At 58.5% G+C, this 115343-nt stretch carries 110 protein-coding genes and 1 tRNA gene; 58 read left to right on the top strand and 53 right to left on the bottom strand.

Annotated features, from left to right (window positions below):
* Positions 1-112: 112 nt before the first annotated feature.
* Positions 113-2107 (bottom strand): protein meaA, encoded by a 1995-nt coding sequence (locus I9185_RS13675; RefSeq protein WP_256420053.1) that lies wholly within the window; start codon positions 2105-2107, stop codon positions 113-115.
* A gap of 117 nt (positions 2108-2224) precedes the next feature.
* On the opposite strand from I9185_RS13675, the gene I9185_RS13670 reads away from it, so the two are divergent.
* The 6 genes from I9185_RS13670 (at position 2225) to I9185_RS13645 (ending at position 9137) form a co-directional block, all read left to right on the top strand.
* Complete coding sequence (locus tag I9185_RS13670; RefSeq protein WP_171634912.1) at positions 2225-3589, top strand: 1-acyl-sn-glycerol-3-phosphate acyltransferase; 1365 nt, start codon at positions 2225-2227, stop codon at positions 3587-3589.
* 136 nt (positions 3590-3725) lie between these two features.
* The gene (gene ccrA, locus I9185_RS13665) at positions 3726-5009 is read left to right on the top strand and encodes a crotonyl-CoA carboxylase/reductase (protein WP_171634911.1); all 1284 of its coding nucleotides are present in this window, start codon (positions 3726-3728) and stop codon (positions 5007-5009) included.
* Positions 5010-5377: 368 nt separating this feature from the next.
* Complete coding sequence (locus I9185_RS13660) at positions 5378-6097, top strand: LuxR family transcriptional regulator (RefSeq protein ID WP_210093327.1); 720 nt, start codon at positions 5378-5380, stop codon at positions 6095-6097.
* 83 nt (positions 6098-6180) lie between these two features.
* Positions 6181-6819 (top strand): acyl-homoserine-lactone synthase, encoded by a 639-nt coding sequence (locus I9185_RS13655; RefSeq protein ID WP_210093326.1) that lies wholly within the window; start codon positions 6181-6183, stop codon positions 6817-6819.
* Between the two features lie 60 nt (positions 6820-6879).
* The gene (locus tag I9185_RS13650) at positions 6880-8412 is read left to right on the top strand and encodes an AAA family ATPase (RefSeq protein ID WP_210093325.1); all 1533 of its coding nucleotides are present in this window, start codon (positions 6880-6882) and stop codon (positions 8410-8412) included.
* Complete coding sequence (locus tag I9185_RS13645) at positions 8409-9137, top strand: SDR family oxidoreductase (RefSeq protein ID WP_210093324.1); 729 nt, start codon at positions 8409-8411, stop codon at positions 9135-9137. Before I9185_RS13650 ends, I9185_RS13645 begins: the two co-directional genes overlap by 4 nt.
* 3 nt (positions 9138-9140) lie before the next feature.
* Here I9185_RS13645 and I9185_RS13640 read toward each other — a convergent pair whose 3' ends face one another.
* From I9185_RS13640 to trpS, 14 genes are all read right to left on the bottom strand, one after another.
* Positions 9141-9908, bottom strand: coding sequence for a TIGR02186 family protein (locus tag I9185_RS13640; protein WP_171634903.1), 768 nt, complete (start codon positions 9906-9908; stop codon positions 9141-9143).
* Between the two features lie 2 nt (positions 9909-9910).
* Positions 9911-10831 (bottom strand): sulfite exporter TauE/SafE family protein, encoded by a 921-nt coding sequence (locus I9185_RS13635; RefSeq protein WP_171634900.1) that lies wholly within the window; start codon positions 10829-10831, stop codon positions 9911-9913.
* A gap of 91 nt (positions 10832-10922) precedes the next feature.
* A complete protein-coding gene (locus tag I9185_RS13630) occupies positions 10923-11846 on the bottom strand; it encodes a sulfite exporter TauE/SafE family protein (RefSeq protein ID WP_210093323.1) in 924 nt (307 codons plus the stop codon).
* A gap of 90 nt (positions 11847-11936) precedes the next feature.
* Positions 11937-12905, bottom strand: coding sequence for an ABC transporter permease (locus I9185_RS13625; protein WP_171634895.1), 969 nt, complete (start codon positions 12903-12905; stop codon positions 11937-11939).
* The gene (locus I9185_RS13620; protein WP_171634892.1) at positions 12905-13999 is read right to left on the bottom strand and encodes an ABC transporter permease; all 1095 of its coding nucleotides are present in this window, start codon (positions 13997-13999) and stop codon (positions 12905-12907) included. The genes I9185_RS13625 and I9185_RS13620 overlap by 1 nt, the downstream gene beginning before the upstream one ends.
* A 1-nt stretch (position 14000) precedes the next feature.
* The gene (locus tag I9185_RS13615; RefSeq protein ID WP_210093322.1) at positions 14001-15530 is read right to left on the bottom strand and encodes an ABC transporter ATP-binding protein; all 1530 of its coding nucleotides are present in this window, start codon (positions 15528-15530) and stop codon (positions 14001-14003) included.
* Positions 15531-15625: 95 nt separating this feature from the next.
* Positions 15626-16624 carry a BMP family ABC transporter substrate-binding protein gene (locus I9185_RS13610; RefSeq protein WP_171634886.1) on the bottom strand — a complete coding sequence of 333 codons (999 nt, stop codon included), beginning with the start codon at positions 16622-16624 and terminating at the stop codon, positions 15626-15628.
* A 139-nt stretch (positions 16625-16763) separates the two neighbouring features.
* A complete protein-coding gene (locus I9185_RS13605) occupies positions 16764-17198 on the bottom strand; it encodes an N-acetyltransferase (RefSeq protein ID WP_209834646.1) in 435 nt (144 codons plus the stop codon).
* Entirely contained in the window at positions 17195-17785 is a 591-nt protein-coding gene (tsaB, locus tag I9185_RS13600) for a tRNA (adenosine(37)-N6)-threonylcarbamoyltransferase complex dimerization subunit type 1 TsaB (protein WP_210093321.1), read from the bottom strand. Before tsaB ends, I9185_RS13605 begins: the two co-directional genes overlap by 4 nt.
* On the bottom strand, positions 17775-18338 hold the full coding sequence (locus I9185_RS13595) for a NifU family protein (RefSeq protein WP_210093320.1): 564 nt from the start codon (positions 18336-18338) through the stop codon (positions 17775-17777). Before I9185_RS13595 ends, tsaB begins: the two co-directional genes overlap by 11 nt.
* 69 nt (positions 18339-18407) lie before the next feature.
* Positions 18408-19001 (bottom strand): 2-hydroxychromene-2-carboxylate isomerase, encoded by a 594-nt coding sequence (locus tag I9185_RS13590; RefSeq protein ID WP_210093319.1) that lies wholly within the window; start codon positions 18999-19001, stop codon positions 18408-18410.
* A 9-nt stretch (positions 19002-19010) separates the two neighbouring features.
* Positions 19011-19466, bottom strand: coding sequence for a universal stress protein (locus I9185_RS13585; RefSeq protein WP_171634880.1), 456 nt, complete (start codon positions 19464-19466; stop codon positions 19011-19013).
* A gap of 77 nt (positions 19467-19543) precedes the next feature.
* Positions 19544-20407, bottom strand: a complete 864-nt coding sequence (locus tag I9185_RS13580) for a branched-chain amino acid aminotransferase (protein WP_171634878.1) — start codon at positions 20405-20407, stop codon at positions 19544-19546.
* Positions 20408-20466: 59 nt separating this feature from the next.
* Entirely contained in the window at positions 20467-21495 is a 1029-nt protein-coding gene (gene trpS, locus I9185_RS13575; protein WP_171641678.1) for a tryptophan--tRNA ligase, read from the bottom strand.
* An 86-nt stretch (positions 21496-21581) separates the two neighbouring features.
* Between trpS and I9185_RS13570 the strand changes: the two genes are divergently transcribed.
* The gene (locus tag I9185_RS13570) at positions 21582-22268 is read left to right on the top strand and encodes a rhomboid family intramembrane serine protease (protein WP_171171106.1); all 687 of its coding nucleotides are present in this window, start codon (positions 21582-21584) and stop codon (positions 22266-22268) included.
* Here the strand turns inward: I9185_RS13570 and murJ are convergent, their stop codons facing one another.
* Genes murJ through I9185_RS13555 form a run of 3 tightly spaced genes read right to left on the bottom strand, consistent with a single transcriptional unit; the run spans position 22269 to position 27746 of the window.
* Positions 22269-23810, bottom strand: coding sequence for a murein biosynthesis integral membrane protein MurJ (murJ, locus tag I9185_RS13565; protein ID WP_210093318.1), 1542 nt, complete (start codon positions 23808-23810; stop codon positions 22269-22271).
* The gene (locus tag I9185_RS13560; RefSeq protein WP_171635164.1) at positions 23807-26569 is read right to left on the bottom strand and encodes a [protein-PII] uridylyltransferase; all 2763 of its coding nucleotides are present in this window, start codon (positions 26567-26569) and stop codon (positions 23807-23809) included. Before I9185_RS13560 ends, murJ begins: the two co-directional genes overlap by 4 nt.
* Positions 26570-26585: 16 nt before the next feature.
* The gene (locus tag I9185_RS13555; protein WP_171634868.1) at positions 26586-27746 is read right to left on the bottom strand and encodes a penicillin-binding protein activator; all 1161 of its coding nucleotides are present in this window, start codon (positions 27744-27746) and stop codon (positions 26586-26588) included.
* 88 nt (positions 27747-27834) lie between these two features.
* On the opposite strand from I9185_RS13555, the gene rsmI reads away from it, so the two are divergent.
* From rsmI to gshB, 3 genes are all read left to right on the top strand, one after another.
* Entirely contained in the window at positions 27835-28692 is an 858-nt protein-coding gene (gene rsmI / locus I9185_RS13550) for a 16S rRNA (cytidine(1402)-2'-O)-methyltransferase (RefSeq protein ID WP_171724252.1), read from the top strand.
* 1 nt (position 28693) lies between these two features.
* Positions 28694-29065: a YraN family protein gene (locus tag I9185_RS13545; protein ID WP_152456873.1), complete on the top strand. Its 372-nt coding sequence runs from the start codon at positions 28694-28696 to the stop codon at positions 29063-29065.
* A 61-nt stretch (positions 29066-29126) separates the two neighbouring features.
* Positions 29127-30059, top strand: a complete 933-nt coding sequence (gshB, locus tag I9185_RS13540; RefSeq protein WP_210093317.1) for a glutathione synthase — start codon at positions 29127-29129, stop codon at positions 30057-30059.
* Here the strand turns inward: gshB and I9185_RS13535 are convergent.
* From I9185_RS13535 to cobU, 4 genes are read right to left on the bottom strand one after another with little or no spacing between them, the layout of a single operon-like run.
* Entirely contained in the window at positions 30056-31570 is a 1515-nt protein-coding gene (locus I9185_RS13535; protein ID WP_210093316.1) for a YifB family Mg chelatase-like AAA ATPase, read from the bottom strand. The two genes, gshB and I9185_RS13535, sit on opposite strands and share 4 nt — an antisense overlap.
* 47 nt (positions 31571-31617) lie before the next feature.
* Complete coding sequence (locus I9185_RS13530) at positions 31618-32499, bottom strand: glutathione S-transferase (protein ID WP_210093315.1); 882 nt, start codon at positions 32497-32499, stop codon at positions 31618-31620.
* 58 nt (positions 32500-32557) lie between these two features.
* Positions 32558-33136 carry a histidine phosphatase family protein gene (locus tag I9185_RS13525; RefSeq protein ID WP_210093314.1) on the bottom strand — a complete coding sequence of 193 codons (579 nt, stop codon included), beginning with the start codon at positions 33134-33136 and terminating at the stop codon, positions 32558-32560.
* Positions 33133-33654, bottom strand: a complete 522-nt coding sequence (gene cobU / locus I9185_RS13520; RefSeq protein ID WP_210093313.1) for a bifunctional adenosylcobinamide kinase/adenosylcobinamide-phosphate guanylyltransferase — start codon at positions 33652-33654, stop codon at positions 33133-33135. The genes I9185_RS13525 and cobU overlap by 4 nt, the downstream gene beginning before the upstream one ends.
* Positions 33655-33753: 99 nt before the next feature.
* Here cobU and I9185_RS13515 point away from each other — a divergent pair, with 99 nt between their 5' ends.
* The 6 genes from I9185_RS13515 (at position 33754) to I9185_RS13490 (ending at position 40324) form a co-directional block, all read left to right on the top strand.
* On the top strand, positions 33754-34632 hold the full coding sequence (locus I9185_RS13515) for an RNA polymerase factor sigma-32 (protein ID WP_152456879.1): 879 nt from the start codon (positions 33754-33756) through the stop codon (positions 34630-34632).
* Complete coding sequence (locus tag I9185_RS13510; protein ID WP_171634850.1) at positions 34629-35453, top strand: ChaN family lipoprotein; 825 nt, start codon at positions 34629-34631, stop codon at positions 35451-35453. The genes I9185_RS13515 and I9185_RS13510 overlap by 4 nt, the downstream gene beginning before the upstream one ends.
* 63 nt (positions 35454-35516) lie before the next feature.
* Positions 35517-36713, top strand: a complete 1197-nt coding sequence (gene coaBC / locus I9185_RS13505) for a bifunctional phosphopantothenoylcysteine decarboxylase/phosphopantothenate--cysteine ligase CoaBC (protein ID WP_210093312.1) — start codon at positions 35517-35519, stop codon at positions 36711-36713.
* 15 nt (positions 36714-36728) lie between these two features.
* Positions 36729-37184, top strand: coding sequence for a dUTP diphosphatase (gene dut / locus I9185_RS13500; RefSeq protein ID WP_152456882.1), 456 nt, complete (start codon positions 36729-36731; stop codon positions 37182-37184).
* Entirely contained in the window at positions 37184-38233 is a 1050-nt protein-coding gene (locus I9185_RS13495) for a HesA/MoeB/ThiF family protein (RefSeq protein WP_210093311.1), read from the top strand. Before dut ends, I9185_RS13495 begins: the two co-directional genes overlap by 1 nt.
* Before the next feature lie 75 nt (positions 38234-38308).
* The gene (locus tag I9185_RS13490; RefSeq protein WP_210093310.1) at positions 38309-40324 is read left to right on the top strand and encodes a M3 family metallopeptidase; all 2016 of its coding nucleotides are present in this window, start codon (positions 38309-38311) and stop codon (positions 40322-40324) included.
* A gap of 2 nt (positions 40325-40326) precedes the next feature.
* On the opposite strand, the gene I9185_RS13485 is transcribed toward I9185_RS13490, so the two are convergent.
* The 6 genes from I9185_RS13485 to I9185_RS13460 are packed head-to-tail and all read right to left on the bottom strand — an operon-like array spanning position 40327 to position 46893.
* Positions 40327-41259: a glyoxylate/hydroxypyruvate reductase A gene (locus I9185_RS13485; RefSeq protein WP_210093309.1), complete on the bottom strand. Its 933-nt coding sequence runs from the start codon at positions 41257-41259 to the stop codon at positions 40327-40329.
* Positions 41260-41274: 15 nt separating this feature from the next.
* Entirely contained in the window at positions 41275-42414 is a 1140-nt protein-coding gene (gene rodA, locus I9185_RS13480; RefSeq protein WP_210093308.1) for a rod shape-determining protein RodA, read from the bottom strand.
* Positions 42411-44360: a penicillin-binding protein 2 gene (gene mrdA / locus I9185_RS13475; protein ID WP_171331337.1), complete on the bottom strand. Its 1950-nt coding sequence runs from the start codon at positions 44358-44360 to the stop codon at positions 42411-42413. Before mrdA ends, rodA begins: the two co-directional genes overlap by 4 nt.
* A complete protein-coding gene (locus I9185_RS13470) occupies positions 44357-44893 on the bottom strand; it encodes a rod shape-determining protein MreD (RefSeq protein WP_210093307.1) in 537 nt (178 codons plus the stop codon). The genes mrdA and I9185_RS13470 overlap by 4 nt, the downstream gene beginning before the upstream one ends.
* The gene (gene mreC / locus I9185_RS13465) at positions 44886-45788 is read right to left on the bottom strand and encodes a rod shape-determining protein MreC (protein ID WP_170346418.1); all 903 of its coding nucleotides are present in this window, start codon (positions 45786-45788) and stop codon (positions 44886-44888) included. The genes I9185_RS13470 and mreC overlap by 8 nt, the downstream gene beginning before the upstream one ends.
* 58 nt (positions 45789-45846) lie before the next feature.
* A complete protein-coding gene (locus I9185_RS13460; protein WP_039523195.1) occupies positions 45847-46893 on the bottom strand; it encodes a rod shape-determining protein in 1047 nt (348 codons plus the stop codon).
* A 155-nt stretch (positions 46894-47048) separates the two neighbouring features.
* Between I9185_RS13460 and rlmJ the strand changes: the two genes are divergently transcribed.
* Positions 47049-47834 (top strand): 23S rRNA (adenine(2030)-N(6))-methyltransferase RlmJ, encoded by a 786-nt coding sequence (gene rlmJ / locus I9185_RS13455; RefSeq protein WP_210093306.1) that lies wholly within the window; start codon positions 47049-47051, stop codon positions 47832-47834.
* A 177-nt stretch (positions 47835-48011) separates the two neighbouring features.
* Here the strand turns inward: rlmJ and I9185_RS13450 are convergent, their stop codons facing one another.
* Positions 48012-49580 carry a 2-isopropylmalate synthase gene (locus tag I9185_RS13450; RefSeq protein WP_171634829.1) on the bottom strand — a complete coding sequence of 523 codons (1569 nt, stop codon included), beginning with the start codon at positions 49578-49580 and terminating at the stop codon, positions 48012-48014.
* A 288-nt stretch (positions 49581-49868) separates the two neighbouring features.
* Here I9185_RS13450 and I9185_RS13445 point away from each other — a divergent pair, with 288 nt between their 5' ends.
* On the top strand, positions 49869-50534 hold the full coding sequence (locus I9185_RS13445; RefSeq protein WP_171634821.1) for an SDR family NAD(P)-dependent oxidoreductase: 666 nt from the start codon (positions 49869-49871) through the stop codon (positions 50532-50534).
* A gap of 4 nt (positions 50535-50538) precedes the next feature.
* Here I9185_RS13445 and I9185_RS13440 read toward each other — a convergent pair whose 3' ends face one another.
* Complete coding sequence (locus I9185_RS13440; RefSeq protein ID WP_245223565.1) at positions 50539-51984, bottom strand: 2-isopropylmalate synthase; 1446 nt, start codon at positions 51982-51984, stop codon at positions 50539-50541.
* Positions 51985-52173: 189 nt separating this feature from the next.
* Here I9185_RS13440 and I9185_RS13435 point away from each other — a divergent pair, with 189 nt between their 5' ends.
* From I9185_RS13435 to I9185_RS13425, 3 genes are all read left to right on the top strand, one after another.
* Positions 52174-53832, top strand: coding sequence for an NAD+ synthase (locus I9185_RS13435; protein ID WP_210093304.1), 1659 nt, complete (start codon positions 52174-52176; stop codon positions 53830-53832).
* Between the two features lie 311 nt (positions 53833-54143).
* On the top strand, positions 54144-54368 hold the full coding sequence (locus I9185_RS13430; RefSeq protein WP_245218113.1) for a hypothetical protein: 225 nt from the start codon (positions 54144-54146) through the stop codon (positions 54366-54368).
* A gap of 137 nt (positions 54369-54505) precedes the next feature.
* The gene (locus I9185_RS13425) at positions 54506-55837 is read left to right on the top strand and encodes an FAD-binding oxidoreductase (protein ID WP_171724237.1); all 1332 of its coding nucleotides are present in this window, start codon (positions 54506-54508) and stop codon (positions 55835-55837) included.
* Positions 55838-55841: 4 nt separating this feature from the next.
* Here I9185_RS13425 and I9185_RS13420 read toward each other — a convergent pair whose 3' ends face one another.
* On the bottom strand, positions 55842-56774 hold the full coding sequence (locus tag I9185_RS13420) for an MBL fold metallo-hydrolase (protein ID WP_171724236.1): 933 nt from the start codon (positions 56772-56774) through the stop codon (positions 55842-55844).
* Positions 56775-56890: 116 nt separating this feature from the next.
* Here I9185_RS13420 and I9185_RS13415 point away from each other — a divergent pair, with 116 nt between their 5' ends.
* Together I9185_RS13415 and gltX are read left to right on the top strand one after the other, a co-directional pair.
* Positions 56891-57325 (top strand): DUF1801 domain-containing protein, encoded by a 435-nt coding sequence (locus I9185_RS13415; protein WP_210093303.1) that lies wholly within the window; start codon positions 56891-56893, stop codon positions 57323-57325.
* A gap of 75 nt (positions 57326-57400) precedes the next feature.
* Entirely contained in the window at positions 57401-58726 is a 1326-nt protein-coding gene (gene gltX / locus I9185_RS13410; protein WP_210093302.1) for a glutamate--tRNA ligase, read from the top strand.
* 51 nt (positions 58727-58777) lie between these two features.
* On the opposite strand, the gene I9185_RS13405 is transcribed toward gltX, so the two are convergent.
* A complete protein-coding gene (locus tag I9185_RS13405) occupies positions 58778-59347 on the bottom strand; it encodes a gamma-glutamylcyclotransferase family protein (RefSeq protein ID WP_210093301.1) in 570 nt (189 codons plus the stop codon).
* A 93-nt stretch (positions 59348-59440) separates the two neighbouring features.
* Between I9185_RS13405 and I9185_RS13400 the strand changes: the two genes are divergently transcribed.
* On the top strand, positions 59441-59887 hold the full coding sequence (locus tag I9185_RS13400) for an Rrf2 family transcriptional regulator (protein WP_170346430.1): 447 nt from the start codon (positions 59441-59443) through the stop codon (positions 59885-59887).
* Between the two features lie 2 nt (positions 59888-59889).
* On the opposite strand, the gene I9185_RS13395 is transcribed toward I9185_RS13400, so the two are convergent.
* Both I9185_RS13395 and I9185_RS13390 read right to left on the bottom strand, forming a co-directional pair.
* Complete coding sequence (locus I9185_RS13395) at positions 59890-62418, bottom strand: FtsX-like permease family protein (RefSeq protein ID WP_210093300.1); 2529 nt, start codon at positions 62416-62418, stop codon at positions 59890-59892.
* Entirely contained in the window at positions 62415-63110 is a 696-nt protein-coding gene (locus I9185_RS13390) for an ABC transporter ATP-binding protein (RefSeq protein WP_209834599.1), read from the bottom strand. Before I9185_RS13390 ends, I9185_RS13395 begins: the two co-directional genes overlap by 4 nt.
* Positions 63111-63137: 27 nt before the next feature.
* Here I9185_RS13390 and I9185_RS13385 point away from each other — a divergent pair, with 27 nt between their 5' ends.
* Positions 63138-63803, top strand: a complete 666-nt coding sequence (locus I9185_RS13385) for an arylesterase (RefSeq protein WP_245223564.1) — start codon at positions 63138-63140, stop codon at positions 63801-63803.
* Between the two features lie 18 nt (positions 63804-63821).
* Here the strand turns inward: I9185_RS13385 and I9185_RS13380 are convergent, their stop codons facing one another.
* The 3 genes from I9185_RS13380 to I9185_RS13370 form a co-directional block, all read right to left on the bottom strand.
* Positions 63822-64376 (bottom strand): L,D-transpeptidase, encoded by a 555-nt coding sequence (locus I9185_RS13380; RefSeq protein ID WP_152456903.1) that lies wholly within the window; start codon positions 64374-64376, stop codon positions 63822-63824.
* Between the two features lie 163 nt (positions 64377-64539).
* A complete protein-coding gene (locus I9185_RS13375; RefSeq protein ID WP_152456904.1) occupies positions 64540-64746 on the bottom strand; it encodes a cold-shock protein in 207 nt (68 codons plus the stop codon).
* 615 nt (positions 64747-65361) lie between these two features.
* Entirely contained in the window at positions 65362-66396 is a 1035-nt protein-coding gene (locus I9185_RS13370) for a fatty acid desaturase (RefSeq protein ID WP_210093298.1), read from the bottom strand.
* A 309-nt stretch (positions 66397-66705) separates the two neighbouring features.
* Here I9185_RS13370 and rplO point away from each other — a divergent pair, with 309 nt between their 5' ends.
* The 17 genes from rplO to I9185_RS13285 all read left to right on the top strand — a co-directional run bounded on the left by rplO (position 66706) and on the right by I9185_RS13285 (position 82288).
* Entirely contained in the window at positions 66706-67179 is a 474-nt protein-coding gene (gene rplO, locus I9185_RS13365; protein ID WP_171634791.1) for a 50S ribosomal protein L15, read from the top strand.
* A 109-nt stretch (positions 67180-67288) separates the two neighbouring features.
* Positions 67289-68653 (top strand): preprotein translocase subunit SecY, encoded by a 1365-nt coding sequence (gene secY / locus I9185_RS13360; protein ID WP_210093297.1) that lies wholly within the window; start codon positions 67289-67291, stop codon positions 68651-68653.
* Positions 68650-69294, top strand: a complete 645-nt coding sequence (locus tag I9185_RS13355) for an adenylate kinase (RefSeq protein WP_170346439.1) — start codon at positions 68650-68652, stop codon at positions 69292-69294. The genes secY and I9185_RS13355 overlap by 4 nt, the downstream gene beginning before the upstream one ends.
* Positions 69295-69494: 200 nt before the next feature.
* A complete protein-coding gene (gene rpsM / locus I9185_RS13350; protein WP_008757392.1) occupies positions 69495-69863 on the top strand; it encodes a 30S ribosomal protein S13 in 369 nt (122 codons plus the stop codon).
* 15 nt (positions 69864-69878) lie between these two features.
* The gene (gene rpsK, locus I9185_RS13345; protein WP_008757289.1) at positions 69879-70268 is read left to right on the top strand and encodes a 30S ribosomal protein S11; all 390 of its coding nucleotides are present in this window, start codon (positions 69879-69881) and stop codon (positions 70266-70268) included.
* A gap of 114 nt (positions 70269-70382) precedes the next feature.
* A complete protein-coding gene (locus I9185_RS13340; RefSeq protein ID WP_117870179.1) occupies positions 70383-71399 on the top strand; it encodes a DNA-directed RNA polymerase subunit alpha in 1017 nt (338 codons plus the stop codon).
* A 130-nt stretch (positions 71400-71529) separates the two neighbouring features.
* The gene (gene rplQ, locus I9185_RS13335) at positions 71530-71952 is read left to right on the top strand and encodes a 50S ribosomal protein L17 (protein ID WP_170687292.1); all 423 of its coding nucleotides are present in this window, start codon (positions 71530-71532) and stop codon (positions 71950-71952) included.
* Positions 71953-72111: 159 nt separating this feature from the next.
* Complete coding sequence (locus I9185_RS13330; RefSeq protein WP_171634785.1) at positions 72112-73497, top strand: trypsin-like peptidase domain-containing protein; 1386 nt, start codon at positions 72112-72114, stop codon at positions 73495-73497.
* Positions 73498-73500: 3 nt separating this feature from the next.
* Positions 73501-74811: a replication-associated recombination protein A gene (locus tag I9185_RS13325; RefSeq protein WP_210093296.1), complete on the top strand. Its 1311-nt coding sequence runs from the start codon at positions 73501-73503 to the stop codon at positions 74809-74811.
* Between the two features lie 46 nt (positions 74812-74857).
* Positions 74858-75058 (top strand): hypothetical protein, encoded by a 201-nt coding sequence (locus I9185_RS13320; protein ID WP_210093295.1) that lies wholly within the window; start codon positions 74858-74860, stop codon positions 75056-75058.
* A gap of 120 nt (positions 75059-75178) precedes the next feature.
* Positions 75179-76222 (top strand): RluA family pseudouridine synthase, encoded by a 1044-nt coding sequence (locus I9185_RS13315; RefSeq protein ID WP_171634779.1) that lies wholly within the window; start codon positions 75179-75181, stop codon positions 76220-76222.
* Positions 76219-76890, top strand: coding sequence for an HAD-IA family hydrolase (locus tag I9185_RS13310; protein WP_171724227.1), 672 nt, complete (start codon positions 76219-76221; stop codon positions 76888-76890). The genes I9185_RS13315 and I9185_RS13310 overlap by 4 nt, the downstream gene beginning before the upstream one ends.
* A 3-nt stretch (positions 76891-76893) precedes the next feature.
* Complete coding sequence (locus tag I9185_RS13305) at positions 76894-77601, top strand: ATP12 family protein (RefSeq protein ID WP_210093294.1); 708 nt, start codon at positions 76894-76896, stop codon at positions 77599-77601.
* 205 nt (positions 77602-77806) lie between these two features.
* The gene (locus I9185_RS13300; RefSeq protein ID WP_171724225.1) at positions 77807-78823 is read left to right on the top strand and encodes an amino acid ABC transporter substrate-binding protein; all 1017 of its coding nucleotides are present in this window, start codon (positions 77807-77809) and stop codon (positions 78821-78823) included.
* A 126-nt stretch (positions 78824-78949) separates the two neighbouring features.
* Positions 78950-80182, top strand: coding sequence for an ABC transporter permease subunit (locus I9185_RS13295; protein WP_171205994.1), 1233 nt, complete (start codon positions 78950-78952; stop codon positions 80180-80182).
* A 3-nt stretch (positions 80183-80185) separates the two neighbouring features.
* Positions 80186-81484, top strand: a complete 1299-nt coding sequence (locus tag I9185_RS13290; RefSeq protein ID WP_171119635.1) for an amino acid ABC transporter permease — start codon at positions 80186-80188, stop codon at positions 81482-81484.
* Positions 81485-81496: 12 nt separating this feature from the next.
* Positions 81497-82288 carry an amino acid ABC transporter ATP-binding protein gene (locus tag I9185_RS13285; protein WP_171724223.1) on the top strand — a complete coding sequence of 264 codons (792 nt, stop codon included), beginning with the start codon at positions 81497-81499 and terminating at the stop codon, positions 82286-82288.
* A 49-nt stretch (positions 82289-82337) separates the two neighbouring features.
* Here I9185_RS13285 and I9185_RS13280 read toward each other — a convergent pair whose 3' ends face one another.
* The 12 genes from I9185_RS13280 to rpmH all read right to left on the bottom strand — a co-directional run bounded on the left by I9185_RS13280 (position 82338) and on the right by rpmH (position 92843).
* The gene (locus I9185_RS13280) at positions 82338-82835 is read right to left on the bottom strand and encodes a histidine phosphatase family protein (protein ID WP_171724222.1); all 498 of its coding nucleotides are present in this window, start codon (positions 82833-82835) and stop codon (positions 82338-82340) included.
* Positions 82832-83518, bottom strand: coding sequence for a ferredoxin (locus I9185_RS13275; RefSeq protein WP_209834584.1), 687 nt, complete (start codon positions 83516-83518; stop codon positions 82832-82834). The genes I9185_RS13280 and I9185_RS13275 overlap by 4 nt, the downstream gene beginning before the upstream one ends.
* 24 nt (positions 83519-83542) lie before the next feature.
* Positions 83543-84406, bottom strand: a complete 864-nt coding sequence (gene argB, locus I9185_RS13270) for an acetylglutamate kinase (protein WP_171119631.1) — start codon at positions 84404-84406, stop codon at positions 83543-83545.
* A 60-nt stretch (positions 84407-84466) separates the two neighbouring features.
* A complete protein-coding gene (yihA, locus tag I9185_RS13265; protein WP_152456923.1) occupies positions 84467-85120 on the bottom strand; it encodes a ribosome biogenesis GTP-binding protein YihA/YsxC in 654 nt (217 codons plus the stop codon).
* Positions 85117-85854, bottom strand: a complete 738-nt coding sequence (locus I9185_RS13260; protein WP_171724219.1) for an MOSC N-terminal beta barrel domain-containing protein — start codon at positions 85852-85854, stop codon at positions 85117-85119. The genes yihA and I9185_RS13260 overlap by 4 nt, the downstream gene beginning before the upstream one ends.
* Positions 85851-87674 (bottom strand): membrane protein insertase YidC, encoded by a 1824-nt coding sequence (gene yidC / locus I9185_RS13255; RefSeq protein WP_210093293.1) that lies wholly within the window; start codon positions 87672-87674, stop codon positions 85851-85853. Before yidC ends, I9185_RS13260 begins: the two co-directional genes overlap by 4 nt.
* 126 nt (positions 87675-87800) lie before the next feature.
* The gene (locus I9185_RS13250; RefSeq protein ID WP_210093292.1) at positions 87801-89333 is read right to left on the bottom strand and encodes a GGDEF domain-containing phosphodiesterase; all 1533 of its coding nucleotides are present in this window, start codon (positions 89331-89333) and stop codon (positions 87801-87803) included.
* Between the two features lie 61 nt (positions 89334-89394).
* A complete protein-coding gene (gene ttcA / locus I9185_RS13245) occupies positions 89395-90288 on the bottom strand; it encodes a tRNA 2-thiocytidine(32) synthetase TtcA (RefSeq protein ID WP_210093291.1) in 894 nt (297 codons plus the stop codon).
* Between the two features lie 43 nt (positions 90289-90331).
* Positions 90332-91948, bottom strand: coding sequence for an acyl-CoA dehydrogenase family protein (locus tag I9185_RS13240; RefSeq protein WP_210093290.1), 1617 nt, complete (start codon positions 91946-91948; stop codon positions 90332-90334).
* A 67-nt stretch (positions 91949-92015) separates the two neighbouring features.
* Positions 92016-92261 (bottom strand): membrane protein insertion efficiency factor YidD, encoded by a 246-nt coding sequence (yidD, locus tag I9185_RS13235; protein ID WP_152456928.1) that lies wholly within the window; start codon positions 92259-92261, stop codon positions 92016-92018.
* Positions 92258-92683, bottom strand: a complete 426-nt coding sequence (gene rnpA, locus I9185_RS13230) for a ribonuclease P protein component (protein ID WP_171634743.1) — start codon at positions 92681-92683, stop codon at positions 92258-92260. Before rnpA ends, yidD begins: the two co-directional genes overlap by 4 nt.
* A gap of 25 nt (positions 92684-92708) precedes the next feature.
* Positions 92709-92843, bottom strand: coding sequence for a 50S ribosomal protein L34 (rpmH, locus tag I9185_RS13225; RefSeq protein WP_005980833.1), 135 nt, complete (start codon positions 92841-92843; stop codon positions 92709-92711).
* Between the two features lie 295 nt (positions 92844-93138).
* On the opposite strand from rpmH, the gene I9185_RS13220 reads away from it, so the two are divergent.
* The 4 genes from I9185_RS13220 to I9185_RS13205 all read left to right on the top strand — a co-directional run bounded on the left by I9185_RS13220 (position 93139) and on the right by I9185_RS13205 (position 96834).
* Positions 93139-93870: a TVP38/TMEM64 family protein gene (locus tag I9185_RS13220; RefSeq protein WP_152456930.1), complete on the top strand. Its 732-nt coding sequence runs from the start codon at positions 93139-93141 to the stop codon at positions 93868-93870.
* 3 nt (positions 93871-93873) lie between these two features.
* Positions 93874-95292 (top strand): FAD-dependent oxidoreductase, encoded by a 1419-nt coding sequence (locus I9185_RS13215; protein ID WP_210093289.1) that lies wholly within the window; start codon positions 93874-93876, stop codon positions 95290-95292.
* An 18-nt stretch (positions 95293-95310) separates the two neighbouring features.
* Entirely contained in the window at positions 95311-96693 is a 1383-nt protein-coding gene (locus I9185_RS13210; RefSeq protein ID WP_245223563.1) for a HAMP domain-containing sensor histidine kinase, read from the top strand.
* A gap of 64 nt (positions 96694-96757) precedes the next feature.
* A tRNA-Arg gene (locus tag I9185_RS13205) sits at positions 96758-96834 on the top strand.
* 465 nt (positions 96835-97299) lie between these two features.
* Here I9185_RS13205 and I9185_RS13200 read toward each other — a convergent pair.
* Both I9185_RS13200 and I9185_RS13195 read right to left on the bottom strand, forming a co-directional pair.
* Positions 97300-97848, bottom strand: coding sequence for a hypothetical protein (locus I9185_RS13200; protein WP_209834568.1), 549 nt, complete (start codon positions 97846-97848; stop codon positions 97300-97302).
* A gap of 22 nt (positions 97849-97870) precedes the next feature.
* A complete protein-coding gene (locus I9185_RS13195) occupies positions 97871-98128 on the bottom strand; it encodes a GlsB/YeaQ/YmgE family stress response membrane protein (protein ID WP_209834566.1) in 258 nt (85 codons plus the stop codon).
* 95 nt (positions 98129-98223) lie between these two features.
* On the opposite strand from I9185_RS13195, the gene I9185_RS20605 reads away from it, so the two are divergent.
* From I9185_RS20605 to I9185_RS13140, 9 genes are all read left to right on the top strand, one after another.
* The gene (locus tag I9185_RS20605) at positions 98224-98994 is read left to right on the top strand and encodes a LytTR family DNA-binding domain-containing protein (protein WP_209834564.1); all 771 of its coding nucleotides are present in this window, start codon (positions 98224-98226) and stop codon (positions 98992-98994) included.
* An 872-nt stretch (positions 98995-99866) separates the two neighbouring features.
* Positions 99867-100154, top strand: coding sequence for a hypothetical protein (locus I9185_RS13175; protein ID WP_210093287.1), 288 nt, complete (start codon positions 99867-99869; stop codon positions 100152-100154).
* Between the two features lie 18 nt (positions 100155-100172).
* Positions 100173-101774, top strand: coding sequence for an aldehyde dehydrogenase family protein (locus I9185_RS13170; RefSeq protein WP_210093286.1), 1602 nt, complete (start codon positions 100173-100175; stop codon positions 101772-101774).
* Positions 101775-101824: 50 nt separating this feature from the next.
* Complete coding sequence (locus I9185_RS13165; RefSeq protein WP_209834556.1) at positions 101825-102646, top strand: SDR family oxidoreductase; 822 nt, start codon at positions 101825-101827, stop codon at positions 102644-102646.
* Positions 102647-102755: 109 nt separating this feature from the next.
* Entirely contained in the window at positions 102756-103730 is a 975-nt protein-coding gene (locus I9185_RS13160; protein WP_210093285.1) for an AraC family transcriptional regulator, read from the top strand.
* 179 nt (positions 103731-103909) lie between these two features.
* Entirely contained in the window at positions 103910-104122 is a 213-nt protein-coding gene (locus tag I9185_RS13155; protein ID WP_171636972.1) for a hypothetical protein, read from the top strand.
* A gap of 55 nt (positions 104123-104177) precedes the next feature.
* Positions 104178-105074 (top strand): cyanophycinase, encoded by an 897-nt coding sequence (locus I9185_RS13150; protein WP_171636974.1) that lies wholly within the window; start codon positions 104178-104180, stop codon positions 105072-105074.
* Between the two features lie 15 nt (positions 105075-105089).
* On the top strand, positions 105090-107891 hold the full coding sequence (cphA, locus tag I9185_RS13145; RefSeq protein ID WP_171636976.1) for a cyanophycin synthetase: 2802 nt from the start codon (positions 105090-105092) through the stop codon (positions 107889-107891).
* 14 nt (positions 107892-107905) lie between these two features.
* A complete protein-coding gene (locus tag I9185_RS13140) occupies positions 107906-109642 on the top strand; it encodes a Mur ligase family protein (RefSeq protein ID WP_210093284.1) in 1737 nt (578 codons plus the stop codon).
* Between the two features lie 528 nt (positions 109643-110170).
* Here I9185_RS13140 and I9185_RS13135 read toward each other — a convergent pair.
* A complete protein-coding gene (locus tag I9185_RS13135) occupies positions 110171-110551 on the bottom strand; it encodes a hypothetical protein (RefSeq protein WP_171329884.1) in 381 nt (126 codons plus the stop codon).
* A gap of 43 nt (positions 110552-110594) precedes the next feature.
* Positions 110595-110915, bottom strand: a complete 321-nt coding sequence (locus tag I9185_RS13130) for a monooxygenase (protein ID WP_171364712.1) — start codon at positions 110913-110915, stop codon at positions 110595-110597.
* Between the two features lie 137 nt (positions 110916-111052).
* Between I9185_RS13130 and I9185_RS13125 the strand changes: the two genes are divergently transcribed.
* From I9185_RS13125 to I9185_RS13115, 3 genes are all read left to right on the top strand, one after another.
* Positions 111053-111949, top strand: coding sequence for a LysR family transcriptional regulator (locus I9185_RS13125; protein WP_171329880.1), 897 nt, complete (start codon positions 111053-111055; stop codon positions 111947-111949).
* A gap of 273 nt (positions 111950-112222) precedes the next feature.
* Complete coding sequence (locus I9185_RS13120; RefSeq protein ID WP_210093283.1) at positions 112223-112855, top strand: tyrosine-type recombinase/integrase; 633 nt, start codon at positions 112223-112225, stop codon at positions 112853-112855.
* 439 nt (positions 112856-113294) lie between these two features.
* Positions 113295-115274, top strand: coding sequence for a bifunctional 2',3'-cyclic-nucleotide 2'-phosphodiesterase/3'-nucleotidase (locus I9185_RS13115; protein WP_209834540.1), 1980 nt, complete (start codon positions 113295-113297; stop codon positions 115272-115274).
* Positions 115275-115343 lie beyond the last annotated feature (69 nt).

Here is a 115343-nt window from a genome sequence, read left to right as displayed (position 1 = left end):
TCAGATAATAACTACGGTGCACATGAGCGCGCACCGTAATTCCAATTATCAGCGTATTCCATCCCGAATTTTTCAGAGACGGAAACAGGAGAAAAAGTGCCTTGCAGCTAATTTACTCTGCGGCGAGGTTCCGAGGATCCGCCAGAGTAACAATATCGCCCATTATCGAATTGAGTTCGAAGTTTTTCGGGGTGTAGACCTTGGCCACACCCATGGTTTTCAGTTTTTCGGCATCTTCGTCCGGAATAATGCCGCCCACCACTACTGGGATATGAGATAACCCTGCCTGCCGCAGACGTTCCATGACGTCTTTGACCAGTGGAAGGTGGCTGCCGGACAGGATCGACAGTCCAATGACATGCGCGTCATCTTCGCGGGCGGCCGCAACGATTTCTTCGGGTGTCAGGCGAATGCCCTCATAGCTGATGTCCATACCGCAATCGCGGGCACGGAAGGCGATCTGTTCGGCACCGTTGGAATGGCCGTCCAGCCCGGGTTTGCCTACAAGGAACTTCAGACGCCGGCCCAGCTTGTCGCTGACGGCATCAACGGCGGCACGCAGGTCGTCCAGCCCTTCGGTCTTGTTCGAAACAGACCCCGAAACACCAGTTGGGCCGCGATAGGTTCCATAGACTTTGCGCATTTCTTCGGCCCATTCGCCCGTTGTCGCGCCGGCCTTTGCGGCGGCAACGGACGGTTCCATGATGTTTGCCCCGGTCTGTGCCGCTTCACGCAGCGCGGCCAGGGCAGCGGTTACGGCCGCTTCGTCCCGTTCTGCGCGCCACGTGTTCAGGCGGTCGATCTGTTCTTGTTCCACGGCAGGATCAACAACCATGATGCCACCGTCTTCGGTTTGCAGGGGTGATGCCTCGCCTTCGATCCATTTGTTCACACCAACAACAACGGTTTCATTGCGTTCGATCCGGTTCAGGCGTTCAGCGTTGGAATCCACCAGTCGGGACTTCATGTATTCGATCGAAGCGACCGCGCCGCCCATCGAATCCAGGTTGGCCAGTTCGGCCCGCGCGCCTTCTTTCAACTCTTTCACCTTGGCATCGACAGCGGGGTTGCCATCGAACAGGTCATCGTATTCCAGGAGATCGGTTTCGTAGGCCAGGATCTGCTGCATCCGCATCGACCACTGCTGGTCCCACGGGCGCGGCAGACCCAGCGCCTCGTTCCAGGCGGGCAACTGCACCGCTCGGGCGCGGGCATTCTTCGACAGGGTAACGGCCAGCATCTCGATCAGGATGCGATAGACGTTGTTTTCGGGCTGCTGCTCGGTCAGGCCCAGAGAGTTCACCTGCACGCCATAGCGGAATCGACGGAATTTCGGATTTTCAACGCCATAGCGTTGTTGCAGGATCTCATCCCAAAGATCCACGAAGGCACGCATTTTGCACATTTCGGTGACAAAGCGGATGCCAGCATTCACAAAAAAGGAAATCCGGCCGCAGAGCGCCGGGAAATCCTCGGCAGGTACACGTGGGCGCAATTCGTCCAGCACGGCGATGGCAGTGGCTAGGGCATAGGCCAGTTCCTGCTCTGGGGTCGCACCTGCCTCTTGCAGGTGATACGAGCACACGTTCATCGGGTTCCATTTCGGAACATTGGTATAGCAATACTCGGCCACGTCCGCGATCATCTTGAGCGACGGCTTGGGCGGGCAAACATAAGTGCCGCGGCTCAGGTATTCCTTGATCAGGTCGTTTTGAACCGTGCCCTGTAGTTTGGATACATCCGCGCCTTGCTCTTCCGCGACGGCGATATAAAGCGCCAAAAGCCATGGCGCAGTGGCGTTGATCGTCATCGAGGTGTTCATCTGCTCCAGCGGGATCTGGTCGAACAGAACCCGCATGTCGCCCAGATGACAGACCGGCACACCGACCTTGCCGACTTCACCGCGGGCCAAGGTGTGGTCGCTGTCATAGCCTGTTTGTGTGGGCAGATCGAAGGCCACGGACAGGCCGGTTTGGCCTTTCGCAAGATTCCCCCGATAAAGCGCGTTCGAGGCTTTGGCCGTGGAATGACCGGCATAGGTTCGGATGAGCCAGGGGCGATCTTTCTGCGTCTGCGTCATAGCGGGGCCTCGCGTTTCAGTGGGCAATAAAATTACGTCTTAAGGTTCTAAAGCGCAATTTTCGGGACATGTCAATTCGCTGCGTTGCGGCATGTCGCAATTGTTCAGATTGTGGGCGGCTGTGATTGGTGGCAATCTGCCGCCATGACGCAAACCGTGGAACTTCCGCTTTGGCTTTTCGTGCTGATCGTGGTCTTTGCCATGGTCACTTTCGCATCGCATTTCCTGTTTCCATCCGTCCGCTGGTTTTTCCGTCGCAGACTGGAACGCGCGGTGGCGCGCCTGAACCAGCGCCTTCAACGCCCGATCCAGCCCTTCAAGCTGGCGCGTCGGCACGACATGATCCAGCGCTTGATTTATGATCCGCAGGTCGGCCAGGCGGTTCAGCAACATGCCCGTGAAACCGGCATGCCCGAGGCCGTCGCCTCGGAGCAGGCACGTCGTTATGCCCGAGAGATCGTTCCGTCCTTTTCCGCCTTCGCCTATTTCAGCTTTGCGATCCGGTTGGCCCGCTTGCTGAGCAACACATTCTACGAGGTGCGGCTTAGCTATCAGGACGAAGAATCCGTCAGGAGCATTGACCCCGAAGCTACCGTTGTCTTTGTCATGAACCACCGGAGCAACATGGATTACGTTTTGGTCACGTATCTTGCAGCCCGACATTCTGCACTGTCTTATGCTGTCGGAGAGTGGGCCCGGGTCTGGCCGCTCAGCCGATTGATCCGGGCGATGGGGGCGTATTTTATCCGGCGCAAGTCCGGCAGCGAACTCTATCGTCAGGTTCTATCCACCTATGTGCGCCACGCAACCGAAGCCGGCGTAACTCAAGCCATGTTTCCAGAAGGCGGGCTGAGCCTGACCGGGGCTATTGCGCGCCCCAAGCTTGGACTGCTCAAATATATTATGGATGGAACGTCGCCACAGGGGCGCGATGTGGTGTTTGTCCCGGTTGCCCTGAATTACGACCGTGTGTTGGAAGACACCATCCTGACCCGCGCAGCACTTGGGACAGAGCGACGGTTTCGCGCACGGATCGGCGTCATCACGCGCTGGATAGTGAAACAGATCTGGCGTCGTTTGATCGGCCGATACAAGCGGTTCGGTCTGGCGTCCGTCCGGTACGGCAGGCCGATCTCTCTCAGGGAATTCCGGGCTGAAGGCAGTGACGACATGATGACGGATTTGGCCCGGGCGCTGATGCAGCGTATCCAGCATGCTATTCCGCTGGTGCCGGCACCAGCGGCCTGTTTGCTGGTGCGCGACAACGGCCCGATGTCCGAAGAAGACGTGCTGTCACAAATCCGACAGATGATGGAGCGCGATGATCCGCAGACCAAGGACAATTCGCAGGCCATATCAAATGCTCTGGATCAACTGGTTGAACGCCGGATTCTGAACCGACAGGGGAATATGCTGTCCGTATCAGGTCAGCGCGGCGATCTTCTGGACTATTACGCCGCATCCGTCCCAACGGATTCAAGTTACCAGGTTTCTGCAGCCGCAAAATAGCTTTCTGCAACCGCTGGGTCATAAAATTACAATATAGCACCAAAAACGGTTGCAATATTACTCATCGACCAATATTCCAGTCTGTGAAGCGCGCGATTCTGCGTCGCGGCAAAGGCACTGAACAGAGGAGGCCGGCATGGCTTTGGACACCGAAAGTGGTATCGCGTCGTACGAGGCACCTGAAAAAGATCTGTATGAAATGGGTGAAATCCCACCCATGGGATATGTCCCAAAGCAAATGTACGCTTGGGCCATTCGCAAAGAACGTCATGGTGAGCCGAACACCGCCATGCGGCAGGAAGTTGTAGATGTTCCAACCTTGGACAGCAACGAAGTGTTGGTTCTGGTTATGGCCGCAGGGGTCAACTATAACGGCGTCTGGGCCGCTCTGGGGCAGCCGATCAGCCCGTTTGACGGTCACAAAGCACCCTACCATATCGCGGGTTCGGATGCGTCGGGCATCGTTTGGGCCGTTGGCGACAAGGTGAAGCGCTGGAAAGTTGGCGATGAGGTTGTGATCCACTGCAACCAGGACGACGGCGATGACGAGGAATGCAACGGCGGTGATCCGATGTATTCGCCCAGCCAGCGGATCTGGGGCTATGAAACGCCGGATGGCTCGTTCAGCCAGTTCACCCGCGTGCAGGCACAACAGCTTATGCCGCGCCCCAAGCATCTGACATGGGAAGAAGCGGCGTGCTACACCCTGACGCTGGCAACCGCATACCGGATGCTGTTTGGCCACGAGCCACACGATCTCAAACCGGGTCAGAATGTCCTGGTCTGGGGCGCATCCGGGGGTCTGGGGTCCTACGCAATCCAATTGATCAATACCGCAGGCGCAAATGCAATCGGTGTGATTTCAGACGAAAGCAAGCGTGATTTCGTTATGGGGCTGGGCGCCAAAGGTGTTCTGAACCGTCGCGACTTCAACTGCTGGGGTCAATTGCCCACGGTCAACACACCGGAATATGCCGAATGGTTCAAAGAGGCCCGCAAATTCGGCAAGGCGATCTGGGACATAACCGGCAAAGGCAACAATGTTGACATGGTGTTCGAACACCCGGGTGAAAGCACTTTCCCGGTATCGACCTTCGTTGTGAAAAAAGGCGGTATGGTCGTGATTTGCGCCGGAACATCGGGTTTCAACTGTACATTCGATGTGCGCTACATGTGGATGCACCAAAAGCGTTTGCAGGGCTCGCACTTTGCTCATCTGAAGCAGGCGGCAGCCGCGAACAAGCTGATGGTCGAGCGCCGCCTTGACCCCTGCATGTCCGAGGTGTTCACCTGGAATGACTTGCCCGAGGCCCACATGAAAATGCTGCGGAACGAGCACAAGCCGGGCAATATGTCCGTTCTTGTTCAGGCGCCGCGTACTGGTCTGCGTACCCTCGAGGAAGTCCTGGACGCAGGTTGATAACGCGCCAGGGTTGTAGACAAAAAACGCCCGCGAATCACTTTGCTGGTTCGCGGGTCTTTTGTGTTTTTCAGGCCTCTGACAATCTTTCAAATGCTTGCAATTTTGCCCATCGCTATTTTTGGGGAGTAGAAACCGGTGAATAGGCCAAAAAAGATCATACATGTTATGGTTGTGTTAACCCTTCGTTAACTGTTTCAGAGAGACCCTGATGGCGCAAAATGAGTGGATATTGGACGTATTGTCGGACCTCAATGCTTTCGCCGTTGCGAATGGTTTGACCGCGCTTGCAGAGCAGCTTGATGACACAAGACTGATCGCGGCTGCCGAGATTGCGTCCTTGAAGAACGAGGCACGAGCGCCCGCGAATGGCAACGAAGGTCGATTTGGGTCAAATCCTTCAGGATTTGGAAAACACCAACACGCTTGAAGAACTCAGCGCCGTAGCTGAGCGTTTGCGGGACGCGTTGAAGGTCGAGCACCTGACGTATCACTGGGTTGACGGTGCCGGAGATCAATACGGCTACACCACCTATTCAGACGCCTGGGATGAGCGCTACAGGGAAAAAAACTATCACCGTATCGACCCTGTGATCTTGGGGTGTTTCCAGCGGTTTCATCCGGTTGACTGGAAGTCGTTGGATTGGTCCGGCAAGGTGGCAAAGGCTTTCCTTCTGGATGCGCAAAACCATGGCGTTGGAAATCAGGGGTATTCCATCCCAATTCGGGGTCCAAATGGTCAGTTCGCCCTGTTCACGGTCAACCACAGTTGTGATGATCAAACCTGGAAAAACTGTATCTCGACTTACGGGCGAGATTTGATTCTTGTTGCGCATTACATAAATCGCAAGGCGCTGGAGTTTGAAAAAGACAGGCAGCCGGACTGCCCGCGCAGCTTGTCGCCAAGGGAAATCGACGCGATCACACTATTGGCGTTGGGATACAGCCGCGCCCAAGTGGCCCATTCCCTGACGATTTCCGAGCATACGTTGCGCGTTTACATTGAAAGCGCGCGCTCAAAGCTGGGCGCACATAACACAACCCACGCAATCGCCACGGCACTCAGCCGGGGATTAATAGTGGTTTAAGAGGCGAACGGCCTCCACACGCAAAATTAACCACGACTCTGTACTCCCTTCGTTCCTGCACAGGACGACAAGGGGAACAAGTCATGCTGCGTTATCTATATGCCGATGAGTTACACAGATTTCCGACTCTGGCAGAGGGGATGTTCAAAGATCGTGCGGATCAGTTCAAGACCCGGTTGGGGTGGGATGTCCACGTCAACGAGAAGGGCGAAGAACGGGACGAATACGATGATCTCAATCCGCTTTATGTCATCTGGGAAGAGCCGGATGGCAGCCACGGAGGGTCGATGCGTGTATTGCCTACGACCGGTCGGGTGATGATCAATGAGGTTTTTGGTCATCTGAATGGCGGCAAGCCGATTTGCAGCCCCCTGATCTGGGAGGTCACCCGGTTCTGCCTGTCCCGAACAGCCAGACCGCATACTGCCGGCGCCATCATGTTGAGCGGCGGTGAAATGATGGAAGGTTTCGGCCTGACGCATATTGCCGGTGTATTCGATGCCCGGATGATCAGAATCTATCGCCTGATCGGGTCATCGCCCGAGGTTCTGGGAACCCAGGGCAGCGGGCGCGATCAGATTTCAGTCGGATTGTGGCCCTATTCCGCGGATGACTGCAACCGTGTGGCAGAGCGTGCGGGCATCCCGCGCGACCTGTCTCGGATGTGGTTCAAGGCCGCATTCGGGCCGAAGAGACAGCACCGGTTCGCCCTGTCCGCTTAAGTGTCGGAAAACGCCAATCCACATCTGGTGATGGCTGGCGCGGCCCTGTAGGGTCGCGCCATGTCCTTGCCGAATGTAACGTTCTCAGATGATCAGGCCGCCGCGTATGACAGCATCGCCGAGATGCTGCGGGCAGCAGGTGTTGATCTGGAAGATGATGCCCTTCTGAAACTGCCGGGCGCAGGAAAATCCGGTGTGATGGCCGTGATCGGCAAAGCCGGCTCGGGCAAAACACTGCTGTTGGCCGAGCTGTACAAGGCACTGGCAGAGACGGGTGTTCAGATCGTGTCCGGCGATTATGAAAGCCGCAAATCGAAAGACAAGCGCAGCCTTGCCATCCTGGCCCCGACGAACAAGGCTGCAAGCGTTCTGCGATTGCGCGGCGTGCCTGCGACCACGATTCACCGAATATTGTACACGCCGGTTTATGATCCGGAATACGAGCGTATTGCGGAATGGCTGGCCGGCAATGACGAACGCCCCGATATCGAAGGTTTGACGGATGAAGCCTTGGATCGCGCGGCTGCTTTCTATCAAAATAACAAATCGATCCCCGGGGCCCTGGCCGCCGCCGGTTTGCGAGGGTCGGATTTCATCACAGGGTGGAAGCGCCGTGACGAACCACTGGATATCGGGTTTGTCGATGAAGCGTCGATGCTGGATGACCGTCAGTTCGATGATCTCAAAGAGATTTTCCCGACCCTTCTGTTGTTCGGGGATCCGGCTCAGCTGGCACCGGTAAACCAGTCCGGCAGCATAGTTTTCGAGGCATTGCCCGAACCCAGGAAGCTGACACTCCAGCGGGTGCACCGCCAGGATGCGGACAATCCAATTCTGGATCTTGCGCATGCGTTGGCTGACCCGGCAATGGGCTTTGAGGATTTCGAGCGACTGATCGAAGAAACAGCCCGTAGGGATGACCGAGTTGTCTGGGGCCAGCGGGTTGAGGTCGATCTGATGGCCCGAAGCCCGGTTCTCGTCTGGCGCAACGCCACGCGCATTCGTTTGATACAGGCCTTCCGGCAAGTTCACGGCGCACCGGATACAGAATTGCTGGCAGGTGAACCGCTCATTTGTGATGGGATCGAATTGCCCCTGAAACATCGCAAGAAACGGCTGGACCTTGAGGCGCGTGGGCTGATCAAAGGAGCTCAGGTGGTATATCTGGGGCCGGGACGAAAGCCGGGGTTCTCGCGTCTTCACGTGGTGGGGGCCGAAGACCCTCAGGTCAGTGCCGCCTCGATCGTTCAGATTGAAAAACCGGACGAGGAAGAGCCTTTTATTCCCTACGCTGCCCGCATGGGGGCGACCTTTTTGCACGGAGCGGCCGTGACGATCCACAAGGCGCAGGGGTCACAATGGGATACGGTTCAGGTGTTCGCTCCAGACCTCTATGCCGCCGCTCGTATGGGCCGGACCGAGGCCGGACAGCCATTGTGGAAGCGTCTGGCATATGTCGCGATCACGCGCGCGCAAGAGCGGTTGATCTGGGTGGTGCGAAATCGCCTGTCAAAGCCCACGCACCCCCTGCGTGTGGATGACTTGAGGGCGATTCCGGCGGCGTCGCTGACATTGGAGGCGGAAGAGACATGAAATCCATCATCGTAACGGGTGCCAGTTCAGGTATTGGCCGGGCAACGGCCCTGCTGTTCTTGTCTCAAGGGTGGACGGTCGGGCTGTTGGCGCGCAGCAAAGACAAACTGGATGCTCTGGCAAAAGAGCATCAGGCAGCCATCGTCCTGCCTGCGGATGTGACCGACCCGAATGCGGTTGGACGGGCTTTTCGGTCTTTCACAGACCGCACCGGGCGGCTGGATGTTCTGTTCAACAACGCCGGGATCTTTGCGCCGGGCGGCACGATCGACGAGATCGCTCTGGACGATTGGTACCAAAGCGTCAACGTGAACCTGAACGGCATGTTCCTCTCCGCGCGTGAAGCTTTCAAAATCATGCGTCACCAAAATCCACAGGGCGGCCGGATCATAAACAACGGCTCGATAGCGGCACATGTTCCGCGCCCGAATTCGGTACACTATTCGGCCACAAAGCACGCCATTACAGGGCTGACGCGCAGCCTTTCGTTGGATGGGCGTCGCTTTGGAATCGCCTGCGGGCAGATTGATATCGGAAACGCGCGTACACAGATGGTTCAGGGCCTTGTTAACGCGGCGCAAGCCGCTGGCGAGACACCGGACCCGACGATGGCCGTGGAAGACGCCGCGCGTTCGGTTCTGCATATGGCAAGCCTGCCGCCTGAGGCCAACGTGCAGTTCATGACCGTCATGGCCACAACCATGCCCTATATCGGCCGAGGATGACGGTTACTTTTCTCGCAACAGCCGGAAGGCTGTCGAGGCGCCCCAGCCTGCCGCGATCGCTATAACCAGCGACATCAGACCGTACCAGACGGGTTGCTGGCGGGACATATTGTACAAAAAACGCTCTAGGCCAACTTTCCGAACATCAATGATCGTTTCATATTGCGAGACGACCTCTCCGCCACGGGTCAGGAAAATCCGGGCGGTATAATCGCCTTCGGTCAGGTCGGCGGGCATATCGATCGAGGTGCGGAACAGGGTCTGTTCATCCACTGCCACGGTATTTTCGCGGATCGAATACAGGTGTTCGTGTTCTCGAATTCTTATTACGGCGTCTGCAAAATCCTGTGCGCCCCGGATATGCATCGCGGCACCGACCGAGCGGATCGCGCGTTCGATCGAAATCCGGTAGCGCAGGTCTTCGGTGTCGGACAGGATGTCGTCAAAGGGTCCGCTGGTTGCGACGGCGTAAAAGCTGGGTGCAAGATCGACAAGAACACTGTCGGTGTTCACCCAGATCCCAAGCTTGCGTTCCTTGCGTCGCACGGTGACAGGCTCGGACGGACCAGCAACCGCGACGATGACTTCGACCGGAGGGCCTGAAGGGATTGGGGTTTCCCGCTTGATTGCCCCAAATATCAGAAGTTCCGATCCGTCGAATGTCGCGGTGATGGCAACCCGGTCCTGGCTGAGACCAAGGACAACCTGCTCTTCCGCCGCCAAAGCGGGCATGCAGAACAAGCACAGGGCGGCAATAAACGAACGCAACATCCTCAGTGCCCTCCACCGCTGCCAAGCGAGTAGAGCTCGGCAGGTTCAATAAGCAGATCAAGTGCCAGCTTGCCACATACGGCCAGTACCAGAGCGGCAAGCAGCACGCGCAATTGTTCCGCCGGCATCCGGGCTCCGATCACGGTTCCGATCTGGGCGCCAATGACGCCGCCCACCAGCAACAAGACCGCCAGAACAACATCAACCGTATAGTTGGTGGTGGCGTGCAGCATCGTGGTGAAGGCTGTCACAAAGATGATCTGGAACAGCGACGTGCCGACAACGACCTTGGTCGGCATACCCAGCAAATAGATCATGGCAGGAACCATGATGAAGCCGCCGCCAACGCCCATGATCGCGGACAAAACCCCAACGCACAGACCGACCAAAGCTGGCGGGATGACCGAGATATACAGGCCCGAGGTGCGGAAACGCATTTTGAAGGGCATGGCATGGACCCAGCCCCGCTGCCGACGCTTGGCAGGGGCCGCGCCGCCTTTCTTGGCTTTACGCAGGGCCCTCAGGCTTTCGACAAACATCAGGCTGCCGATGACGCCAAGAAAAACAACGTAACAGAGTGTCACCAGCAGATCGACCTGACCCAGGCTTTTGAGATAGTTGAAGACAACCACGCCCAGAGCGGCCCCAACAAGCCCGCCAACCAGCAATACCGTTCCCATCTTGAGGTCCACGGTCTTTCGTCGGAAATGTGCCAGAACTCCGGAAAAGGATGATGCGACGATCTGATTGGCTTCGGTAGCAACAGCCACCGCCGGCGGAATACCGATGAAGAACAGCAGCGGGGTCATCAAAAAGCCGCCACCGACACCGAACATGCCGGACAGGATGCCGACCATACCGCCCAACCCCAACAAGAGGAAAGCGTTTACTGAGACTTCGGCGATGGGCAGGTAAATGTGCATGGTACCGTTACTTTGCGTATGGCCGTGGCTTGCCTGTTATGGGTTGAGATTTCAAGGGTGGTAATTGTCGTGTGCCGTGGGTCAAACAACATCAAACTCCCCCGGGTTCCGCCAAAGAAAAGATCTCTTTTGGCGGTAGAAAAAGGTCAAACCCGATTTTACCGGCGACGCCCATGACAAGAAGCGCCAAAAGGATACGCAATTGTTCGGCTTTCAGACGTGCACCAATCTGCGTTCCCAATTGCGCACCCAAAACACCGCCCAGCAACAGGAACAGGGCGAGGACAACATCGACACTGTAGTTGGTCGACGCATGTATCATCGTTGTGAACCCGGCAACGAAAATGATCTGGAACAGGGATGTCCCGATAACCACCTTTGTCGGGATGCCAAGGACATAGATCATTGCGGGAACCATGATGAACCCACCGCCGACTCCCATGATCGCCGACAGAACACCAACGCCGAAACCGACCAGCGCCGGAGGTATGACAGAGATGTAAAGTCCAGACGCCGGGAACCGCTTCTTGAACGGCAGGGCGTGAACCCAGGTTCGCTGACGTCGCTTGGGGGCAGGACCATTGCCTGACTGGCTGGCCTTTCGGATGGCCGCAAGGCTTTCGATAAACATCAGGGTTCCGATGGCGCCCAAAAACACGACATAGCAAAGCTGTACCGCCAGATCGACCTGCCCGAGATGCTTCAGGAAATTGAAAACCACCATTCCAAGGGCCGCACCAAGCAGCCCTCCGGCCAGCAGAACGCTTCCCATTTTCAGGTCCACGGTCTTGCGTCTGAGATGGGCCAGCAAGCCCGAAATAGACGAGGCAACAACCTGATTTGCTGATGTGGCCACAGCAATCGCCGGGGGTATGCCGATAATGAACAGCAACGGGGTGATCAAAAACCCGCCTCCAACCCCGAACATGCCGGACAGAATGCCGACAGCCCCACCGATCCCCAAAAGCAGGAATGGGCTGACAGAAACTTCTGCTATGGGAAGGTATACGTGCATACCCTCTTAGAACGGTTGCGGCATGCAAAATCAACTCTGCATGCCGCTCCGCAGCGAACAGGACTGAAACTCAATTTGGAACTGGCCTTATCAGCGCTCTTTGACGTAGGGTTCTCCGCCCGCCCGAGGTGGGATGGCTTTGCCGACAAACCCGGCAAGAATCACCACCGTCAGGATATAGGGCAGGGCGTCCATCACCTGCACGGGAATCACGACGCCACCCAGGTCGATATTTTGGAACCGCAGCGCGATCGCTTGCAGCAGACCGAACAGCAAGCAGGCCCACATGGCATGCCACGGGCGCCACTTGGCAAAGATCAGCGCGGCCAAGGCGATAAAGCCACGACCGGCGGTCATTTCCTTGACAAATCCTGCCTGCAAGGCCGTAGCCAGATAGGCGCCTGCAATACCGCACAGCACACCACAGATGGCGACAGCGGCGAACCGCAGGCCAACAACCGAGACACCGGCGGTGTCCACTGCGGCAGGGTTCTCACCCACCGCCCGCAGGCGCAGACCGAACCGGGTGCGATACAGAATCCACCACGTGGCCGGAACCATCAGGAACGCGACATAAACCAGGATCGAGTGGCCCGAGAGCAATTCGGAATAGATGGGACCAATAATCGGCACACCGCTGAGGGACTCGGCGAATGGGAAGTTGATCGGTTCGAACCGGCCCCCGCCAAACAGGGAGGGTGTCCGCCCACCTTGCTGAAACCAGCTTTGCGCGACCAGGACAGTCAGGCCCGAGGCCAGAAAGTTGATGGCCACGCCCGATATCAATTGGTTGCCCCGAAATGTTATCGACGCCAGCCCGTGCAGGCCCGACAGCAACAATGAGGATGCGATACCGGCCAGCAGGCCCAGCCACACGGACCCTGTGACAGCTGCGATTGCAGCCGAAAAGAACGCTGACATCAACATTTTGCCTTCGAGACCGATGTCGAAAATCCCGGCCCGTTCCGAAAACAGACCGGCCAGACAGGCAAGCAGCAGTGGCGTGGACAGGCGAATGGTCGAATCCAGAACCTGAATGAGGGTTACGAAAAATTCCATCACTCAGCCCTCTTCCGCATACCCAGGAACAGCTTTTCAAGCGGCATGCGCACCATGTTGTCCAATGCGCCGGTGAACAGGATGACCAATGCCTGAATGACCACGATCAGTTCCCGCGGAATCGAAGCCCACAGCGCCAGCTCGGCGCCGCCCTGATACAGAAATCCGAACAAGAGCGCGGCCAGAAACACGCCGAACGGATGTGAACGCCCCATCAGAGCCACGGCGATGCCAATGAAGCCCGCGCCCTCGGTCGAGTTCATAACAAGTCGCTCGGCTTCGCCCATGACGTTATTGATGGCCATCAGCCCCGCCAGTCCGCCGGAAATCAGCATCGCGACAATCGTGATGCGCACAGGTGAAATACCGGCATAGACAGCGCCAGTCTCGGAATGGCCGTAAGCCCGGATTTCATAACCCAGACGCGTGCGCCAGATCAGTGCCCAGACAACGACGCAGGCAAGCAATGCGATGAAAAAGGTGATGTTCGCCGGGGCGCCGCGGAAAACAACGTTCTCTGCGGTCGAGAACATTTCCTGGAAAGAGGGCAGATGCACGCTTTCAGAGAACCGCGCGGTGGCCGGGTCCTGCGACCCTTGGGGGCGCATGACATTGACCAGCATGTAATTCAGGAAAGCAGCGGCGATGAAGTTGAACATGATCGTGGTGATCACGATATGGCTGCCGCGCTTTGCCTGAAGATAGGCCGGAATGGCTGCCCAGAGCGCGCCGAACAGCATCGATGCCGCACAGGCGGCAAGCAAGGCAATGCTCCAATGCGGCCAGTCGACATAAAGACAGACCATGGCCACGCCCAGCCCGCCCAGCATCGCCTGACCTTCGCCCCCGATGTTGAACATACGGGCATGGAAGGCGACGGCCACCGCAAGACCGGTAAACATGAAGTTTGTCGCGTAATATAGCGTATAGCCCCAACCATAGGTCGATCCCAGCGCACCAGTGACCATCAGTTTGACGGCTTCGACAGGGTTTTCGCCAATGGCGAGGATGACCAGCGCCGAAAGGATTGCGGCCAGTATCAGACTGATCAGCGGGATCAGAACGACATCGGCCCATTTAGGCATTTTTTCCATGTTACGCGGCCTCTCCCGCAACACCGGCCATCAGAAGGCCCAGTTCTTTTTCATCTGTCTCATGGGGCAGGCGTTCTCCCATGATATGTCCGTCAAACATCACCGCGATCCGGTCCGAGAGCGAGAAGATTTCTTCCAGTTCGACCGATACCAGCAGGATTGCCTTGCCCTGATCACGCAGCGCGACAATCTGTTTGTGAATGAACTCGATGGCGCCGATGTCCACGCCCCGCGTGGGTTGCCCGACCAGCAACAGGTCGGGGTTGCGTTCAATCTCGCGGGCGACAACGATTTTCTGCTGGTTGCCGCCCGAGAAACTCTTGGCTGCCAACCAGGGATTGGGCGGGCGGACGTCGAATTTCTCGATCTTGGCTTCGGTATCGGCGCGCAATGCAGCGTTGTCCATGAATATACCGCGTTTATAGGCCGGGTCGCGGTGATACCCGAAGGCCACGTTTTCCCAGGCGTGGAAGTCCATGATCAGGCCTTCGCGCTGCCGGTCTTCGGGCACGTGGGCAATGTGTTGCGCGCGGCGGGCCTGACCATCTGATCCGGCCCCACTCAGTGCCAGCGGTTCGCCGTTCAGCTTGATCGTGCCCTGTCCGGGGCGCATTCCACCAAGAACTTCCAGCAGTTCGGATTGACCATTGCCCGCCACGCCGGCGATGCCGACGATCTCACCTGCGCGCACGGTCAGGTCGATGTTTTTGACCCGTTCAACGCCCGCCGAATCAAAAACGCTGAGATTTTCGATCTCGAGAATGGGTTTGCCGGGCGTCGCGGGCACTTTGTCGACTTGCAGCAGAACCTTGCGGCCGACCATCAGTTCGGCCAACTCCTCGGGGCTGGTCTCGGATGTTTTGACCGTGGCCGTCATTTGCCCGCGCCGCATAACCGACACCGTGTCGGTGTTTTCCATAATCTCGCGCAGTTTGTGCGTGATCACGATGACTGTTTTGCCCTCGGACCGCAGTCGGTCGAGAATGCGGAACAGCTGATCGGCTTCGGCTGGGGTCAACACGCCGGTCGGTTCGTCCAGAATCAGAATTTCGGCCTTGCGGTACAGTGCCTTCAGGATCTCGACCCGCTGCTGCATCCCCACGCCAATCTCGTCGATGCGCTTGTCGGGATCGACGAACAGTTCGTATTCTGCCTCGAGCTCTTTCAGCTCTTTGCGGGCTTTTGCCAGTGATGGCGCCAGCAACCCGCCATCCTCGGCGCCCAGAACGATGTTTTCCAGAACTGTGAAATTTTCCACCAGCTTGAAATGCTGGAACACCATCCCGATGCCCGAGGCGATGGCCGCCTGGCTGTCCGGGATGTCGGTCTTTGTCCCATTGATCCAGATCTCACCTTTGTCGGCTTTGTAAAAGCCGAAGAGAATGCTCATCAACGTGGATTTGCCCGCGCCGTTTTCACCGATGATCCCATGGATCGTACCGGGTGCAACGCTGATCGAGATGTCTTTGTTGGCCTGAACTGGCCCAAAGGCCTTGGATATCCCTTTGAGCTCAATGGCTGGGACGGTCATGTCTTGCCCTCAACTGCCGAGAAACCCATCCAGCTGTCCGCTCGGATGGCGAAGTGGGTGGCGAGGCGGAAGGCACTCTCCCGCCCCGCGCGTAATCAGAACTGCAGTGCCGGGCAGCTGTCGTTCTCGTAATAGCTTACAACATTGATGTCGCCGTTGATGATCGCCTTGCGGGCTTCGTCGACGGCGTCGCTCATGCGAACCGAAACAAGCTCTTTGTTGTTTTCATCCATGGCAACGCCAACCCCATCTTCGGCCAGACCCATGGTGAAAACGCCGGTTTCGACGTTTTCGCCTGCTTTCATCGCTTCATAAACAGCGACGTCCACACGCTTCAGCATCGAAGTCAGCACTTTGCCTGGGTGCAGGTGATTCTGGTTGCTGTCCACACCAATCGACAGGATGTCTTCGTCAGCTGCAGTTTGCAGAACGCCTACGCCGGTTCCGCCGGCAGCAGCGTAAATCACATCAGCGCCCTGGCTGATCTGTGCTTTTGTAAGCTCCGAACCTTTTACCGGATCGTTCCAGGCAGCAGGCGTTGTTCCTGTCATGTTGGCAACAACATTGATGTCTGGGTTCACGGCCTTCGCGCCCTGGGCATAGCCGCATCCGAAATGGCGAATCAACGGGATGTCCATGCCTCCGATGAAACCAACGGTGCCGGATTTCGACGCCATGGCGGCCATCATGCCGACGAGGTAGGACCCTTCGTGCTCGGCAAAGCCAATCTGGCGGATGTTTGGAGCGTCCAGCCAAGTCACGTCAACAGCGACGAATTTGGTGTCGGGGTAGTCACTTGCAACAGCGGCCAGGGCGTCAGCGATTCCGAACCCCATGGTGATGATCGGATTTGCACCGGATTCCGCAAAACGGCGCAGGGCCTGTTCGCGCTGCGGTTCTGCCTGAATTTCGATTTCCAGATACTTGCCGCCGGTTTCATTCGCCCAGCGCTGCGCGCCGTTATAGGCGGCTTCGTTGAAGGACTTGTCGAACTTGCCGCCCAAGTCAAAGATCACGGCCGGCTCGGCCAGAACCGCTCCGGCTGACATTGCGACCGCAGCGGCAGCACCCATCAAGGATTTCATCAGGGTCATTTCAGTCTCCCAATATTATTTTGTTGGCACAGGGTCAGATTAGCCCCGTTCACCCACTTTTAGCGAGCATAACTGTTGTGATGGCGGGTATTAAGGGGGTTTGCAACCACCATGGTCAAATGAATTCTGACCAAATGGTCTAAAAAACGGGCGATTGCCGTTGGGGCAGGCGGCATTCCATTACAAGTGCATCAATTTTTTGGCCCGTTTCGCGTGCATAGTACGCCTTGCGCAGCCCGCACTGCCGATATCCGCATCGATTGTACAGGGAGATGGCCGCAATGTTGTCGGCCGCGACATCCAGAAAGGCACGGGTTGCCAGCAAATCGATCGCCTGATCATGCCATTCCTGCATGAGTCGAAGTGCCAGGCCCTGCCTTTGAAACGAAGGGTGGGTCGCAATTGTCAGCAACTCGGCTTCGCCCGCAATCACCTGAAACAGTGCAAAGCACCGGGAATCTCCGACGGCATAAGTAAAGCGGTTTTTAAGAAGGGCGGCGAATTCGTCTTCTGTCCAGCCGCGCGATTGCGAAAACGCTGCGGCATGGGTCGATGCCATCTCGTGCGGTGTCATTCGTTCAGCAGGACAGGGGGTGTATCGCGGGACGGAGCCGCATCGGCGGGCCTTACGTACAAAGGTGCAGGCGGCAAGCAGGTGCGATCCCAGCGCCGCGCGGCCAGCCGGGCGATGGCTTGTGCCAGCAAGGCAGGGTCAGAGCAGGAATACAACTGCCCGCCAAGTTCCGCTTCGGCCCGAGGCAAGAGACACGGATCGGCACCGGGCATTTTCACATAAACATGGTCGCGCGGGGCAGGGATCGCCGGTATCTGCCCGTCTTCCGCCAGCTCACCCAAGGCATCGAAGCCGGAAACTCCGACCGCAGGGATTTCAAGCCCAAGTGCAAGACCGCGCGCGGCCGAGACCGAAATACGGATGCCGGTGAAGTTACCTGGCCCTATCCCAACGCCGATCGCGTCCAAACCGGCCCAATCACATCCGGTTTCCGCCAGCACGCCTTCCAACAGCGGAAACAATCGTTCGGCTTGTCCGCGTGACATTGCTTCGGCACGAGACGTCACGATTTCGCCATCACGCAACAAAGCGGCCGCGCAATGCGCGGCCGATGTGTCAAACGCCAGAATCGTCGGGTTAGACGGCAACAGGGCGAACCTCGGTCACTTCCGGAATGTAATGGCGCAGAAGGTTTTCGATACCCATCTTCAGGGTCAATGTCGAAGACGGGCAACCCGCGCAGGCCCCCTGCATGTGCAGATAGACCACGCCGCGATCAAACCCGTGGAACGTGATATCACCCCCATCCTGAGCCACGGCAGGACGCACACGGCTGTCCAGCAAGTCCTTGATCTGGTTGACGATATCAGCGTCCTCACCAGAGTGCTCGGCATGGCCCGAGGCCCCGGCGGAATCTGCGCCCATAACAGGCTGGCCGGATTGATAATGCTCCATCACCGCGGCAAGAATGGCCGGTTTGATGTGGTCCCACTGTACGTCGTCCGATTTGGTAACGGTGACAAAATCGTTGCCAAAAAACACGCCAGTCACACCGTTGACCGCAAATATGCGTTTGGCCAGAGGCGATTTTTCGCCCGCTTCCGCAGTTGGGAAATCCGCTGTTCCAGCTTCCAGCACCGTTTGGCCGGGCAGGAATTTCAACGTGGCCGGATTGGGGGTGGATTCGGTCTGGATGAACATGAGGGCGCTCCGTCTGATGTGCTTCTGATATGCGCGCAGGCGCACGGGAAGTCAAGATTTGGAACGATTCTAAATTGCGGAAGAGTATTCTAATGCGTCATCCAGACGGTCATCGCCCCAGAACAACTCTTCCCCGGCCAGAAAACTTGGTGCACCAAACAGACCAAGCGCCTTGGCGCGGGCAGATTGTTCAAACAGGGCCTGTTTTATGTCCGTGTCCCCTGCGCGGTTCATCACGCTGCTGTGCACCCCTGCTTCGTCGAGGCAGGAGGCCAGAACGCTGTCCTCGGAGATATTCTGCCCGGCGCCGAATTCGGCGCTGAAGACGGCCCGAACAAACGCCGCCCGTTCCCGATGATCCTCGATGGCCAGAACCAGACGCGCTGCCCTGAGCGAATTCTGCGGAAAAGGATCGGGCTTTGCAAAAGGAAGCCCGCGCGCCTTGCACAGACGTTCCATATCGCGCCACATGTACCGGCCTTTGGCCGGATACAGGTTGAAAGGTGAGGTGCGCCATCCCTGTTCCGCGAAAATCGGACCCAACAGGAACGAGTGCCATTCAATGGCGACGCCTTTGTCTTGCGCGGCCGCTTCGATCCGCATCGCGCTGAGGTAGGAATAGGTCGAGGCGAATTCGAACCAGAACTGTATCGTCTTCGCCATCGCCGCTCCTCAGGTTATTTCTTCCAGTTTCTCTTTGCTCAGATTACCTGGAACGATCGTGATCGGAATCGGCAGGCTACCCGAGTTCTTTGTCAGTTGAGTCACCAACGGACCGGGACCTTTCTTGTCGGTCCCCGCCCCAAGAACAAGAACACCAATCTCGGGATCGGACTGAACATGTTCGATGATCTCTGGCACGGGATCGCCTTCGCGAATGGCCAGTTCAGGTTCCACGTTCTGTTTGTCCCGCATCCATTTGGCAAACACTTCGAAATGCGCGTGGATACGTTCGCGGGCTTCTTCACGCATGGTTTCGGCCACACCGATCCAGTGATTGAACTCGTCAGGCGGGATAACGGAAAGGACCGTCACACCACCTCCGGTATGGGCAGCCCGCATTGCGGCAAACCGCATCGCGTTCAGGCATTCGCGGCTGTCATCCAGAACGACTAGGAACTTACGCATGGGTATCCTCTTTAGGTTTCCGGGATCATGCCCGACCGATCGCGCGCTGGCAACTCGGGCAAGCCTGGGGCATTGCGCTAGCGTTCGCTTGCAGCCCAATCCCAATAGAGCGCGCGGGCACGGCGAGCAATAGGACCCACCTGAAATTGCGTATCCTCCAGCGCAGTTACCGGTGTGACCTTGCTCATGTTTCCGGACATGAAGACCTCGTCGGCCTCGTGGAAATCCTCGAAGCTCAGAACCGTTTCGTGGACCTTCACACCATCCGCGCGCAGGTTTTTGATATGCCGGGCCCGGGTAATGCCGGCCAGGAAAGTTCCGTTCGGGATCGGTGTAAAGACTTCGCCATCCTTCACCATAAAGATGTTGGCCGTCGCCGTTTCCGCTACATGCCCCATCGCATCGGCCACCAAAGCGTTGGAAAAGCCTTTCGAGCGTGCCTCTTGCAGCATGCGGGCGTTGTTGGGGTAAAGGCACCCCGCTTTGGCGTTTACGACCGCGCTTTCCAGAACCGGGCGGCGGAAGCGCGTGGTCGACAGAGTGGCCGACGAGGTTTCCGGGGCCATTGGGATTTCTTCCAGGCAGATGGCAAAACCGGTGCTGTTTTCCTGCGGGACTATTGCCGTGCTGTCACCGTCGATTCCCCAGTACATCGGACGAATGTAAACGGCTGTGTCCGGGCTGTAGGCCTGCAACCCTTCGCGTACCAACTCGACCATCTGTTCGGTCGTCATGGTCGGCGTCAGCATCAAGGCTTCGGCTGACCGGTTCACCCGTGCGCAATGGGCCTCCAGATCCGGGGCCACCCCGTCAAAATACCGCGCGCCATCAAAGACCGAAGATCCCAGCCAGGCGCCATGATCCGCCGCGCGCATGATGGGTGCGTCCCCCTCATGCCATTGGCCTTGAAAATAGGTCCGGATGTTCGTGCCGGTTGCCATGACGCCCTCCTTTGATTCAGGCAAACCCTAGGAGGGCGTCAGGCGAAGGTCCAGTGCAATCAGCGTGATGCGGCGCCGACCATGCCAACGATTTCGTAGGTCTTTTGCAGGATCGGAGCAGCGATTTCACGTGCGCGCTCGGCACCGCGGGCGAGAATCCGGTCAATCTCGGCCTGATCCCCCATCAGACGTGACATTTCGGTCGAGATCGGAGCCAGTTTCGCCACTGCCAGATCGGCCAGCATCGGTTTGAACTCACCGAACTGCTTGCCGCCTACTTCGGACAGAACCTGTTCGATGGTTTGATCGTTCAGGGCCGCGTAAATATTGACCAGGTTACGCGCCTCGGGGCGGTCCTCGAGCCCTTCGGCTTCTGACGGCAGAGCATCGGGGTCGGTCTTGGCTTTGCGGATTTTCTTGGCAATCGCTTCGGCGTCATCCGTCAGGTTGATCCGGCTCATGTCAGAAGGGTCGGATTTCGACATCTTCTTGGATCCGTCCCTCAGGCTCATGACACGTGTGGCCGCACCTTCGATCACTGGCTCGGTGACGGGGAAGAAATCGACGCCGAAATCGTTGTTGAACTTGATGGCGATGTCGCGGGTCAGCTCAAGATGCTGTTTCTGGTCTTCGCCGACCGGTACGTGGGTTGCGTGGTAGATTAGAATGTCCGCAGCCATCAGAGCAGGATAGGCAAACAAGCCAAGCGAAGCGTTCTGCTGGTTCTTGCCGGCCTTGTCCTTCCACTGGGTCATGCGCTGCATCCAACCCATACGAGCAACACAGTTAAATATCCAAGCCAGTTGCGCGTGTTCCGGCACTTGGCTTTGATTAAACAAAATCGATTTTTCGGGGTTTAGTCCAGAAGCGATGTAACCGGCACAAAGCTCCCGCGTTGCATGCTGTAACTCGATTGGATCTTGCCAGACCGTGATTGCATGAAGATCGACCATGCAATAGATGGTTTCAAATTCCTCGCTTTGCATTCTCACCCAGTTCCGAAGCGCACCGAGATAATTGCCGAGGTGCAGGTTACCCGAAGGCTGTGCGCCGGAAAACACGCGGGGCGTGAACTGGGTCTCGGTCATCAAAGGGAACTCCTGTCTGGAAAAATCAGCCTCCGTCGCTTACCCATGAGGCAAAGGGACGTCAACAGCCGCGAAAGGCCATCCCAATGAGCAGTGAGCATTACACACCCGCCGTTAACCCGTTGCCGCCCGTTGTGGTGGCGCTGGTTCTGTTCATCATCGGCGTCGAACTGGCCTTCACGCTGGGATCGCGCGGTTTGATCGGAGGACCGGCGGCCGTGGGTTGGCGTCTGGACGCGATACAGCACTATGCCTTCTCGGCGGATATTTTCGATTGGATGGTGCTGAACGGGCGTTGGCCGTTCGAACATCTGGTCCGGTTCGTGACCTATCCCTTTGTATCCGCCAACTTTACGCAGGCGATTTTTGTCTGTGTCTTCGTTCTGGCGATGGGAAAAATGGTTGGTGAGGTTTTCGGTGGTGTCCCCATGCTGCTGATCTTCGTCGTCTCGGGGATTGGCGGCGCGTTGAGTTATGCCGTTTTGCTGGACCCGCGCTATCCCCTGATCGGAGGGTTTCCACCTGTTTATGGCCTGATCGGAGCATTCACGTGGTTGTTGTGGCGCAAACTGTCGCTTGTGGGGGCAAATCAGGCGAGGGCGTTTCAGCTGATCGCCGTTCTGATGGGTATTCAGTTCCTGTTTGGTCTGATCTTCGGCGGAAACGCGGAATGGGTCGCCGATCTGGGCGGGTTTGCCACCGGCTTTGGCATGTCATTTCTGGTGGCGCCGGGGGCCTGGGCCCGGATCGTCGGGCGCATCCGCCGCGATTGATCAGGCCCGGCGCAAGGCGCGTTTGAACTCTGACAATTTGAACGCTCCCAGGACATGACCAAGACAGAAATACGAGACGGCGGCGACCACGATCAGGACCAAAAGCGCAAGATAGCGCCAGCCGGGAATGTCCAGCGTCCAACCCAAGAAGTGGATCAACGCAAACAAGACCGCGCCCATGCCGACCGAGGCCAGAACGATCCGTCCCGAACGTGCCCTGAAACGGTCATCGAAACGCGCTTCTTCGCCCATGCGACGTGCCCCGATCGCCAGAAGAACAACCATGGCCCAGCCGGCAGTTGACGCGGCAATCGCAGGGGCGATCCAACCCACCAGCGGAAATAGGCCAAACGCCAAGGCCGCGTTCACGACCATTGCGACCACCGCATAACGGAACGGGGAACGCGTATCCTCGCGCGCGAAGAAAAGGGGTTGCAGCAGTTTTTGCAGCATGAATGCAGGCAGACCGATGCCATAAATCGCGACCGCCAGCGCTGTCGCAGCGGTATCCTCGGGACTGAACTGTCCCCGTTCGAACAGCACCGAAACCAGCGGGTTCGGGATGATCAGGAACGCCACGGTCGACGGCAGCGTCAACAGCAGCATAAATTCCCCGGCGCGGGAAAACGCGTTGCGGGCTCCTTCCTTGTCGTCGACGCGCAGGCGGCGGGACAGGTCTGGCAGCAGGACAATGCCAATGGCGATTCCGACGACGCCCAAAGGCAGCTGGTACAGGCGATCCGCGGCAAACAGCCAACTCACGGCCTTTTCAGTCTTTGATGCCACCAGTTGTCCGACCACCAGATTGACCTGCGTAACCCCCATGGCCAAGGCGGCGGGAACCGCGATGCGGACCATCCGGCGCATCTCGGGCGTCAGGTGGGGCAGGCCGGGTCGGATACGGATACCCGCACGCTCGGTCGCCACCCAGACCAGCACCAGTTGTGCGACGCCGGCGACCGGAATGACCGAGATCAGCCATCGTATCACCTCACCGCCAGTGATGGCCCCGGCGATCAGCGCGGTGCAGGCAAAGATGTTCAGCAAAACAGGTGCCGCTGCGGCCGCTGCGAACCTGCCGGTGGCGTTCAATACCCCCGAAAATAACGCCGCCAAGGACATGAAAAGGATATACGGGAACACGACATAGCCATAGTCCACGGCCAGGCCGAAACGTTCATCCCCATGGAACCCTTCGGCCGTCAGCCACACCAGACCCGGCATGAAAACCATGGCCAGCCCGACCAGCGCCAGAACGGCCACGGCCAACAGATTGAACGCATCCTGCGCGAACCCCTGGGGGTTCTCGTCTGCCTCCAGCCGTTTCGAGAACATGGGCACAAAAGCCGCGTTAAACGCGCCTTCGGCGAAAAAGCGGCGGAACATGTTCGGCAGGCGAAAGGCCGCGACGAAAGCATCCATCACCGGCCCGGGGCCGATGAAGGCGGTCAGCAGAATTTCCCGCAGAAACCCCAGTATTCGACTGGCCAGCGTCCAGAAGCCGACCGTAAACAGGCCTGAAAACAAACGGATTTGCTTCATGAGGCCGCACGCTCGGCGCCTTCGGTGATCGCCTTGCGCAGCTTGGCCTCAAGCCCACGTTGCTTGTTTTCCGAATGATATTTCAAGCCGAACATATCCTTGACGTAAAACGTATCGACCACCTGTTCGCCATAGGTCGCGATCACGGCATTGGCGATGTAAACATTCGCTGCGGCGAGGGTCCGGGTCAGATCAAACAGCAGACCCGGACGGTCGCGGGTGTCCACTTCGATGATCGTGTATATTTCAGAGCCGTCATTGTCGAAGGTGATATGCGTTGGAACGTTGAAGGCACGCTCGCGTTTCTTGATCTTGTCGCGTGATTTCAACGCCTCCTTCGCAACCACTTCGCCGCGCAGCGTCTTGTGGATCATCTGCGTAAGACGTGGCAGGCGTGAGGCTTCAAACGGGTGCCCTTCGGCGTCCTGAATCCAGAATGCATCGGTGACATAGCCGTCTTTGGTCGTATAGCTGCGCGCATCCACGACATTCGCGCCGACCAGGGCAAGCGCTCCGGCAATGCGGGCAAAGATACCGGGGTGGTCGCCCATTGCAAAACAGGCTCGGGTTGCGTCGCGATCCTCGTCCGGTTGCAGGCGGATCTCCATCGCGCCGGGGTCGCCGCTTTGTTCCAGCGCACGCAGCATGTTCGCAAACTCGACATGTGTGGCCAGATTGAGACCCTGCCAATACGGGTCATAGTGGCGCCCCGTCTCGGATTTGAGATCGGCCTTGGACCAGGCCGCCAGTTCGGTGCGCAGGGCCTTTTTTGCCTCGGCGCCGCGATTGGCGCGGTTGAGGTCCTCCATCCCGGTCTCCAGCGCGCGCTTGGTTTCGGCGTGAAGGGCACGCAAAAGCGTGGCTTTCCAGTTGTTCCAGGTGTTCGGTCCCACGCCGCGAATGTCGCAGACGGTCAGAACGGTCAACAGATCCAGCCGTTTGACGGTTTGAACTGCCTTGGCGAAATCGCGCACTGTGCGGGGGTCTGAAATGTCACGTTTCTGTGCCATGTCGGACATGAGCAGGTGATAACGCACCAGCCATTCGACCGTTTCCGAATCTGCTTTGTTCAGGCCCAGTCTTGGTGCCACCTTGCGCGCGATCTGTGCTCCAAGAATCGAGTGATCCTCGGGTCGCCCCTTCGCGATATCATGCAGCAACAGGGCGACATACAGCACCTTGCGGTTGACCCCACCTTTCAGAATCGAAGAGGCAAGAGGCAGCGATTCAATCAACTCTCCGCGTTCGATCTGGGCCAAGTTCACGATGCACTGGATGGTATGCTCGTCCACCGTATAGCTGTGGTACATGTTAAACTGCATCATTGCCACGATGGGCTCGAATTCGGGCAGGAAGGCTGACAGCACACCCAGTTCGTTCATCCGCCGCAAGGCACGCTCTGGGTTGCCGTGTTTCAGCATCAGGTCCAGAAAGATGCGCCGCGCCTCTTTGTCATTGCGCATTTCGTCGTCGATCAGATGCAGATTTGCCGCCACCAGACGCATGGCATCCGGATGGATCAGCATTCCTGTTCGCAAGCCTTCTTCGAACAGGCGCAGAAGGTTTACCTTGTCGGACAGAAATTTGTCAGGGTCCGCTACGTCCAGACGACCGTGAACAACCCGGTATCCCGCTTTGATCCGCCGGCGTCTGCGGAAAATGCGCTCCAGCAATGGTGCGCCTTTCACGTGCAGCGCCTCAAGCTTCGTCAGAAAAATCCGCGTCAACTCGCCCACACGCGTGGCTTCGCGGAAATAGCGTTGCATGAACACCTCGACCGCCCGGCGACCGGCGTGATCCTCATAGCCCATGCGCGCGGCGACCTCGACCTGCATGTCAAAGGTCAGTTGCTCGGTGGCGCGACCCGTCACCAGATGCAAATGCGAACGAACGGCCCAAAGAAATTCTTCGGCCTGAACGAAGGTCTTGAACTCTTCCGGGGTGAACAGACCCAAAGGCACAAGTTCGGCCACGTCCTGAACGCCATAGATGTACTTTGCGATCCAGTAGAGGGATTGGAGGTCGCGCAACCCCCCTTTGCCCTCTTTCACGTTGGGCTCGACCTTGTAGCGTTCTCCCTGTTTCAGGTGCCGCTCATCTCGTTCGTTCAGTTTGGCTTCGATGAACTCCCGCTCGGTTCCTTTGAACAGCTCGGTTTTCAGGCGCCGTTCAAGCTCGTCGGCCAGCGCCTTGTCACCCGCCAGATAACGTTGTTCAAGCATTGCTGTGCGGATCGTGAAATCCTCGGTGCCCAGCCGAAGGCAGTCTTTGATCGTGCGCGAGGAATGCCCGACCTTAAGCCTGAGATCCCAAAGGATATAAAGCATCGATTCGATGACGCTTTCGGCCCAGGCCGTGATTTTATAGGGGGTCAGAAACAGCAGATCGACATCCGAAGAGGGCGCCATTTCACCGCGCCCGTATCCGCCAACGGCCAGTACGGCGATCTTTTCACCTTGTGTTGGCGTCGCAAGCGGATGCAGGCGCGTGCTGGAGACCAGCATCGCGGTTCCGACCAGCTGGTCCGTCAGGTAGGTATAGGAGCGGGTCAGCGCGCGCGCGTCGAACGGACGCTCGCTGAAGGCATCGGCAATGGCTTTGCGACCCGCTTTCTGAGCGTCGCGCAGAATGCGCACTGTTTCAGAGCGCATTTTGCTGTTGTCAGAGCTGGTCTCGAACACCTCGGCCAGCGCATCATTGACGCTGACGCTGTCAAAGATGTTTTCGGCAGGGCAAATTAGCGCGCCATCCGGCGCCATGGTCTCGCCCGATCGCTCAGAAACCGGCACCAGAGAAGCTTTGCGGGGCAGGGTCAATCACAACCACCTGTTTATTCTGAATCGTCGCTACGGCAAGGCCGCGTTCATTGGTGCCGTTCGGGCGGAGACGGAAGATACCGCCAACACCTTGGAAACCGGCATTTTGCGTCAGGGCAGCACCGGTCAGCGCATCGGATTTGCCCTGGCTGACCAAAGCACCAATCGCCGCTATTCCGTCATAGGCCAGACCGCTGATCGGATGAGGCGCTTCTCCATATGTCGCGTTATAGCGTTGACGATAGGCTTGGGCCTTTGACGGGTCGGGCAGGGCGAACCATCCCCCTTGCACGCCCGGCAGCTCCAGCGTTTGCGGGGGGATATCCCAACGGGTCAGACCGATGAATTGTGTCGTCGCCGGAGAAACGCCGGCCTCTGGCAGCAATTGCGAGAAAAGTGGCAAGGCACCCGCAGTCGTTGCCGTCATGAAAATCGAGTCCGCCCCTGTCGAATCGACGGTGGCCTTGATGGTGGGAACCGAGTTGATAACACCTTGTTGCGACCGGTCGTATCCGACCGTTCCCGCATTGTTGACCCGGCTGTTTGCCAGTGCATTGGCGATGGCAGCTTGCCCCACTTGCCCCGCGGCATCATTGCTGTGCACGATAACCGTGTTCGTTTTGCCTTGCCTGCCCGCATAATTTACCAGCCGGTTGGCGGTGTTTTCAAAGGTCGGTCCAAGTACAAATACATTGCCACCCGCAATGCTGGTGTTGTTCGAGAACGACAGGACATTCACGTTATTGTTCAGTACGGCCAGCCCGGCAGCGTTTGCCGCCTGAGCGTAAACAGGGCCGACAATGATCTTGGCGCCTTCGGCAACGGCCTGCTGGGCCACCGCTGTCGCCGTGGTCGGATTTCCTGCCGTATCGTAAACACGCAGGTCGATTTTGACGTTAGGCAGATCGGACATTGCCATACGGGCCGCATTCTCAAGGCTCTGCGCCAGCGCGGCGTCGCCCGAGCGGGGAACCAGCAAAGCAACCGGAACAGGATTCGACGTGTCAATCGAAGGGCCACCCCCAACGCCGCCGGGCTCACAAGCGGCCAGAAACGCTGCGGTCGTCAGGGCAATGGCGGCTTTCGCCAGCTTGCTTACGGGCTTGCAAACGGTAAACATCTAAATGAAAACTCCCTGATCCGGCGGCTGTGAATGCTTCTGTTCTGTTGAGCCGCGATAATAAACGTCACGCTGTGAGGGTCCAGCTTTGAATTTCCAAAAGATCAGATTGGCTGCGGGCCTGTATTTTGTTGCCACTCCGATCGGAACCGCGCGCGATATTACGCTCAGGGCGCTGGATGTTCTGGCCTCGGCGGATGTGATAGCGGCGGAGGACACCCGGAGCCTGCGGCGGTTGATGGAAATCCATGGCATCCCGCTGGAGGGTCGGCATATCCAGGCCTACCATGATCACAGCGGCGCCGGGGCGCGTGGCAGACTCATGGATGCCCTGGCGCAGGGGCAATCTGTCGCCTATGCATCCGAGGCGGGTATGCCACTGATCGCTGATCCGGGATATGATCTGGGCAAGCAGGCGGCCGAAGCCGGGCATATGGTGACCTGTGCGCCCGGGGCATCCGCTGCCATAACAGCGCTGACCCTGGCGGGCCTGCCAACGGATTCATTCTTCTTCGCAGGTTTCTTGCCCAATGCATCGGGCGCACGCCGGACTCGGATTGAGGCTTTGAAAAACATACCAGGCACCTTGGTGTTCTACGAATCCCCCAAACGCGTCTCGGCCAGCCTTGCAGATCTTGCGGATTGCCTGGGGGCAGACCGTCAGGCGGCCTTGTGCCGTGAACTGACGAAAAAGTTCGAAGAAATCCGCCGTGGAAGACTGGCCGATCTGGCGGCAGAAATTCAGGAAAAACCGGTCAAGGGTGAGATCGTTCTGCTGGTGGACCGTAGTCATTCGCAAAGTGTTAACGAATCCGACGTAGAAGAGGCTTTGAAGCGAGCTTTGGAAACCCACTCGGTTCGGGACGCAGCGGATCTTGTGTCAGAAATGTATGATCTGCCGCGCCGTCCGATTTACCAGAAAGCTCTGAAACTGGGAAAGGGATGACATGGGGCGGCGTGCAATTCAGGGCTCGGTTTCCTATCAGGCGGGGCAGTCGGCCGAGCTTCGGGTCGCCTCGGACTATGAGCGCCGGGGTTTTGCAATTGCGCATCGCCGGTGGCGGGGTGCCGGTGGTGAAATCGATCTGATTGTGCGGGATGGCGACGGGCTCGTGTTCATCGAGGTCAAGAAAAGCTCCAGTTTCGAAAAAGCTGCAGCCCGGATCAGTCAAAGACAAATTGACCGAATCTGTGCCTCGGCCGCGCAATACTTGGAAAACGAACCGGGTGGGCAATTGACCAATGTCCGATTTGACGCGGCACTGGTAGATGGCACTGGCGCGGTTCAAATCATCGAAAACGCCTTCGGTCACGCCTAAGCCCCATTGAACCCTCAGGCCTGCTGGGCCATGTATCTTGCGTGAAACTGAGGGACACGACATGAAAATCGCCTTTCAAATGGACCCGATCGGGGCCGTGGACATCAACGCCGACAGCTCATTCCGTCTGGCGGAGGAGGCGCAGGCGCGCGGTCATTCGTTGTTTTTCTATGGGCCGGATCAGCTGGCCTATCAGGAAGGTCGTATCACGGCGCGCGGCCATGACATGACCGTGCAGCGGGTCGCCGGCGATCCGGCGATTCTGAGCTCCGAACGTGAAGTTGACCTGGCCGATTTCGACATGGTCTGGCTGCGTCAGGATCCACCCTTTGACATGCATTACATCACGTCCACCCATCTGCTGGACCGCCTGAAAGGGCAAACGCTGGTGGTCAACGACCCGTTCTGGGTGCGGAACTATCCTGAAAAACTGCTGGTTTTGGATTTCCCTGACCTGACGCCGCCGACAACGATTGCCCGTGACATAAAAACGATCAAGGCGTTCAAGGAAAAGCACGGCGACATCATCCTAAAGCCGCTTTATGGCAATGGCGGTGCGGGTGTGTTCCGACTGGATGCCAATGACCGCAACCTGACCTCTCTGCACGAGCTGTTCACGGGGTTCTCGCGCGAGCCTCTGATCGTGCAAAAGTTCCTGCCGGATGTCAGCAATGGCGACAAGCGGGTGATCCTCGTGGACGGTGAACCGGTTGGCGCAATCAACCGGGTGCCAGCCGCGGGCGAAACGCGGTCAAACATGCATGTGGGCGGACGCCCGGAAAAGGTCGGGTTGTCAGAGCGTGATCTGGAGATCTGCGCAGCCATCGGACCGCTACTGAAAGAAAAAGGCCAGATTTTTGTCGGGATCGACATCATTGGCGACTATCTCACCGAAATCAACGTGACCTCGCCCACCGGCATTCAAGAGCTGGAACGGTTCGACGGCGTGAACATCGCCGAGAAGATCTGGCAGGCGATTGAAGCCAAGATCTAGGCCATGACCCGGGCGCTGATGCGAAAGCTCAGCGCCTCTGCAACATGTGGCCTGCGGATGTCGGCTGAACCGTCCAGATCGGCGATCGTCCGCGCCACCCTCAGGATCCGATGAAAGGCACGCGCCGATAGGCCGAACCGATCTGCGGCCTTCAGCAAAACGGCTTTTCCTTCTGCATCGGGTGTTGCGATCTGTTCCAGAACTTTGCCTTCGGCGTCGGAATTCTGACGCAGGTCCGGCATTCCCCGAAACCGCTCTGCCTGTATGGCGCGGGCGTTTTCAACCCGCGCGGCAACTGTCGCCGAGCTGTCGCCGGATGGGGGCAGATCAAGATCGGTGAAGCCCACAGGCGGAACTTCGATCCGCAGGTCGAACCTGTCCATCAGGGGCCCCGAGATACGGTTCAGATAATCCTCGCCGCAGCCGGGTGCGCGAGAGCAGGCGCGCGATGGATCCGTCAGGTAGCCGCATTTGCACGGGTTCGCGGCGGCCACCAGCATGAAACGGCAGGGGTATTTCACGTGGGCATTGGCACGCGCCACCATGACTTCTCCGGATTCTATTGGCTGGCGCAGGGTCTCCAGAACCGTACGGGGAAATTCGGGGAACTCATCCATGAACAGCACGCCGTTATGCGCCAATGAGATCTCACCGGGCTTGGCACCTTTGCCCCCGCCGACAATGGCTGCCATCGAGGCCGTATGATGCGGTTCCCGAAATGGACGCGTGCGGTTGATGCCGCCTTCATCCAGCAACCCGCACAGGGACTGGATCATCGAAGTTTCCAACGCTTCGACTGCGGTCAGCGGTGGCAAGATGCCCGGAAGCCGTGCGGCCAGCATGGATTTGCCCGACCCCGGCGTGCCGATCATGATCAGATGGTGACGCCCGGCTGCCGCGATTTCCAAGGCGCGCTTGGCGCGTTCCTGCCCCTTTACATCGCGCAGATCCCGCACGCTGGGCGCCAGATTCACCTCGCCGGGTTGTGCCGCCGGCAAAAGGCACTGTCCCGAGAAATGGCGGACAACATCGCCCAGGGAACCCGCGCCGATAACCTGAGTGGCGTCGACCCATGCAGCCTCGGCGCTGGAGGCTTTGGGGCACAGCAACATGCGATCTTCTGACGCGGCCGTCATGGCCGCGGGCAGGGCGCCGACGACAGGTACCAGAGATCCATCAAGCGACAACTCCCCCAGTGCAACTGTTCCTTCGGCGGCATCGGCTGGGATGACCTCGAGTGCCGATAACAGCGCGACTGCGATGGGCAGGTCGAAATGGCTGCCTTCCTTGGGCAGATCCGCAGGAGACAGGTTGATCGTAATTCGTTTCGACGGCAGAGCGATGGCCATCGCACTCAGCGCGCTGCGGACACGGTCGCGGGCTTCGGACACGGCTTTGTCGGGAAGGCCAACGATGGAAAAGGCTGGCAAGCCGGGCGATACGGCACATTGCACCTCGACCGGGCGGGCTTCGACGCCGTGAAAGGCAACAGTGTGGGCGCGGGCGACCATGGCAGTCCTGTTCTTGGTTAACAGGGTGTTGCTGCCATGATTGTGGTTTAAGAGTCGTTAACGGTTGCGCGCAATGCAGCGAATTTTGGCCACGCGTCGGGATCGGCAATTGTTTTGTCGCGGCAGAATGGATTGCAGAAGCCCCAGCATTTTCCATCCAACTCCAGAAATTCCGCAACGGGTTTGCCGGAATACGGGCAAACTTGGTTGATTGACGGGCCGGAGACCGGCTTGGCGGTTGAAACCCCTCCGATCGGCCAGGGCTTGGACGGCAAATCCTGACGATAGGGAAAAGGGTCGTATCTGACAGTCAGGCCCATTGCGCGCCATTGTCTGACGGCGGGGTCTGACAACAGGTCCAGGCAATAGGTCCGGTTCGCCTTGGAAACTGGCAGCCCATATCCGATGATCCGCGCTGCGACAGGTGTGTAAAACACGTCCGCCAGCGAATACGCGCCGAACAACGGGCCTTGTCCCGCACCGGACACTTTGCGTGCATGGTCCCAGAGTATTGCGATGCGTGCCAGATCTGCCAGTGTTTCATCTGAGGGGTCGAAACCCTGCCAGACGTGCAGCAATTGCATCGGGCATTCATCCCGCAAGGCACCAAACCCTGCCACCATCTCGGCGCATAGCCAGCGGGCGGTTGCCCGGGCGGCGGGATCTGATGGCCACAAGCCGGCATCAGGGTGGCGCTCGGCCAGGGTTTCAGCCATGGCCAGGCTTTCGCCCACCACAGTTCCTTCCGGCAGGCGCAGGGCAGGCACAAGTCGCGCTGGGGCCAAGGGCTCCATATCCTGTGCCATGGTGCCCGAATACAGGCCAATCATGTGGCTTCTGTAGGGAAGGTTGAATTTCTCAAGCATCAACCAGCCACGCATTGACCAGCTGGAGAAGAGGCGGTCGCCGATATACAAATCATATGTCATACGCAGACGATGCCGCAGGTTCGCAACCCGGTAAAACAGTGATTTGTGTGGGGTCTGTTCACGGAAGGTGATTGATCGTACCGACGGACCACCTGCCTGCGTCGATCAGGATATCCGTTACCGACAGGTTGTCGATTCGGTGTGAAAAGGTCTGTTGTCCGTCCAGATCAAGGGCGCGCTGCACCTGAGTAAGGATAACGCCGAAATGCGCGACGATGACCAGATCGCGGCCTGAATGTACTGAAACAAGCGTGTCGATCGCCGCATCAACCCGATTGCGGACGTCGTTCCAGCTTTCACCTTGCGGCGGGCGGACATCGCCGGGGTTGTCCCAATATGAAAAGGCCAGTTCCGGGTCTTCGGCTTCGATTTCGGAAAATCCGCGCAACTCCCAGTCGCCAAAATGGATTTCCCGCAAGCCCGGATGATGGGGAAGGCGTTGACGTTGACCTTGTATGGCCGTGGCGGTGTCAACCGCCCGTGACAGATCGGACGAGATCACAAGCGCCTCGGGCGGCAAATGGTCGTGCAGACGTTTCAGTGCGGCTGTATCGCTAAGGTCAGCGGGCAGGTCGGACCAGCCGACCATGGTTTTCGCATGTGTCGGCCCGTGTCGAACAAGGTGAAGGCGCATCACGGCATTTGCCCTTTCAGAACCAAGGGCAACCCGGCAGTGATCTGCACCACCAGATCGGCCTGCGCTGCAAGCGCGATGTTCAGCCGCCCCTGTGCTTCGCGAAACCGGCGGGCCAGGGCGTTGTCCGGGACAATGCCGTGGCCAACTTCGTTCGAGACGATCACGATTTGCGCAGGGCATGCACGAAGGGCGTCAAGCAGGGCGGTTTGTGCCGCTTCCAGATCGGTTTCGGCCAGCAGGTGGTTGCTCAGCCACATGGTGGCGCAGTCAATCAGGCAAATCTGATCGGGCGACAACGTGGCCAGAACCGGCCCCGGATCGAAAGGTTCTTCAACCGTAGTCCACCCGTCGCCGCGTTGTTCAAGATGGCGCTCAATCTTCTGGCGCATCTCGTCATCAAACACTTGTGATGTCGCAAGGTAAACTCGGCTTTTCCCCTGAGAAACAACCAGTTCTTCGGCGAAAACCGACTTGCCCGACGCGGCCCCGCCCAGAACCAAGGTTAAATCCGGCGACACAGTACTTACCTATAGTTGATCCGTTTGGTGCTGTTTTGCGTAATGGTCATAGGTCGGCAAAGCAAGTCTGACCAGTACCTGCAAACAGGGGAGAGGTTTATGGCACTGGATAATGCGACGGACTTTTCGATGTCCCGGCAAGCAATGAAGGCCGAGCTGCTGGATGCGGAAACCGAACTGAAACTGGCTTATGCATGGCGTGATGAGCGTGATGAACAGGCGTTGCACCGTCTGATCACCGCCTATATGCGTCTGGCGATTTCGATGGCGGCCAAGTTCAAGCGCTATGGCGCGCCGATGAATGATCTCATTCAGGAAGCAGGCCTTGGCCTGATGAAGGCCGCAGACAAGTTCGACCCAGATCGCGGCGTGCGGTTTTCGACCTATGCCGTATGGTGGATCAAGGCAAGCATTCAGGACTATGTGATGCGGAACTGGTCCATGGTTCGGACCGGGTCAACCTCATCTCAAAAATCGCTGTTTTTCAACATGCGTCGCGTTCAGGCCCGGCTGGAACGGGAAGCCGCCACCGAAGGGCAGGAACTGGACCGTCATCAGTTACACCAGATGATCGCCACGGAAATCGGTGTGCCGCTGCGCGACGTCGAGATGATGGAAGGTCGTCTGTCCGGCTCTGATTTTTCGCTGAATGCGGTGCAATCCGCTGATGAGGATGGGCGCGAGTGGATCGATGCCCTGGAAGATGACCGCGAGCAGGCAGCCGAAGCAGTTGAACACAGCCATGATACCGAACAGTTGCGCAAGTGGCTGTTGACGGCGATGAATGCCTTGAATGATCGCGAGCGTTTCATTGTGCGCGAGCGCAAGCTGCGAGACCCTGCGCGAACCCTGGAAAGCCTGGGAACCGAGCTGGGTCTGTCAAAAGAACGTGTACGACAGCTTGAGGCCGCAGCCTTTGCGAAAATGCGCAAGAACCTTGAAGCCCAGTCGCGCGAGGTGCAACACTTCATCGCATGAAACAGTTTGCGATTCTTGCGTTTGTTCTGGGTCTTACGGTTGCGGCAGCGCGACCGGGGCTGGCAGATAGACTTGTTCCCGCTGATGCCATGTCCGCGATGCGGGACGCCGATGTCTTGATATTGGGGGAAGTTCACGACAACCCGACGCATCATTTGGTGCAGGCCGAGGCGCTTGAAGCTGTTTCACCTTCGGCCGTCGTCTGGGAAATGGTCACGGAAGAGGGCGCGCAGAGACTCGCTCAGAAAGCTGTGTCAAACCCGGAAGAACTGAGCCGCATTCTGAAATGGGCTGAAAGTGGCTGGCCGCCGCTCAGCATGTATTATCCGGTGTTCGAGGCGTCAGGCGCGCCGGTTTACGGGGCTATGGTTCCGCGAGCTGCCGCGCGTGCCGCTATGGAACGCGGTGCCGCCACGGCGTTGGGGGCAGACGCGGCGCGTTATGGCCTGACGGTGCCTCTATCGCCCGAAGAACAGGCCGCGCGCGAAGCCGACCAGTTGGCGGCGCATTGCGATGCGCTTCCGGCTGAAATGTTGCCCCAGATGGTTGCGATCCAACGATTGCGCGATGCTGTGCTGGCCCGTGCTGTGGTCCGTGCGATGGACGAAACCGGGGGTCCGGTTGCCGTGATTACTGGAAATGGTCACGCGCGAAAGGACCGGGGCATACCGACCTATCTAGCGCGCCTCAGACCAGGTTGGAAAGTCGTGGCCGTCGGACAATCCGAGGATGGAGCGATCGACGGAGAATTCGATATCGTGATTGATAGCCCCACGGCCGAGCGCGAAGACCCCTGTGCGGCATTTCAGGTTCAGAATTAATCGCTGGAACTACCTGCGGGCCTTGCCTAATGTCGGGGCCGACCGGGACAGGAAGGGCTGAACATGCTGTCATCCAAACGCATTCTGCTGATTATCGGTGGCGGAATCGCGGCCTACAAATCGCTGGACCTGATCCGCAGGTTGCGCGAGCGTGGCGCGGACGTAACCCCTGTATTGACGCGCGCTGCGGAAGAGTTTGTGACGCCGTTGTCCGTATCGGTTCTGGCAGGTGAAAAAGGCTATCGCGATCTGTTTGATCTCACCGATGAGGCCGAGATGGGGCATATTCAACTGTCCCGCTCTGCGGATCTGATCGTCGTGGCCCCCGCAACGGCGGATCTGATGGGCAAGATGGCCGCAGGGTTGGCCAACGATCTGGCCTCGACCCTTCTGATGGCCACGGACACACCCGTTCTGTGTGCGCCCGCGATGAATGTGCGGATGTGGACCCACCCGGCAACACAGCGAAACCTGAAGCAGCTGCAAGCGGATGGCGTGCGCTTTGTGGGCCCGAACGAAGGCGACATGGCCTGTGGCGAATACGGCCCGGGGCGCATGTCCGAGCCGCTGGAAATTGTCACGGCGATTGAGGCTCGGTTGTCTGCGGGGCCTTTGACGGGCAAGCGGGTGCTGGTGACGTCCGGCCCGACGCATGAGCCGATAGATCCGGTCCGGTATATAGCCAACCGCTCGTCCGGGGCCCAAGGTGCCGCCGTAGCCCGGGCGCTGGCGGAATTGGGGGCCGAGGTGACCTTTGTGACTGGCCCGGCAGACGTGCCGCCCCCGGCGGGTGTGCGGGTCGTACCTGTCGAAACCGCGCAACAGATGTCTGATGCGGTTGATGCAGCTCTGCCCGTCGATGCCGGAATATTCGCGGCTGCGGTCGCGGACTGGCGTATCGCCAGCGCGTCGGACAAGAAGCTGAAGAAAAGCCGCGATGGCCTGCCGGTACTGGAATTCACCGAAAACCCGGACATTCTGAAACGTGTTTCCAGGATGGAAGCGAACCGTCCGCCGTTGGTTGTCGGTTTTGCGGCCGAGACCGACAATGTGATTGAACACGCCACGGCCAAGCGTCTGCGCAAAGGCTGTGACTGGATCGTCGCCAACGATGTCAGCCCTGCAACAGGCATTATGGGCGGGTCAGAGAATGCGGTCATCCTGATTTCGGACAACGGGGCCGAGGAATGGCCCCGTATGGGGAAAGACGAAGTTGCCCGGCGTCTGGCGGCGAAAATCGCGGACGCGTTGGCAGGCTGAAGGAAAGGCAAGGGCATGGTTGCAATCCGGGTGATCCGCGAAGACGGGGCAGACCCCGCCGTGGCGCTTCCCTCTTACGAAACCTCGGGGGCGGCCGGCGCGGACGTGCGTGCCAATCTGCCCGACGGCGCGCCGATTACGCTGGACCCCGGTCAGCGGGCGCTGGTGCCGACCGGCCTGCGCATTGAAATCCCGCAAGGGTATGAGGTGCAGGTTCGGCCCCGCTCGGGCCTTGCGTTGAAACATGGGATTACACTGCCCAACACGCCGGGCACCATCGACAGCGACTATCGTGGGCCCTTGGGCGTGATCGTGATGAATGCGGGCCAGGAACGGTTCGAGATCGCCCACGGAGATCGTATCGCGCAGCTTGTGGTCGCGCCGGTGGTGCAGGCCAGGTTTGAACTGGCTCAGGCGCTGGGCGAAACCGATCGCGGGGCTGGCGGTTTCGGCTCGACCGGGCGCGGCTGATGCTGTTGGTTTTCATCCTGGCTGCGGGGCTTTGGGGCGTCGGTTATTTCGCCGGCACGTCCCAAAAAGCGCGGGTGGTTTCCGTGAGTGTGTTGTTGGCCGGCGTCATACTGTCCCATCTGATCTTGCCGGATGGGCACCCTCTTCGCGAAGCAACGGGTGGGTCTGCGGCGCTTTGGCTGATCCTCGTGGGTTTCGCGGCGCTGGCTTTGCTGTATGGCAGAATACTCAAAGCCTTACGCAACCGCGCAGTTTCAACTTCGGAACCGGAGCCCGACATGCCCTCGGACCGATTTACCGAGGCCGAGCTGGACCGCTATGCCCGCCATATCGTGTTGCGCGAACTGGGTGGGCCCGGTCAGAAAAAACTTAAGAAAGCCCGCGTGCTGGTGATCGGCGCAGGTGGTCTGGGCGCACCTGCGCTGCAATATCTGGCGGCTGCGGGTGTCGGCACGATCGGGATCATCGACGATGACGTCGTCGAGAATGCCAACCTGCAACGGCAGGTCATTCACCGCGACGCGGATATTGGAATGCCCAAGGTCTTTTCGGCCCAGCAGGCGATGCAGGCGCAGAACCCGAACGTCGTTGTTCTGCCCTACCACCGCCGTTTGAGCGAGGAAATCGCCACCGATCTGTTTGCAGATTTCGATCTGATCCTTGACGGGACCGACAATTTCGAGACCCGGTATCTGGCCAACCGAACCGCCGTCGCGCTGGGCAAACCGCTGATATCGGGGGCTTTGTCACAGTGGGAAGGTCAACTGAGTGTGTTTGACCCGGCCAATGGCAGCCCCTGCTATCAGTGTATCTTCCCAGAGGCCCCGGCCCCCGGTCTGGCCCCTTCCTGTTCCGAGGCCGGAGTGATCGGCCCGCTGCCGGGCGTGGTTGGGTCGATGATGGCGGTCGAGGCGATCAAGGTAATAACGGGCGCCGGCATGGCGCTGCGCGGCGAGATGCTGATCTATGACGCGCTGTATGGCGAAAGCCGCAAGATTGTTCTGACCCGCCGGGACGATTGCCCCGTGTGTGGCATGAGAAACGATTAACCTTTCTTCACATGGGTTGGGTGTTCTGGAACACCCGGCCATGGCGACATAGCTATGGGATCAAAGGAGATCCGCATGACCAACCCGATCCTGTCCAATTGGACCACACCGTTTGAAATCGCCCCTTTTTCCGATATCTCGGATGATGATTTCTCGCCCGCACTGGAGCAGGCGATGAAAGAGCATAACGCCGAGATTGATGCGATAGCTGCAAATCCGGATACCCCCACATTCGCCAACACGATCGAGGCGCTCGAGGCCGCGGGTGGGCAACTGGACAAGGTCCTGTCGGTCTTCTTCACGATTGCGGGCGCGGACAGCAACCCCAAGCGGGAAGAACTGCAACGCGCGTTTTCCCCCAGGCTTTCAGCGCATTTTTCGGGCATTTCTTCAAACAAATCGCTGTTCAAGCGTGTTGCCGACCTATGGGCACGGCGCGATGATCTTGACCTGACCGAGGAGCAGGCGCGTGTGCTGATGTTGACCCACCGGGGTTTTGTGCGTGCCGGCGCGGCCTTGGAGGGGGACGAAGACGCCCGTATGCAAGAGATCAAGTCGCGCCTCGCGTCGCTGGGCACGTCGTTTACCCAGAACTTGCTGGCGGATGAGCGGGACTGGTTCATGGACCTGACCGAAGAGGATCTGAACGGCCTGCCGGATTTCGTCGTGGACGCGGCACGTGCCGCGGGGCAGGAGAAGAAAGCCGAGGGACCAGTGGTCACCTTGTCACGGTCGCTGATCGTGCCATTCCTACAGTTTTCGCCCCGCCGGGACCTGCGCGAAAAAGCCTATCGTGCCTGGGCCGCGCGCGGTGCCAATGGGGGCGAGACCGACAACCGAGACATCGCGGCCGAGATCCTGGCCTTGCGCGAAGAACGCGCCAAGCTTCTGGGCTATGACACGTTCGCCGACTACAAGCTGGAAACCGAGATGGCGCGCACGCCGGATCGGGTGCGTGAGCTGTTGATGCAGGTATGGGAACCGGCCAAGTCCCGCGCCGACGCCGACGCGGAAGTTCTGACGCAGATGATGCAGGAAGACGGCATCAACGGCCCGCTGGAAGCCTGGGATTGGCGGTACTACGCTGAAAAGCGGCGCAAGGCGGAACACGATCTGGATGAGGCCGCGTTGAAACCCTATCTGCAACTGGATCGCATGATCGAGGCTTCGTTTGCCTGCGCCAACCGGCTTTTCGGGCTGGAATTCAAACCGTTGGACGTACCCCTCTATCACCCGGATTGCCGGGCTTGGGACGTTACCCGCGACGGGCAGCATATTGCCGTGTTTATCGGAGACTACTTTGCACGAGGGTCCAAGCGGTCAGGTGCCTGGTGCAGCGCGATGAGGGCACAGGCCAAATTCCCAAAGAAGCAGACACCGGTTGTCATCAATGTCTGCAACTTCGCCAAGGGGGATCCCGCCTTGCTGTCCTATGATGACGCGCGGACCCTGTTTCATGAATTCGGCCATGCCCTGCACCAGATGCTGTCCAACGTGACATATGAAAGCATCTCGGGCACGTCCGTGGCGCGCGATTTCGTGGAATTGCCCAGCCAGCTTTACGAACATTGGCTGGAAGTGCCAGAGGTCCTTGCCGAATTTGCGACCCATGCGGAAACGGGCGAGCCGATGCCGCAGGAAATGCTGCAAAAGGTGCTGAAAGCGGCCAATTTCGATCAGGGATTCCAGACGGTGGAATATGTCGCCTCGGCCCTTGTCGATCTGGCCTTCCACGATGGCGAGGCACCGGCAGATCCGATGGCGAAACAGTCGGAAGTTCTGGCCGGGTTGGGGATGCCGAAGGCCATTGGAATGCGCCACTCCACTCCGCATTTCGCGCATGTCTTCGCAGGCGACGGCTACAGCTCGGGGTATTACAGCTATATGTGGTCCGAAGTGATGGATGCCGACGCCTTTGCCGCCTTTGAAGAGGCGGGTGGTGCCTTTGACCCCGAACGCGCCAAGGCGCTTGAGGACAACATCCTGTCCACTGGCGGTTCGCGCGAGGCAGAAGACCTGTACCTGGCGTTCCGGGGAAGATTGCCGGGGGTTGACGCCCTGTTGAAAGGCCGCGGTCTGATCGCGGCCTGAAATCAGTAGCCCAATGTGCGATCCACCAGGTGCACGAAGGGCTCTCCGGCTTCGCCACGCCGGATGTTTTCGCAAATGACCTGCGCGGCTGTGACCGGGCGGGTCTCGGACGCGATGTGAGGGGTCACGGTCACGTTCGGATGTGACCAATACGGGTGGTCGGGGGGCAGGGGCTCGACCCGGAACACATCCAGCGTCGCGTGACCGACCTGACCCGAGTTCAAGGCATCCAGCAGCGCTTCGTCATCAATCAGGGGCCCGCGACCCGGGTTGATGATCCGCGCGCCTTTGGGCAGCAGGGCCAGCGTTTCAGCATTCAACGCGTTTTCCGTGGCAGCGGTGTCAGGCAGCAGCAGAACCAGTATCTCGGCTCGGGAAAGCGCATCACGCAGCCCGTCAGGACCGTGCAGACTGGTTACGCCGGGGATATCCTTGGCGGTGCGGCTCCAGCCAGTGACCGTGAAATTCAGCGAGGCCAGGGCGCGGGCCGCGGCTTCACCCAACGCGCCGAGGCCCAGAATGCACAGGTTGCGCTGCTGCGCCAAAGGTGGGGCATCCGGGGCCCAGACGCCATCCTGGATGGTGATGTGGCGATCCATTCCCAGATGATAGCGCAGCACGTGGCCCACCACCCACTCGGTCATTCCCTGCGTCAGCCCGTGATCCACCATCCGTGCCAATGGGACGCTCAGCGTGTCATTGTCCGCGATCTTTTCGACACCGGCCCAAAGGCTCAGAACCGCCTTCAGGCGCGAAAAGGGCGAAAAATCCAGTAACCCGCCATTCGGAGCGTAGACAACGTAATCAACCTGATCCGGGTCAAATTCCGTACTGATCTCCGCCTCTACGCCAGCTTCTGCAAGGTATCGAGTGAGCAGCGGTTCATACACGGGCCACAGGGCAGGGCGCGCGGAAAACAGAACGTTTACGGGCATCGGGGGCCTTTCAGATCAGCGGGGGCGATGGATATGAGCGCTTTGGACGATGCCGAACGCGGCCATCAGCACCAGCATGGCTGATCCGCCATAGCTGACCATGGGCAGTGGGACGCCCACGACCGGTGCCATGCCCATCACCATCGACATGTTGACGGCAAAGAACAAGAAGAAGTTCAGCGCGATGCCCAGAGTAACCAGAGAGGAGAACCGATCCTTGGTGGCCAGCGCGGTCGCCATGCAGAACACAAGGATCAGGGCATAGAGAACCAAGAGCGTGATGCCCCCGACAAAGCCGAACTCCTCTGCGAGGGTGGTGAAGATGAAATCGGTGTGTTTCTCGGGCAGGAAGTTCAGCCGGGATTGCGTACCCTGCATGAAACCGCGCCCGTTCCAGCCGCCGGAACCAAGGGCGATCTTGGATTGCGTGATGTGATACCCGGCCCCCAAAGGATCGGTAGAAGGGTCAAGAAACGTGTCGATCCGGCGGAACTGATAATCCTTGAGCAACTGCCATTCGGTCCCGCGACTGTTGAACACGGCGGCGATCAGGCCCACGACGGCGGCAATGACGGCTGCAAAGTAGGCCCAGTGGACACCCGCAAGAAACATCAGCCCGCCACCGGCAGCCAACAGCAGGATCGACGTGCCGAGATCCGGCTGTTTCAGAACCAGCAGGGTTGGCAGGACAATCAGGGCCACGGGAACAAAGACCCAAAGAGGGCGCGACGTCTTGTGCGATGGCAGCCAGTCGTAATACGCCGCCAGAACCATGACCAGGGCCACCTTCATGACTTCTGAGGGTTGCAGGCGCATGAACCCAAGGTCGATCCAACGCTGCGCGCCCATGCCGATGGTGCCGAACAACTCCACGAATACCAGCAACGCGACCGACCCGAGATAGGCCAGCACGGACATGTTGCGCCAGAACCAGATCGGAACCAAAGCAATGATGAACATCGCGATCAGGCCAAGCCCAAACCGCTCCATCTGCGGTTCTGCCCAGGGTGTCCACGACCCGCCTGCAACCGAATACAGCATCAGGAACCCTGCGCTGGCCGTGCTGATCAGCAACAGGGTTAGCGGCCAGTTCATGTACAGGAATTTCCGAAACCCCGACGGCGTGGATTTCACGGCATATTCAAGATAGCTCATGCGCGGTCCTTTCCGTCGGGACGCGCTTTGGGGCGACGGTCGCCCTCGAGCCGTTTTTGCTGTTCCTTGATCCGCTCGCGGTCGGCAACAGGATATGCCTCAAGCGGCGGGGTACCGTTGTAGAGCGCCTGAAGCATGATATCGCGGGCGACCGGTGCCGCCGCCTTGGACCCGCCGCCGCCATGTTCAACGACCACGGCAACCGCGTATTTCGGATTGTCATAGGGCGCGAAGCAGACGAACAAGGCGTGGTCGCGACGCTCCCATGGCAGGTCTTCGTTGCGGATCACGCCGGCGGCACGTTCGGCCTTGGTGATGTTGCGGACCTGGCTGGTGCCGGTTTTGCCGGCCATGCGGAACTCGTCTGCGATGATGCGGCTGCGATAGGCCGTCCCACGCCGATCGTTCGAGACCGAGTACATGGCCTTGCGCACCTGTTCCAGATTGTAGGCGTTGATGTCCAGCGGTTCCCCTGCGCCCGAGGGCTGTTCGACACCGTCGATCGAACGTACAAGGCGCGGTGTCACCGATCGGCCGGTGGCGATACGAGCCGTCATGACGGCCAGTTGAAGCGGTGATGCCAGCATGAACCCTTGCCCGATGGACGCGTTGGCCGTGTCGCCCACCAGCCAATCCTGACCGTGTGTCCGCTGCTTCCATTCCTGATTGGGGGCAAGTCCAGCGGCGACCGCCGACATCGGAATATCGTGTTTGACGCCCAGGCCCAAAGTACGAGCCATTTCGGATATCTTGTCGATCCCGACCCGCAAAGCCACGTCGTAGTAATAGACGTCGCAGCTGCGTTTCAGCGACAGGTTCAGATCGACCGTGCCATGCCCGCCGCGCTTCCAGCAGTGGAACCTGCGGCTGCCGACCTTAAGGTGCCCGGGGCAATACACTGTGTTTCCAGGGCCTATCACGCCGGCCTCCAGCGCGGCCAATGCAGTGACCATCTTGAACGTCGACCCCGGAGGATAAGTGCCTTGCACGGACTTGTTGGCCAGAGGGCGATACTTGTCCCCCGTCAATGCCCGATAATCCGCGACCGAGATACCGCGCACAAACAGATTTGGATCAAAACTGGGTGTAGAGCTGACAGCGCGCAGGTCCCCGGTTTCGCAATCCAGAACAATTGCCGCCGCGCTTTCTCCTGCCAGCCGCGCTTGCGCATATTGTTGCAGGTCGGCATCGATCGCCAATTGCAAGTCCGCACCCGGCTGACCTTCCTGCCGGTCCAGCTCGCGCATGACCCGCCCTGTGGCATTGACTTCGACACGCTTTGCACCGGCTTTGCCACGCAGGGCTGTTTCCTGCTTGGCTTCCAACCCGACCTTGCCAATCTGAAACCTGGGAATTCGCAAAACCGGCTCGGGGTCTTCGAGCTTGCTGAGATCGTAGTCGCTGACCGGGCCGACATAGCCGACGATATGGGCGAAATCCTCATAGCGTGGGTATTGTCGTGTCAGGCCCACTTCGGGCGTCACACCCGGAAGGGCCGGGGCATTGACTGCGACTTTCGAGATGTCTTCCCAAGTGACCTGATCCGCCAGAGTGACCGGCAGGAACGGGGCTGATCGGCGCATTTCGGTCCGGGCGCGTTCGATCTCATCATCGTTCAGCGGGATGAGTTCCGACAATTTGGCAATCACCTTGTCGACGTCACCTGCGTCTTCACGCACGATGACGATGCGATAGGATGGTGAGTTCTGACCGATGATTTGACCATTGCGGTCATAGATACGTCCACGGGTTGGCGGGATGAGTCGAATGTTGATGCGGTTTTCTTCGGCCAGCAGGCGGTATTCGTCGGCCTGATCCACCTGCATGAAACGCATCCGTGCGGCCAGCCCGCCGATAAAAGCCGCCTGCAAACCGCCCAGCAACAGCGCCCGGCGTGGCAGGCGTTTATAGGCAAGGCCCTGCGACTTGGGTTTGCGTTGTTTCATGCTCCGCCCCCTGCGGCTCCGGCATCCGCAGCAGACAGGCGGTGGACGCCAAATACGCTTTGGCTCAACAGCACGATGAACGGGTAGAAGGCGATTGTCAGCACAAGTTGCATAACGACTGGCCACAAAGCGGCCTGCTGCACAGACAAGATCGACAAAACGACTCTGTTCGTCAAAAAGACCATGGCAATCACCACACCGACAGACATCCATTCTCCGACAAACCCAGTGTCCTTCATACCCGGAGCGGCAGAGCGCAGATAGGCTGTGCCAAACACCACCAGCGCAGCCAGAAGGCCGGGCGGGCGTTGCAGCAACAGATCCGCCATCAGCATGACAAACGCGACCAGCAGCGTGGGCACATAGTCGGGGCGCCGCAATACCCAGGCAAAGGTCAGCGCAATCAATACATCAGGAAAAGGCCAGCGATCCGGTTGCGCATCAAGCGGCAGCAAATGCAGAAACAGAACGACAAAGGCCAGCGCAACGTAAAGGCCGCGCATGGCCCAGTTGTATGAGGCGGGCCTATCCATCGCTGACCTCATCCGGCACAAGCGCAGTTTCGGGCCGAGTTGGCCCGACGATCCCACCCGGATCCTGAATCGGCGGGGGCGAATGGAAGCGCAGAACACGAAGAAACTCGAGCCGTTCAAAATCTGCTGAAAGGCGAACGCGCAGGCGGCCGCCCGGATCTGCGGCGATCTGGCCGATCAAAAGGCCTGCCGGAAAAACGCCACCGTCGCCGGATGTGATCACCCGATCACCGGGGCGGACCAGCTCTCGGTTTTCCAGAAACTCGACCACAGGGGCCGGAGTATTGTCTCCTTTGATCAACGCGGTCTGGCCAGAAGGCTGAATTGTTGCCGGAATGGCACTGGTGGCATCCGTCACCAGGATCACCCGAGCCGTGTCTGGCCCGACGCCGGAAATTCGGCCAACCAGCCCGATTCCATCCATCGTGGCCCAGCCATCAACGATCCCGTCGCGTTCCCCCACATTCAACAGGACGGACTGCCGAAAGGGTGATCCGCTGTCGGCCATCACAACACCCGTGATGTATGTCAGGCGCGGGTCGAGGCGGACATTGTTCAGATCCAACAGCCGCGCATTTTCCTGCTCCAATTGCAGTGCGGCCTCTTTCCAGGCACGCATCAGGCGCAGTTCGCTGCGCAGCTCGCGGTTCTGCTCGCTCAGACGCTGGTAGCTTTGGAAATCGCGCACAAGGTTCACAGCGGCGGTCACGGGCACCATGGCCCAATCCATCGACGGTACGACCGCGTCCACCACCTGCGCGCGGAACCGCTCGACGCGCGGGCTGTCGATCCGCCAAACCAGAAAGATACCCAGCAAGCACAGGATGACGATCCCCAACAACAAGCGGCGCAGAGGGGTCGTGTAGTCATCGCGCTGTGATCGGTCTTTTGCCACAGGTTACCTTCCCGTGCTGCTCGTGCCGAATTCAGACTGCCCCTAAAAGGTGCGCGCCTCAGCTTTCGTAGTCAATCGCGTGGCGCAGCTGTTTTTCGTATTCTAGCGCCTTGCCGGTGCCCAAAGCCACACAATTCAGGCTTTCGTCCGCGATGGACACGGCCAGGCCGGTCTGTTCGCGCAGGGCCAGATCCAGATCACCCAGCAATGCACCACCGCCTGTCAGCATGACGCCGCGATCCACGATATCGGCGGCCAGATCGGGCGGAGTGGTCTCCAGCGCGGTCATCACCGCTTCGCAGATCTGCTGGACGGGTTCCGACAGCGCCTCGGCGACCTGGGCCTGGCTGATCTCGATTTCCTTGGGTACGCCGTTCAACAGGTCACGACCCCGGATATGCATCGACTGGCCGCGGCCATCATCAGGCATCCGCGCCGTGCCGATCGTCGTCTTGATGCGTTCCGCAGTGGATTCACCGACCAGCAGGTTCTGCTGACGGCGCAGGTACGAAATGATGGCTTCGTCCATGCGGTCGCCACCTACGCGGACCGAGCGGGCATAGACGATGTCGCCCAGCGACAGAACGGCCACTTCGGTCGTACCACCGCCGATGTCGACGACCATGTTGCCGGTCGGGTCGGTGATCGGCATGCCCGCGCCGATGGCGGCGGCGATCGGTTCCGCGATCAGGCCCGCGCGGCGCGCGCCTGCGGACAAAACCGACTGACGGATTGCGCGTTTTTCGACTGGGGTCGCACCGTGAGGTACGCAGACGATGATCTTGGGTTTCGAAAAGGTCGAACGTTTGTGCACCTTGCGAATGAAGTGCTTGATCATTTCCTCGGCGGTGTCGAAGTCGGCGATCACGCCTTCACGCATGGGGCGGATGGCTTCGATCGAACCGGGCGTTCGTCCCAGCATCAGCTTGGCATCTTCGCCGACGGCCAGAACTTTCTTAACGCCGTCCTTGACGTGATAGGCTACGACCGAAGGCTCAGACAGGATGACACCGCGCCCCTTGACGTAAACCAGCGTGTTCGCCGTTCCAAGGTCGATGGCCATGTCCGCTGTGAACAGGCCGCCCAGATTGCCAAAGATCCCCATGTTTCCCCTGATCCTGTATGTCGGTTTTTCTACTGCCCGCGACTCGACGGTTCCGGGACGGATGACTTATAGGGTGCCATCACGCCCGGTAAAAGGGCTGATTCCGCGACAATCAGCACCTTTCCGCCTTATTGAATGGGACTTTAGAAGGCAAAATGCTCTCTTATCAACATATTTACCACGCCGGGAATCTGGCTGATGTCCAAAAGCACGCATTGCTGGCCTGGGTGCTGAATTATTTGACGCAGAAGGACAAGCCGCTCAGCTATGTCGAAACGCATTCCGGGCGGGGGCTGTACCAGTTGGACGCGGACGAATCCATGAGGACGGGCGAGGCGGCGGCGGGAATCGAGCGCGCGAAACGAGAAGGGTGGTTCGGCCCCGGACATCCGATGGCGCGGGTTCTGGAAAACACACGGGCCCGGCACGGCGACGCGGCCTATCCGGGATCGCCGATGATTGCAGCACAACTGTTGAGGGATCAGGACAGTCTGCATTTTGCCGAGCTGCACCCCCAGGAACATGCCGCGCTGTCTTTGGCTATGTCGCCGTTCGGGGCGAAGGTGTATCGGCGGGACGGGTTTGAACTGGTGCAATCCCTGCTGCCTCCGACGCCGCGTCGGGGGCTATTGCTGATTGACCCAAGCTATGAGGTGAAGACCGACTACGATCGACTGCCCGCAGCGATTGCCAAACTGCACCGGAAATGGAATGTCGGGGTGATCGCGCTGTGGTACCCGGTTCTGAAGGACAAACGCCACGCCCGGATGATCGCGACGCTAAAAGCGCAAAACTTCCCCAAGGCCATTTGCCATGAGGTGACATTCCCACCGGTGCGCGAGGGGCATCGGATGGTGGGGTCAGGGATGTTCATTCTGAACGCACCATTCGGCATCGAGGAAGAGACGACACGCCTGTCGCAGCTATTTGCAGGTCTCTGAGGCCAGCCAAAGAAATGCAACTGATACTCCCGCCCTGTTTGCCTGCATCAGAGATGCCGTCAAACATGTTGAGCCCGGCAGCGCGCCGCAGGCGCGCTGCCGGGCCCAAAGCTGCAAGGGTGCTCGGCGCAGCCGGGCACCCGCAGGTGCGGGAGCCCCTAACCGCGCCAATTTTGATCAGGTCAGGTCTTTGTAGCTGATTTCGCGGGCATCCGCGCCCGGGCCGGTCTTTTCCCGGCGCACGATCAGGCGGTTCAGCGCGTGGATATAGGCTTTGGCCGAAGCCACGACAGTATCCGTGTTCGCCGACTGACCCGTGGCGATCATGCCATCTTCTTCCAGCCTGACCGAAACCGTGGCCTGCGCATCGGTGCCTTCGGTCACCGCATGAACCTGATACAGCTGCAAACGGGCCGTGTTGGGGTAAATCGCACGGATCGCCTTGAAGGTTGCGTCTACCGGCCCGTCACCGTGTTCAGTTGCGATGACGTCCTTGCCGTCGACTTCCAGCTCGACCGTCGATTCCGCCTGGCCGCCGGTGCCGCAGGTGACTTTCATCGACACCAATTGCAGATAGTCGTCCGCCTCGTCCAACGTCATCAGCGCAATGAGATCGTCGTCGAACACTTCTTTCTTGCGATCCGCCAGATCCTTGAACCGCACAAAGATGTCTTTGAGTTGATTGTCGCCAACTTCAAAGCCCAGCGTTTCAAGTTTGTCGCGCAGGGCCGCGCGGCCCGAGTGCTTGCCCAGAGGCAGGGATGTGCCCGACAGGCCGATATCCTCGGGGCGCATGATCTCGAAATTGTCGCGGTTCTTGAGCATTCCGTCCTGATGGATGCCGCTTTCGTGGGCAAATGCGTTCTTGCCGACAATCGCCTTGTTGAACTGCACGTTGAAGCCCGAAACCGTGGCGACCCGGCGCGAGATATGCATGATCTTGGTCGTGTCGATCCCGGTGTGGAAGGGCATGATGTCATTGCGCGTGCGCATCGCCATCACGACCTCTTCCAGCGCAGTGTTACCGGCGCGTTCGCCCAGGCCGTTGATGGTGCATTCGATCTGGCGTGCGCCACCGATGACGGCCGCCAGCGAGTTCGCTGTCGCCATGCCAAGGTCGTTATGACAATGGGTAGCAAAGATCACCTCATCTGCGCCCGGAACCGTTTCGATCAGGCGTTTGATCAGGTCAGCGGATTCCAGAGGCGCAGTATATCCCACGGTGTCGGGGATGTTGATGGTGGTTGCCCCGGCCTTGATCGCGATTTCGATGACGCGGCACAGGTAATCCCATTCGGTCCGGGTTGCATCCATCGGCGACCACTGCACGTTTTCGCACAGGTTGCGCGCGTGGCTGACCGTTTCGTGAATTTTGTCCGCCATCTCGTCCTGAGTCAGGTTCGGAATGGCGCGGTGCAGTGGAGAGGTGCCGATGAAGGTGTGAATGCGGTTCTGTTCCGCGTGTTTGACCGCCTCCCAGCAGCGATCGATATCGGCGAAATTGGCGCGGGCCAGACCGCAGATGCGGCTGTTTTTGGATCGTTGCGCGATCTCGGTTACCGCTTTGAAGTCACCTTCGGATGCGATCGGAAAACCGGCTTCGATGATGTCGACGCCCATGTCATCCAACAGTTCGGCAATCTCGAGCTTTTCGTCATGGGTCATGGTCGCGCCGGGGCTCTGCTCGCCGTCGCGCAAAGTGGTATCGAAGATCAAGACGCGGTCTTGGTCGGTCACGTTGGTCATGGGAATCTCTTTCTTGTCTGTCCTAAAGCCTGTTGGCGCGCTGGCGTCCTCCTCTGAGCGGGCGCGCCGGATGGCACGCTCAGAGGCGGATTAGGATCAGTAGGCCACGCAGAACCGCGCCGCGAGGGGCGGCTTTGGCAAAAGGGATATCTGCGCAGTTGATCATGGGTCTGAGGTTATACAGACGCCGCCGGGAATGAAAAGAACCAATTTTCGACAAGTTGCGGTGCAGGGGGTTGGAAATTCCCGTCCCTTGATTGATCCGTCCATGCCGCTAGCTGGTCACAGATGGATACTGCTTTGATCATTGGTGCGTCCGGCGGGATTGGTGCGGCCGTACGCGAGCAATTGGAGGCACAGGGCGTTGCGGTGACGTGCCTCTCGCGCTCTGTCGAGGGGTTCGATCTGATGGAGCCAGATCAAGCGAGCCGGATGCTTGATCGCTTATCGGGCCCGTTCGATCTTGTTCTTGTCGCTTCCGGGGCGCTGGAAATTTCAGGCAATGCGCCCGAAAAGACCATTCGATCTGTTTCGGCAAGGGCAATGATGGACCAGTTTGCTCTGAATGCCGTAGGTCCGGCGTTGGTGCTAAGCCGGGCCCATCAGTTGTTGCCGCGACAGCGGCGTTCGGTATTTGCTGTATTGTCCGCGCGGGTCGGGTCCATTGGCGACAATCGGATGGGCGGCTGGATCAGCTACCGCGCGGCCAAGGCCGCGGTCAATCAAATCGTCCATACTTCGGCAATTGAATTGGCCCGGACCCATAAACAGGCGATATGTGTTGCGCTGCATCCCGGCACGGTCAAGACAGAGTTTACTCGGAAATATCTGGGACGGCACCCTGCCGTTGAACCCGGTGAAGCCGCGCGCAACCTGATGTCCGTGATCGGCGGGTTGCGCCCGGCGGATACCGGTGGGTTCTTTGACTGGGCCGGAAAACCTGTTCCTTGGTGAGCGATCATTCGCCAGACGGATCTGGTTGTGCCGCCTCTGAATCCGGGTCTGTCTGCTGTGCCGGAGCGTCTGCGCCGCCCTGCTGGTCCGGGGTTTGATTTGGCAAAACACCGTTTTCCCAGATACCAGTTTCTTCTTGCCCGTTGGCATAGCGCATGGTTCCGCTGCCCTGCCTCTTGTTGTCGACAAAGTTGCCCTCATAGACGTCGCCGTTCGAATAGGTCGCTATGCCTTCACCGTTGATTTTGCCTTCGGACCAGTCGCCGACATACTTGAACCCGGCAGGGGTCACGATTTCTCCTTTGCCGTGACGCTTTCCGTTCACGAAGTCCCCGGTGTAGACCGTGCCGTCAGAGTAGGTCGCCTTGCCTTTTCCCTGACGGACCCCGTTGACCCAGTCTCCGTCATAGATCGAACCGTCCGCGCGGGTCATCACACCCTTGCCGTGGCTTTGCGCGTTTTTGAACTGGCCCCTGTAGATCATGCCGGTGGCATAGGTCGCTGTACCCTGACCTTCGATAACGCCAGCGATCCACTCACCCTCGTAAGTGGAGCCGTCGGGATAGGTAATGCGGCCGTTTCCTTCCGCCAGATCGGCCACGAAATCGCCCACGTAAACCGAACCGTCGGGATAGGTCAGCTCACCCAGGCCTTCTATCTGACCCTGGTTCCAGTCGCCGGTGTACACAAATCCATCGGTTCCGGTGAACGTGCCCTTGCCATGGCGGCGATCATCGACAAAGTCGCCCTCATAGACGTCCCCTGACGCGTGAGTTACTTTGCCTTTGCCCTGACGGCGCCCCTGCACAAGCTCGCCTTCATACACATCACCATTGGCATAGGTCAGGCGACCAGTTCCGGTGATCTGGTCCTGCGTCCATTCGCCTTCGTACACCATTCCGTCAGGCATCGTCTGGGTGCCTGTGCCATCGCGCAAGCCGGCGTTGACATCGCCTTCGTAAACGCTGCCATCGGCATAGGTGATCGTGGCCTTACCTTGCCGCTGACCGTCCACCCAGTCGCCATCGTAGACATATCCGTCGGGAAAGGTCAGTTTGCCCTTGCCGTGCCGTTGCGCGTTCCTGAACTCACCCTCATAGCGCGAGCCATTGGCAAATTCAGCGATGCCCGTGCCGTTAATGGATCCGTTGGACCATTCACCGTCATAGCTGCTGCCATTGGCGTAAACGATCTTGCCGCGCCCGTCCGGCTGACCTTTGACGAACGCGCCTTCATAAACCGATCCATCCGGGTACTTGGTGACGCCTTGGCCTTGAATTTCGCCTTCCACCCACTGGCCGGTGTATTCGAACCCGTTGGGCAGCCGATACGTACCCGTCCCGTGGCGCAGGCCGTTTTCATAAGTGCCCTCGTAGACGCCGCCCACTTCGTCATCCTTGACGATAATCGTGCCGTCCTGCGCAACAGCGGTCGCAGCTGCCAGGCTCATGGCCACAGCCCCAATTGAGTTTCGGATCACATTCATTTTGGTTCTGCCTGCCGGATCATCGTTGGTTGCATCCCTGGGCGCAAAACTAGGGTACCGTCGCGGGCAGGGCAACGGGTTTTGCCGCATTGGCCTTTTACTCGCGCGGTGATCTGCTAAATGGCAGTAGGACTGACGAGGCAAGAGGGCAGCATGGCCGACCGTTTCCGCATCACTCTGGCGCAACTGAACCCGACCGTAGGGGATATTGACGGCAATGCGGCCAAGGTCGTTGCCGCGTGGGAACAGGGCAAAGCGGCGGGCGCCGATCTGGTGGCGTTCCCCGAGATGTTCATCACCGGATACAACACGCAGGATCTGGTGCTGAAGCCGGTGTTTCATCGCGCGGCCATGGATGCGGTCGAGACTCTGGCCGGAAAATGCGCCGATGGACCCGCGATTGCCCTGGGTGGTCCGTGGGTCGATGATGGCAAGTTGTACAATGCCTATCTGATCCTGAAGGGGGGGCGGATCACCAGCAAGGTTCTGAAGCACCACTTGCCGAATGAGACTGTTTTCGACGAAGTGCGCCTGTATGATGCGGGTCCTCTGGGCGGTCCGTATTCGGTTGGCAACTTCCGGATCGGCAGCCCCATCTGCGAGGATAGCTGGCACACTGACGTCGCCGAAACGCTTGAGGAAACCGGGGCCGAGTTTCTGCTGATCCCCAATGGGTCGCCCTATTTTCGGAACAAATACGATGTACGTCTGAACCATATGGTCGCGCGCGTGGTCGAAACGGGCCTGCCGCTGATCTACCTGAACATGGTCGGCGGGCAGGACGATCAGGTCTTTGACGGCGCCAGCTTCGGTCTCAACCCGGGCGGAGAGCTGGCCTTCCGGATGCCGGTATTCGACGAAGTGGTTGCGCAGGTGGATCTTGAGCGTGGCGACGATGGCTGGCGCATTGTGCCGACAGAAATCGTGCCCCAGCCGGATGTGTGGGAGCAGGATTATCGCGCGATGGTGCAGTCCCTGCGGGACTATATGGGCAAGACCGGTTTCAAAAAAGCAGTTCTGGGACTGTCCGGAGGGATCGATTCCGCGTTGGTGGCGACCATCGCGGTGGATGCCATCGGGGCCGACAATGTTCGCTGCGTGATGTTGCCGTCGGAATATACCAGCCAAGCGTCATTGGACGATGCCGAGGCCGTCGCCAAGGCGCTGGGTGTGCACTATGACCATGTGCCGATTTCGGAAAGCCGGGCTGCCGTCACCAACACGCTCGCTCCGCTATTTGCGGGGTTGGACGAAGGCTTGACCGAGGAGAACATTCAGTCGCGCCTGCGCGGGCTTTTGCTGATGGCAATCTCGAACAAATTCGGCGAAATGCTGTTGACCACCGGCAACAAGTCCGAGGTCGCGGTGGGCTATGCCACGATCTATGGTGATATGAATGGCGGCTACAACCCGATCAAGGATCTGTACAAGACCCGCGTGTTCGAAACCTGCCGCTGGCGCAACGCCAATCATCGAGACTGGATGATGGGGCCTGACGGAGAGGTCATTCGCCCGTCCGTCATCGACAAACCCCCCAGCGCCGAACTGCGCGAAGATCAGAAAGACAGCGACAGTCTGCCGGACTATCCCGTACTGGACGCGATACTTGACATTCTGGTCGATCAGGATGGCTCCATCGCGGATTGCGTCGCCGCCGGATTTGACGAGGCGGACGCGCGAAAGGTCGAGCACCTGATCTATATCAGCGAGTACAAACGGTTCCAGTCCGCTCCGGGCACACGCTTGAGCAAGCGGGCATTCTGGCTGGACCGGCGGTACCCGATCGTAAATCGCTGGCGTGATCGTCACTGAAATCGAAGCCAAACCCGTCAGATCGGAAACAGTGAAGTTTCCGCGCTGCGCATTGTCCCATGATCGAGGAGCAAAGCCCGTGCAACGGGGCGAAAAAGGCCATCCCTGGCTTGCTTGGGTGACATTTTTCTGACACATTTTTGCTTGGAAGTTGCCCAATGTGGGGCGGATGCGACGCATTGTTGTTGATGGCGAGGGCCTGACGTGGTGATCGCGGCGTATCCGGGGTTGGATGTCTGAGTGAATGGTTTGGTGTTGAAATGTACGAGAATGTTGAAAGATCGCTTCATGCGCCTTTGAAATGGCGTACAATGGAATCTTTGCCGCAAGATTTCGATGAAGAAAAGCTGGATGCGGCAATTGCCGATCTGTTGAATGAGCAGCGGCAGTCGGAAGATCAGAAAGCGGCCATGTTGCGGCCAGAGTTTCCGCAATTGCTTCCACAGGAAGACGTATCCGCGCAAGCGGCGCTGAAGGAAAACCGGTTGTCCGCGATCTTGCGCCAGAAATGGGCGGAACTGTCCGGCGCAGCGTAACCTTTGGCCCCGCGCTTTTAACCTCAGGCGTCTGGGTCACAGAAGCCAAAAATCGTATGTTGCGGTGGCAGTTTGTATTGCCCATGCTTTGTCTTTTGGTCTCCATAGCGGTCCAAGTGACAGAGTAAGGCTTATTGATGACCGCGCCCAAACCGACTCCTGTAGAACCTGATCTTGCCCTGCCCAAAACCGTGGATGTCGTGGTCATCGGCGGCGGAATCATCGGCGTTTCAACCGCATTGGAACTGGCAGAGCGGGGCGCTTCGGTTCTTTTGTGCGAAAAAGGGCAGATTGCAGCCGAACAAAGTTCTCGCAATTGGGGTTGGGTCCGTCTTGGGATGCGGGACCCAAGAGAGATACCCCTGATGCAGGAATCGTCGCGCATCTGGCAGACGCTCGATGACCGGCTCGACCGCAAGACAGGTTACACCCGATCCGGTATCCTTTTTGGCGCATCCGGCAAGCGGGATGCCGGCAACATGGAACGTTGGCTGCACCATGTCGAAGGATTGCAGACCGGCGCGCGGATGGTTTCGGGCGGTGAGTTGGCAGACCTTTTGCACGGCAACCAATCGGGCTTTGAAACCGCTTTGTACATGCCGCAGGACGGTCGTGCCGAACCTCAATGGACAGCCCCCGCCATTGCCGAAGCTGCGCGGGCTCGAGGCGCGGTGATCATGACGAATTGCGCCGTGCGCAGTTTGGACATTCAGGCTGGACGTATCGCCGGTGTTTTCACCGAGCGCGGCAAAGTTGCCAGCGGCCGCGTCGTTCTGGCCGGGGGTGCGTGGTCGCGCCTGTTTGCAGGAAATGCTGGGATCGAGCTGCCGCAGTTGAAGGTTCTGAATACGGTCCTGCGCACATCCCCTATCGCAGAGGGGCCCGAGGCGGCGTTGTGGTCGGATGACTTTGCGATCCGAAAACGGGCAGATGGCGGGTACACTATTGCGTCCGGTCATGAGAATACCGTGGACATCGTGCCGGACAGTTTTCGATTGGCGATTCAGTTCCTGCCGGCTTTTGTGCAGGAGTGGAAATCTCTGCGCTTTCGCCTGTCCAAACGCTGGACGATCGAAGCACAACAGAACCGAAGATGGCTGCCAACCGATGTGACACCATTCGAACAGTGCCGGATCCTTGACCCTGAGCCGTCTCAAAAAACGTTGCGACGCGCCTGGGCCAGTGCATGCAAGGGATACCCCGCTGTGCAAACAGGCGAGATCGTACAAAGCTGGGCAGGTATGATCGATGTGACGCCGGATGCCATTCCCGTCATCTCGGGCGTGGATGATCTGCCGGGAATGTACATTGCCACGGGGTTTTCGGGCCATGGTTTCGGAATCGGGCCCGGGGCGGGGCGGCTGATGGCCGATCTGGTTGCCGAAACAACGCCTTGCGTGGACCCGGCCGCCTTTCGCTTGTCGCGGTTCAGTGACGGTTCAAAAGTGCGGCCGGATCCGGGGTACTGAACGCTCAGCCCATCATCTGGTAGCTGACCGGGACAAAGCGAAAGCCTTCTCCACGGGTCTCAACATACCCGGCGCCGGGGAATGGCATGTGATAGCCGACCATAGGTACCTTGTCGGCAGCCAGCATGCCAAGAACATCGCGGCGTGCGGCAGTGGCTGCGGCCTTGTCCATGTCAAACCGGACTTCCCATTCGGGATGGGCGAAAGACCAGACATAGTGGTTGGCCAAATCCGCCGTCAGCACCAGACGTTGCCCGTTACTTTCCAGATGGTAGACCGTGTGGCCCGGTGTGTGGCCATAAGCGGCCACTGCGGTAATGCCCGAGGCAACCTCGCCTCCGTCTTCGACAAAGGTCATTTTCTCGGCCAGCGGTGTGACTTTTTCAGCGACCAGATCGCCCACGCGATTGCCTGCGTCCTGCGCAGCCCAGAAATCATACTCCGGAGACGCCGTCACGTAGCGCGCATTGGCGAAGGTGGGCGCGCCTTCGGTGGTCATGCCACCGATATGGTCAGGGTGCATATGCGTTATCACGACCACATCGATCTGATCCGGGGTCACACCCGCATCTGCCAGCGCGGCCTGTATGCCACCTTGCCCCAGACCGGTATCAAACAGAACCAGCTCTGATCCCGTGTTGACCAGTGAGGGGGTAAAGAAAAACTGTGCGACGTCTGCCGGAATGAAGTTTTCAGCCGAAACCTTGGCAAATTCATCGTCCGTCGCTCCGCCCCCAAAAATCTCTTTGGCTCCGTCGCGTGGAAAGCTGCCATCCAGCAGGGTCGTGACCGTGAAGTCGCCAATATGAAATGACCTTGCGATGGTCGAGTTTGCTTTGGTTTCCGGGCTGGCGGCCAGAACCGGTGCGGCCGCAGCTGCAAACGGCAAGGCAGCGGCACTTCCCAAAGCGGCGCGGCGTGTAAGTTTTATTGTCATCTTCGTTCTCCCTGTCAGGACATCAATGTTGCAGTTAGGGCGTCGAGAGTTTCTTGCCAGTTTATACGCCATTCAGATGGGGTGCATGGATGAATAATACGTGTTAATTTTTGTTCATGGCGCGATCAGACAATAAGACAGTTCCGACAGATCAAAGCGTCGAGAATTTCCTGAAAACGGTTCAACCGGCGCGCCGTGCTGAAGACGCGCACCAGCTTGACAAGTTGTTTCGCGCCACCACCGGGTTTAAACCGGTCATGTGGGGCCCGTCGATCGTCGGGTATGGCCGCTACCACTATCGCTACAAAACGGGTCGTGAAGGGGACTTTCTGGCAACCGGTTTTTCGCCGCGCAAATCAGCTTTGGTGATTTACACCATGCCGGGTTACGCAGATTTTGCGGATCTCATGGCCAGATTGGGAAAGCACAAGCTGGGCAAGTCCTGTCTTTACGTCAACAAACTGGCGGATATCGACACGGGTGTTTTGCGCGAACTCATTCGCGCCGGACTGGACGACCTCGACAGGGTGTGGCCGGTGAAACCTTTCTGAATCACCTGATGGATCAAGCGGCGGCTGGACAAAATCGCGCCTTTGTGACAAGAGCCGCGCCAACAGGAGACACCCATGACAACCACCCGTTTCGCCCCGTCGCCCACCGGTTACATCCATGTGGGCAACCTGCGCACCGCCCTGATGAACTATCTGATCGCCCGCAAGGCCGGCGGCACGTTCATCTTGCGTATCGACGACACTGATCCTGAGCGGTCGAAAGAAGAATATGTCGACGCCATCAAGCAGGATATGGAGTGGCTGGGCCTGCATTGGGACCGGATTGAACGTCAGTCCGAGCGTCTGGACCGCTATGCCGAGGCCGCCGACAAGCTGCGCGAGATGGGCCGGTTTTATGAGGCGTTCGAGACGCCCACCGAGCTGGACCTGAAGCGCAAGAAGCAACTGAATATGGGCAAGCCTCCGGTCTATGATCGCGCCGCGCTGAACCTGTCGGATGCCGAGAAAGAGGCCCTGCGCACTGAGCGCGGCAATGGTGTCTGGCGCTTCAAGCTGGATCATGAACGGATCGAATGGACCGATGGCATCTTGGGTGACATCTCGATCGATGCGGCGTCCGTTTCGGACCCGGTGCTGATCCGTGGCGATGGTCAGGTTCTTTATACGATCGCGTCGGTGGTGGATGACACCGAGATGGGCGTCACGGATGTAGTGCGCGGCTCGGACCATGTGACCAACACGGCGACGCAAATACAGATCATCAAGGCGCTGGGCGGCACCTGCCCGCGCTTTGCCCACCATTCGCTGCTGACCGGCCCGCAGGGTGAGGCGCTGTCGAAACGTCTGGGCACGCTGGCGTTGCGCGATCTGCGCGAGCAGGGTGTGCAGCCTATGGCGCTGCTGAGCCTGATGGCACGTCTGGGCTCGTCTGACCCGGTTGAGCTGCGCTCGGAAATGGCTGAACTGATCGAAGGGTTCGATGTGAACCGGTTTGGCGCCGCGCCGACCAAGTTCGATGTGCAGGACCTGTTCCCGCTGACTGCAAGGTATTTGCAATCGCTGTCGCTGACCGATGTGGCCAGTGCCGTTGCGGATGCCGGTGTTCCCGATGAATTGGCAGAACCTTTCTGGGCAATGGCCCGTGAAAACATCACCACTTTGGCCGATCTCAAGGGCTGGTGGGAGCTGTGCCGTGACGGGGCCGATCCCCTGATCGCCGATGAAGATCGGGAATTCATTACCCAGGCGATGGCTTTGCTGCCCGAAGGCCCGTTCGATGGTGACACGTGGGGCACCTGGACCAAAGCCGTGAAAGAGGCAACCGGTCGCAAGGGCAAAGGCCTGTTCATGCCACTGCGCAAAGCGTTGACCGGCATGGAGCGCGGCCCGGAAATGGCTGCGCTGATGCCGTTGCTACAGGTGATCCGCGCGCGCGGCTAACGTGGTGGCACACCAATTTTCTGGGCCACGTCATCGGCGTGGCCCTTTTTGTTACGCCGGCTGTACGAACCGAACCGACAAACTTGTCAGGCGGTCATCGACAAAATCACGTTCGACAGGTTTGAGTTGCTGGTGGCGTGGGTAACGCGGTTCGGCGCGATCATTCAGGATCGGGGCGTCCCAGCCTGTTGTCGTCTCAAAGAATCGATCCGCGCCGTCCTCGCCGAATGCCCGCAAGTAACCCTGCACGACAACATCGATATAGCTGAGCAGCAACGGGTGGTGATTGCTGGGCTGGCTGTGCCGATCCTGCGGGACGGCGTAGACAGCTATTTCGACGTCGTGCGTCAGGGGATGTGAAACCGACTGCGTTGCAGGAATCCGGTCATACGCCCATTCCCGTTCATCCAGCGCGGCCCAGTCATTATTGGGAACATGCGCAATCATGCCTTCGATCTCTGACTTCGGGTCGGGCACGGCAGTCAGAAACGCCACGGGTCGCAGATCGGTATGCCGCCAGGCCCGCCGCCAACCCTTCAGTCGCGCGGGGCGCGGACCGGGGAAATCATGCGTCGCGAGGTTCACGAGGCTGCCATAGCCAAAGAAATAGGGGTCGGCCATCCGAGAAGTGTCCTTTGGGTCGATTGATGTATGTCAAACCGCTTTTTTCCCGGACATGCAATAAGGTTGCATCTTGAATTTAGGGAGGCCCTCATGCGGATTACCAAAAGGACGAATATCGCTGTGCGCCTGTTGATGTATTGCGCAGCTCACCCGGACAGGCTGGTCACGAAATCCGAAATCGCCGAAGTGTGCAACATTTCGGAAAACCATCTGGCGCAGGTGATCAATCAGCTGAGCCAGCTGAACTATCTGAGCACGCAGCGCGGTCGTAACGGTGGCATGTCACTGGCGCGCCCCGCGGATCAGATACGCATCGGTGCGGTGTTCCGGCATGTTGAAGGGGCTTTGCCCATTGCCGAATGTTTCGCCGACGCGGACAACACGTGCCCTCTTACGGATGCCTGCCGGCTGAGGCTTGCGCTTCAGGACGCGGCAGAGGTGTTCTATGCGTCCCTGGACGATGTTACCCTGGATGCGCTGGTATGTGACAATGATCCGCTGCTGAGGCTCTTGCAGCCCGTGGCCTGCGTGCGCTGATTTCAATCGCTCGCGCGCAATATGCGCGCCGGACGCACCGAAAGTGGACGCAGGGCAAATGCCAGCCCAGCACATAACGTGACGCCTATCCCGGCCAGAACGATGCCGAAGGCCGATGACCAGATGACCGTGAACTCTGTGTCGAAGATGTAGGTGGCAACGGCCCAGCCGCCCAGAATGCCAACGAACAGCGCGACGCATCCCGCAGCGGCCCCAAGCAGAACGGATCGCAGGCCAAAGCTGCGCAGGATACGGCCACGATCTGCACCCAATGTCCTGAGGATTGCTGCTTCGTATCTGCGGGCAGGTTCGCCCGCCGCCGCTGCGCCGATCAGAACCAGAAATCCGGTCAGCAGCGATACTCCTGCACCGTACGAGGTCGCTGCGGCGATGCCTGCCAGCAGGCCCGAGACACGATCAATGGCGTCGCGCACCCGGATGGCCGTGATATTGGGGAACTGGCCTGCAAGATCCCGCAGGATGGCCGCCTCGGCCTGTTCTTCGGCATAGACCGTCGCGATAAAGCTGTGCGGCGCACCGGCCAGCGCAGTGGGGTTCATCGACATGACAAAGCCCATTCCCGCGGTAGAGAAATCTACCTCGCGCAGGGACGTCAGCTCTGCCGTGATGTCACGCCCCAGGATATTGACGGTCAGTTGGTCGCCCAGGTTCAGGCCCATCTCTTCGGCTTCTTCGGCGGCAAAGCTGACCTGCGGCGCACCTGCGTAATCTTCGGCCCACCATTCCCCTGCGGTCAGGCGTGCCTTCGGTGGCGGTTGAACCGAATAGGTCACGCCGCGATCCCCTTCCAACACCCAGTGATCTCCGGCCACGTCCCGAGCGGGCTGGCCGTTGATCTGCGTGATGATCCCGCGCAACATCGGCGCGCTTTCAATGCGGCTGACCGCGGGGTCGCTTTGCAGGCGTTCGGTGAAGCCGGGCATTTGATCTTTCTGGATGTCCACGAAGAAGTACGACGGCGCGACATCCGGCAGGTTGCCCGAAATGGCGTTGCGCAGGGTACCGTCGATCTGCCCGACCGCAGCCAGCACCGACAGGCCCAGCCCCAGTGACAGAACCACAGACCCTGCGCCTTCGCGTGGGTCCGAGATGGCCGACAACGCCCATCTGACTGTGGGTCGCCCGCGGGCCAACGAAGTCCCAGCCCGGGCCAGTTTGCGAATGGCATAAGCGGCGAGGGCCAACAGCGCCAGTGCACCGACAAGCCCGCCGCCGGTCCAGACGGTAAGCCGCGTCGAGCCGCTGAACCATGATGCCAGGGCGATCAGCAACAACAGCCCGACACCCGTTGCCACGACGTAAATCAGACGTGGAAAGGGGCGGGCCGAGCTCAACGCGTCGCGAAACAACGTCGCGGCGCGCACATCTTCGGTGCGGGCCAAAGGCCAGAGTGTGAACAGGAACGCTGTGAGCAGACCGTACATTGCCGCCTCGACCAGCGGCTGTGCATACAGCGAAAACACTGCTGGAACCGGCAATTGGCTTTCCAGCAGTGGGGCCAGAACAAGCGGCGCCAATCCACCCAGCGTCAGGCCGATCGCGATCCCGAAGACGGACAGAACGCCAATTTGAATCATGTAGGTTTGAAAAATGGTGGCGCGATCGGCCCCCAAGGTGCGCAGTGTCGCAACGGTTTCCGTCTTCTGCGCCAGATAAGCACGCACGGCGGCAGAAACGCCGATGCCGCCGACGGCAAGCCCGGACAGCCCGACAAGGACAAGAAATGCGCTCAGGCGATTGACGAACTCGGATATCCCGGGGGCACCGTTGCGCGCATCCGTCCAGCGCATCCCCGTGCCTTCGAATGCCGCATCAGCCTTTGCGGATACATCCGAAAGATCTGCGTTCCGGGGCAGGATCATCCTGTATTTTGTTGAAAACAGTGTTCCGGGTTCCAGCAGACCGGACGCCTGCAATGCCTCGGTTCGGACCAGAGTGCGCGGCCCAAGGCCAAACCCATCCGCCGCGCTGTCGGGCTCGTCCAGCAGGGCTGCCGTCAGGATGAACTCTTGCGCCCCAAGTGAAAACCGATCACCGACGGACAACCCAAGCCGGTCCATCAGCACAGGTTCCATCACGGCCCCGGGCAAGCCGGAACTGCCGTTCAGGGCGTCTTCCAGCGGGATCTCTGGTTCCAGCCGTACCGAGCCGACAAGTGGGTACGCGTTGTCGACCGACTTGACCTGAGTCAGTGCTCGTTCCGGATCTGTCGCGCCGGGCACAACGGCCATCGAGCGGAAATCAACAACCTCGGACATCTGGACGGATGTCTGTTGCATCCAGGCGCGCTCGGCCGGGTCGGCAAATCGATAGGTGAATTCAAGTTCGGCATCGCCCCCCAGCAGCGAGGCCCCTTCTTGCGCAAGCCCAGCCAGTATGGCTTGCCGCACCGACCCGACGGCCGCGATGGCGGCGACCCCCAACGCCAAACAGGCCAGAAAGATCCGAAAACCACTCAGGCCTCCGCGAAGCTCGCGGCGGGCGAGCCGCCCGGCCATCCGCAGGCTCATTCCGCGGCCTCCTGCCGGGTCTCTTCGGCGATCCTGCCGTCACGCAACCGAACGACCCGGTCACATCTTTCGGCCAATGAATGGCTGTGTGTCACCAGAACCAGGGTTGCATCGTATTTCCGGCGCAGACCAAACAGCAAATCAACAATTGCGGCCCCGTTGGTTTCGTCCAGGTTCCCGGTCGGTTCATCAGCCAACAGGATTTTGGGACGCGGCGCAGATGCTCGTGCCAAGGCAACACGCTGTTGTTCTCCGCCCGACAGTTGCGCCGGGTAATGATCGCGACGGTGCGACAGGCCAACGGCGTCCAGCTCTTGCTTGGCCCGGTCGAACGCATCCTTGTGTCCTGCCAGTTCAAGTGGGGTTGCCACGTTTTCCAGCGCGGTCATTGTCGGGATCAGGTGGAAGTTCTGAAACACCACACCCATACTGTCGCGTCGAAACCGGGCCAGAGCGTCCTCATCCATGTCGGTCAGGTCCTGACCCAGCGCCATGATTTGACCGTGCGTCGCCTGTTCCAACCCTGCCATCAACATCAGCAGCGAAGACTTGCCCGAGCCAGAAGGCCCGATAAGCCCCAGCGTCTCGCCTTTGTCCACAGTCAACGTAATGTCATGCAGAATATCGACCCGCCCGGCATTGCCATCCAGGGACAAAGAGGCATCTTGGAGGGCGAGAACAGCAGTCGTCATGGGTCTACCCGAAAAAGGAGCGGTCTTTTGGGATATGGAGCGATCACCGCATTGCGCAAGGCTTTGATAGCAGGCCTTTTCACGTGGTGCGGTTTTGCGGCCACAGCCGAACAAGTGGTGATTGCGGCATTGGGGGACTCGCTGACTCAGGGCTATGGGCTGGTGGAGGAAAGCGGGTTTGTTCCGCAGCTTGAACGCTGGTTGCAGACGCAGGGCGCGGATGTCCGCGTCATCAACGCAGGCGTTTCGGGTGACACGACGGCGGGCGGGGCCGCACGTGTGGACTGGACCCTGACACCGGATGTGGATGGCATGATCGTTGCCCTTGGCGGCAACGACCTGCTGCGGGGGATCGACCCTGCCGTATCAAAGGCCAATCTGCGCAGGATCCTGGACGTGGCGCGGGGCGTGAATGTACCGGTTCTGCTAATCGGTATGCAGGCGCCGGGCAACTACGGGGCCGATTACAAGCAAGCTTTCGACGGGATGTACCCAGACCTGGCGAAAGAGTTCGACGTCCTCTTCACCGCCAGTTTCTTTGAAGGTCTTGCGGCAGAGGGCGACCCCGGTGCGGTATCGCAGTTCATGCAGCCGGACGGAATACATCCAAACGCGGATGGGGTGGCAAAGATCGTTGAATCACTGGGGCCGTCCGTTCTGAAGCTTGTTGATCAGGCGGGTCAAGCGGAATAGGCGCACATCCATGGGCACCTAGACGACCGTGACAACTGTTCCGATCGGGACCCGGTTGTACAAATCGATCACATGCTCGTTCAGCATTCGTATGCAACCGTTGGACACTGCCCGGCCAATGGTCTGCGGCTGCGTCGTGCCGTGGATGCGGAAATAGGTATCGACACCGTTCTGGAACAGGTACAGCGCGCGCGCGCCCAGCGGGTTATCTCCGCCGCCGGGTTGGACATAGTCATTGTCCTTGAATTTGGCGTAAGCGACGGGATCACGTTCGATCATCTCATCCGTCGGGCGCCAGGTCGGCCATTCCTTTTTCACATCGATGGTGGCCGTGCCGGTAAACTCCAACCCCGCTTTGCCGACGCCGCATCCATAGCGGATCGCCTTGCGAGGTTCCGTGACGAAGTAAAGGTAGAACGACCGGGGCGCGACCAGCAGCTGTCCTGGTACGAACTGTTTCTTGATGCGCACGAATTGCGGCGTCGGATCATACTCGACCGCCTTTTTGGCGCGGGCGATGCCCGGCAACATGCTTGCTGCTGTTCCGGCCAGAAAAATACGGCGTGTAAACATCGAAACCCTCGTCGAATGACCAATGAAACTGAAACCAATTTCATCATCATATGATATTTGGTCAATTCTAGGGCAGTCATCACGTGGACGTGATGTGTCCTGTCTGCCACCCGAGGTTGTGGCGAGAAAGGGGCGAGGGGGATCCCCTCACCCGATATCAAGCTCAGGCCAGCTGGATGCTGTCGGCGCTTTCGCGGCCGTCACGACCGGCGCGCAGCTCGTACGTGACTTTCTGGTTGTCGGCCAGACCGGTCAGGCCCGAACGTTCGACAGCCGAGATGTGTACGAATACATCTTTGCCGCCCTCTTCCGGTGCGATGAAGCCGAAGCCTTTGGTGGTGTTGAACCATTTTACGGTGCCTGCTGGCATATCCGTGTCTCCTGTTTGAGTGCTGCCCACGGAGTTGCGGCAGCCTGGCGTCGTCGGTCTGTATCGATAGACTGACTGCCGATGAAGGAGACAGTAGGTCGAATAGAAAAACGTAAGCTCTTTGCATATGGCATCGGGGCGGGGGTGTGACAAGGGATTTCGTTCGATTTGTGCAAGGGCATGACCGATTTCTGCCGTGCCCACATGCGCGGGGGGGCGAGTATTCTTTTACGGTGCCCACGCCTTGCCCAGTGTCGACGAACGGGTTGAACGGCCGCATTTGGTCATCACAAATGCCGTGCAGAGTGGTGTTCATGTCACCAGATGGTCACGCGACCTTTTCGCAGCAATGCAGGGCGCGATGCGGTTTGCGTCAATCGTGATCGCTGTCCCGTCCAGGCGTCGGCGACCAAACCAGCCGCGATCCGGATGAAGATGTCTTTATCTCGCCTGCGTTTGCTTCGGCTGAATACTGGTTTGTGACGCGCGCATTCTCTGTCAACATAACGCCCAACAAAGTCGTCGCGATGGATGGAGATTGTCCCGCGCCTCACGCCTGCCGTTGACGCAAGGCATGCGCTTTGATTTCAGAAATGAAAGCGCCGGGCATGCCTGTTACCCATAAAGTGCGCGGGCCTCGGCGAAGGACAAAAGACGACGGTTCTTCTCGTCCCACAGGTGAAGCCGCGCATTGGCGAGGCTTTCCCGGATGGTCATTCGGTTGCTGTTTGCCAGTTCTTCATGATCGCGCAGCACTTCGGTCAGACGGTAGAACGGAATGCGGCTGTAGAGGTGGTGTACATGGTGGATGCCGATATTGGCACTGAACCACTGCAACACCGAGGGCAGGATATAGTGCGAACTTCCGTGCAGCGCCGCTTCATGCAGTTGCCAGTCTGCATCGGCGTCCCAATGCGTGTTCTCGAACTGGTGTTGTACATAAAACAGCCAAACTCCGGCCGTTGCGGCAATCAGAGTCGACGGCAGAAAGATCAGCAACATCGGCATCAGCCCGCCAAAATAGTAGATGGCCACAAGGGCAACCAGAATCGCAAGATTCGTCGCCATGGCGCTGACCCAGAACCTGACGCTGTCTGTCAGGCCCAGCGGAAGGCGGTTTTGAAACAGGAACAGATAACCAGGGCCAAGCACGAACAAGGTGATCGGGTTTCGGTACAAGCGGTACCAGAACCTGTTCAGTGGTGTTTTGGCCCGATATTCCGCCACGGTCAGGGTGTGGATATCGCCCATCCCGCGCTTGTCCAGGTTGCCGGAACTGTTGTGATGCGTGGAATGCGTGCGGCGCCAGACATCATATGGTGTCAGTGTCAGAACTCCGATGCCGCGCCCGATCCAGTCGCTGACGGCGCGGTTTTTGAAAAACGCGCCGTGCCCGCAATCATGCTGGATGGCAAACAAGCGCAACAGAAAGGCAGCATTGAGGACGGAAATCACAAAGGCCAGCCAATAGCTGACTGACAGTGACATCCAGGACAAAGCCCATAGCCCGAAAAAGGGGACAATGCTTACGCCCAGTTCAAAAGAGCTGCGCATTTGGTCCGGTTCGCGATATTTGGCAAGCGTTGTTACCCAGTCACGTGCGGCGGTGGTCTCCGGCTTGTCGCGGAGGGAGAGAGAGGGTTCAGTCATATGCCTGCCAGTCAAGTGTTTGCAGGCCACCGGATAGACGACCCCCCCGACATAGCAAGCGGTTTTTGTAAAGGTCGCTGCATTTCACGGTCACTTTTCGGTCAAAGGCCGGCAGAGGTGCCCTTTGCGTAACACTGGGCTCAAGACCTCATGCCGACACTTCGCGGCGCAGGACAATCTACAGGCTTGTCAAGTGCGGTCATCGGGCCTATACGCCTGCGGTGGCTTTCCGCCACGAGAATCAAAACCAAGAAATGCCGTGTTTGGCCCATCACGCTTCGGGGTCACATCCGGCTTAGGAGAAGCGATATGAAACTGAACGAACTGCGCGACAATCCTGGCGCCGCACCGAAACGCACCCGCGTTGGCCGTGGTCCCGGTTCCGGCAAAGGTAAAATGGGTGGCCGTGGTATCAAAGGCCAGAAATCCCGTTCGGGTGTGGCCATCAATGGCTACGAAGGCGGCCAGATGCCACTGTACCAGCGTCTGCCCAAGCGCGGCTTCAACAAGCCGAACCGCAAGGAATTCGCCGTTATCAATCTGGGTCTGATCCAGAAATTCGTCGACGCCGGCAAGCTGGACGCTTCGGCTGCGATCACCGAAGACGCTCTGGTTGCGTCCGGTCTGGTGCGCCGCAAGCTGGACGGTATCCGCGTTCTGGCCAAAGGCGAAATCAGCGCCAAGGTGAACCTTGAAGTAACCGGTGCTTCGAAATCTGCCGTCGAGGCAGTTGAGAAAGCGGGCGGTTCACTGAAGGTCACAAAAGCTGCTGCGGCAGAGTAATCGCTTGTGAGCGGGCAAAGACCCGCTTACATAGACCTCAGAGTTTTCCAAGACGCCGTCCGAGCCGGAAAACGGTTCCGGGCGGCGTTTGCATAAGAGAGACCGATTTATGGTATCAGCAGCAGAACAAATGGCAGCCAACACAAGCTGGGCTGCTTTGGGCAAGGCCACCGATCTGCGCAACCGCATCCTGTTCACGCTGGGTTTGCTGATCGTCTATCGTCTGGGCACCTTTATTCCGGTGCCGGGGATTGACGGAGCAGCTTTGCGCGAATTCATGGAGCAGGCGGGGCAGGGCATCGGCGGCATGATTTCGATGTTCACCGGCGGGGCGCTGGGGCGGATGGGTATCTTTGCCCTCGGCATCATGCCTTACATCTCGGCCTCGATCATCGTTCAACTGCTGACATCCATGGTTCCCGCGCTCGAACAGCTCAAGAAAGAGGGCGAGCAGGGGCGCAAGAAGATCAACCAGTACACCCGGTTCGGCACCGTGGCTCTGGCCACCGTTCAGGCCTACGGTCTGGCCGTTTCGCTGGAATCGGGCGATCTGGCGACTGATCCGGGGCTCTATTTCCGCATGTCGACCATGATAACGCTGGTTGGCGGCACCATGTTCCTGATGTGGCTGGGTGAACAGATCACCGCGCGCGGGATCGGCAATGGTATCTCTTTGATCATCTTCGTCGGCATCATCGCCGAGGTTCCGGCTGCTCTGGCGCAGTTCTTTGCAAGCGGCCGCAGCGGAGCGATCAGCCCTGCCGTGATCGTTGGCGTGATCGTCATGGTAATCGCGGTCATCACCTTCGTGGTGTTCATGGAGCGCGCCCTGCGCAAGATCCACATTCAGTATCCGCGTCGTCAGGCAGGTATGAAAATCTACGAAGGCGGCTCAAGCCACCTGCCAGTCAAGGTCAACCCTGCGGGTGTCATTCCGGCGATCTTCGCCAGCTCGCTGCTGCTGCTGCCGGTCACGATCTCGACCTTCTCGTCCGGTGCTGCCAACGGGCCGGTCATGTCGTGGCTGCTGGCCAATTTCGGCCCCGGACAGCCGCTGTATCTGCTGTTCTTCGCGTCGATGATCGTGTTCTTTGCCTATTTCTACACGTTCAACGTGTCGTTCAAGCCGGACGATGTGGCGGACAACCTGAAAAAGCAGAACGGGTTCGTGCCCGGTATCCGCCCCGGCAAGAAAACCGCCGAGTATCTGGAATACGTGGTCAATCGCGTGCTGGTTCTGGGTTCGGCCTATCTGGCCGCCGTGTGTCTGCTGCCTGAAATCCTGCGGGGCCAGTTTGCCATTCCGTTCTATTTCGGCGGCACCTCGGTTCTGATTATCGTCTCTGTGACCATGGACACGATCCAGCAGGTTCAGAGCCATCTGCTGGCGCATCAATATGAAGGGCTGATCGAAAAGTCCCAACTGCGTGGCAAAGGCAAGAAACGCGGCAGAAAGGGAGCTGCTCGTCGATGAACATCATTCTTCTGGGCCCCCCGGGGGCAGGCAAGGGAACGCAGGCGCGTCACCTGGTTGAAACCCGCGGTATGATCCAGCTGAGCACGGGTGACATGCTGCGCGAGGCGCGGACCAGCGGCACAGAGATGGGCAAGAAGGTTGCAGCGATCATGGACGCGGGCAAGCTTGTCACCGATGAGATCGTGATCGGCCTGATCGAAGAGAAACTGACCACCGAAAAGGGCGCCGGTTTCATCTTTGACGGCTTCCCGCGCACGCTGGCACAGGCCGACGCGCTGTCGGCCCTGCTGACCAAGCTGGGTCAGTCTCTGCACACCGTGATCGAGATGCGTGTGGATGATGATGCGCTGGTGGAACGGATTACCGCGCGGTCAACCTGCGGCGGATGTGGTGAGGTCTACAACGACAAGACCAAGCCGATCCCGGCTGATGGAAAGTGCACCAATTGCGGCAAGGAAAACGACTTCGTGCGTCGCGCTGACGACAACGAGGAAAGCCTTCGCACGCGTCTGATGGAATACTACAAGAAGACGTCGCCGCTGATTGGCTATTACTACGCCAAGGGTGATCTGCGCCCGGTGAACGGGCTGGCGGACATCAAGGAAGTCACGGCGTCGATCGAAGCCATTCTCGGCTGAGTTCAATATGGGCTTGACGGCACCGCCAAAAGCCCATATCGACCCCCATCCCTAAAGGGAATCAAGACCGCGTGCGGGATTCGTCCCAACCGCCCCGACCACCTCGAATAATGCTGAACCCTCTGGCCACACTGCCACGGTAAAGCGTTGTGAAAAAAGGTTCTGGAGTTACGGAACCGCAACGAAAAGGAAAGTGACACGTGGCACGTATTGCCGGCGTAAACATCCCGACTGCAAAGCGGGTACCTATCGCCCTCACATATATCACCGGTATCGGAAACACTTCGGCCAAAGCGATCTGCGAAGCCGTGGGCATTGAAGCGCACCGTCGCGTCAACGAACTGTCCGACGCCGAAGTTCTGGCCATCCGCGAGCACATCGATGCAAATTTCACCGTTGAAGGTGACCTGCGTCGCGAAGTTCAGATGAACGTCAAACGTCTGATGGACCTGGGCTGCTATCGCGGTCTGCGTCACCGCCGCAACCTGCCGGTTCGCGGTCAGCGTACCCACACCAACGCTCGTACCCGCAAAGGCCCCGCAAAGGCCATCGCTGGTAAGAAGAAATAAGGGAGGGTCTGACCGATGGCACGTGACAAGACTCGCGTTAAGCGCAAAGAGCGCAAGAACATCGCATCGGGCGTTGCCCATGTGAATTCGACCTTCAACAACACCAAGATCCTGATCTCGGACGTACAGGGCAACGCCATCTCGTGGTCGTCTGCCGGTACCATGGGCTTCAAGGGATCGCGGAAATCGACCCCCTACGCCGCTCAGATGGCTGCCGAAGACGCAGGCAAGAAGGCGCAGGAACATGGCGTTAAGACGCTGGAAGTCGAAGTTCAGGGCCCCGGTTCGGGCCGTGAATCGGCACTGCGCGCGCTGGCTGCAGTGGGCTTCAACATCACGTCGATCCGCGACGTGACACCGATTGCTCACAACGGCTGCCGTCCGCCGAAGCGTCGTCGCGTCTAAACGATTTTGAATTGAGCTGGGGCTGTGTTTCTGCACGGCCCCAGCACGTCATTTTGAACCTCGGGCGTCTGCACCTTGTTGGTCATGGGGCGCGGACAGGAATGGAGGGATTACATGATCCACAAGAATTGGGCAGAATTGATCAAGCCGACCCAGCTGGAAGCCAAGCCGGGCAATGATCCTGCACGTCAGGCCACCCTGGTTGCCGAACCGCTGGAGCGTGGCTTTGGTCTGACCCTGGGCAACGCCCTGCGCCGCGTCCTGATGAGCTCGCTGCAAGGCGCGGCCATCACCAGCGTCCAGATCGACAACGTTTTGCACGAGTTCTCGAGCGTCGCAGGCGTTCGCGAAGACGTCACCGACATCATCCTGAACCTCAAGCAGGTTGCCCTGCGCATGGAAGTCGAAGGCCCCAAGCGCCTGTCGATCAATGCCAAAGGCCCCGCAGTCGTCACCGCGGGTGACATCAGCGAAAGCGCCGGTATCGAGGTTCTGAACCGCGACCACGTCATCTGCCACCTCGACGATGGCGCTGACCTGTTCATGGAACTGACCGTCAACACCGGCAAGGGCTATGTCTCGGCCGAGAAGAACAAGCCTGAAGACGCGCCTATCGGCCTGATCCCGATTGATGCGATCTATTCGCCGGTTAAAAAGGTCGCTTATGACGTTCAGCCGACCCGTGAAGGTCAGGTTCTGGACTATGACAAACTGACCCTGAAGATCGAAACCGATGGTTCGATCACGCCGGAAGACGCACTGGCCTTTGCCGCTCGTATCCTTCAGGATCAGCTGTCGATCTTCGTCAACTTCGACGAGCCGGAATCGGCAAGCCGTCAGGACGAGGACGATGGTCTGGAGTTCAACCCGCTGCTGCTGAAGAAGGTGGACGAGCTGGAACTGTCGGTCCGTTCGGCAAACTGCCTGAAGAACGACAACATCGTCTATATCGGCGATCTGATCCAGAAGACCGAAGCCGAGATGCTGCGCACTCCGAACTTCGGTCGCAAGTCGCTGAACGAGATCAAGGAAGTTCTTTCCGGCATGGGCCTGCACCTGGGCATGGATGTCGAGGACTGGCCGCCCGACAACATCGAAGATCTGGCGAAGAAATTCGAAGACGCGTTCTAAGCGCGTCTTCCCCAATGCCCGGCCCGAAGTGGGAATATCCGGGGACAATATGGGCATTTCCGCCCCAAGGAGAGCCGGTGACACGCATCGCCGGCCAGACAAAGCAAAACGCGAAAGAAGGAACTAGAAAATGCGTCACGCACGTGGTTACCGCCGCCTGAACCGTACTCATGAGCACCGCAAGGCGCTGTTTGCGAACATGGCTGGCTCGCTCATCGAGCATGAGCAAATCAAAACGACTCTGCCCAAGGCAAAAGAACTGCGCCCGATCGTTGAAAAACTGATCACTCTGGGCAAGCGCGGCGACCTGCACGCCCGCCGTCAGGCCGCAGCACAGCTGAAGGAAGACAAAGACGTCGCCAAGCTGTTCGAAGTTCTGGGCCCCCGCTACGCCGAGCGTCAGGGCGGTTATGTCCGCATCCTGAAGGCTGGCTTCCGCTATGGCGACATGGCCCCGATGGCGATCATCGAATTCGTTGATCGTGACGTCGACGCCAAGGGCGCGGCCGACAAAGCCCGCGTTGCCGCCGAAGAGGCAGCAGACGAAGAATAAGATCTGATCCAGGGTCACGGTCGAACCTCCGTTCGGGAAACCGGACGGAGGTTCTTTCGTTATGGCATGCCGGCATGTTGCGGGGCATACCCGACCGCCGACTTGCAATTCGGATTTTGTGTCAGCATATCTGGGCCAATCGCAAAAAACGGAGCCACCATGATCCGCGTAATGCTGACCCTTGTTGCCTTGACCTGCGCGACGCAAGGAATGGCCGAAACGAAAGTTCCGCAGTCACAGGCCGAGATTTCGTTAGGATTTGCCCCGGTCGTGAAGCAGGCATCACCGGCGGTTGTGAACATCTATGCCAAGATCGTCCGGCAGGGCCGGGCAAGCCCGTTTTTCTCGGACCCGTTCTTTCAGGATTTCTTTGGCCGGGGATTTGGCGAACCACGTCAGCGGGTTCAAAACTCGTTGGGTTCCGGGGTTATCCTGTCGGACGATGGGTATGTTGTTTCCAACTATCACGTGGTTGGCTCTGCGACCGAGATCCGGGTTGTCACCACGGATCGGCGCGAGTTTTCGGCCGAGGTTGTGCTGGGCCATGAGGAAAGCGATATCGCGATCCTGCGCTTGAAGGAGGCCGAAGATCTGCCCTACCTGACCCTTCGCGATTCCGACCAGGTCGAAGTCGGAGAGCTGGCGCTGGCCATCGGAAACCCGTTCGGGGTGGGGCAGACGGTATCTTCCGGCATCATCTCGGGGCTGGCGCGCACGGGCACGGCAACCGGGAATGGCCGCGGATATTTCATCCAGACGGATGCGGCAATCAACCCTGGCAACTCCGGTGGGGCGCTGATCGATGTGAATGGCCAGCTTATCGGGATCAATACCTCGATTCTGACCCGATCGGGTGGGTCAAACGGAATAGGCTTTGCCATCCCCGCCAATCTGGTGGCGCAATTCCTCAAGCAGGCGCAGCAGGGAAACGAAACCTTCGTCAGCCCGTGGGCAGGAATGTCGGGTCAACATATGAGTGCGGATATCGCGGAATCCCTTGGTTTGGCCATCCCGTTGGGCGTTGTGGTCTCTGATCTGCATGAGCTCAGCCCTTTGCGCGACGCAGGGTTCAGAGTTGGAGACGTGGTAACCCATGTGGACGGGGATGAGGTCAATTCACCCGCCGAGATGAAGTTTCGGATGTCGGTCGCCGGAGTGGGCGGAACCTCGGTTCTGACCCGTCTGCGCGGCGACCAAAGTGACCAGGTTGAGGTGGCGCTTATCAAAGCCCCCGATGTTCCGGCCGCCGAAGAAACGACGTTGAACGACAGAACCGTTCTTCCGGGGTTGGTGGTGTCCCGGGTCAACCCCGCGGTGATCACCAGGATGGGATTGCCGCTGTCGCTGACGGGTGTCGTCGTGGTGGATCCCGGCCCGTATGGCGGAAGGGCGGGATTGCGAACCGGTGATATTCTTGAAAGCATCAATGCCGATGAGATCCAGCGCCCTCGGGACGTTGAGACCGCGCTGACCGATCCGGGCCGTTACGTGCAGATAGGTCTGGTGCGCGGGGGGCGGTCCGTCTCTTTGCGGTTCCGGCTGTGACCTGTGAGTGATCTGTTCGATACCGGGGCGGCAGAACCCGCCGCTTCTCCTCACCGGCCTCTGGCTGACCGGTTGCGGCCTCGATCCCTGGCCGAGGTGATCGGGCAGGAGCAGGTGCTGGGCCCCGAGGCCCCTCTGGGTGTCATGCTGGCGGCAGGCAGTATGTCCAGCCTGATCTTCTGGGGCCCACCCGGAGTTGGAAAGACCACGATTGCACGGCTGTTGGCACAGGAAACCGATCTGCATTTCGTTCAGATCAGTGCGATCTTTACCGGTGTGCCGGATCTGAAGAAAGTCTTCGAGGCCGCGAAAATACGCCGCCAGAACGGGCAGGGCACCTTGTTGTTCGTGGACGAGATTCACCGCTTCAACAAGGCTCAGCAAGATGGGTTTCTGCCCCATATGGAAGACGGGACAATCCTGTTGGTCGGCGCAACCACCGAGAACCCGTCATTCGAACTGAATGCCGCTGTGCTCAGCCGGTCGCAGGTGCTGGTGCTGGAACGGCTGAGCCTTGCCGATCTAGAGCGTCTGACCCAGCGGGCCGAGAAAGAGCTGGGCCACGCGTTGCCATTGACGCCTGCCGCCCGCGATGCGTTGCAAGAGATGGCCGATGGCGACGGTCGGGCTTTGCTGAACCTGATCGAACAGGTTTCGGCGTGGAAGGTGGATGCGCCGCTGGGCCCCGATGCGCTGTCTACGCGTTTGATGCGGCGGGCTGCAAAATACGACAAGTCTGGTGATGAGCATTACAACCTGATCTCGGCCCTGCACAAATCGGTGCGCGGATCTGATCCCGATGCGGCCTTGTATTGGTTCGCGCGCATGCTGACCGGGGGCGAAGACCCGCGGTATCTTGCGCGCAGGATCACACGCATGGCGGTCGAGGACATAGGCCTGGCCGATCCGCAGGCGCAGGCCATTTGTTTGCAATCGTGGGAAACCTACGAACGTCTGGGTTCACCCGAGGGCGAGTTGGCGCTTGCTCAGGCGCTGGTCTATCTTGCCCTGGCGCCAAAATCCAACGGCGCCTATGTCGGCTACAAGGCGGCAATGCGGCTGGCCAAGCAATCCGGCAGCGAGCCACCGCCTAAGCATATCCTGAACGCGCCGACCTCTTTGATGAAGGAACAGGGTTACGGCGCGGGCTATGCCTATGACCACGATGCCGAGGACGGGTTTTCCGGTCAGAACTACTTCCCCGAGACGATGAAACGCCCGGTTTTGTATCAGCCGGTCGAGCGCGGTTTCGAGCGTGAGCTAAAGAAACGCCTCGATTATTTTGCCAAGCTGCGGACACAGCGGAACAGCTAGTTACGCGGGGTCAATCGTAAAGGTTCCGCGGCCGACTGGATTGAAATTGGACGCTTCCCCTGGGGCAACGCTTGCAGCGGAGGACTTGATATGCCGGTCGATCATCGAAACGCGTGGAATGCCGGTTTGTGACGCGCTTAAGGTTGAATGGGCCAACGGGTTGGATGTCATTCGCCGCGAAGGAACCGCTGGTGCGACCCGTTTCCGGGACGGAGCAGGGCGGCACGGCGACTTCTCGAACATCTGAGATCCAGAGCCAGATACCTTGACTCTTGCCGCGTTGCGCGCGACAGACGCCCATGATTTCTGGGACACGGATAAACACGCAATCCGGGCGGATCACCCGCGCGGAACAAGGGGTAATGGCATGAGTGGCGTGCAGATGATTACAGTCGCTGAAGGGGATGGGGACCAACGCGTGGATCGCTGGCTGCGCCGCCTGTTTCCGCATGTCAGCCAGGGGCGCATTGAAAAGATGTGCCGCAAGGGAGAATTGCGTGTTGACGGTAGCCGCGCCAAGGCCTCGACCCGGCTGGAGGCCGGGCAGGTTGTTCGCGTGCCGCCCTTGCCGGACGCTGATCACAAACCGGCTGAGGCCAAGCATCACATCTCGGATGCGGATGCCAAGATGATCCAATCCTGCGTGATCTACCGTGACGATCACGTTCTGGCGCTGAACAAGCCGCATGGTCTGCCGGTGCAGGGCGGCAGCGGGCAGACAAGGCATGTTGACAGCCTGTCCGAAGCGCTGCGGTTCGACTATGACGAGAACCCTCGGCTGGTCCATCGGTTGGACAAGGACACGTCAGGTGTTCTGCTGCTGGCCCGCACCCGCGAAGCCGCCAAGGGTTTGACGGCCGCTTTCCGCCACCGCGATACGCGCAAGATCTACTGGGCGCTGGTTGCCGGGGTGCCGACACCGTATCTGGGTGAGATCAAGACCGGCCTTGTCAAGGCGCCTGGTCATGGCAAGCACGGCGAGGGCGAAAAGATGATCCCCGTGCATATGAACGAAATTGACAGCACTCCGGGCGCGAAACGCGCGCATACGCATTACGCAACCCTTTATCGAGTTGCCGGCCGCGCCGCCTGGGTCGCGATGGAGCCGATCACCGGACGTACGCACCAGTTGCGGGCGCATATGGCCGCAATCGGACATCCGATTATCGGCGACGGAAAATACGGCGGTTCGGGTCAGGAAAACCTTGGCGACGGATGGGGTGCGCAACTGGGTGGGATCATCAGCAAAAAGCTGCATCTGCACGCACGGCGGCTGTCCTTCCTGCATCCGGTGACGCGGAAACCAGTGACCGTGACGGCGCCCTTGCCCGAGCATATGAAGCACAGCTGGGACACGTTCGGATGGAGCGAGGATCTGGCTGCTGATGACCCGTTTGAGGCGCTGCAATGAGCGCACCCTTGCGGCTGGTCCTGTTCGACGTCGACGGTACTCTGGTCGACAGTCAGGGCAGTATCGTTCATTCCATGACCGCCAGCTTTCAGGCCGCCTCCGTGCCGGTTCCGACGCGAAAGGCGATCCTGTCCATTGTCGGCTTGTCGCTGCCGCATGCCATCGCCCGGTTGGCGCCGGAACAGCCCCTCTCGGTCCAGAACGATCTGGTCGACGGGTATAAAGAGGCCTATCACGCCCATCGTCTTGAATTGGGCGCGGCAAGTTCGCCGCTGTACCCCGGTGCGCGCGAGGCGATTGAAGCGTTGCATGCCGTGCCCGAAGTGCTTCTTGGCGTGGCAACCGGCAAGTCGCAGCGCGGGTTGGACGCATTGATCGAAGCCCATGGGCTGGAACCGTATTTCGTGACCCGGCAGGTCGCGGATCACCACCCGTCAAAGCCGCATCCGTCCATGGTGCAGACCGCATTGGCGGAAACCGGGGTCGATCCGGGTTGTGCAGTGATGATCGGCGACACGAGCTTTGACATGGATATGGCCGCGGCTGCCGGTGTTCGCGGCATCGGCGTCACTTGGGGCTATCATGACCGATCGGCTTTGACCGCAGCTTCTTGCATTGTCGAAACCTTTGACCAGTTGCCCAATGCTCTGGCTGAGATGTGGGATTGAAAGATGAGTGACTGGAAACCGAAACGCTTCTGGAAGGACAGCACCGTTGTCGCGGTTGATGGCGGGTTCACCGTCGAACTGGATGGCCGCAGGGTCAAAACACCCGCCAAGGCAGACCTGATCCTGCCAACCCGCCCCATGGCCGAAGCGGTGGCAGGGGAATGGGACGCGCAGGAAAAAGAGGTTGATCCTGCCGTGATGCCGTTCACCCGTTCTGCAAATGCAGCGATTGACAAAGTCCGCATCCAGCACGGGGAAGTGGCCGACATGCTGGCAGATTACGGCGATTCCGATTTGTTGTGTTATCGCGCAACCCACCCGCAGGAGTTGCAGGATCGTCAGTGCTCCGAATGGGATCCCGCCTTGGATTGGGCCGAGACCGCGCTGTCTGCCCGTCTGGTTCCGGTTGCGGGCGTCCTGCATCAACCGCAGCCGGAATCCGCCCTGGCGACATTGCGTTCTCGGGTGCACGGGCTGGATGCGTTCCAACTGGCCGCTTTTCACGATCTTGTCAGCTTGTCGGGGTCATTGATTCTTGGCTTTGCGGCCGCCATGAATTGGCGCAAACCGGACGAGATATGGCGCATTTCAAGATTGGATGAAACCTGGCAGATCGAACAATGGGGCCATGACGAAGAAGCCCATCAGGTTGCCGAGGCCAAGAAAGCGGCCTTTATGCATGCCAAACGCTTCTTTGACATATCGGTTTGATCCTAAATTCCGGTTTTTTGAGCAAATCTGTAAACAGCTTGGGGCCTGATCCATCGTTTTCGATGATCCGGCCCTTGACGTTTGTTTATGAATACGCCCAAACTCAGTGCCACTAAAGGGGAGACACCTTTGGGGTAACCTATCCGGCATCCACTTGCCGGGCAGAGCCGTCTCGGACGGGGCGGAAAATCAGGAAGAGGTAAAAATGAAAAAATCCGTAATCTTGGGCGCGGCAACGATTGCCGGTCTTGCTGCTGGCGCAGCCATGGCAGGGACCGTTGACGACGTTAAAGCACGCGGCAAGCTGAATTGTGGTGTGACCACCGGTCTGGTTGGTTTTGCTGCGCCCGACGCCAATGGCGAATGGCAGGGCTTTGACGTATCGCTGTGCCGCGCCGTTGCTGCTGCTGTTCTGGGCGACGCCAACGCCGTTGAATTCGTTCCGACCACTGGTAAGACACGTTTTACCGCTCTGGCCTCGGGCGAGATCGACATGCTGGCAAGAAACACCACCTGGACCTTCAGCCGCGACGTCGACCTGAAGTTCGAATTCACTGGTGTGAACTACTATGACGGTCAGGGCTTCATGGTTCCCAAGGCGCTGGGCGTCAGCTCGGCCAAGGAACTGGACGGCGCCCGTGTCTGCATCCAGACCGGTACCACCACCGAGCTGAACCTGGCCGATTTCTTCCGTGCCAACAACATCAGCTACGAGCCGGTTCCGATCGAAACCAACGCCGAAGCGCAGCAGCAGTACCTGGCCGGTGCATGTGACGTTTACACCACTGATGCTTCGGGCCTGGCCGCAACCCGCGCCACCTTCGAAGCGCCGGACGAGCACATCCTGCTGCCCGAGATCATCTCGAAAGAGCCGCTGGGCCCGCTGGTCCGTCATGGCGATCACGAGTGGGGCGACGTTGTCCGCTGGACGCTGAACGCACTGATTTCGGCTGAAGAGCTGGGCGTGACCTCGGCAAATATCGACGAACTGAGCGCCGGCACCGACAACCCGGAAATCAACCGCCTGCTGGGTACAGAAGGCACTCTGGGTGAAATGCTGGGTCTGGATGCTGACTGGGCGGCCAAAGCGATCAAAGCTGGCGGCAACTATGGTGAAGTGTTTGCCAAGAACATCGGTGAGGAAACTCCGATCGGTCTGGCGCGGGGCCTGAACGCACAGTGGACCGAAGGCGGCCTGCTGTACTCGCCGCCGTTCCGTTAAGGCATCAATGGAAGAGGGCGCGGGGCAACCTGCGCCCTTTTCTACAATAAATTGCTGCGGGCAGATGCAGAGCGGGGAAAACCTCGCCGAAATGAAACAGCTCGCAAGCCACGGGGATCCCAAAATATGTCGACTATGACTGACCCACCGAAAGCTGATTTTCGGTTGTCTATGCTCATAAACGATACCCGCTATCGCTCTCTTACATTTCAGGTGATTGCGGCCATCGTCATTGCGCTTTCCATCTGGTATCTGGGCAACAACCTGATCCAGAACCTCAGGGCCGCAGGGCTCAATATTTCCTATGCTTTCCTCGGCGATTCAGCCGGGTACGACATCAACCAGCGTCTTGTTGAATATGACAGTCAGTCATCGCATGCACGCGCGGCACTAGTCGGTTTGCTGAACACACTGCTTGTGGCCTTTCTGGCCTGTATCACTGCAACTGTTTTCGGTGTGATCGCGGGTGTTCTGAGACTGTCGAACAACTGGCTCGTGTCGAAGCTGATGGCCGTGTATGTCGAGATCTTCCGGAACATCCCGGTTCTGATCTGGATCATCATCATCTTCACGATCATGACGGCCGTGCTGCCGGCGCCAAGCGCGTTCCGGGGGGAAAACCCGACGTCTTCAATGCTGTTTGGGTCCTTTGCCTTTACCAATCGGGGCATCTATTTTCCGCGTCCCGAATTCGCCAATGGCCTGTTTGCATCGACAGCCCTGAACTGGTTGCTGGTCATCGCCGTCCTGATCGGATCGTGGTTCGTCAGTGGCGAAGTTGAAAAACGCGCAACCAAGAAGCAGGAAGAAACCGGCGAGCGCCCCGCGACATTGTTGCCGAAACTGGCAATCTGGCTGGTGCCTTTTGTGCTGTTGATGATCATCATGGGCCTGACCTGGGATGTCCCCGAACTGAAGCGCTTTAACTTCAGCGGTGGAATGAATGCCGGCGGCCCCCTGATTGCGCTGTGGTTTGCCCTGTCGATCTATACCGGTGCCTTTATCGCGGAAAACGTGCGTGCGGGTATTCAGGCGATCAGCAAAGGTCAGACCGAGGCTGCCGCCGCGCTGGGCCTGCGTCAGGGACGGATCATGAAACTGGTCATCCTGCCCCAGGCATTGCGGGTCATCATCCCGCCGCTGATCTCGCAGTATCTGAATATCACCAAGAACTCGTCTCTCGCGATTGCCGTTGGCTATGCGGATATCACCGCAACACTGGGTGGTATTACTCTGAACCAGACCGGCCGGGCGATTGAATGCGTTCTTCTGCTGATGTTGTTCTACCTCACGGCCTCGCTGCTGATTTCGACGGGGATGAACATCTACAACGCTTCCGTCAAGCTGAAGGAGCGCTGAGCCATGAGTGATCAAGCAACAAACCCGATCGCCTTCGTGGCCGAAGGCACCATCCCGCCCTCACCGCCGCCGGCAAATGAGACGGGCGTCATCAAATGGCTGCGCGAGAATCTGTTTTCAGGGGTCGTCAACTCGATCCTGACAGTTCTGTCGCTGATCCTGATCTACATTCTTCTCAAGAATACCTTGCCATGGATTCTGAACGGAGTGTGGAATGCCAACTCGCTCGCGGAATGCCGCGAGATTCTGGGGGACAAGACCGGAGCCTGTTTCGCAGTTCTGACGGAACGCTGGCCGCAGCTGATCTATGGGTTCAAGTACCCCGTCGATGCCTATTGGCGGCCGAACCTGGCCTTTGTGCTGATGCTGGTGGCGATTGCGCCGGTGCTGTTCTTTGACTTGCCTCGCAAGATGCTGTTGTTCACTGCGGTCTATCCTTTCCTGGCTTTCTGGCTGATCTGGGGTGGCACGATCCTCGTGCCTCTGGTTGCGCTTGTTGGCTGCATAGCCGCCGGTGGTGTCTTCCAGAAGCTGGGCAACAACAACTTTGCCGCCGGGTTCTTCGGAGCGATTGTGACGGCACTGGTCATCTGGAACGTCGGAGGGGCCCTGATCCCGGAAGGCGCATCAGAAAACGCGTGGCTGACGGCCGTTCCCAGCCGTGATTTGGGCGGTTTCATGCTGAACATGATGCTGGGCGTGACCTGTGTGTCGCTGTCGGTACCACTTGGGATCGCACTGGCCTTGGGGCGACAGTCGAACATGCCGCTGATCAAGTGGGTCTGCGTCATCTTCATCGAGTTCATCCGCGGCGTGCCTCTGATCACGCTGCTGTTCGTGGCTTCGGTGATGCTGGCCTATTTCTTCCCGCCTGACAGCACGGTCGACCTGTTCCTGCGCGTTGTGATCATGATCACCATGTTCTCGTCCGCCTATATCGCCGAGGTGATCCGCGGCGGTCTGGCAGCGCTTCCGCGCGGGCAGTACGAGGCCGCAGACAGTCTTGGGTTGGATTATCCGCAGGCGATGCGGCTTATCATCCTGCCGCAGGCGCTGAAGATCTCGATCCCCGGGATCGTGAACGTGGCCGTGGGCCTGTTCAAGGATACGACACTGGTTTCGGTCATTTCGATGTTCGATCTGGTGGGTATGATCCGGGGACCCATCCTGGCGTCGACTGAATGGAACGGCGTCTACTGGGAGCTTCTGGGCTTTGCCGCGCTTCTGTTCTTCGTCGTCTGTTACGGCATCTCTCAATATTCTCAGTGGCTCGAGCGTCGCCTTGCCACAGATCATCGTTAAGGAGTTCAACACATGTCTGAACTTGCAATTGACCGCGAAATCGACCGCTCCAAGATGCAGGTGAGCGACGAGGTCGCCATCGAAATCAACAACATGAACAAGTGGTACGGGTCCTTCCACGTGCTGCGCGACATCAATCTGACCGTCAATCAGGGCGAGCGGATCGTGATCGCGGGCCCGTCAGGGTCGGGCAAGTCCACCCTGATCCGCTGCCTGAACGCACTGGAAGAACACCAGCAAGGCAAGATCGTGGTGGACGGGATCGAGCTGTCGAATGACCTGAAGAACATCGACAAGATCCGGTCCGAGGTTGGAATGGTGTTCCAGCACTTCAACCTGTTCCCGCATCTGACCATTCTGGAAAACTGTACGCTGGCCCCGATCTGGGTGCGCAAGACGCCCAAGAAAGAGGCTGAAGAGAGGGCGATGCATTTCCTGGAAAAGGTCAAAATCCCTGAACAGGCCGACAAGTATCCCGGTCAGCTTTCAGGTGGTCAGCAGCAGCGTGTCGCGATTGCCCGCTCACTGTGCATGATGCCACGGATCATGTTGTTCGATGAACCGACATCGGCGCTGGACCCCGAGATGATCAAAGAGGTGCTCGACACCATGATCGAACTGGCCGAAGAAGGTATGACCATGCTGTGCGTGACGCACGAGATGGGCTTTGCCCGTCAGGTCGCCAACCGCGTGATCTTCATGGATGCCGGTCAGATCGTGGAACAGAATGAACCCGAAGAGTTCTTCAACAACCCGCAAAGCGAGCGGACCAAACTGTTCCTGAGCCAGATTCTGGGTCACTGACCTGCACAAAGGCTGAATAAATGAAGGCGGGGTATTGCCCCGCCTTTTTCTATTCGATCAACTCACGCGGGATGGTGAACCCCAGCACTGTCCCGGTTTGCCATCGGACCTCGGCCCAGCTGTTTATTTCGAACGACATGACGGTTGTTGCACAGGTTGGATAATCGAAAAAGCGTGTATGATTTGGCGGTTGCCGCACCAGACGGTTGGCAAAATCGGCGATCCCGGGATTGTGGCCCATCATCAAAACAGCCGGTTCCGTAGCACCTGAAAGTTCCCGCAGCATGACCTTTGAATCAGCGTGGTAGAGCGCGCTGTGAAAGCTGACTTTATCGGCCTGCAAACCCATGCGATCCCATGTCTCGCGGGTGCGGGTTGATGTAGAGCTTAGGACTTCATCCGGCAACCAGCCGTGGTGACGCAACCAAGCAGCGATGGCCGGGGCTGACTTTCGTCCACGTTTGTTCAGCGGGCGGTCATGATCGCCAAGACCCGGGCTATCCCAGCTGGATTTCGCATGACGTGTCAGGATCAGAATTCGGGTCATGACGGATGAAAGGCTTTCATGTGATGGGCCGATTGTTCCGGGTCGCGTCCTGCGCCCGCGCTCAGAGGGCAGGCAAGGCGGGCCAGACACCCGCCCGCCATACAGGTCTGACCTTCAGCAGTGCCCAGATGGTCGTGGCATGCAGCGACGTCATAGAACTCCTGCGCGTTCAGCGCACTGACCGGACAGGTCGTCGTGCAAGGCGCGGCGCAGGTTTCGCAAGGCGACACGCCGGAAGGTGTTGGGATGGCGAACTCTTTGGCAAAATGCAGTGCGCCCCGATAGGAAATCATCATCCCAACGGTATCATGCACCAATGCCCCGACCGGGCTGCTGAACGTTCGCCCAGACTTGAGTGCCCAGTCAATGAATGGCGTGTACGGAGGGCCGCCGAACGGGAAATACGCCTGTGCGCCGAGCCTTTCGGCCATCTGACCGACGACCCTTTTCGACCATCGGTCAACGGGGTCGGCCCGGTGCCATTCCGGTGAGGCTTTCAGTACGGGCCAGAATTCCGGCCCGGCCCCCAACAGGATCAGCGTGCCGGTTTCGAGGTCTTTGGCTGCAACGTGGCGAGGATGCAGTGCGCCCATGACCAACAAACCAGTATCAAGGGCGGCGTTTTCAACCTGTTCATAGGGCGTCGCGTCAGGATCAGAGGAAGGCTGTGCAAGATGTGTCATGTCTCCTCCTCCTCTCTTGCGGGGTCAGTCCGGGCGTATCAGCGACCCGGCCCCATGTTCGGTGAACAGCTCCAGCAGCACGGCATTGGGTGCGCGCCCATCAAGTATGACGACAGCCCGAACGCCGCTGTGCAGGGCGTCCAGTGCGGTTTCTGTCTTGGGTATCATACCGCCTGCAATGGTGCCTTCGCGGGTCATTTCCCTTATCTGACCGGCCTTGAGTTCGGTCACGACATCGCCCGCCGCGTTCTTGACACCGGAAACATCCGTCAGCAGCAACAGACGGTCTGCCTTGAGCGAAGAAGCGATTGCTCCGGCTGCCGTGTCGCCATTGACGTTGAATGTTTCACCGTCGCGGCCTGCACCAAGCGGGGCGATGACCGGGATTACGTCATGTGAAAACAGATCATGCAGGATCTTCGGATTCATCTCGGCAGGAGTGCCGACAAAGCCCAGCGACGCATCCGTCTGATCGCAGACCATCAGGCCTGCGTCCTTGCCAGACAGGCCTACGGCTGATCCGCCCTGATCATTGATCGCCTGTACGATGCGCTTGTTCACGAGCCCGGACAGAACCATTTCGACCACTTCAACCGTGGCCTTGTCGGTCACTCGCTTGCCGTTCACGAATTCGGATTGAATGTCCAACTTGCCCAGCATTGCATTGATCATCGGACCACCGCCGTGGACGACCACCGGGTTCACACCCACCTGGCGCATCAGAACCACGTCCCGGGCAAAGCTCTCCATCGCCTCGTCGCTGCCCATGGCGTGTCCGCCAAGTTTGATGACGACGATGGCTCCGTCATAGCGCTGCAGATAGGGCAGGGCGCTGTTGAGTGTGGCTGCGGTGGCGATCCAGTCCCGGTTCATATCTCGTGTCTTCATTGCTAAAGTCCTTCTGGAAAACCGTGTTAGGACCTTTGCCCCACGCTGCCAAGGGTGAAGCTATTCCAGATGCGCAATGATGGACCGCAGGGTCGCGATGCCGTCACCCTTTTCGGAAGAGGTAAGCACGATTTCCGGAAATGCCGCGGGATGTTTGGACAACGCGGCCCGGGTTTGTTCCAGAACCTTTTCACGATCCTTGGCTTTGACCTTGTCTGCCTTGGTCAGAACGCATTGAAATGTCACGGCGCTGGTGTCCAGCAACTTCATAATTTCGTCATCGACCGGTTTCACGCCGTGGCGCGAGTCGATCAGGACAAAGGCGCGGCGCAGTGTCTGGCGCCCGCTGAGATATTGTTTCAGCAGCTTCTGCCACTTCTCGACCACTTTCACCGGGGCGTTTGCATAGCCATAGCCCGGCAGGTCCACGAGATAGAGTTCAGGGCCTTGGGTGAAAAAATTGATCTCTTGCGTGCGGCCGGGCGTGTTGGATGCGCGGGCCAGACCCTTCGTGCCGGTCAAGGCATTGATCAGGCTGGATTTGCCCACGTTCGAACGCCCCGCAAAACAGACTTCCAACCGGTCAGGTGCGGGCAGGCCATTCATGGCGACAACGCCTTTGACGAACTCGGACGGGCCTGCAAACAGCTTGCGGCCTCGCTCCAGGGCGAATTCATCCGGGTCTTCGGCCAGGGGGAAGGGAAGCGTGGTCATAGCACCTGCACCTCATCGTTGACGCGGATTTCGCCGCCCTGAACGACCTCGGCGTAAACGCCGAAATCCTGATGGTCCCAGCTGTTCAGGGCGCGCAGGGTGTCTGCGTCCCTCTCACCGGTTTCGGGATTGGCGGTGGTGGCCATACATCGCGTGATCCGCTCGCGGACGCGAAGCACGGCCTCGCCAATGCGCAGGTCCCGGCCCAGCCAGTCAAACTCATCCCACAACGGCAGACCTTCGAACCAGATATTGCCGCGCCACCGAACAATGGACAGAGTCTGGCCCAGCTTCTGTTCGACTGCGCGATGCGATGCCATGTTGCACAGGCTGATCGATGGAAAGTCGCTGTCCGTCATACCGCGCCCCGGAACCCGAACGATCCGGGCAGATGCAGCGCGGTCCGCCGGCATAAGTGGCTTTACCCAGTCCAGAAAAGCTTCTTGTTCGGTGTCCGGCGCAACGCTGAGATCCGGTCGCTGCGGGTGGCGCAATGTAACCCGGTCGCCCTGCAATTCGGCCGAAATGGCCATCAACTGAGGCGCTTTTGAACCGCGGCTGAAATTGAAACAGGGTGCCCATTCCGAACCATCGGTTTTGGCGGCCTCATGAGCGACCGCCCAAACGCGATCCCCGGGCATGGTCTGCCCGGGGATGAGTGTGACTTGGCTCAGGGCTTCTCGCCCATGGCTTTTGATCGGGTGGCGCCAAAGGCTTGAGACCGTTCCGCTCATTTGTTGTCCGTTTTTGGCGTCCGCTTGAAACCGGACTTTATGTTTCCGAATACATCCGGCTTATAGCCCTGGCTGCGCATGATCAGATATTGCTGTGTGAACGTGATCGTGTTGTTCGCGATCCAGTACACGACCAGACCACTGGCGAAACCACCCAGCATGAACATGAAGACCCAAGGCATCCAGGCAAAGATCATGGCCTGCGTCGGATCGGTTGGCGCCGGGTTCAGTTTCTGCTGCAACCACATCGAAATACCCAGCAGCAGCGGCAGAATACCGATGAAGATCAGCGCCATCAGGCTGTCAGGTTGCGGCCCGGCCCATGGCAGCCAGCCAAAGAAGTTGAAGATCGAGGTTGGATCAGGTGCGCTCAGGTCCTGGAACGGGCCGAACCATGGGGCCTGACGCAGTTCGATCGTCACGAAAATCACCTTGTACAGCGAGAAGAAGATCGGAATTTGCAACAGAATTGGCAAGCAGCCTGCGGCAGGGTTCACCTTTTCCTTTTTGTACAGCTCCATCATGCCCTGCTGCATTTTCTGGCGATCATCGCCTGCGGCTTCTTTTAGGGCCTCCATTTGCGGCTGCAATTCCTTCATCTTTGCCATCGAGACGTAGGACTTGAAGGCAAGCGGGAACAAGATGGCCTTTATGATCAGCGTCAGGCCGATGATTGACCAGCCCATGTTTCCAATCAGGGCATTGATGTTGTGCAGCAGCCAGAAGATCGGCTTGGTCAGGAAGTAGAACCAACCCCAGTCGATGCTGTCGATGAACTTCTGAACACCTTCCGCCTGATACTCCCGGATGGTTTCCCACTCCTTGGCACCGGCGAACAGTCTGGTCGTGACCTCTTCCGTTGTACCGGGCGCGACTGTCAGTGTCGGCAGCACCGTTTCCGTTTGATAAATTTTGCGACGTGAATCGTATTTGGCAGCGGCCTTGAACGCTGCACCCTCGGCCGGGATCAGGGTGGTCATCCAGTAGTGATCCGTGAACCCGATCCAGCCGCCTTCTTTGACCTGATAGACCTCGGCCTGTGCGCGTTCATTGGGGTCGATATCGAAATCGCGCACATCGCCATAGTCGATCTCATCCAGAACGCCGTCAGCCATGACCATGACGCCTTCGTGAAGAATAAAGAAGTTCTTCAGGCCCGGCAGGTCACCGTCTTCGCCCATGCCGTGGCGTGCCAGAATGCCGTAGGGGGCCATGCCGACCTCGGCGTCCGTGGCGTTCTCGACCGACTGGGTGACCGAGAACATATAGTCTTCATCCACGGCAATGGTGCGGCGGAAGGTGAGGCCGTTACCATTGTCCCAAGCCAGCGTGATCGGAGTGTCAACACCCAGAGTTTCGCCCTGCTCAAGCGTCCAAAGAGTGTTCGGGCCGGGAACGTCCGTGACCGACAGGCCCGCGCCGGGGGCCCAGCCATAAAGCGCATAATAGGCAGAGTCACTTCCAACCGGGGACAGAAGTTCGACGATCGGAGAATCCTCGGCCAGTGAAACCTTGTAATCCTTCAGCGACAGCTCATCAATTCGGCCACCGGCAAGCGACAGGCTGCCCGTCAGGCGGGGCGTGTCGATGCTCACGCGGGGCGCCTCGGCTTCGGCTTCAGTGGCGCTTGCAGTTGCTTCGCCGACCGTTCCGGTATCAGCGGCGCTGGGCGTCTGAACCTCATTCCCTTCGATGCTGGCGATTTCAGCCTGTTCCGTGGTTGGCGTCTGTTCCGGCGGAGGGAACAGCACGAACCAGACCAGGATCACGAGAAAGCTGAGCGCGGTTGCGAGGATGAGATTCTTGTTCTGATCGTCCATCTGGGACAGCCACCTTGAGCAGTGAAAGACACCCGCAGGGTTCAACAGAGTGCAGGCCCAAAGGTCAAGCGGAATCGCTCGTTATTTCGTCACGGATTGGTCTTCTGTGGCGCAGTTTCCGGTTCTTCAGCCCGTTTGCCGCCCGATTTTGGGCATTCCGTCGATCTTGTCGCGATGAGACGTGATCCAGTCCTCGGTTTTTTCGAAAGGCATGGGCTTGCCGATGCCAAACCCCTGAACATGGTCACATCCCAATTGCGCCATCAAGGCGTGTTCTCCGGGCGTCTCGACGCCTTCAGCAAGGGTTTCCAGATTCAGCCGTTCTGCCATGGTCAGAATTGCGCTGGCCAACTGCTGCTGGCTTGGGTCCTGGTCCGCCTTTGTCACGAAAGAACGGTCGATTTTGATCCGGGACACGTTGAACCGCTTGATTGAAGCGATCGAGGCATGCCCTGTGCCGAAATCGTCCAGATCGATACAGCACCCCATCGCGGCCAAGCCCGTGACATTGCGGGTGATTACGTCATCCGGTCCTCTGGAAAACACGGTCTCCAATACTTCGACCGCCAATCTGTCCGGGGTCAGATCGCATTGATCCAATTCCCATTTCAGGCGGTCGATCAGCCCCGGGTCGCGCAATTCGTCCGACGAGAAGTTGATGCCGATGCGTGGTACGGTCAGACCGGCGCGATCCCATTCGCGCATTGCGCAAAAGGCGTGATGCCGCATCGCCTGTCCCAGTTTGCCCATCAACTCTGCCTGTTCGGCAAAGGGCAGAAAGATATTGGGGCCCAGCACTCCCTTTGCCGGGTGTTCCCAGCGGGCCAGAGCCTCGAACCCGGACACACGCCCGGTATCCGTCGAGATCTGCGGTTGAAACCATGGTCGAATTTCACCGCTTTCCAGCGCCGCCTCAAATTCCTTGCGCAGATTGGTTCTGACCTGAGCTCGGCGACGTGTTTCGGACGAAAAGGCACGAATCGTTGACGGCCCGTTTTGCTGTGCTTCTTGCAGCGCGTTGTTAGCAGCGTTGCACCAGTCTGTCGCGGTGCCGTCGGGGACATTGCTGCTGAGGCAGAAACCGATGGAGCAGGACATGTAAACTCCGGTTCCGTTCAGCATGATTGGGTCTTCGACAGAAGATTGCATTCGTCCCGACATCTGAATGCAGGTTTCCAGATCAAGCTGTTGCGTCGGGTGCAGAACAACCATCATCTTGTTTCCATCGATCCGGGTTGCGGAGTCAATGGCGCGGATCATGGACATGATGCGCAAACAGAATTGCTGCGCCACATGGTTCGCTGCTGCTTGGCCATGCAGATCGAGCATTTGCATATAGTCGTCCAGGATCACAGCGAAACAGGCCGACGTTTCACCTTTGCGGCGACTATCCCAGAGCACCTCAGACAGAACGGTTTCGAACTGGTCATTCGGCAGCAGGCCACCCTGTTGCCGTTTCCTGTTTGCCGGGTTGGGGGCCATTGCCCCTATGCCGGCAATCATCAGGGGCAAGCCCAGCGCGACCGCGATCAAAGCGCGTTCACCGCCAAGCCAGAACGCCCCCAGGCTTGTTGCCGGAACAAAGGCCAGAAAGGCTGGGCCGTATGCCACGTTTCCAAAAGCTTCAATAATACGGTCGACGAAAGGATGATTCCGCATCGGGTCCTGACCTTGGGCATGAATGGTATGCCGAGCCTAGGAAACCAGTCTGAGTCAGTCGTTAACGCAGCAGCGGTATTTCTTCCAAATTTTCCGATTTTTCGTCAGAGTTTACGGAAAGATTAACAAAATCAAAGAGTTTCGCATCCAACAGGTGCGACGGGCGCGCGTTTGTTAACGCGCGGAACATAACCTGACGCCGACCCGGGCTGTTCTTTTCCCATTGATCGAGAATCTGTTTGACCTGCTGCCGTTGCAGCCCGTCCTGACTGCCGCACAAATCGCAGGGGATGATCGGATACTGCATGGCCTTGGCGAATTTCTCGCAATCGGCTTCGGCGACGTGGGCAAGCGGGCGAAAGACATAAAGATCGCCCTCTTCATTCACCAGTTTCGGTGGCATGGTGGCCAGTCGGCCTCCGTGGAAGAGGTTCATGAAAAACGTCTCGAGAATATCGTCGCGGTGGTGTCCCAGCACGACGGCGGAACAGCCTTCTTCCCGGGCAATGCGATACAGGTTGCCGCGGCGCAGTCGCGAGCACAGGGCGCAATATGTTCGGCCCTGCGGGACCTTGTCCATCACAACAGAGTATGTGTCCTGATACTCGATTCTGTGTGGCACACCCATGCGGTCCAGAAACTCGGGCAGGACCGTTGCCGGAAATCCGGGTTGTCCCTGATCCAGATTGCAAGCCAGAAGATCGACGGGCAACAATCCGCGCCATTTGAGTTCGTAGAGGACAGCCAGCAGCGTATAACTGTCCTTGCCGCCCGACAGGCAGACAAGCCAACGCGGCGGTGTGCCGTCCTTGTCATGGGCGGACGGGTCCACCATCCCGTATTGCTCGATCGCTTCGCGGGTTTGGCGCACGATGCGTTTGCGCAGTTTCTTGAACTCGGTGGTCGAGGGCGCGCCGGCAAAGAGCGGGTGGATATCGTCTGCATCATCAAACATGCGCAGCCCCTACAGCAGATGGCGCAACCGGGCAAGTGGCGGGTCAGCCAAGCCGCGCCAGCAGGGCGCCGGTATCCAACCCGGCTACTGCTCCGGGAATGCGGCCGCTGTCATCGGAAAGACGTGTGGCAACAAAGCCGTCAGCCACAGCGCTGGGCGCATGGCGCAGCAATTGCGAGGCCGTCAGCAGCAGTGCCGTACGTTCAGCGTACCAGCGCGCTTCGGCCTCGGGCGGAAGACCGGGCCAGCGGTTGCGATGCGCGGTCAGAGCTGCGTCATACCTTCCGTCCGTGCCTCTTACCGCATCCAACTCGGCCCCCAGAACCTCGGCGGCCAGCGCCTCACGCGTCAGGGTGCGCAGGATATCGAGGCAGATCACATTGCCTGACCCCTCCCAGATGCTGTTCAGGGGCGCTTCACGATAGATCAGGGGCAAGGGCGTGTCTTCGACGTACCCCATGCCGCCCAGCACTTCCATCGCTTCGACGACGACGACCGGGCAACGCTTGTTGTTCAGGAATTTGGCCAATGCGACGCCGATCCGGGCAAAGGCCTTGTCTTCGGGTGTCTGGCCGTCAAATGCCTGCGCCACACGCATTCCCAAGGTCACAGCGCCTTCCCAGTCCAGAACAAGGTCGGACAGGACCGCACGCATCAGCGGTTGATCAATCAATTGGCGCTGAAATGCGCTGCGGTGTTCCACCCAATGATGCGCTGCGCTGAGCGCGGCACGCATCAGCCCGGCCGGTGCCATGGCTGTATCAAGCCGCGTGTGGTGCACCATTTCCAGTATGGTGCGCACGCCCGCGCCTTCTTCGCCCAACTGATAGGCCAGCGCGTCATGATACTCGATTTCCGAGGATGCGTTGGATTTGTTGCCCAGCTTGTCTTTCAGGCGCATCAGGTGGATCGCATTGCGTTCGCCTTCGAGCCAGCGGGGCACCAGAAAACAGGTCAACCCGCCGGGCGCCTGCGCCAGTGTCAGGAACCCATCCGACATTGGCGCGGAACAGAACCACTTGTGCCCGCGCAAGCGCCAATGATCCCCGTCGCGTGCCGCAATGGTCGTATTGGCGCGTATGTCCGAACCGCCCTGTTTTTCGGTCATCGCCATCCCCAGCGTCGCGCTGGTCTTTTGACCGATCGGTTCCTTCGAAGGATCATAGTGGCGGGCCATGAGTTTTGGCTGCCAGAGCGAGGCAATGTGTTCATTGGCGGCCAGTGCAGGGATTGCTGCATAGGTCATGGTCATCGGGCAGCAATGCCCGGGTTCGACCTGTCCGGCCAAATAGACCATCGCCGCATGGGTCGCATGCCCTCCGGGTTGTCCATCCCAGGCCAGTGCGGCATAGCCCGCCGATTGGCTGATCTGCATCATCTGATGATAGGCCGGGTGAAACCGCACCTCGTCCAAGCGCCTGCCGCCGGGATCGAACAGCCGCAGCTCTGGCAAATGCCGGTTGGCTTCCCGACCCAGTTCCCGCGTTTCTTCGGTTCCGAGTGTTTTGCCATATGCCGCCAGCTCCAAAGCGCGCGCGCCCGCTGTCTTTGCTGCGTCTTGCAGGACCGGATCGGACAGCCAAAGATCGGTGCCGCCGCGCGTGGGCGGTTGGTTCAGGACATCGTGGGTTGGCAGGGTGTCGCGCGCTGGGGATTTCATAGGGACCTCGGGTTGTGCAGGTCCAACTGTTCAGGCGCGGCACTTGCCGGTCAAGTCTGACGAGGGGTCAGGACGAAGGGTCGTTATGCTTGTCGTCAGGTACCGGATCATATCCGTCGCCGCCCCAAGGGTGGCAACGGCAGATCCGGTGAGCGGCCAAGTAGGATCCTTTGACCGCCCCGTGTTTCTCCAGCGCCTCAAGCGCATAGGCGGAACAGGTGGGTTGGTAGCGACAGTTGAAACCGACCCATGGGCTGAAGATCAGCCGATACGCCCGAACAGGCAGGGCGACGATATGGGACAGGAAGGTCATTTTTCAGCCGCATGCACCTTGCGGAGCGCATAGCGCAGGTCGTCCAACAATGCGTCATAGGGGCGGTTGGCGGTAACTTCGGCACGGCCGATCAGAACGTAATCCCACCCGTCGCGGCCAGCTTCGGGCAACACGGCCCGCGCGGCTTCGCGCAGACGGCGCTTGGCGCGGTTGCGGGCCACGGCATTGCCCACTTTTTTCGAGCAGGTGAACCCCACGCGAATCCCGATGCCCTCGCCGAGGCCACGCTTGCGGGCCTGCACCATCATCGAAGACGTGCCTTGTCGGCGGGCACGCGCCGCTTTCAGAAAGTCGGACCGTTTCTTGAGAACGGTCAGGGGTGCAGATGCACAAACGGACGCCGCCGGGGGCTTGTTCCCGGGGTGGTTCCTACCAACCTCAGGGGCCTCCGGCGGCGTCATGTTCATAACCTGATCGGTGAGCGGTTTACGCGCTCAGCGATTTGCGGCCGCGTGCGCGGCGTGCATTCAGGATCTTGCGGCCGGCCTTAGTGGCCATGCGCGCGCGGAAACCGTGGCGGCGTTTGCGAACCAGGTTCGAAGGCTGATAGGTGCGTTTCATCGCTCCGTCTCCAATCTATGCGGTCGGGTGCGGCGCGGATTCGCCTGCCCGTGGTGTTCGAAGCCCGTCCTCTACTGCCAAGCGGGGGGTAAGTCAAACCCCAACGGCCAGGTTTTCGCAGCTTTTGCAACAATTCTGTAACCGGCAACGGCAAAAGGTTTCAAAATACCCGTTTATCGCCGAAATTCCTCACATTCGGTGCCACAAAGATCAAGGCCCCGTGATCCCCCTATTGCTGGCCCGTCAGTCAGCGCATCTTGGGCACAAGATGAAGCACAAAGAACCGGAAAATCTGATGTCCGACACAAGCCAGGCGCCGCGCAACGGTTTCGCACGCCACATTCCGCTGCTTGTAATCCTGAGCGTAGCCGTTGTCGGCTTTTTCACGCTTGGGGATTACCTGACTTTCGAGACCTTGCGGGACAATCGCGAGGCGCTTCTGGCGTGGCGGGACGGTCACTATTGGATCATGGCAGCCGCTTTTGTCGCCATATACATCGTCATAGTGGCCTTTTCACTGCCCGGTGCCGCGGTGGCTTCGATGACGGGCGGTTTTCTTTTCGGTCTTTTTGCGGGAACTGTTTTCAATGTCGTGTCCGCCACCATCGGTGCGTCGGCGATCTTTCTGGCGGCGCGCTGGGGCTTGGGCGAAGCCCTGACGTCGCGCCTGGAATCATCAGAAGGCACGGTCAGAAAACTGAAGGACGGTCTGCGGGAAAACGAAATCTCGGTGTTGTTTCTGCTGCGTCTGGTGCCGGTGGTGCCGTTCTTTGTTGCCAATCTCGTGCCGGCTTTGGTCGGTGTGAAGTTCCGCAATTTTCTTTTGACGACCGCGCTGGGCATCATTCCCGGAGGTATCGTGTACACTTGGATCGGGGTCGGTTTGGGCGGTGTATTCGACCGTGGGGAAACGCCTGATGTTTCGTTGCTGTGGGAACCGTTCGTGATCGGGCCGATTATCGGGTTGTGTATATTGGCCGCCTTGCCCATCGTTTTCAAAGCACTGCGCGCGAAAAGAGGCACCTGAACCATGAAAGAGTTGAAAACCGACCTCCTGGTCATTGGCGCCGGGTCCGGAGGATTGTCCGTCGCCGCGGGTGCCAGCCAGATGGGCGCGGATGTTGTCCTGCTGGAAGGGCACAAGATGGGTGGGGATTGCCTGAATTTCGGCTGTGTCCCGTCGAAGGCGCTGATCGCAAGCGGCAAAGCGGCCCATGCTCAGGCGCATTCCGTTCGTTTTGGCATCGCTGATACAATCCCTCAGGTCGATTACGCCGCAGTAAAGGATCATGTTCATGATGTGATCGCGCAGATCGAACCGATGGACAGCCAGCAGCGGTTCGAAGGCTTCGGCGTGAAGGTCATTCGCGAATATGGCACGTTCATATCCCCTGAAAAGGTGCAGGCCGGGGATCATGTCATCTGTGCACGTCGCATCGTCATCGCGACCGGTTCATCACCGCTGGTGCCGCCGATTCCGGGGTTGGACACGGTGCCCTATTATACGAACGAAACCATCTTTGACTTGAGAGAGCGGCCAGATCACCTGCTGATCATCGGGGGCGGCCCGATCGGGATGGAGATGGCGCAGGCCCATATACGCCTCGGCAGCAAGGTGACGGTCGTCGAAGGGTTCAAAGCCTTGGGCAAAGACGATCCCGAGGCTGCCTCCGTGGTGCTGGATACCCTGCGCAGTGAAGGCGTGGACATCCGGGAAAACGCCATGATCGCTCAGGTGCACGGAACAGAGGGCGCTGTGGAGGTCGTTGCCGAAAACGGTGAAATTCACCGGGGCTCTCATCTTTTGATCGCTGCCGGTCGCAAAGCCAATATCGAGCGTCTGAACCTGGAAGCAGCCGGAATTGAACGCACAAAAACCGGCATCAGAACGGATGACGCGTTGCGCACGGCCAATCGCTGCGTCTATTCGATCGGAGATGTAACGGGTGGCCTGCAATTCACCCATGTTGCAGGGTATCATGCAGGTGTCATCATTCGTTCGGCCCTGTTCGGTCTGCCGTCCAAGGCGAAAACGGCACATATCCCTTGGGCCACCTATACGGATCCAGAGCTGGCCCAGGTCGGACTGACCGAAGCTCAGGCCCGCGAGGCGCATGGAGAAAAGCTCGAAATCGCCCGCTTTGACTATCTCCACAATGACCGGGCGACTGCCGAGCGCAAAACCAAAGGCTTCGTCAAGGTCATGGTCGTGAAAGGCCGACCCGTCGGCGCCACAATCGTCGGGCATCAGGCGGGTGAGTTGATCAACTTGTGGTCGTTGGCTTTGGCCAATAACCTGAAGATGGGGCAGATCGCCGCCATGGTTTCACCCTATCCGACGATCGGAGAGCTTAACAAACGTGTGGCGGGTGCTTATTTCTCGCCAAGGCTGTTTGAGAATCAGACAGTTAAACGAGTGGTCAGATTCGTCCAGCGCTGGATTCCCTGACCTGAGGAGGGGCGCAAATTGAACTCGCTGTCGGGCCGATTTCTGATCCTGACGACGGTCTTCGTCATGTTGGCCGAGGTTCTGATCTTTGTGCCGTCGATCGCCCGGTTCCGCGAGGACTTTCTGCTGAACAGGCTCGAACGCGCGCAGATCGCCTCGCTGGCTTTGCTGGCGGACGACATGCTGGCCGAAGATCTTGAGGCAGAACTGCTGGAAAACGCAGGCGTCTACAATGTCGTATTGCGACGGGATGAGGTTCGGCAACTGATGCTGTCGTCGCCGATTCCCGATCCAATCGCCGACACGTTCGATTTGCGGGATGCAAGCCCCTGGATTCTGATCCGGGATGCGATTAGCCGCTTTCTCAAACCCGAAAACGAAGTCATCCGGGTCATCGGAGAACCGGTCAAGGGGGCGGGCCTTCTGATCGAAGTCACCATGGATAGCATGCCGTTGCGAACGGCGATGATTGACTACGGGTTGCGTATTCTCGGTTTGTCCTTTGTGATCTCCATCATCACAGCGTTTTTTCTGTTTCTCGCCGTGCGAGTCGTACTTGTGCGGCCCATCAAAAGCGTCGTCGGCTACATGCAACGCTATGCCAGTGCGCCAGAGGACGCGCGTGGCATAATCTCGCCGAACTCGAAGGTGACGGAGTTGCGAGAGGCCGAGGAGGCACTGAAGATGCTGCAAACGGACCTGACCCAGGCGCTCAAACAGCGGGAAAGGCTGGCGCAGCTTGGGGGGGCCGTCGCCAAAGTCAGCCATGACCTGCGCAATATCCTGACGTCGGCGCAGCTGTTTACCGACCGGATCGAGGCCAGCGATGATCCGCTGGTGCGGCGGATGGCGCCGAAACTGGTGAATTCCATCACCCGGGCCGTGTCCCTTTGTGAAAGCACATTGGCCTTTGGCCGCGCGGAAGAACCCGCGCCCACTCTGACTATGGTTCCGATCCGCGCAATCGCGGCGGATGTCGCGGCCAGCGAACAACTCGCCGTCGCCGATGCCTGCGTCGAAATCGTGAACGAAGTGCCGGACGCGCTTGTGGCCCGCGCCGACCCCGAACAATTGTACCGCGTCATCATGAACCTCGTGCGCAACGCAAGACAGGCTCTGGTTACCTCGGGAAAACCTGGCCGGATTACGATTGCGGGGTGTGAATACGACGATGCTTGGTGCATCGAAATCCGCGACACGGGGCCGGGTCTTCCCCCCAAGGCGCGCGAAAACCTGTTTACACCTTTTCAGGGTGGGGTCCGAAAGGGTGGCTCGGGTCTGGGGCTGGCAATCTCGCAGGAGCTGGTGCGCGGCCATGGCGGGGACCTGGTTTTGAAAGAGACCGGACCCGAGGGAACAGTCTTTGAAATCAGCCTTCCGCGCGGGGATATGACTTTTTGATTTTTTTTTGAAGAATCGGCTTGCACGTCTCGGGCAGCAGGTCTAAACACCGCCTCACCAACGCGGACCGATAGCTCAGCTGGATAGAGTACTTGACTACGAATCAAGGGGTCGGGGGTTCGAATCCTCCTCGGTCCGCCACTTTTCTGCTGTTGAACGTCACACGAACCTGACCCAACCGTCACAGTTGGACCAGAAACAAGGTGGACGTTCGACACTGGAAGGCACCCCAAAAAATTCTCCTATTGGAAACGAAAACAGTGCTTGAGCTGCTGATCAGTTGCTGGAGCTAGAAATTAGTTCCAACTTCTTGGGTGTTGGTTAGCTGTTACTCGCGGCCCTAAGCCGACCTTGAGCACGGTCTTAGAATGCTGCAGACGCAGCCCGCTTTGCGGTCATTCGCTGCGCACGCGAACTCTGGGCTTCGTTTAACTCGCGGTTTGCAGATATTGCGGTCATCCAACAGCCAAGTCAGATGCTGCGGTCGCAACCCGCTTTGAGGTCATTCGCCGTGATAGCGAAATCCAAAGGTAGCCAGACTCACAGTCTGCGGGACATTTGAGACTTTCGCTGCAACTGCGCCCACGACTGCATTGGGTAGACCCTTTATTGTCGCGGCGGCACGATTCCACGCGTGATCCCGATGTTCATGAGAACCTTTGGGCCAACAACAGTGATTATGCCCCCGACGATCATCGGAACCCACCGAAACCATGGCGAAAGCTCTTGCCAGTTCGCAAAAGCAAACCACCCAAAGATCACCATCCACATGGCAGAGAACAGAATGTTCGATTTGATGAACGCGGGATGCGTTGCAAAATCTCCGACGTCGGCAGCAGACAACTCGGCTGTCCACGGCTTGCGCTGAACAACACTGATCAAGGCACCACCTGCAAGGAATGCGAACACAATCGCCAGCCCATTGATTTCCTTCAGATCAGGCACCAGCAGCAAGATGACGAGGACTGTGAACACGCCCAGAACTTGAGCCGCCATGAACGCTGGCGGGATCGTCGCCCCGTAGCGCATTGCGCAAGCAACCACACCAATCACGACGCCAAGTACCGCGCCGAGCAACGGATAACCGAAAGGTGCGAGAATGGTGAAAACGAGAAACGGCAGCAAAAATACATGTGCGACGATGTAGGCTTTCATCTTGGCTCCAAAGACTGAAATGCTATGTGCGGTTGTTGCGGATGAACTGAAACACAAGAATGATCCCGGCGGCGCCAAGCATCGCTGTCACAAACTGGCCGATGAACCCACCAAGATGGACACCAAACGCGGATTGAAGAAGCGCGTTCATGCCGACCGCTCCCAGGATACCCAGAACCACGTTTCCTGCGACACTGTGTGTGGTGTTTGTGATGCGGCTGGCAAGCAGTCCCGCCACACCGCCGATCAAGATCATCAAGACCCAGTTGATGCCGTCCATCGTTGCGCTCCGTTGAATTTTCGCTGGTTTTCGCGAACAACTGCTACATCCGGTCGCTGATCAACACCGGATGCGTCAAATGCAGGGATTTCTTCGTGAACTACACCTTTCTCAGAAGAACAGTTTGGGAGCTCAAGATCTGGAAGTGGCGAGAGCAATGCCTCGCGTACCTGATTGCGGTTGCCGTTCTTACGACGCTTGGCCCATTTGGGACATTCTCGCTGCAAACCCCTGACCGCATCTTGTATTGGAGCCTCGCACTCGCCGTTGGCTGGGTGGCAATAATTGCGTCCATGACACTGGTTCTGCGACATCCCGATCTGGATGACTGGCCCGGTGCGGCAAGGGCGGCACTGGCCGTCGCCATTGCAACAGCTCCGATCGCGTGGGGTGTGCAAGCGGTTGAAGAGTGGCTTCGTCCCGAGCGTGACCCAATCCCGATTGTTCACTTTGCCCTGAATATTGTCGTGGTTTGCGGTCTGATCGTGACCACGATGTATTTCCGAATAAATCAGCGTATCGGCAAAATGCCGCAAACCGACCGGTCGCCAGCACCTTTTCTGGATCGGCTGCCGTTTGAACTGGGTAAGGAGTTAGTCTCGTTTTCGATGCAGGATCACTACGTCGAAGTGACCACGACAAAAGGCACGACGATGATCTTGATGTCGCTTGGTGACGCGATGGAAGAAGCCGGCAGCTATGGCGGGGTGCGCATACACCGCTCACACTGGATCGCAACGGACGCCTACCGTGGCCTTGTCAGGCGCAAGGGCAAACTCTTTGCAAAGCTCATGGATGGGCGAGAACTCCCTGTCAGCAGAACATATGCATCGACTGTGCGCGGACTTGAGGTCTCCAAGGGCTGACGATCGCCGCAACCGCAAGAACTGCATGAGATTGGGCGCGCAGTTCTCGGGACGAAGGAGACTTCCACCAAGGGGCACCATAGCATCCCGCAAGGTAGACTTTATGCCAGGACCAGAAACGAACTCCCGAGCGCAAGACACAGAGGTGAGTAAAGCACCACATCCAGCGCGCGGAAGGGCTGTTCAGAGGTAAGCCGTGCCCAAAATGGCAAATAGCCGAACAAACCCCGTAAAAGAAACACCGTCGCTGCCATAACGCCAAGGACCGTCAGTATCTGACTTTGAGCCGCAGGACCCTCCCCATTCAAAGCAATCGCTAGCCATGCCGCAAGTAGCAAAGCGATTGCAACGGGAAGGCAAGCGACAGTAGGTGGCATGGTCGAGACTTTCGGGAACCCCGTGACTGCCCGCGCGAGGGCTTTCTCGTTCCTGATCGGCCACCAAATCCGTGCACCCCATAGGACATGCAAGAGCGCAAGAGCGCCAAGAACAACTGCAGTTGAAGTGGAAAGCAGTGTCACTTATCCGAGCCGTTCCGAGACGTCCTTTTTTCGCAGCATTTGCAGCAGGCGTCAGGGCGGCAACAGAGTGCGTTGAGATGGTATACAAGTCGTCTCATGGTTTCCGTATTCGCTTTATAGATGACGTTTCTTCCAACACGGCGCGACGTAACCAACCCCGCCTGAGCAAGTGTTTGAAGCTGTACCGATGCGGTCGTCGCATTGATGGCAAGTGCTTGCGCTAGACCGCCAGCGATCTCACCGCGCTCACCACGGTTTAGGAGTTCTTGCATAAGCGACAAACGCCCATCATGGGCAATTGCAGAAAGAACCTGAGTAATATTATTTTTCATCATTTCATGAAATCATGAAATGATGAAGAAATCAATTCCAGTATCGTTTTCTGCAAGTCGCCATTTGCTGTGGGCGTTTCGGCATTATTGGGGAGAGCACCTGCCTCGTGGGAAATTCAGGCACATCCTGAAGATGTGTCTTATTGAAACTGAAGATCATCCCAGCGGCTTCGAATTACTGCAAGGTAGAGTGGCGCGTTATGTCAATCGATTGGCGCGTCCGGCGAATGATGTGCACCTCCCAAGCGTCTATCTCACTGGTATCCCGACCATCGCGGTCCAGGCCAAGGTCGGGATCGACAGATAGATACCGGGAGAAGCTCTCATGAAAGCCAAAGACGCCATAGACCAACTTGATCCGCAGAAATGGGCGGACACGCCGCCTGCAGAGCGCCTTCATCTGCTCGAGCAAGTGCGCGAGAACATGAAGCGCTACGGCAATGATCTCGCCGCCGCCGATAGCAAGATGAAGAACGATATTCTTGGAGTGGCGCTCTACTCCGACCCGGTGTCGAAGGTCGGCACGGTTGTGCCCATGGCCAACACCGTGACAGCGGCCATCGACCTCTATGAGGCGATAGTCGAAGGCAAGATGCTTCAGCCGATCAAGGTCGAGAAGGTCGGGGATGATCTCTATGACATCTACGTCTTCCCGCAAGCCCGGAAAGACAAGTTGATGTATGCAGACCGCAAGGATCGCATCCGGGTCAAAGGGGAACCGAAGCAGGTCAACCCGATGGACAAGCCTGCAGGCATCATCGCTGTGTTGGGAGCAGGCAACTACTCGTCCTCACTTGAGATGATGAAGGCGATGTTCTTTGAAAACTGCGCCGTCGTGCACAAGCCGCATCACCTGAATGAAGAAACCGACGCGGTCTGGGCCAAGATCATGCAGCCTCTGATTGATCATGGGGTGCTGAGTTTTTGCGCCTCGGATCAAGGCCGTGATCTGACGGTCGATCCACGGTTGTCGAAGATCTATTTCACAGGCGGAACCGGCACCGCACAAGCGATCATGTCCGCCACCGACACGCCGCTCATCTCCGAATGCGGTGGCAACAATCCCTGCATCATCGTGCCTGGCGACCGACCCTGGACCGATAAGGAGATCGAACATCAGGCGGTGCAGATCGCGACTATGTCAAAGCTGAACGGCGGCGCGGTTTGCGGACGTATCCAGACACTCGTGACATCGAAACACTGGCCACAACGGCAAGCATTTCTCGATGCCTTGGCAAGGGCGTTGGAGGATCAGACACCGGCGACGGGTATCTACTACCCCGGTTCGGACAAGGTGATCGAGGGATTTCGCGACGCCTACCCAGACGCCAAAGTACTTAGGCCCGAGGGCGGAAAGCACCCCAACAGCGAAGTGATACTGATCACAGGTGTTGAGCCGGGTGGGTACGCCTGCACGCATGAAGCCTTCACGCTAGTCATCGACGAGGTGCCGCTCGACGTGCTCGCCAACGCGGCGGATTTCCTGCCGAAGGCTGTTGAGTTCTGCAACAATGAGCTGCTCGGCACCCTCGGCAGTGCGATCATCATCGACGATGACACGGCGAAAGCGCATCGCGCGGTCCTCGATCAGGCCGTCACCGACATGGAGTATGGCGGCATCGCCATCAACACCATGCCGCCCTTCATCTTCCTCAGCCCCTATCTGACCTGGGGTGGCAACGAAGAGGGCAAAGAGTTCGTCTCGGGCGTCGGGAACTTCGGTAACTTGCTGAACTACGAGAACGTCGAGAAGTCGATCATCGAGGCGAACTTCATGTCAGCAGGTCACATGATGAACACCAACCGCAAGGCGTTCGACAACATGGCTGAGAACATGTCGCGTTTCGCTGTTGAGCCGACCTGGGGCAATCTCGCCTGTCTCGTCGGCGACGGCATCGTCGACAGTTTCCGCAAGAAAGACTTCTGAAGATTACTGGCTGACGGATTGTTGGCACGAACAAGACTAGGAGAGATCCCATGAGCAATGAAACCATCCTCATCACCGGCTGCAGCAGCGGCATCGGACGTCTGACCGCCCAGTACTTCCAGGAGCGCGGCTGGAACGTGATCGCCACAGTGCGCTCGAAACCTGACGCCGATGCGGAGCTAAACGCGCTCGAAAACGTTCTGGTAACGGCACTCGATGTGACCAAGAAAGACACCATTGATGCCTCCATTGCCGCTGGGATCGAGCGGTTCGGCAAGATCGACGTTATTCTCAACAACGCGGGCTACGGCTCCTACGGTCTCCTGGAAGCCACGCCAGAGCACAAAATGCGGATGCAATACGACGTGAACGTCATCGGCACGATGCTGGTGATGCAGTCGATAATCCCACACTTCCGGGAGCGCGGCGCGGGCACGATCATCAACATCTCGTCCATGGGCGGAAAAATTACCTTCCCGCTTGGGACACTCTACCATGGGTCAAAGTTTGCCGTCGAAGGCATGACCGAAGCCCTGTCCTTCGAGTTGTCCGCCATCGGCGTGAGGGTGAAGCTGGTAGAGCCGGGCATGATGCGCACGAACTTTGGCGGTTCATCCTTCGACATGAACCTTGATCCGGCGCTGACCGAATACGCCGACTTTGTAGCCGGTGTTACCACTGCGATGGCCGAAGGCGGCGACGGGGCTGGCGATCCGATCCAGGTAGCCGAGACGATCTGGCAAGCGGCGACGGATGGAACGGATCAGCTGCGCTATGTCTCGGGCCAGGACGCCGAACAGATCATCGCGGCACGCAAGGCCATGGACGACCCAGAATACCTGGCACTGATCCGTAGCCAGATGGGCATGTAGCACCAAGCATATGGGCGGCCTGCGCAATGCGGGCCGCTTTTCCCAGCTGTCACCCCAAAGAACGTAGAGTTATGGTCCATCCATGCCTGTGCAAAGACCAGAAACATTCGTGCTCAACCCCGGCTGGCGCATTCTATTTGCCGAGATGGGCCTGCCGGTTGCCGACACGCTCAGGGCAGCCGGACTTTCCCCGAAACTCTTTGATGAACTGCCCGTCATGTTAGACGCGGAAAATTACTTCCGGTTTTGGGACGCGATGGAGGCATATAGTGGAAACAAGGATGTCCCGCTGGCGCTTGCCAACGCGCTTGATGTCGAAGTGTTTTCGCCTCCACTCTACGCGGCAGTGTGTTCTCACAACCTGCGGCAGGCGACGCATCGCGTCGCAAAGTTCAAGGCTTTGACCGGGCCGATCACGATAGATGTCGATGATGGAGCGTCCAGATTGAAGCTGACGTGGAATTGGCCGCCGCACCTTCAGCCGCCCTATCCGCTTTTGATGAGTGAAGTGTTGTTCTGGGTGTTTCTCGCCCGGAAATGCACGCGCATGGCCATCAATCCGCTCGAAATCTCGACACCAGTGTTGCCGCAATCCACCCCCGCATATCTCGACTATATTGGCGCTCCGATTAGGCGGGACGAGGCCGTGTCGATCACTTTTGCCAATCGTGATGCAGAGCATCCATTCATCAGCGGAAACGATGCAATTTGGAGCGCGTTTGAACCTGCGCTTAAGGACCAACTGTCCGAACTTCAAAACAGCGCGTCGGTCTCGGAACGGGTCCGCGTCGCCCTTCACCGCGCCATTCCCGCCGACCAGGCCAGTGCCGAGCATGTCGCAAGCGCGCTCTCGATGACCGCGCGCACCTTGCAACGTCGACTTCAACAGGAAGGGACCAGTTTCAAAGCGCTCGTCAATTCCACAAGATCCGAGCTAGCCAAGACCTATCTTCGGAACACAGAGCTCCCGCTCTCCGAAATCTCATTCCTCCTTGGCTATGCCGACCCCAGCTCGTTCAATCGTGCATTCAGGGAATGGACACGAACCACCCCTGAAAGATACCGAAGAACGAACGAACCTTGATTTGATTGGCCGCAAGATCACTCGGCATCGGCGTCCACAATCGATTTCCCGGGTCGGCCCGTTCCTGCCGTTAGCGAACGGGTCAAGATGCTGCGGTCGCAGCCCGCGTAGCCGCCATTCGCCGCGACCGCAATATCCCGGAGTAGATCGAATTCACGGAACGAGGACAGACCCGCCTTTTGCCTACGCGGCTGTCCGACGCGTTGGCCCCGTTCACCTCTAATGTGGCCGATCTGCTGAAACTGCGCCGCAATGGGCGTCTGAAGGTGGGAATGGACGCGGAGCCGGTGGTTCTTGACGAAAACCTTACCGTGCGGCATGTGATGGCCTGGGGGGAATGGCATGTCGGCGGTGGCCAGATAGCCCAGCGGGGCATGTATGAACAGATGTAAGCGCCCGCGCGGCCCCCGGTGGCTGCCCGCTTCAGCACCGGAAGGTAGTTAAGATATGTGCCCTGCACCCGTTGATGCAGAAACCCCGCGCGGGTTCATCATTCCAGTTGGCGGCGGCGAAGACCGCGTCAAGGAAATGCAGATCCACCGCAAGTTTGTCGAGATGTCGGGCGGCGCGGACGCCGATATCGTGGTGATCCCGACCGCCTCGATGTTGGAGGAGACAGGGCCGGATTATCACCGCATCTTCTCCGAGCTTGGCTCAGGGCAAGTCGAGTTTCTGCCGATCTCGCGCCGGGCCGATTGCGACAATCCCGACTATGTCGAGATTCTGGACCGCGCAACCGGCATATTCATGACCGGCGGCAACCAGTTGCGCCTGTCGGCGATTCTGGGAGGCACGCTGGTTGCACAGAAAATCCGCCGTCGCAACGCGGCGGGCGTGCCGGTTGCCGGAACCTCGGCCGGGGCCTCGATCATGTCCGAGCATATGATTGCCGGTGGCAGCAGCAATTCCGCCCCGGCAGAAGGCAATATAACGCTGGCCCCGGGCATGGGCTTGACCAACGCCGTCGTCATAGATCAGCACTTTACTCAGCGTAACCGGCTCGGGCGTCTGCTAACGGCTTCATCTTTCAACCCTTTTTTGATTGGATTGGGCATTGATGAAGACACGGCGGCCTTCATCGGGCCCGACAACGTTCTGGAAGTGGTTGGCAGCGGAACAGTCACGGTGGTGGACGCCAGCCACCTGACCCATTCGTCCATGTGGGACGCGCGCGCGGGTGAGGCGCTGAGCCTTCTGGGACTTCGCCTTGACGTTCTGGGCGAAGGGTGCCGTTATGATCTGACGGCTCGCCAGGCTTTTCCGCCGGATGAGCATCTGGCGTTCTGCACATTGCCGGACCTGTCCGAGGATGAGGCCGCCAGCGGGGGGGAAACAAAAAGCTAACAAACGGGGAGCCTCATGAAAATAATCTCGACCAATGTCTTTGTCGGCCCGAATGTCTGGGCAAGTTTTCCGGTCATCCGCCATGTCATCGATCTGGGTATTCTGGAAGATTGGCCCTCGGCAAAAATTGGTTCAGAGTTCATCGACGCTCTGGTTGAGGCACTTCCCGGTCTTGCGGAACATGGCTGTTCCTACCGCGAACCCGGTGGTTTCATCCGCCGCCTGCGTGAGGATGAAGGCACTTGGTTGGGTCATGTACTGGAACATTGCTCCATCGAAGTGCAGAATGTGGCGGGCACCGATGTGACCTTTGGCCGGACCCGTGGCACGGGCGAGCCGGGCAAGTACAACATGGTCTATGAATACCGCCAGCGCGATGTCGGTCTGGACGCGGGCAAGCTGGCATTGCGGTTGCTGATGCACCTGCTGCCGCAATCCCTCAAGGATCAGGTGGATTATGATTTCGACCCTGATTTCAACTGGGATGACGAATTGCGGAGCTTCGTCCTGCGGGCGCAGCGTAAGGAATTCGGCCCTTCGACCGGCTCGCTTGTCAAGGCAGCGCAGGAGCGGGATATCCCTTGGATCAGGCTGAACTCGGGCTCGCTGGTGCAATTCGGACACGGCAAGTATCAGAAACGCATTCAGGCGACCATCACATCCGAGACCAAACATATCTCGGTCGAGATTTCCTGCGACAAGGAAGACACTCATAACCTGCTGAACGATCTGGGCCTTCCGGTGCCGCAGCAGCGCATGGTCTATTCAGCGCGCGAGGCAGTGCGCGCCGCCGGACGGATCGGACATCCGGTGGTTGTCAAACCGCTGGACGCCAATCACGGGCGCGGGGTTTCAATCAATCTGAACTCGGACGCTGAAGTTGAGGCAGGTTTTGCTGAGGCCAAGGAACATTCGCGCAGCCGCGCCATTCTTGTGGAAAGCTTCATCACCGGGTTCGATCACCGGATGCTGGTGGTGAACAACAAGCTGGTCGCGGTGGCCAAGCGGGTGCCAGGCCATGTGGTCGGCGACGGCAAGCACACGATTGCGGAATTGGTCCACATCGTGAACGAAGACCCGCGCCGGGGCATTGGGCATGAAAAAGTACTGACCATGCTGGAGATTGACAATCAGGCCAAACGTTTGATGGAAAACGCGGGCGTAACCGAAGAGACGGTGCTGCCGGATGGCGAAGTTTTCTATTTGCGTTCCACGGCAAACCTGTCGACGGGCGGTACAGCCATTGACCTGACCGATGTGGTGCATCCAGACAACCGCGACATGGCCGAACGTGCCATCATGGCGGTGGGGCTGGACGTGGGCGGCGTCGATTTCCTGATTGATGACATCACCAAGTCCTACAAGGATATCGGTGGCGCGATTGTCGAGGTGAACGCCGCCCCCGGTTTCCGGATGCATGTCGCCCCGTCCGAAGGTCAGCCGCGCGACGTAGCGGGCAAAGTGATCGACATGCTGTTCCCGGCTAATGAACAGACCCGCATCCCGATTGCGGCAGTCACCGGCACCAACGGCAAGACCACGACCTCGCGGATGCTGGGCCATATCATGAAAACCAGCGGCAAGACCGTTGGCATGACCTCCACTGACGGTGTCTATGTAGACGGTAAGTTGAGCGTCAAGGGCGACATGACGGGACCCAAATCTGCTCAAATCGTCCTGCGTGATCCGGCGGTCGATTTCGCCGTGATGGAAACCGCGCGCGGCGGGCTGGTGCGGTCGGGCCTGGGCTATCAGCGCTCGGATGTGGCGGCCTGCCTGAACGTCTCGGCGGATCATCTGGGTCTTGGCGGCATCAATACCGTCGAGGAACTGGCCGTGGTCAAACGCGTCGTGGTTGAAAGCGCCACCAATACGGCGGTGCTGAATGCCGATGACATCAACTGTCTGAAAATGGCCGATTACGCAGAAGCGGGTCAGATTTTCTATGTAACGACAAACCCGGGTCACAGTCTGGTCAAGGAACATATCAAGGCGGGCGGTAGGGCCATCGTGCTGGAAAAAGGCATGAATGGCGACATGCTGACCATCTATGACAACGGGCTTCATATCCCGGTTCTGTGGTCGCATCTGATCCCCGCCACGCTTGAGGGCAAGGCGATCTTCAATGTGCAGAACGCGATGTTCGCTGCTGCGATGGCATATAGTTTCGGTGTGGATCTGGACAATATCCGCCACGGGCTGCGGACCTTTGACACCAGCTATTTCCAGGCACCGGGACGGATGAATGTCTATGACGAACATCCCTTCAAGGTGATCCTGGACTATGGCCACAACCCTGCTGCGCTCAAGGCGATGGCAGCGTTGGCCGACCAGCTTGAGATCACGGGGCGAAGACTGTGTGTGGTTGCCATGCCCGGCGACAGGCGCGATGAGGATATCATCGACGGTGCCGCCGCGCTGGCCGGACATTTTGACCAATTCATCTGCAAGGCCGACGACCGCCGCCGGGGCCGTGGCCATGACGAGGTGCCCCAGATGATGCGAAAGGCCCTGATCGACAACGGGGTAGACGCCGCTGCGATCACAATCATCCCTGATGAGGTCGAGGCGGTGACGGCCGGGTTGGATCAGGCCGCGCCGGGCGATCTGCTGGTGATCTTCGGCGACGACACCACGCGGTGCTGGAAGCAGATTATATATTTTAACTCCGACGGCGAAGCCCCCGAAGTCGAAGCTGTACCCAAGGCTCGACCTGTCGACACCTCGATTGAGGATATGTTCGAAAGCGACCAGAACCTGATCCGGGACGCGCGCGGCGTGCGTCTGGCCCGCGACATCAGCGAAGACGCGGACTGATCGGGGGCATCGCAATGGATCGGATCGAACAGCTTGAAACCGCGCTGACCATCGAAAGCGCGACCGCCGATCATATCCGGGTGGATGATGCCAGACGCCTGACCGGGCCCGGCCTACTGTGGAACAAGCCCGGCGCGGTGATGGATGTGTTCTTCAACGGGATCGACGCCGCGCAGGTCACGACATTGTGGGAAACTCATGCGCGCCGGGTGATGGATGCGCTTGGCTGGCAGGATCAGAGCGTGACCCACCGTACCTTCACCGGCGGCGTCAATCTGGCCATCTCGGCCCCGATGGATCAGCTTTATTCCGCGATCTTCGCGGCGCAGACTGCCTGGCACTTCTGCGCCGCCGAGCTGTTGGCCGCACCCTCCGGCGACTTTGATCAGATGGTGGGTGATGTCAAAGGTGTCATGGCCAGCGAAGCCAACCCCGCCCTGATCGCCCTGATCGAGGCGGCCGAGGCGCATGGCGTGGATATCCTGTGCGACGATGATGAGATCTCGATCGGGCACGGCACCGGCAGTCAGGTCTGGTCGGTCGATGCGCTGCCCGCCCCCGATGATGTGGACTGGTCCGGCCTTCACAACATCCCCGTTGCCTTCATCACCGGAACCAACGGCAAGACCACGACAACCCGGCTGCTCGAAGCGATTGCACGCGCCTCGGGCAAAGTGGCGGGGCTGACCTCGACCGAATTTGTGCGGGTGGGTGACGATATTCTGGACCGCGGCGATTATTCCGGCCCCGGGGGCGGGCGGATGCTGCTGCGCGACAAACGGCTCGAGGTTGCCTGCCTCGAAGTGGCCCGGGGCGGGATCCTGCGCCGGGGCCTGCCGACCCGCGCGGCGACGGCGGCGGCAGTGACCAATGTGGCGAATGATCATCTGGGGCAATATGGAGTCAACACCGTGCCAGAACTGGCGCAGGCAAAGTTCGCCGTCCACCGGACCTTGGCGGAGGGTGGCGTGCTGGCGCTGAACGCCGATGATGCGTATGTCCGCGCCGAGGCAGAAAACACGTCGGCGAACATCTGGTGGTTTTCTCTGGATGCACAGAATGATCTGATCCGTCAGGCGCGGGAAACCGGCACTTGCTGTGCATATGTTCAACACGGGAAAATTGTCTTTTTCGACGGCACGACCGAGCAAATGGTGATCCCCGTCGCCGACGTTCCCCTGACAATGGGCGGGGCCGCAAAGTACAACATCCAGAACGCGCTGGCGGCCCTGTGCCTTGCTCTGGCACTGGGTCTGCCGCAACAGGCGTTGCGCGACGGGCTGGCCGGGTTCAAGCCAGACGCCAAAGATAACCCAGGACGTTGCAACGAGTTTCGGCATAACGGAGCCCAGGTTTTCGTGGATTTTGCCCACAATCCGCATTCAATTTCGGCAGTTTGCGATGCGTTGTCGAGCTTGCCGGCAAAACGGCGTTTCATCATGCTTAGCCATGCAGGGGATCGATCAGATCAAGATATCTGTGACGTAACAGCGACAGCCCTGAACTTCCGACCTGATGTGGTCGTCGCAACGGAGTTGGATGGGTACTTAAGAGGTCGCGAATTAGGAGAAATTTCTGATCTGATCGAACGAACAGCTTTGGAACATGGGTATGAAGCGAAACAAATACTCAGAGCTACGTCGCCCTCACAGGCCGCTTCAGTGATACTTGAGAGGGTGGAGCCGGGTGATATTGCCTTGCTGCTAGTGCTATCCGATCGCGACGCCGTTCTCGCGATGCTCGATGGTTAAAAACGAGGCCGGCTACCGAATTCACTGAGTTACAGCCAACACGAGGCAATACCAAAAAACCCTGTGCAGGTATCCAATTGGGCTTCAGACACTGATTGAAAGGTGGATTTCTAGTTCATCGGTAATGATTAGCTGAGAAAATAGCCTGGGTTTCTCCCTGGCAAAATCACGTACACGGGCCCACCTTGTTTACAACACCAGATCTATAGCGGCCCGTTCCGGACATTGAGCACAAGTCCTGATCGCTGCAGTGCGGCCCGTCAGACCCGACTTTCGCTGCGAGAGCACGATCCAGGTTGGATCAAGCGACCGCAGAGCGGACGAAGCGGACTTTTGATGTGATCGCTCCAAAGACAGCTATGCGCCCAATACAGACATTACATTCTCACATGCAGGAAAGGTAGCGAACCTTAATTGCGGGGGCAAACACGTGGCTTTGTTGAAAGCTCCGCTCTAGATCTTAACATAAATCCACTTCTTATTGGCAGAAAGCTCGGAGCGGAAAGCTCCGAGCCGCGTTCCCTACCATCAGGACTGACTAAGTTTCTTGAGTTGCAGGAAGCTCATCACCGCAAGAAACGCAAAGAATGCGGGATCCGACCAACCAAAGCCAGTGAAGATACCTGTCAGCGCCGCATATAGCGTTACGACAAAACCAAGTGCGTTGGTTGCCATCAGCCCGGTCAGCAGCTTCCGGGCGGTTGCACCGTCGGTCACATCCCTAAGAAGAAAGCCAATAATGGCAATCCCTCCAAGAAAAATGCTGTTGTGCTGCGACAGGAACCAGGCGTAGCGGTCATTCAGCTCCAATCCGTAGTTTGGCCACAGAAAACCAGGCAGAAAAAACAGCGCAAAGGCAAACAACGCATAGATTGTGCTGTGAAGGGTCAGGAATGTTCGATTGCTCATTTGAAAGCTCCTTGTATGTGCGCAAGTTTAAGAGGGATCCTGATCAGACTACCTCGCGCAAGGGGGCGTTGGTGATTGAGCTGAGGTCTTCCATGATATCAAACACATGGTCCGACGTTACGGTGACACCGATTGCCGCCAGACGCTTCACGTGCATCGCCTTGTAGGTTTCCAGGGCGGCGAGATCCCGGAACAAATAGGTCGAACCGAAATCACCACTGCTTTCATCAACGGTCCAGATTTTCCAGATCACACCAGCTTCCTGCGCAATGCTTTCAGCCAACCGCTTAGTGCCCTCGGCAAATTCTTCGGTCATGGGGCCGTCATATGTCATGTGTAGGTCCCAGATTTTCATCGTGCTCATCAGCTTTGTCCTTTTGACTTTCTCGCTCCGGTTTTGCGTGTGGCGAAGCGTGTGGTTTCCATTGCCAAGCAAGATAGTCAGGGATATTTGTTAGATAAACAGCCATTTTTAGATCGCTATGTAAGGAATATCTAACAATGAGGCGAAATGAGTTGAACGACGTGTCGATATTCGTGGCGGTTGCTCAAGAGAACGGTTTCCGCGCGGCGGCTGAAAAACTGAAACTTGGAGCGGGTTCGGTAAGTGAAGCTGTCCAGAGGTTCGAAGATCGCCTTGGCGTGCGCCTGATCGAAAGATCGACCCGGGCCATCGCCCTGACCAAAGCGGGCGAACTTCTTTTTCGCCGTAGCCTGCCAGCAATCAATGATCTGGAAACAGCACTGAAAAGTATTCACGACCTAAACGAAGATCTGTCGGGCACGCTTCGGCTAACGGCCCCGACCGCCGCGGGCCAATTGTTTCTGGATGCCCTAATCACAGGATTTGCAAAAGAACATCCGGCGGTGGCGATTGAACTAATTTATGACGAAACAAAAGTCGATCTCGTAACCAGCGGGGTTGATGCTGCTATCCGTGCTGAGACCCTGCTTGATCCTGATACATATGCCATCGCAATTGGCCCTACACTGAAGATGACGATTGTCGCGTCCCCCGAATATCTAGCCAATTGCCCGCCCCTAGAGAAACCGGCCGATGTGGCGGCACATAGCGGGGTCTGTTTTGCTATTACAGGTGCTGACAAGCTGGCCCCGTGGGTATTTGCAGGCACAGACGGCCCCTATTCGGTCATGCCGCGTCCCAAGATCGTCACCAACGACGTGACCTCCATCCTTGAAGGCGCAAAGGCGGGGCTTGGGCTGGCCTATATCTTTGCAAGCTCTGTCGAGAGCTTGCTGGAAGACGGCAGGTTGGTTCAGGTTCTGGAAGGCCAGACCGCTGATTTGCCCCGGTTCTCCCTGAACTATCTATCCAAGCGCAATATGCCGCCCCGTGTCAGAGCTTTCGTTGATTATGCGAAACGGTGCAATCCTTAAACAAAATCGCTAATCTCTGCACTATCAAACAAGTTCCGTTTCTTGGAGCCGAATTGAAGCTTGGTGGAGCATCATCAAGGGTCCAGTACGGGCCGATTCACGGAGCTTTGCAAAGCCCGATTTCTGCCCAAAACAGTCATTGGAACATCGTGCAGTATCCGGAAAAATGGGCTCGTTCCAGACCTCAAATTCGGCGCAGCATCCTGTGATATGTTGCATCGGTCAACGTCGGGTTGTCGTTCTGGGAGGGCATGGCGGATCGGAGGATAAGTCATGGACACACCAAACCTACCTGCCATTCGCGCTTTGCGCCCAGCCTGGAACAAAGGCCGCATCGTTGGTCAAAAGCGACCACTAAAGCCAAAACATGTCTGGGCGATCCGCGTCAGGCTCGAACTCGCCGAGAATCATCGCGATCTGGCGCTGTTCAACATGGCGATCGATAGCAAGCTCCGCGGTTGCGATCTGGTGAAGATGAAAGTCGTTGATGTCATGGCGTCCGGTCAGATCAAGGAGCGGGCATCGGTCCTACAGAGCAAAACACAGAAGCCTGTGCGATTTGAGATATCCGAAGGCACACGCGCCTCGGTCGAGAAGTGGATGGAAGACGAGCTCATGGTCGGCTCCGAGTACCTTTGGCCGGGTCGCTTCCATGAGCGGCTGCACATCTCGACCCGTCAATATGCGCGGATCGTCCGCGACTGGGTCACGTCGATCGGTCTAGAAGCAAGCGCCTATGGCACGCATTCGATGCGAAGAACCAAGGTCACTCAGATCTACAAGAAGACCGGAAACCTTCGTGCGGTTCAGCTCCTTTTGGGCCACACCAAAATGGACAGTACGGTCAGATATCTGGGCGTCGAACTCGAGGATGCCCTAGCCATCGCTGAAGCCATTGAAATCTAGTGAAGTTGGGCCGCCTACATGGGGCGGCCCACACCTGCCGTTGATCGGTGGGTATCATCGCTGCGGTGCAGTCCGTCGGAGGAGACATTCGCTGCAGTAGCAAAATTTGGTGACGACCAAACTCAGAGCCTGAATACAAAGTGGGCCTTTAGCAAAATCAAGTATACTTCGACCGCAGTTAGCAAAGCTGCCCTCTTTCGGCTTGGTGTTTTGCTTTGTTCAGGCTCGAATGACCGAAAGTTTCTGCGCCTAATTGCCTATGCAGCTAGAAGCTCAGGCTCACCACTTGCGGTACATTAGCAAACCTATGATGTTTGGGTATGGTGCTGAATACCACCAACCGTGAACAGCGCGAAAGATGTTCTCGCAACCCATGTCATACGGATGTCGCGGGAAGCCTGCAAAAAACATGTTAACTAACCAACTTGAGAGGTGCCCAATGTCTTTCTCTAACCGAAAAATTTTTTCCCGTCGCCAGTTTCTTTCCACAACAGCTGCAAGTGCCGCTACGATTACACTTCACCCCTTCTCGGCTGCTGCGGCCAACAATCAGGCGCATCTTCGGATCATGGAAACAACCGATATCCACGTCCATGTGTTCCCCTACGACTACTATGCAGACAAACCCCGGGATACAGTCGGCCTGTCCCGGACCACCTCGATCATAAATGAAATCCGTTCTGAGGCGACGAATTCGCTTTTGGTTGATAACGGGGACTTTCTGCAAGGCAATCCGATGGGCGACTACATCGCCTATGAACGCGGTATGAAGGAGGGGGATAGCCACCCAATCATCACCGCGTTCAACACAGTTGGTTATGATGCAGCCACACTGGGCAATCACGAGTTCAACTATGGGCTGAACTTTCTTGAGACCTCTTTGGCAGGTGCAGATTTCCCAGTGATTCTTGCCAACGTAGCAAAGGAGAAAGGCGCGAGCCCGCGCGATGACAAGACGCTCATCCAACCTTACACCATTCTCGACCGCGAAATTGAAATGGGTGACGGCACAAAGCACCCGCTCAAAATTGGTGTAATCGGTTTTACGCCTCCGCAGATCATGAACTGGGACCGCAAGCATCTCGAAGGCAATGTCGAAGCGCGGGATATCGTTGAGACGGCCAAGGCCTATGTGCCTGAGATGCAGGAACGGGGCTGCGAACTGATCATCGCTTTGTCGCATTCGGGGATTGGCGATGCCAATCACGCGGATGGTATGGAAAACGCATCGGTTGTGCTTGCTGGTGTCGACGGAATCGACGCGTTGGTCACGGGTCACAACCACTTGGTCTTTCCGTCGCCAACATTTGCGGACCGTCCCGGCATCGATGTTGATAAAGGTACTCTGATGGGCAAACCCGCCGTTATGGGCGGTTTCTGGGGGTCACATCTTGGTCTGCTTGATCTGCTGTTGGAACGAGATGGGAACGAATGGCGGGTGGTAACCACCACATCCGAGGCACGACCTATTTCCAGAAGGAACGAGGACCGATCAATCACAGCACTGGTCGGAGATGATCAGCGAGTCCTCGACTCGGTTGCGACAGATCACGACGAAACGCTGGTCTATGTTCGCCGCGCTGTTGGCAAGACCTCAGCTCCTCTGCACAGTTATTTCGCACTGGTTGCAGATGACCCATCAGTCCAAATCGTATCAATCGCGCAGAAGTGGTATGTCGAAGACATGCTGAAAGGCACTGAACACGAAGGCCTGCCAATCCTGTCTGCGGCAGCACCTTTCAAGGCTGGTGGCCGCGGTGGTCCAGAATACTACACGGATGTTCCAGTTGGTGACGTTGCCATAAAAAACGTAGCCGATCTGTATCTCTATCCGAACACAGTGCGAGCGGTCCGCGTGAATGGTGCGCAGGTCAGGGGTTGGTTGGAACGGTCGGCCGGAATGTTTAATCAAGTTGAATCGGGTTCAATAGATGCGATCCTGCTGAACCCGGAGTTCCCATCCTACAATTTCGACGTGATGGATGGTGTGACCTATCAGATAGACCTGTCCCAACCCTCGCGCTTCGGACCCAAAGGCGAAGAGATTAACCCTGATGCAGCGCGGATTGTAAACCTGACTTACAATGGCGAACCCGTTGCTGATGAAATGGAATTCATCATCGCCACCAACAACTATCGCGCATCAGGCGGTGGATCATTCCCCGGAGCGTTGGGTGATACAATCGTATTCGAAGCCCCGGATACCAACCGCGACGTCATCGTGCGCTATATTGTCGAGCAGGGTACGATCGATCCAAAGGCAGATGCCAACTGGTCTTTTGCGCCGCTTGGGGACACGACGGTATTGTTCGAGACCGGCCCAAAAGCGCGGGACTATATGGGCGACGTCAAAGGTGTCACAATCGAGGACGCCGGAGAAGGCACCGACGGCTTCGCAGCCTTCCGGATCAAGCTCTGATCCAATTGGAGCAAGAATACCACCTGTCACCAGTAAAGCTGGTGGTGGGCTTACATTGTTGGCTATCGG

This window comes from Ruegeria sp. HKCCSP346, from assembly GCF_017872595.1.
Taxonomy (GTDB): Bacteria; Pseudomonadota; Alphaproteobacteria; order Rhodobacterales; family Rhodobacteraceae; genus Ruegeria.
The sequence above is the reverse complement of the archived record's forward strand: the minus strand, read 5'-3'. Positions and strand labels throughout refer to the sequence as shown.

Excerpts from the sequence above, each read along its gene's own strand:
- I9185_RS13640 (WP_171634903.1), bottom strand. The coding sequence starts at position 9,908 with ATGTTGCGTTCGTTTATTGCCGCCCTGTGCTTGTTCTGCATGCCCGCT.
- I9185_RS13315 (WP_171634779.1), top strand. The coding sequence starts at position 75,179 with ATGAGTGGCGTGCAGATGATTACAGTCGCTGAAGGGGATGGGGACCAA.
- I9185_RS13400 (WP_170346430.1), top strand. The coding sequence starts at position 59,441 with ATGCGGATTACCAAAAGGACGAATATCGCTGTGCGCCTGTTGATGTAT.
- I9185_RS13250 (WP_210093292.1), bottom strand. The coding sequence starts at position 89,333 with ATGCGGAATCATCCTTTCGTCGACCGTATTATTGAAGCTTTTGGAAAC.
- rodA (WP_210093308.1), bottom strand. The coding sequence starts at position 42,414 with ATGAGCTATCTTGAATATGCCGTGAAATCCACGCCGTCGGGGTTTCGG.
- I9185_RS13140 (WP_210093284.1), top strand. The coding sequence starts at position 107,906 with ATGGATCGGATCGAACAGCTTGAAACCGCGCTGACCATCGAAAGCGCG.
- murJ (WP_210093318.1), bottom strand. The coding sequence starts at position 23,810 with ATGAAGCAAATCCGTTTGTTTTCAGGCCTGTTTACGGTCGGCTTCTGG.
- I9185_RS13660 (WP_210093327.1), top strand. The coding sequence starts at position 5,378 with ATGGCAACGAAGGTCGATTTGGGTCAAATCCTTCAGGATTTGGAAAAC.
- I9185_RS13120 (WP_210093283.1), top strand. The coding sequence starts at position 112,223 with ATGGACACACCAAACCTACCTGCCATTCGCGCTTTGCGCCCAGCCTGG.
- I9185_RS13590 (WP_210093319.1), bottom strand. The coding sequence starts at position 19,001 with ATGGCGAAGACGATACAGTTCTGGTTCGAATTCGCCTCGACCTATTCC.
- I9185_RS13195 (WP_209834566.1), bottom strand. The coding sequence starts at position 98,128 with ATGGACGGCATCAACTGGGTCTTGATGATCTTGATCGGCGGTGTGGCG.
- I9185_RS13460 (WP_039523195.1), bottom strand. The coding sequence starts at position 46,893 with ATGGGGATCTTTGGCAATCTGGGCGGCCTGTTCACAGCGGACATGGCC.
- I9185_RS13395 (WP_210093300.1), bottom strand. The coding sequence starts at position 62,418 with ATGAGCCTGCGGATGGCCGGGCGGCTCGCCCGCCGCGAGCTTCGCGGA.
- I9185_RS13615 (WP_210093322.1), bottom strand. The coding sequence starts at position 15,530 with ATGACCGTCCCAGCCATTGAGCTCAAAGGGATATCCAAGGCCTTTGGG.
- I9185_RS13370 (WP_210093298.1), bottom strand. The coding sequence starts at position 66,396 with ATGACTGAACCCTCTCTCTCCCTCCGCGACAAGCCGGAGACCACCGCC.
- I9185_RS13390 (WP_209834599.1), bottom strand. The coding sequence starts at position 63,110 with ATGACGACTGCTGTTCTCGCCCTCCAAGATGCCTCTTTGTCCCTGGAT.
- rplO (WP_171634791.1), top strand. The coding sequence starts at position 66,706 with ATGAAACTGAACGAACTGCGCGACAATCCTGGCGCCGCACCGAAACGC.
- I9185_RS13305 (WP_210093294.1), top strand. The coding sequence starts at position 76,894 with ATGAGTGACTGGAAACCGAAACGCTTCTGGAAGGACAGCACCGTTGTC.
- gltX (WP_210093302.1), top strand. The coding sequence starts at position 57,401 with ATGACAACCACCCGTTTCGCCCCGTCGCCCACCGGTTACATCCATGTG.
- I9185_RS13285 (WP_171724223.1), top strand. The coding sequence starts at position 81,497 with ATGTCTGAACTTGCAATTGACCGCGAAATCGACCGCTCCAAGATGCAG.
- I9185_RS13630 (WP_210093323.1), bottom strand. The coding sequence starts at position 11,846 with ATGCACGTATACCTTCCCATAGCAGAAGTTTCTGTCAGCCCATTCCTG.
- I9185_RS13380 (WP_152456903.1), bottom strand. The coding sequence starts at position 64,376 with ATGTTTACACGCCGTATTTTTCTGGCCGGAACAGCAGCAAGCATGTTG.
- I9185_RS13555 (WP_171634868.1), bottom strand. The coding sequence starts at position 27,746 with ATGTTTACCGTTTGCAAGCCCGTAAGCAAGCTGGCGAAAGCCGCCATT.
- I9185_RS13170 (WP_210093286.1), top strand. The coding sequence starts at position 100,173 with ATGAAAGCCAAAGACGCCATAGACCAACTTGATCCGCAGAAATGGGCG.
- I9185_RS13425 (WP_171724237.1), top strand. The coding sequence starts at position 54,506 with ATGACCGCGCCCAAACCGACTCCTGTAGAACCTGATCTTGCCCTGCCC.
- I9185_RS13625 (WP_171634895.1), bottom strand. The coding sequence starts at position 12,905 with ATGGAATTTTTCGTAACCCTCATTCAGGTTCTGGATTCGACCATTCGC.
- I9185_RS13620 (WP_171634892.1), bottom strand. The coding sequence starts at position 13,999 with ATGGAAAAAATGCCTAAATGGGCCGATGTCGTTCTGATCCCGCTGATC.
- I9185_RS13300 (WP_171724225.1), top strand. The coding sequence starts at position 77,807 with ATGAAAAAATCCGTAATCTTGGGCGCGGCAACGATTGCCGGTCTTGCT.
- yidC (WP_210093293.1), bottom strand. The coding sequence starts at position 87,674 with ATGGACGATCAGAACAAGAATCTCATCCTCGCAACCGCGCTCAGCTTT.
- I9185_RS13585 (WP_171634880.1), bottom strand. The coding sequence starts at position 19,466 with ATGCGTAAGTTCCTAGTCGTTCTGGATGACAGCCGCGAATGCCTGAAC.
- I9185_RS13330 (WP_171634785.1), top strand. The coding sequence starts at position 72,112 with ATGATCCGCGTAATGCTGACCCTTGTTGCCTTGACCTGCGCGACGCAA.
- I9185_RS13135 (WP_171329884.1), bottom strand. The coding sequence starts at position 110,551 with ATGAGCAATCGAACATTCCTGACCCTTCACAGCACAATCTATGCGTTG.
- I9185_RS13340 (WP_117870179.1), top strand. The coding sequence starts at position 70,383 with ATGATCCACAAGAATTGGGCAGAATTGATCAAGCCGACCCAGCTGGAA.
- I9185_RS13440 (WP_245223565.1), bottom strand. The coding sequence starts at position 51,984 with ATGAGCCTGGCAGCTGCGACCGCTGTTGCGCAGGACGGCACGATTATC.
- I9185_RS13310 (WP_171724227.1), top strand. The coding sequence starts at position 76,219 with ATGAGCGCACCCTTGCGGCTGGTCCTGTTCGACGTCGACGGTACTCTG.
- cphA (WP_171636976.1), top strand. The coding sequence starts at position 105,090 with ATGAAAATAATCTCGACCAATGTCTTTGTCGGCCCGAATGTCTGGGCA.
- I9185_RS13485 (WP_210093309.1), bottom strand. The coding sequence starts at position 41,259 with ATGCCCGTAAACGTTCTGTTTTCCGCGCGCCCTGCCCTGTGGCCCGTG.
- I9185_RS13290 (WP_171119635.1), top strand. The coding sequence starts at position 80,186 with ATGAGTGATCAAGCAACAAACCCGATCGCCTTCGTGGCCGAAGGCACC.
- I9185_RS13635 (WP_171634900.1), bottom strand. The coding sequence starts at position 10,831 with ATGCACATTTACCTGCCCATCGCCGAAGTCTCAGTAAACGCTTTCCTC.
- I9185_RS13215 (WP_210093289.1), top strand. The coding sequence starts at position 93,874 with ATGAAAGAGTTGAAAACCGACCTCCTGGTCATTGGCGCCGGGTCCGGA.
- I9185_RS13450 (WP_171634829.1), bottom strand. The coding sequence starts at position 49,580 with ATGACCAACGTGACCGACCAAGACCGCGTCTTGATCTTCGATACCACT.
- I9185_RS13130 (WP_171364712.1), bottom strand. The coding sequence starts at position 110,915 with ATGAGCACGATGAAAATCTGGGACCTACACATGACATATGACGGCCCC.
- I9185_RS13610 (WP_171634886.1), bottom strand. The coding sequence starts at position 16,624 with ATGACCCTGATGAAATCCTTGATGGGTGCTGCCGCTGCGGTCGCAATG.
- I9185_RS13605 (WP_209834646.1), bottom strand. The coding sequence starts at position 17,198 with ATGACACCGCACGAGATGGCATCGACCCATGCCGCAGCGTTTTCGCAA.
- I9185_RS13295 (WP_171205994.1), top strand. The coding sequence starts at position 78,950 with ATGTCGACTATGACTGACCCACCGAAAGCTGATTTTCGGTTGTCTATG.
- yidD (WP_152456928.1), bottom strand. The coding sequence starts at position 92,261 with ATGACCTTCCTGTCCCATATCGTCGCCCTGCCTGTTCGGGCGTATCGG.
- gshB (WP_210093317.1), top strand. The coding sequence starts at position 29,127 with ATGAAAATCGCCTTTCAAATGGACCCGATCGGGGCCGTGGACATCAAC.
- I9185_RS13495 (WP_210093311.1), top strand. The coding sequence starts at position 37,184 with ATGCTGTTGGTTTTCATCCTGGCTGCGGGGCTTTGGGGCGTCGGTTAT.
- I9185_RS13115 (WP_209834540.1), top strand. The coding sequence starts at position 113,295 with ATGTCTTTCTCTAACCGAAAAATTTTTTCCCGTCGCCAGTTTCTTTCC.
- I9185_RS13280 (WP_171724222.1), bottom strand. The coding sequence starts at position 82,835 with ATGACCCGAATTCTGATCCTGACACGTCATGCGAAATCCAGCTGGGAT.
- I9185_RS13220 (WP_152456930.1), top strand. The coding sequence starts at position 93,139 with ATGTCCGACACAAGCCAGGCGCCGCGCAACGGTTTCGCACGCCACATT.
- coaBC (WP_210093312.1), top strand. The coding sequence starts at position 35,517 with ATGCTGTCATCCAAACGCATTCTGCTGATTATCGGTGGCGGAATCGCG.
- I9185_RS13650 (WP_210093325.1), top strand. The coding sequence starts at position 6,880 with ATGTCCTTGCCGAATGTAACGTTCTCAGATGATCAGGCCGCCGCGTAT.
- I9185_RS13670 (WP_171634912.1), top strand. The coding sequence starts at position 2,225 with ATGACGCAAACCGTGGAACTTCCGCTTTGGCTTTTCGTGCTGATCGTG.
- I9185_RS13510 (WP_171634850.1), top strand. The coding sequence starts at position 34,629 with ATGAAACAGTTTGCGATTCTTGCGTTTGTTCTGGGTCTTACGGTTGCG.
- I9185_RS13560 (WP_171635164.1), bottom strand. The coding sequence starts at position 26,569 with ATGGCGCCGGATGGCGCGCTAATTTGCCCTGCCGAAAACATCTTTGAC.
- I9185_RS13645 (WP_210093324.1), top strand. The coding sequence starts at position 8,409 with ATGAAATCCATCATCGTAACGGGTGCCAGTTCAGGTATTGGCCGGGCA.
- mrdA (WP_171331337.1), bottom strand. The coding sequence starts at position 44,360 with ATGAAACAACGCAAACCCAAGTCGCAGGGCCTTGCCTATAAACGCCTG.
- I9185_RS13430 (WP_245218113.1), top strand. The coding sequence starts at position 54,144 with ATGGAATCTTTGCCGCAAGATTTCGATGAAGAAAAGCTGGATGCGGCA.
- rplQ (WP_170687292.1), top strand. The coding sequence starts at position 71,530 with ATGCGTCACGCACGTGGTTACCGCCGCCTGAACCGTACTCATGAGCAC.
- dut (WP_152456882.1), top strand. The coding sequence starts at position 36,729 with ATGGTTGCAATCCGGGTGATCCGCGAAGACGGGGCAGACCCCGCCGTG.
- I9185_RS13530 (WP_210093315.1), bottom strand. The coding sequence starts at position 32,499 with ATGACATATGATTTGTATATCGGCGACCGCCTCTTCTCCAGCTGGTCA.
- I9185_RS13445 (WP_171634821.1), top strand. The coding sequence starts at position 49,869 with ATGGATACTGCTTTGATCATTGGTGCGTCCGGCGGGATTGGTGCGGCC.
- rlmJ (WP_210093306.1), top strand. The coding sequence starts at position 47,049 with ATGCTCTCTTATCAACATATTTACCACGCCGGGAATCTGGCTGATGTC.
- I9185_RS13150 (WP_171636974.1), top strand. The coding sequence starts at position 104,178 with ATGTGCCCTGCACCCGTTGATGCAGAAACCCCGCGCGGGTTCATCATT.
- I9185_RS13490 (WP_210093310.1), top strand. The coding sequence starts at position 38,309 with ATGACCAACCCGATCCTGTCCAATTGGACCACACCGTTTGAAATCGCC.
- argB (WP_171119631.1), bottom strand. The coding sequence starts at position 84,406 with ATGAAGACACGAGATATGAACCGGGACTGGATCGCCACCGCAGCCACA.
- I9185_RS13535 (WP_210093316.1), bottom strand. The coding sequence starts at position 31,570 with ATGGTCGCCCGCGCCCACACTGTTGCCTTTCACGGCGTCGAAGCCCGC.
- I9185_RS13515 (WP_152456879.1), top strand. The coding sequence starts at position 33,754 with ATGGCACTGGATAATGCGACGGACTTTTCGATGTCCCGGCAAGCAATG.
- I9185_RS13415 (WP_210093303.1), top strand. The coding sequence starts at position 56,891 with ATGGCGCGATCAGACAATAAGACAGTTCCGACAGATCAAAGCGTCGAG.
- I9185_RS13655 (WP_210093326.1), top strand. The coding sequence starts at position 6,181 with ATGCTGCGTTATCTATATGCCGATGAGTTACACAGATTTCCGACTCTG.
- ttcA (WP_210093291.1), bottom strand. The coding sequence starts at position 90,288 with ATGTTTGATGATGCAGACGATATCCACCCGCTCTTTGCCGGCGCGCCC.
- I9185_RS13405 (WP_210093301.1), bottom strand. The coding sequence starts at position 59,347 with ATGGCCGACCCCTATTTCTTTGGCTATGGCAGCCTCGTGAACCTCGCG.
- rpsK (WP_008757289.1), top strand. The coding sequence starts at position 69,879 with ATGGCACGTGACAAGACTCGCGTTAAGCGCAAAGAGCGCAAGAACATC.
- I9185_RS13125 (WP_171329880.1), top strand. The coding sequence starts at position 111,053 with ATGAGGCGAAATGAGTTGAACGACGTGTCGATATTCGTGGCGGTTGCT.
- I9185_RS13595 (WP_210093320.1), bottom strand. The coding sequence starts at position 18,338 with ATGTTCATCCAGACCGAATCCACCCCCAATCCGGCCACGTTGAAATTC.
- rnpA (WP_171634743.1), bottom strand. The coding sequence starts at position 92,683 with ATGACGCCGCCGGAGGCCCCTGAGGTTGGTAGGAACCACCCCGGGAAC.
- I9185_RS13165 (WP_209834556.1), top strand. The coding sequence starts at position 101,825 with ATGAGCAATGAAACCATCCTCATCACCGGCTGCAGCAGCGGCATCGGA.
- secY (WP_210093297.1), top strand. The coding sequence starts at position 67,289 with ATGGTATCAGCAGCAGAACAAATGGCAGCCAACACAAGCTGGGCTGCT.
- I9185_RS13570 (WP_171171106.1), top strand. The coding sequence starts at position 21,582 with ATGAGCAGTGAGCATTACACACCCGCCGTTAACCCGTTGCCGCCCGTT.
- rpmH (WP_005980833.1), bottom strand. The coding sequence starts at position 92,843 with ATGAAACGCACCTATCAGCCTTCGAACCTGGTTCGCAAACGCCGCCAC.
- I9185_RS13200 (WP_209834568.1), bottom strand. The coding sequence starts at position 97,848 with ATGAAAGCCTACATCGTCGCACATGTATTTTTGCTGCCGTTTCTCGTT.
- I9185_RS13375 (WP_152456904.1), bottom strand. The coding sequence starts at position 64,746 with ATGCCAGCAGGCACCGTAAAATGGTTCAACACCACCAAAGGCTTCGGC.
- trpS (WP_171641678.1), bottom strand. The coding sequence starts at position 21,495 with ATGACCGAGACCCAGTTCACGCCCCGCGTGTTTTCCGGCGCACAGCCT.
- I9185_RS13275 (WP_209834584.1), bottom strand. The coding sequence starts at position 83,518 with ATGACACATCTTGCACAGCCTTCCTCTGATCCTGACGCGACGCCCTAT.
- I9185_RS13580 (WP_171634878.1), bottom strand. The coding sequence starts at position 20,407 with ATGGCAACCGGCACGAACATCCGGACCTATTTTCAAGGCCAATGGCAT.
- I9185_RS13175 (WP_210093287.1), top strand. The coding sequence starts at position 99,867 with ATGATGAAGAAATCAATTCCAGTATCGTTTTCTGCAAGTCGCCATTTG.
- I9185_RS13240 (WP_210093290.1), bottom strand. The coding sequence starts at position 91,948 with ATGAAATCCCCAGCGCGCGACACCCTGCCAACCCACGATGTCCTGAAC.
- I9185_RS13420 (WP_171724236.1), bottom strand. The coding sequence starts at position 56,774 with ATGACAATAAAACTTACACGCCGCGCCGCTTTGGGAAGTGCCGCTGCC.
- I9185_RS13545 (WP_152456873.1), top strand. The coding sequence starts at position 28,694 with ATGGGGCGGCGTGCAATTCAGGGCTCGGTTTCCTATCAGGCGGGGCAG.
- I9185_RS13470 (WP_210093307.1), bottom strand. The coding sequence starts at position 44,893 with ATGGATAGGCCCGCCTCATACAACTGGGCCATGCGCGGCCTTTACGTT.
- I9185_RS13260 (WP_171724219.1), bottom strand. The coding sequence starts at position 85,854 with ATGAGCGGAACGGTCTCAAGCCTTTGGCGCCACCCGATCAAAAGCCAT.
- ccrA (WP_171634911.1), top strand. The coding sequence starts at position 3,726 with ATGGCTTTGGACACCGAAAGTGGTATCGCGTCGTACGAGGCACCTGAA.
- yihA (WP_152456923.1), bottom strand. The coding sequence starts at position 85,120 with ATGACCACGCTTCCCTTCCCCCTGGCCGAAGACCCGGATGAATTCGCC.
- I9185_RS13435 (WP_210093304.1), top strand. The coding sequence starts at position 52,174 with ATGGCCGACCGTTTCCGCATCACTCTGGCGCAACTGAACCCGACCGTA.
- I9185_RS13355 (WP_170346439.1), top strand. The coding sequence starts at position 68,650 with ATGAACATCATTCTTCTGGGCCCCCCGGGGGCAGGCAAGGGAACGCAG.